The sequence below is a fragment of the Pantoea sp. At-9b genome, from assembly GCF_000175935.2.
Taxonomy (GTDB): domain Bacteria; phylum Pseudomonadota; class Gammaproteobacteria; order Enterobacterales; family Enterobacteriaceae; genus Pantoea.
The window spans coordinates 276,887-391,677 of sequence record NC_014838.1; the positions used below are offsets into that span (position 1 = coordinate 276,887).

At 55.1% G+C, this 114,791-nt stretch carries 111 protein-coding genes (2 of these 111 running past the window's edge); 70 read left to right on the top strand and 41 right to left on the bottom strand.

Annotated features, from left to right (window positions below):
- The 6 genes from ctlX to PAT9B_RS21665 all read right to left on the bottom strand — a co-directional run.
- Window positions 1-758, bottom strand: partial view of a citrulline utilization hydrolase CtlX gene (ctlX, locus tag PAT9B_RS21640; RefSeq protein WP_013511413.1) — the 5' portion only. It extends 199 nt beyond the left edge of the window; the window shows 758 of its 957 coding nt (coding positions 1-758); it begins with the start codon at window positions 756-758; its stop codon lies off the left edge, out of view.
- A 63-nt stretch (window positions 759-821) separates the two neighbouring features.
- Window positions 822-1,709, bottom strand: a complete 888-nt coding sequence (locus PAT9B_RS21645) for an arginase family protein (RefSeq protein ID WP_013511414.1) — start codon at window positions 1,707-1,709, stop codon at window positions 822-824.
- 17 nt (window positions 1,710-1,726) lie between these two features.
- Window positions 1,727-2,419, bottom strand: a complete 693-nt coding sequence (locus PAT9B_RS21650; protein WP_013511415.1) for an ABC transporter permease — start codon at window positions 2,417-2,419, stop codon at window positions 1,727-1,729.
- Window positions 2,416-3,105, bottom strand: coding sequence for an ABC transporter permease (locus PAT9B_RS21655; RefSeq protein ID WP_013511416.1), 690 nt, complete (start codon window positions 3,103-3,105; stop codon window positions 2,416-2,418). Before PAT9B_RS21655 ends, PAT9B_RS21650 begins: the two co-directional genes overlap by 4 nt.
- A gap of 5 nt (window positions 3,106-3,110) precedes the next feature.
- Window positions 3,111-3,878 (bottom strand): transporter substrate-binding domain-containing protein, encoded by a 768-nt coding sequence (locus tag PAT9B_RS21660; protein WP_150105836.1) that lies wholly within the window; start codon window positions 3,876-3,878, stop codon window positions 3,111-3,113.
- Window positions 3,879-3,937: 59 nt separating this feature from the next.
- A complete protein-coding gene (locus PAT9B_RS21665; protein WP_013511418.1) occupies window positions 3,938-4,537 on the bottom strand; it encodes a helix-turn-helix domain-containing protein in 600 nt (199 codons plus the stop codon).
- 300 nt (window positions 4,538-4,837) lie between these two features.
- Here PAT9B_RS21665 and PAT9B_RS21670 point away from each other — a divergent pair, with 300 nt between their 5' ends.
- The 7 genes from PAT9B_RS21670 (at window position 4,838) to PAT9B_RS21695 (ending at window position 9,949) form a co-directional block, all read left to right on the top strand.
- The gene (locus PAT9B_RS21670; RefSeq protein WP_013511419.1) at window positions 4,838-6,139 is read left to right on the top strand and encodes an SLC13 family permease; all 1,302 of its coding nucleotides are present in this window, start codon (window positions 4,838-4,840) and stop codon (window positions 6,137-6,139) included.
- 48 nt (window positions 6,140-6,187) lie between these two features.
- Window positions 6,188-7,057 (top strand): AraC family transcriptional regulator, encoded by an 870-nt coding sequence (locus PAT9B_RS21675; protein ID WP_013511420.1) that lies wholly within the window; start codon window positions 6,188-6,190, stop codon window positions 7,055-7,057.
- A gap of 39 nt (window positions 7,058-7,096) precedes the next feature.
- Complete coding sequence (locus PAT9B_RS21680) at window positions 7,097-7,504, top strand: DUF2000 domain-containing protein (protein WP_013511421.1); 408 nt, start codon at window positions 7,097-7,099, stop codon at window positions 7,502-7,504.
- 41 nt (window positions 7,505-7,545) lie between these two features.
- Complete coding sequence (locus PAT9B_RS30990) at window positions 7,546-7,701, top strand: hypothetical protein (RefSeq protein WP_190274680.1); 156 nt, start codon at window positions 7,546-7,548, stop codon at window positions 7,699-7,701.
- A gap of 328 nt (window positions 7,702-8,029) precedes the next feature.
- Complete coding sequence (locus tag PAT9B_RS21685; protein WP_013511422.1) at window positions 8,030-8,668, top strand: hypothetical protein; 639 nt, start codon at window positions 8,030-8,032, stop codon at window positions 8,666-8,668.
- 107 nt (window positions 8,669-8,775) lie between these two features.
- Complete coding sequence (locus PAT9B_RS21690) at window positions 8,776-9,444, top strand: hypothetical protein (protein ID WP_013511423.1); 669 nt, start codon at window positions 8,776-8,778, stop codon at window positions 9,442-9,444.
- Between the two features lie 52 nt (window positions 9,445-9,496).
- Window positions 9,497-9,949, top strand: a complete 453-nt coding sequence (locus PAT9B_RS21695; RefSeq protein WP_223300498.1) for a hypothetical protein — start codon at window positions 9,497-9,499, stop codon at window positions 9,947-9,949.
- Between the two features lie 49 nt (window positions 9,950-9,998).
- Here PAT9B_RS21695 and PAT9B_RS21700 read toward each other — a convergent pair whose 3' ends face one another.
- Together PAT9B_RS21700 and PAT9B_RS21705 are read right to left on the bottom strand one after the other, a co-directional pair.
- Window positions 9,999-11,354: an amidase gene (locus tag PAT9B_RS21700; RefSeq protein ID WP_013511425.1), complete on the bottom strand. Its 1,356-nt coding sequence runs from the start codon at window positions 11,352-11,354 to the stop codon at window positions 9,999-10,001.
- Window positions 11,341-12,192, bottom strand: coding sequence for an MBL fold metallo-hydrolase (locus PAT9B_RS21705; protein ID WP_013511426.1), 852 nt, complete (start codon window positions 12,190-12,192; stop codon window positions 11,341-11,343). The genes PAT9B_RS21700 and PAT9B_RS21705 overlap by 14 nt, the downstream gene beginning before the upstream one ends.
- 70 nt (window positions 12,193-12,262) lie before the next feature.
- On the opposite strand from PAT9B_RS21705, the gene PAT9B_RS21710 reads away from it, so the two are divergent.
- Entirely contained in the window at window positions 12,263-13,192 is a 930-nt protein-coding gene (locus PAT9B_RS21710; protein ID WP_013511427.1) for a LysR family transcriptional regulator, read from the top strand.
- 5 nt (window positions 13,193-13,197) lie between these two features.
- Here the strand turns inward: PAT9B_RS21710 and PAT9B_RS21715 are convergent, their stop codons facing one another.
- The gene (locus PAT9B_RS21715; protein ID WP_013511428.1) at window positions 13,198-13,899 is read right to left on the bottom strand and encodes an SDR family NAD(P)-dependent oxidoreductase; all 702 of its coding nucleotides are present in this window, start codon (window positions 13,897-13,899) and stop codon (window positions 13,198-13,200) included.
- Between the two features lie 133 nt (window positions 13,900-14,032).
- On the opposite strand from PAT9B_RS21715, the gene PAT9B_RS21720 reads away from it, so the two are divergent.
- Window positions 14,033-14,947 (top strand): LysR family transcriptional regulator, encoded by a 915-nt coding sequence (locus PAT9B_RS21720; RefSeq protein ID WP_013511429.1) that lies wholly within the window; start codon window positions 14,033-14,035, stop codon window positions 14,945-14,947.
- 30 nt (window positions 14,948-14,977) lie between these two features.
- On the opposite strand, the gene PAT9B_RS21725 is transcribed toward PAT9B_RS21720, so the two are convergent.
- The 4 genes from PAT9B_RS21725 to PAT9B_RS21740 all read right to left on the bottom strand — a co-directional run bounded on the left by PAT9B_RS21725 (window position 14,978) and on the right by PAT9B_RS21740 (window position 21,349).
- Window positions 14,978-16,012 carry an ABC transporter ATP-binding protein gene (locus PAT9B_RS21725; protein ID WP_013511430.1) on the bottom strand — a complete coding sequence of 345 codons (1,035 nt, stop codon included), beginning with the start codon at window positions 16,010-16,012 and terminating at the stop codon, window positions 14,978-14,980.
- A 10-nt stretch (window positions 16,013-16,022) separates the two neighbouring features.
- Window positions 16,023-17,786, bottom strand: a complete 1,764-nt coding sequence (locus tag PAT9B_RS21730) for an ABC transporter permease subunit (RefSeq protein ID WP_013511431.1) — start codon at window positions 17,784-17,786, stop codon at window positions 16,023-16,025.
- Window positions 17,787-17,830: 44 nt separating this feature from the next.
- Window positions 17,831-18,916: an extracellular solute-binding protein gene (locus PAT9B_RS21735; RefSeq protein ID WP_041526099.1), complete on the bottom strand. Its 1,086-nt coding sequence runs from the start codon at window positions 18,914-18,916 to the stop codon at window positions 17,831-17,833.
- A gap of 63 nt (window positions 18,917-18,979) precedes the next feature.
- Window positions 18,980-21,349 carry a glycoside hydrolase family 3 C-terminal domain-containing protein gene (locus tag PAT9B_RS21740; RefSeq protein ID WP_013511433.1) on the bottom strand — a complete coding sequence of 790 codons (2,370 nt, stop codon included), beginning with the start codon at window positions 21,347-21,349 and terminating at the stop codon, window positions 18,980-18,982.
- A 385-nt stretch (window positions 21,350-21,734) separates the two neighbouring features.
- On the opposite strand from PAT9B_RS21740, the gene PAT9B_RS21745 reads away from it, so the two are divergent.
- From PAT9B_RS21745 to argE, 5 genes are all read left to right on the top strand, one after another.
- Window positions 21,735-22,655 (top strand): LysR family transcriptional regulator, encoded by a 921-nt coding sequence (locus PAT9B_RS21745; RefSeq protein WP_041526043.1) that lies wholly within the window; start codon window positions 21,735-21,737, stop codon window positions 22,653-22,655.
- 176 nt (window positions 22,656-22,831) lie between these two features.
- A complete protein-coding gene (locus PAT9B_RS21750) occupies window positions 22,832-24,100 on the top strand; it encodes an NAD(P)/FAD-dependent oxidoreductase (protein WP_013511435.1) in 1,269 nt (422 codons plus the stop codon).
- A gap of 17 nt (window positions 24,101-24,117) precedes the next feature.
- Window positions 24,118-24,543 (top strand): RidA family protein, encoded by a 426-nt coding sequence (locus PAT9B_RS21755; protein WP_013511436.1) that lies wholly within the window; start codon window positions 24,118-24,120, stop codon window positions 24,541-24,543.
- Window positions 24,540-25,214, top strand: coding sequence for a DUF1028 domain-containing protein (locus tag PAT9B_RS21760; RefSeq protein WP_013511437.1), 675 nt, complete (start codon window positions 24,540-24,542; stop codon window positions 25,212-25,214). Before PAT9B_RS21755 ends, PAT9B_RS21760 begins: the two co-directional genes overlap by 4 nt.
- Complete coding sequence (gene argE, locus PAT9B_RS21765; RefSeq protein ID WP_041526044.1) at window positions 25,207-26,352, top strand: acetylornithine deacetylase; 1,146 nt, start codon at window positions 25,207-25,209, stop codon at window positions 26,350-26,352. The genes PAT9B_RS21760 and argE overlap by 8 nt, the downstream gene beginning before the upstream one ends.
- Window positions 26,353-26,371: 19 nt before the next feature.
- On the opposite strand, the gene PAT9B_RS21770 is transcribed toward argE, so the two are convergent.
- On the bottom strand, window positions 26,372-27,394 hold the full coding sequence (locus PAT9B_RS21770; RefSeq protein WP_013511439.1) for a LacI family DNA-binding transcriptional regulator: 1,023 nt from the start codon (window positions 27,392-27,394) through the stop codon (window positions 26,372-26,374).
- Between the two features lie 219 nt (window positions 27,395-27,613).
- Here PAT9B_RS21770 and PAT9B_RS21775 point away from each other — a divergent pair, with 219 nt between their 5' ends.
- The 5 genes from PAT9B_RS21775 to PAT9B_RS21795 all read left to right on the top strand — a co-directional run bounded on the left by PAT9B_RS21775 (window position 27,614) and on the right by PAT9B_RS21795 (window position 33,628).
- On the top strand, window positions 27,614-28,642 hold the full coding sequence (locus tag PAT9B_RS21775; RefSeq protein WP_013511440.1) for an ABC transporter substrate-binding protein: 1,029 nt from the start codon (window positions 27,614-27,616) through the stop codon (window positions 28,640-28,642).
- 70 nt (window positions 28,643-28,712) lie between these two features.
- Window positions 28,713-30,944 (top strand): iron ABC transporter permease, encoded by a 2,232-nt coding sequence (locus tag PAT9B_RS21780; protein WP_013511441.1) that lies wholly within the window; start codon window positions 28,713-28,715, stop codon window positions 30,942-30,944.
- The gene (locus tag PAT9B_RS21785; protein WP_013511442.1) at window positions 30,941-31,993 is read left to right on the top strand and encodes an ABC transporter ATP-binding protein; all 1,053 of its coding nucleotides are present in this window, start codon (window positions 30,941-30,943) and stop codon (window positions 31,991-31,993) included. Before PAT9B_RS21780 ends, PAT9B_RS21785 begins: the two co-directional genes overlap by 4 nt.
- 12 nt (window positions 31,994-32,005) lie before the next feature.
- Window positions 32,006-32,806 carry an inositol monophosphatase family protein gene (locus PAT9B_RS21790; RefSeq protein WP_013511443.1) on the top strand — a complete coding sequence of 267 codons (801 nt, stop codon included), beginning with the start codon at window positions 32,006-32,008 and terminating at the stop codon, window positions 32,804-32,806.
- Between the two features lie 54 nt (window positions 32,807-32,860).
- Window positions 32,861-33,628, top strand: a complete 768-nt coding sequence (locus PAT9B_RS21795; RefSeq protein WP_041526045.1) for an AraC family transcriptional regulator — start codon at window positions 32,861-32,863, stop codon at window positions 33,626-33,628.
- On the opposite strand, the gene PAT9B_RS21800 is transcribed toward PAT9B_RS21795, so the two are convergent.
- A complete protein-coding gene (locus PAT9B_RS21800) occupies window positions 33,604-34,242 on the bottom strand; it encodes a LysE family translocator (RefSeq protein ID WP_013511445.1) in 639 nt (212 codons plus the stop codon). The genes PAT9B_RS21795 and PAT9B_RS21800 overlap by 25 nt on opposite strands.
- Window positions 34,243-34,402: 160 nt before the next feature.
- Here PAT9B_RS21800 and PAT9B_RS21805 point away from each other — a divergent pair, with 160 nt between their 5' ends.
- From PAT9B_RS21805 to PAT9B_RS21835, 7 genes are all read left to right on the top strand, one after another.
- Window positions 34,403-35,797 (top strand): RHS repeat domain-containing protein, encoded by a 1,395-nt coding sequence (locus PAT9B_RS21805; protein ID WP_041526046.1) that lies wholly within the window; start codon window positions 34,403-34,405, stop codon window positions 35,795-35,797.
- 277 nt (window positions 35,798-36,074) lie between these two features.
- Window positions 36,075-37,316, top strand: a complete 1,242-nt coding sequence (locus PAT9B_RS21810; RefSeq protein WP_013511446.1) for an ABC transporter substrate-binding protein — start codon at window positions 36,075-36,077, stop codon at window positions 37,314-37,316.
- 11 nt (window positions 37,317-37,327) lie between these two features.
- A complete protein-coding gene (locus PAT9B_RS21815; RefSeq protein ID WP_013511447.1) occupies window positions 37,328-38,197 on the top strand; it encodes a branched-chain amino acid ABC transporter permease in 870 nt (289 codons plus the stop codon).
- Window positions 38,198-38,247: 50 nt separating this feature from the next.
- Window positions 38,248-39,228, top strand: coding sequence for an urea ABC transporter (locus PAT9B_RS21820; protein ID WP_049792221.1), 981 nt, complete (start codon window positions 38,248-38,250; stop codon window positions 39,226-39,228).
- On the top strand, window positions 39,225-39,956 hold the full coding sequence (locus PAT9B_RS21825; RefSeq protein WP_013511449.1) for an ATP-binding cassette domain-containing protein: 732 nt from the start codon (window positions 39,225-39,227) through the stop codon (window positions 39,954-39,956). The genes PAT9B_RS21820 and PAT9B_RS21825 overlap by 4 nt, the downstream gene beginning before the upstream one ends.
- Complete coding sequence (locus PAT9B_RS21830) at window positions 39,949-40,653, top strand: ABC transporter ATP-binding protein (protein ID WP_013511450.1); 705 nt, start codon at window positions 39,949-39,951, stop codon at window positions 40,651-40,653. Before PAT9B_RS21825 ends, PAT9B_RS21830 begins: the two co-directional genes overlap by 8 nt.
- Before the next feature lie 217 nt (window positions 40,654-40,870).
- A complete protein-coding gene (locus PAT9B_RS21835; protein ID WP_013511451.1) occupies window positions 40,871-41,434 on the top strand; it encodes an ANTAR domain-containing response regulator in 564 nt (187 codons plus the stop codon).
- Here the strand turns inward: PAT9B_RS21835 and PAT9B_RS21840 are convergent, their stop codons facing one another.
- From PAT9B_RS21840 to PAT9B_RS21850, 3 genes are all read right to left on the bottom strand, one after another.
- Entirely contained in the window at window positions 41,435-42,370 is a 936-nt protein-coding gene (locus PAT9B_RS21840; RefSeq protein ID WP_013511452.1) for a helix-turn-helix domain-containing protein, read from the bottom strand.
- Between the two features lie 106 nt (window positions 42,371-42,476).
- Entirely contained in the window at window positions 42,477-43,871 is a 1,395-nt protein-coding gene (locus PAT9B_RS21845) for an amidase (RefSeq protein WP_013511453.1), read from the bottom strand.
- A 106-nt stretch (window positions 43,872-43,977) separates the two neighbouring features.
- Complete coding sequence (locus PAT9B_RS21850) at window positions 43,978-44,379, bottom strand: 4-oxalocrotonate tautomerase (protein ID WP_013511454.1); 402 nt, start codon at window positions 44,377-44,379, stop codon at window positions 43,978-43,980.
- Window positions 44,380-44,499: 120 nt separating this feature from the next.
- Between PAT9B_RS21850 and PAT9B_RS21855 the strand changes: the two genes are divergently transcribed.
- Window positions 44,500-45,357: a LysR family transcriptional regulator gene (locus PAT9B_RS21855; RefSeq protein ID WP_223300499.1), complete on the top strand. Its 858-nt coding sequence runs from the start codon at window positions 44,500-44,502 to the stop codon at window positions 45,355-45,357.
- On the opposite strand, the gene PAT9B_RS21860 is transcribed toward PAT9B_RS21855, so the two are convergent.
- The gene (locus tag PAT9B_RS21860) at window positions 45,351-46,253 is read right to left on the bottom strand and encodes a LysR family transcriptional regulator (RefSeq protein WP_041526100.1); all 903 of its coding nucleotides are present in this window, start codon (window positions 46,251-46,253) and stop codon (window positions 45,351-45,353) included. The genes PAT9B_RS21855 and PAT9B_RS21860 overlap by 7 nt on opposite strands.
- Before the next feature lie 99 nt (window positions 46,254-46,352).
- Between PAT9B_RS21860 and PAT9B_RS21865 the strand changes: the two genes are divergently transcribed.
- From PAT9B_RS21865 to PAT9B_RS21895, 7 genes are all read left to right on the top strand, one after another.
- Window positions 46,353-46,745 carry a carboxymuconolactone decarboxylase family protein gene (locus PAT9B_RS21865; RefSeq protein ID WP_013511457.1) on the top strand — a complete coding sequence of 131 codons (393 nt, stop codon included), beginning with the start codon at window positions 46,353-46,355 and terminating at the stop codon, window positions 46,743-46,745.
- A 234-nt stretch (window positions 46,746-46,979) separates the two neighbouring features.
- Entirely contained in the window at window positions 46,980-48,188 is a 1,209-nt protein-coding gene (locus tag PAT9B_RS21870) for an SfnB family sulfur acquisition oxidoreductase (RefSeq protein WP_013511458.1), read from the top strand.
- Between the two features lie 9 nt (window positions 48,189-48,197).
- Window positions 48,198-49,388 carry an SfnB family sulfur acquisition oxidoreductase gene (locus PAT9B_RS21875; protein ID WP_013511459.1) on the top strand — a complete coding sequence of 397 codons (1,191 nt, stop codon included), beginning with the start codon at window positions 48,198-48,200 and terminating at the stop codon, window positions 49,386-49,388.
- On the top strand, window positions 49,385-50,746 hold the full coding sequence (locus tag PAT9B_RS21880; RefSeq protein ID WP_013511460.1) for an LLM class flavin-dependent oxidoreductase: 1,362 nt from the start codon (window positions 49,385-49,387) through the stop codon (window positions 50,744-50,746). The genes PAT9B_RS21875 and PAT9B_RS21880 overlap by 4 nt, the downstream gene beginning before the upstream one ends.
- A 23-nt stretch (window positions 50,747-50,769) precedes the next feature.
- Window positions 50,770-51,567 (top strand): MetQ/NlpA family ABC transporter substrate-binding protein, encoded by a 798-nt coding sequence (locus PAT9B_RS21885; protein WP_013511461.1) that lies wholly within the window; start codon window positions 50,770-50,772, stop codon window positions 51,565-51,567.
- A gap of 2 nt (window positions 51,568-51,569) precedes the next feature.
- Window positions 51,570-52,670: a methionine ABC transporter ATP-binding protein gene (locus tag PAT9B_RS21890; protein ID WP_013511462.1), complete on the top strand. Its 1,101-nt coding sequence runs from the start codon at window positions 51,570-51,572 to the stop codon at window positions 52,668-52,670.
- Window positions 52,654-53,304 carry a methionine ABC transporter permease gene (locus PAT9B_RS21895; protein WP_013511463.1) on the top strand — a complete coding sequence of 217 codons (651 nt, stop codon included), beginning with the start codon at window positions 52,654-52,656 and terminating at the stop codon, window positions 53,302-53,304. Before PAT9B_RS21890 ends, PAT9B_RS21895 begins: the two co-directional genes overlap by 17 nt.
- On the opposite strand, the gene PAT9B_RS21900 is transcribed toward PAT9B_RS21895, so the two are convergent.
- Window positions 53,301-54,203, bottom strand: coding sequence for a LysR family transcriptional regulator (locus tag PAT9B_RS21900; protein ID WP_013511464.1), 903 nt, complete (start codon window positions 54,201-54,203; stop codon window positions 53,301-53,303). The genes PAT9B_RS21895 and PAT9B_RS21900 overlap by 4 nt on opposite strands.
- A 100-nt stretch (window positions 54,204-54,303) precedes the next feature.
- Here PAT9B_RS21900 and PAT9B_RS21905 point away from each other — a divergent pair, with 100 nt between their 5' ends.
- Both PAT9B_RS21905 and PAT9B_RS21910 read left to right on the top strand, forming a co-directional pair.
- The gene (locus PAT9B_RS21905; protein WP_013511465.1) at window positions 54,304-55,368 is read left to right on the top strand and encodes an SDR family oxidoreductase; all 1,065 of its coding nucleotides are present in this window, start codon (window positions 54,304-54,306) and stop codon (window positions 55,366-55,368) included.
- 281 nt (window positions 55,369-55,649) lie between these two features.
- Entirely contained in the window at window positions 55,650-55,805 is a 156-nt protein-coding gene (locus PAT9B_RS21910; RefSeq protein WP_013511466.1) for a Hok/Gef family protein, read from the top strand.
- 76 nt (window positions 55,806-55,881) lie between these two features.
- Here PAT9B_RS21910 and PAT9B_RS21915 read toward each other — a convergent pair whose 3' ends face one another.
- The 4 genes from PAT9B_RS21915 to PAT9B_RS21930 are packed head-to-tail and all read right to left on the bottom strand — an operon-like array spanning window position 55,882 to window position 58,889.
- Window positions 55,882-56,511: an NrsF family protein gene (locus PAT9B_RS21915; protein WP_013511467.1), complete on the bottom strand. Its 630-nt coding sequence runs from the start codon at window positions 56,509-56,511 to the stop codon at window positions 55,882-55,884.
- A complete protein-coding gene (locus tag PAT9B_RS21920) occupies window positions 56,504-57,055 on the bottom strand; it encodes a sigma-70 family RNA polymerase sigma factor (protein ID WP_013511468.1) in 552 nt (183 codons plus the stop codon). The genes PAT9B_RS21915 and PAT9B_RS21920 overlap by 8 nt, the downstream gene beginning before the upstream one ends.
- Before the next feature lie 16 nt (window positions 57,056-57,071).
- Window positions 57,072-58,304 carry a protein-disulfide reductase DsbD gene (locus tag PAT9B_RS21925; RefSeq protein WP_013511469.1) on the bottom strand — a complete coding sequence of 411 codons (1,233 nt, stop codon included), beginning with the start codon at window positions 58,302-58,304 and terminating at the stop codon, window positions 57,072-57,074.
- Window positions 58,305-58,319: 15 nt separating this feature from the next.
- On the bottom strand, window positions 58,320-58,889 hold the full coding sequence (locus PAT9B_RS21930; RefSeq protein WP_013511470.1) for a peroxiredoxin: 570 nt from the start codon (window positions 58,887-58,889) through the stop codon (window positions 58,320-58,322).
- Window positions 58,890-59,068: 179 nt separating this feature from the next.
- On the opposite strand from PAT9B_RS21930, the gene PAT9B_RS21935 reads away from it, so the two are divergent.
- The gene (locus PAT9B_RS21935) at window positions 59,069-59,434 is read left to right on the top strand and encodes a hypothetical protein (protein WP_013511471.1); all 366 of its coding nucleotides are present in this window, start codon (window positions 59,069-59,071) and stop codon (window positions 59,432-59,434) included.
- Between the two features lie 42 nt (window positions 59,435-59,476).
- Here PAT9B_RS21935 and PAT9B_RS21940 read toward each other — a convergent pair whose 3' ends face one another.
- Window positions 59,477-59,899, bottom strand: a complete 423-nt coding sequence (locus PAT9B_RS21940) for a HipA domain-containing protein (RefSeq protein WP_013511472.1) — start codon at window positions 59,897-59,899, stop codon at window positions 59,477-59,479.
- Complete coding sequence (hipB, locus tag PAT9B_RS21945) at window positions 59,896-60,150, bottom strand: type II toxin-antitoxin system antitoxin HipB (RefSeq protein WP_013511473.1); 255 nt, start codon at window positions 60,148-60,150, stop codon at window positions 59,896-59,898. Before hipB ends, PAT9B_RS21940 begins: the two co-directional genes overlap by 4 nt.
- 260 nt (window positions 60,151-60,410) lie before the next feature.
- Here hipB and accB point away from each other — a divergent pair, with 260 nt between their 5' ends.
- The 3 genes from accB to PAT9B_RS21960 are packed head-to-tail and all read left to right on the top strand — an operon-like array spanning window position 60,411 to window position 63,514.
- Window positions 60,411-60,866: an acetyl-CoA carboxylase biotin carboxyl carrier protein gene (accB, locus tag PAT9B_RS21950; protein WP_013511474.1), complete on the top strand. Its 456-nt coding sequence runs from the start codon at window positions 60,411-60,413 to the stop codon at window positions 60,864-60,866.
- 11 nt (window positions 60,867-60,877) lie between these two features.
- Window positions 60,878-62,227: an acetyl-CoA carboxylase biotin carboxylase subunit gene (gene accC / locus PAT9B_RS21955; RefSeq protein WP_013511475.1), complete on the top strand. Its 1,350-nt coding sequence runs from the start codon at window positions 60,878-60,880 to the stop codon at window positions 62,225-62,227.
- Between the two features lie 15 nt (window positions 62,228-62,242).
- Entirely contained in the window at window positions 62,243-63,514 is a 1,272-nt protein-coding gene (locus PAT9B_RS21960; RefSeq protein WP_013511476.1) for a Glu/Leu/Phe/Val dehydrogenase, read from the top strand.
- Between the two features lie 109 nt (window positions 63,515-63,623).
- Here the strand turns inward: PAT9B_RS21960 and PAT9B_RS21965 are convergent, their stop codons facing one another.
- The gene (locus tag PAT9B_RS21965) at window positions 63,624-64,706 is read right to left on the bottom strand and encodes a porin (RefSeq protein ID WP_041526048.1); all 1,083 of its coding nucleotides are present in this window, start codon (window positions 64,704-64,706) and stop codon (window positions 63,624-63,626) included.
- Window positions 64,707-65,152: 446 nt separating this feature from the next.
- On the opposite strand from PAT9B_RS21965, the gene nac reads away from it, so the two are divergent.
- From nac to PAT9B_RS21990, 5 genes are all read left to right on the top strand, one after another.
- On the top strand, window positions 65,153-66,076 hold the full coding sequence (gene nac / locus PAT9B_RS21970) for a nitrogen assimilation transcriptional regulator NAC (RefSeq protein ID WP_013511478.1): 924 nt from the start codon (window positions 65,153-65,155) through the stop codon (window positions 66,074-66,076).
- A gap of 445 nt (window positions 66,077-66,521) precedes the next feature.
- A complete protein-coding gene (locus tag PAT9B_RS21975) occupies window positions 66,522-67,424 on the top strand; it encodes an ABC transporter permease (RefSeq protein WP_013511479.1) in 903 nt (300 codons plus the stop codon).
- Window positions 67,421-68,224, top strand: a complete 804-nt coding sequence (locus PAT9B_RS21980; protein ID WP_013511480.1) for an ABC transporter permease — start codon at window positions 67,421-67,423, stop codon at window positions 68,222-68,224. The genes PAT9B_RS21975 and PAT9B_RS21980 overlap by 4 nt, the downstream gene beginning before the upstream one ends.
- Window positions 68,225-68,246: 22 nt before the next feature.
- Window positions 68,247-69,311 carry an extracellular solute-binding protein gene (locus tag PAT9B_RS21985; RefSeq protein ID WP_013511481.1) on the top strand — a complete coding sequence of 355 codons (1,065 nt, stop codon included), beginning with the start codon at window positions 68,247-68,249 and terminating at the stop codon, window positions 69,309-69,311.
- Window positions 69,312-69,318: 7 nt separating this feature from the next.
- Window positions 69,319-70,413 carry an ABC transporter ATP-binding protein gene (locus tag PAT9B_RS21990; protein WP_013511482.1) on the top strand — a complete coding sequence of 365 codons (1,095 nt, stop codon included), beginning with the start codon at window positions 69,319-69,321 and terminating at the stop codon, window positions 70,411-70,413.
- 42 nt (window positions 70,414-70,455) lie between these two features.
- Here PAT9B_RS21990 and PAT9B_RS21995 read toward each other — a convergent pair whose 3' ends face one another.
- Complete coding sequence (locus PAT9B_RS21995) at window positions 70,456-71,118, bottom strand: TetR/AcrR family transcriptional regulator (RefSeq protein ID WP_013511483.1); 663 nt, start codon at window positions 71,116-71,118, stop codon at window positions 70,456-70,458.
- 80 nt (window positions 71,119-71,198) lie between these two features.
- On the opposite strand from PAT9B_RS21995, the gene PAT9B_RS22000 reads away from it, so the two are divergent.
- Window positions 71,199-72,713: an MDR family MFS transporter gene (locus tag PAT9B_RS22000; RefSeq protein WP_013511484.1), complete on the top strand. Its 1,515-nt coding sequence runs from the start codon at window positions 71,199-71,201 to the stop codon at window positions 72,711-72,713.
- 121 nt (window positions 72,714-72,834) lie between these two features.
- Window positions 72,835-74,193 carry an 8-oxoguanine deaminase gene (locus tag PAT9B_RS22005; RefSeq protein WP_013511485.1) on the top strand — a complete coding sequence of 453 codons (1,359 nt, stop codon included), beginning with the start codon at window positions 72,835-72,837 and terminating at the stop codon, window positions 74,191-74,193.
- Window positions 74,194-74,241: 48 nt separating this feature from the next.
- On the opposite strand, the gene PAT9B_RS22010 is transcribed toward PAT9B_RS22005, so the two are convergent.
- Both PAT9B_RS22010 and PAT9B_RS22015 read right to left on the bottom strand, forming a co-directional pair.
- Window positions 74,242-75,654, bottom strand: a complete 1,413-nt coding sequence (locus PAT9B_RS22010; protein ID WP_013511486.1) for an amidohydrolase family protein — start codon at window positions 75,652-75,654, stop codon at window positions 74,242-74,244.
- A 13-nt stretch (window positions 75,655-75,667) separates the two neighbouring features.
- The gene (locus PAT9B_RS22015; protein ID WP_150105850.1) at window positions 75,668-76,630 is read right to left on the bottom strand and encodes an ABC transporter substrate-binding protein; all 963 of its coding nucleotides are present in this window, start codon (window positions 76,628-76,630) and stop codon (window positions 75,668-75,670) included.
- A gap of 563 nt (window positions 76,631-77,193) precedes the next feature.
- On the opposite strand from PAT9B_RS22015, the gene PAT9B_RS22020 reads away from it, so the two are divergent.
- The 3 genes from PAT9B_RS22020 (at window position 77,194) to PAT9B_RS22030 (ending at window position 80,103) form a co-directional block, all read left to right on the top strand.
- Window positions 77,194-78,174: an isopenicillin N synthase family oxygenase gene (locus PAT9B_RS22020; RefSeq protein ID WP_013511488.1), complete on the top strand. Its 981-nt coding sequence runs from the start codon at window positions 77,194-77,196 to the stop codon at window positions 78,172-78,174.
- 238 nt (window positions 78,175-78,412) lie between these two features.
- Window positions 78,413-78,940, top strand: a complete 528-nt coding sequence (locus PAT9B_RS22025) for a C40 family peptidase (RefSeq protein ID WP_013511489.1) — start codon at window positions 78,413-78,415, stop codon at window positions 78,938-78,940.
- 53 nt (window positions 78,941-78,993) lie between these two features.
- Window positions 78,994-80,103 carry a GGDEF domain-containing protein gene (locus PAT9B_RS22030; protein ID WP_013511490.1) on the top strand — a complete coding sequence of 370 codons (1,110 nt, stop codon included), beginning with the start codon at window positions 78,994-78,996 and terminating at the stop codon, window positions 80,101-80,103.
- Here the strand turns inward: PAT9B_RS22030 and PAT9B_RS22035 are convergent.
- The 7 genes from PAT9B_RS22035 to PAT9B_RS22065 form a co-directional block, all read right to left on the bottom strand.
- The gene (locus tag PAT9B_RS22035) at window positions 80,096-81,709 is read right to left on the bottom strand and encodes a mechanosensitive ion channel family protein (protein ID WP_013511491.1); all 1,614 of its coding nucleotides are present in this window, start codon (window positions 81,707-81,709) and stop codon (window positions 80,096-80,098) included. The genes PAT9B_RS22030 and PAT9B_RS22035 overlap by 8 nt on opposite strands.
- Before the next feature lie 13 nt (window positions 81,710-81,722).
- Window positions 81,723-82,913, bottom strand: coding sequence for an OmpP1/FadL family transporter (locus PAT9B_RS22040; protein WP_013511492.1), 1,191 nt, complete (start codon window positions 82,911-82,913; stop codon window positions 81,723-81,725).
- A 14-nt stretch (window positions 82,914-82,927) separates the two neighbouring features.
- Window positions 82,928-83,236, bottom strand: coding sequence for a YicS family protein (locus PAT9B_RS22045; RefSeq protein ID WP_013511493.1), 309 nt, complete (start codon window positions 83,234-83,236; stop codon window positions 82,928-82,930).
- Between the two features lie 13 nt (window positions 83,237-83,249).
- Complete coding sequence (locus tag PAT9B_RS22050; RefSeq protein ID WP_013511494.1) at window positions 83,250-84,524, bottom strand: anaerobic sulfatase maturase; 1,275 nt, start codon at window positions 84,522-84,524, stop codon at window positions 83,250-83,252.
- An 8-nt stretch (window positions 84,525-84,532) separates the two neighbouring features.
- On the bottom strand, window positions 84,533-85,528 hold the full coding sequence (locus tag PAT9B_RS22055; protein ID WP_013511495.1) for an HAD family phosphatase: 996 nt from the start codon (window positions 85,526-85,528) through the stop codon (window positions 84,533-84,535).
- Between the two features lie 60 nt (window positions 85,529-85,588).
- Window positions 85,589-87,283, bottom strand: coding sequence for an arylsulfatase (locus PAT9B_RS22060; RefSeq protein WP_013511496.1), 1,695 nt, complete (start codon window positions 87,281-87,283; stop codon window positions 85,589-85,591).
- Window positions 87,284-87,393: 110 nt separating this feature from the next.
- Window positions 87,394-89,367, bottom strand: a complete 1,974-nt coding sequence (locus tag PAT9B_RS22065) for an alkyl/aryl-sulfatase (protein ID WP_013511497.1) — start codon at window positions 89,365-89,367, stop codon at window positions 87,394-87,396.
- Window positions 89,368-89,931: 564 nt separating this feature from the next.
- Between PAT9B_RS22065 and PAT9B_RS22070 the strand changes: the two genes are divergently transcribed.
- On the top strand, window positions 89,932-90,198 hold the full coding sequence (locus tag PAT9B_RS22070) for a YdgH/BhsA/McbA-like domain containing protein (RefSeq protein WP_013511498.1): 267 nt from the start codon (window positions 89,932-89,934) through the stop codon (window positions 90,196-90,198).
- A gap of 41 nt (window positions 90,199-90,239) precedes the next feature.
- On the opposite strand, the gene fhuE is transcribed toward PAT9B_RS22070, so the two are convergent.
- Window positions 90,240-92,441 carry a ferric-rhodotorulic acid/ferric-coprogen receptor FhuE gene (gene fhuE / locus PAT9B_RS22075; RefSeq protein WP_013511499.1) on the bottom strand — a complete coding sequence of 734 codons (2,202 nt, stop codon included), beginning with the start codon at window positions 92,439-92,441 and terminating at the stop codon, window positions 90,240-90,242.
- Between the two features lie 439 nt (window positions 92,442-92,880).
- Here fhuE and PAT9B_RS22080 point away from each other — a divergent pair, with 439 nt between their 5' ends.
- Together PAT9B_RS22080 and PAT9B_RS22085 are read left to right on the top strand one after the other, a co-directional pair.
- Window positions 92,881-93,975 (top strand): YncE family protein, encoded by a 1,095-nt coding sequence (locus tag PAT9B_RS22080; RefSeq protein WP_013511500.1) that lies wholly within the window; start codon window positions 92,881-92,883, stop codon window positions 93,973-93,975.
- Between the two features lie 90 nt (window positions 93,976-94,065).
- The gene (locus tag PAT9B_RS22085; RefSeq protein ID WP_013511501.1) at window positions 94,066-94,830 is read left to right on the top strand and encodes a 2-phosphosulfolactate phosphatase; all 765 of its coding nucleotides are present in this window, start codon (window positions 94,066-94,068) and stop codon (window positions 94,828-94,830) included.
- Here the strand turns inward: PAT9B_RS22085 and PAT9B_RS22090 are convergent.
- The 3 genes from PAT9B_RS22090 to PAT9B_RS22100 form a co-directional block, all read right to left on the bottom strand.
- Complete coding sequence (locus PAT9B_RS22090) at window positions 94,818-95,642, bottom strand: sugar phosphate isomerase/epimerase (RefSeq protein ID WP_013511502.1); 825 nt, start codon at window positions 95,640-95,642, stop codon at window positions 94,818-94,820. The genes PAT9B_RS22085 and PAT9B_RS22090 overlap by 13 nt on opposite strands.
- Complete coding sequence (locus PAT9B_RS22095; RefSeq protein WP_013511503.1) at window positions 95,639-97,096, bottom strand: sugar porter family MFS transporter; 1,458 nt, start codon at window positions 97,094-97,096, stop codon at window positions 95,639-95,641. Before PAT9B_RS22095 ends, PAT9B_RS22090 begins: the two co-directional genes overlap by 4 nt.
- Before the next feature lie 135 nt (window positions 97,097-97,231).
- Window positions 97,232-98,101: an AraC family transcriptional regulator gene (locus PAT9B_RS22100; RefSeq protein ID WP_013511504.1), complete on the bottom strand. Its 870-nt coding sequence runs from the start codon at window positions 98,099-98,101 to the stop codon at window positions 97,232-97,234.
- Between the two features lie 668 nt (window positions 98,102-98,769).
- Between PAT9B_RS22100 and PAT9B_RS22105 the strand changes: the two genes are divergently transcribed.
- From PAT9B_RS22105 to PAT9B_RS22180, 17 genes are all read left to right on the top strand, one after another.
- The gene (locus PAT9B_RS22105) at window positions 98,770-100,179 is read left to right on the top strand and encodes a sugar porter family MFS transporter (RefSeq protein WP_013511505.1); all 1,410 of its coding nucleotides are present in this window, start codon (window positions 98,770-98,772) and stop codon (window positions 100,177-100,179) included.
- 24 nt (window positions 100,180-100,203) lie between these two features.
- A complete protein-coding gene (locus tag PAT9B_RS22110) occupies window positions 100,204-101,214 on the top strand; it encodes a Gfo/Idh/MocA family protein (protein WP_013511506.1) in 1,011 nt (336 codons plus the stop codon).
- A gap of 24 nt (window positions 101,215-101,238) precedes the next feature.
- Window positions 101,239-101,667 (top strand): PTS sugar transporter subunit IIA, encoded by a 429-nt coding sequence (locus PAT9B_RS22115; RefSeq protein ID WP_013511507.1) that lies wholly within the window; start codon window positions 101,239-101,241, stop codon window positions 101,665-101,667.
- A gap of 16 nt (window positions 101,668-101,683) precedes the next feature.
- Window positions 101,684-102,625 carry a sugar phosphate isomerase/epimerase gene (locus PAT9B_RS22120; protein WP_013511508.1) on the top strand — a complete coding sequence of 314 codons (942 nt, stop codon included), beginning with the start codon at window positions 101,684-101,686 and terminating at the stop codon, window positions 102,623-102,625.
- A 275-nt stretch (window positions 102,626-102,900) separates the two neighbouring features.
- Entirely contained in the window at window positions 102,901-103,440 is a 540-nt protein-coding gene (locus PAT9B_RS22125) for a sugar dehydrogenase complex small subunit (RefSeq protein WP_041526049.1), read from the top strand.
- 19 nt (window positions 103,441-103,459) lie between these two features.
- Complete coding sequence (locus PAT9B_RS22130) at window positions 103,460-105,088, top strand: GMC family oxidoreductase (RefSeq protein ID WP_013511510.1); 1,629 nt, start codon at window positions 103,460-103,462, stop codon at window positions 105,086-105,088.
- Window positions 105,088-106,494: a cytochrome c gene (locus PAT9B_RS22135; RefSeq protein ID WP_013511511.1), complete on the top strand. Its 1,407-nt coding sequence runs from the start codon at window positions 105,088-105,090 to the stop codon at window positions 106,492-106,494. Before PAT9B_RS22130 ends, PAT9B_RS22135 begins: the two co-directional genes overlap by 1 nt.
- 1 nt (window position 106,495) lies before the next feature.
- Window positions 106,496-106,999, top strand: a complete 504-nt coding sequence (locus PAT9B_RS22140; RefSeq protein WP_013511512.1) for a sugar dehydrogenase complex small subunit — start codon at window positions 106,496-106,498, stop codon at window positions 106,997-106,999.
- A gap of 22 nt (window positions 107,000-107,021) precedes the next feature.
- Window positions 107,022-108,626 carry a GMC family oxidoreductase gene (locus tag PAT9B_RS22145; RefSeq protein ID WP_013511513.1) on the top strand — a complete coding sequence of 535 codons (1,605 nt, stop codon included), beginning with the start codon at window positions 107,022-107,024 and terminating at the stop codon, window positions 108,624-108,626.
- Complete coding sequence (locus PAT9B_RS22150) at window positions 108,619-109,950, top strand: cytochrome c (RefSeq protein ID WP_013511514.1); 1,332 nt, start codon at window positions 108,619-108,621, stop codon at window positions 109,948-109,950. The genes PAT9B_RS22145 and PAT9B_RS22150 overlap by 8 nt, the downstream gene beginning before the upstream one ends.
- Before the next feature lie 143 nt (window positions 109,951-110,093).
- Window positions 110,094-110,708 carry a TetR/AcrR family transcriptional regulator gene (locus tag PAT9B_RS22155; protein WP_013511515.1) on the top strand — a complete coding sequence of 205 codons (615 nt, stop codon included), beginning with the start codon at window positions 110,094-110,096 and terminating at the stop codon, window positions 110,706-110,708.
- A gap of 456 nt (window positions 110,709-111,164) precedes the next feature.
- Entirely contained in the window at window positions 111,165-111,374 is a 210-nt protein-coding gene (locus tag PAT9B_RS22160) for a YdgH/BhsA/McbA-like domain containing protein (protein WP_013511516.1), read from the top strand.
- A 68-nt stretch (window positions 111,375-111,442) separates the two neighbouring features.
- On the top strand, window positions 111,443-111,589 hold the full coding sequence (locus tag PAT9B_RS30995; protein WP_013511517.1) for a hypothetical protein: 147 nt from the start codon (window positions 111,443-111,445) through the stop codon (window positions 111,587-111,589).
- A 129-nt stretch (window positions 111,590-111,718) separates the two neighbouring features.
- Window positions 111,719-112,249: a lipid IV(A) palmitoyltransferase PagP gene (pagP, locus tag PAT9B_RS22165; protein WP_049792217.1), complete on the top strand. Its 531-nt coding sequence runs from the start codon at window positions 111,719-111,721 to the stop codon at window positions 112,247-112,249.
- 15 nt (window positions 112,250-112,264) lie between these two features.
- Window positions 112,265-113,791: a carboxylesterase gene (locus tag PAT9B_RS22170; RefSeq protein WP_013511519.1), complete on the top strand. Its 1,527-nt coding sequence runs from the start codon at window positions 112,265-112,267 to the stop codon at window positions 113,789-113,791.
- Between the two features lie 78 nt (window positions 113,792-113,869).
- Window positions 113,870-114,457 carry a cytochrome b gene (locus PAT9B_RS22175; protein ID WP_013511520.1) on the top strand — a complete coding sequence of 196 codons (588 nt, stop codon included), beginning with the start codon at window positions 113,870-113,872 and terminating at the stop codon, window positions 114,455-114,457.
- Window positions 114,457-114,791, top strand: the 5' portion of a protein-coding gene (locus tag PAT9B_RS22180; RefSeq protein WP_013511521.1) for a tetratricopeptide repeat protein. The gene runs 202 nt beyond the window's last position; only the first 335 of its 537 coding nucleotides appear in the window; the start codon lies at window positions 114,457-114,459; the stop codon falls past the right edge of the window. The genes PAT9B_RS22175 and PAT9B_RS22180 overlap by 1 nt, the downstream gene beginning before the upstream one ends.

Sequence of the window (114,791 nt, forward strand, 5' to 3'; positions counted from 1 at the left end):
ACCGGATGTCCATCGCCATCATGCAGTTCGAGGATATTGCCGCAGAAGGCCTGCATTTGTGCCTGGCTAATGGCGATAAGGGTTTTCCCGCTCGCTTGCAGGCTGGTGATCAATCGATCACGCGTTTCAGGGTCAACCACGGCCTCCAGACACACCACGGCGTAACGGATGCCGACACTCATCATGACATTGGTGTGGTAAATCGCCCGACCTTGCGCATCCTGTGCAGTAAATTCAATCACCCGGTAACCGCTCTGCTGCTGCCACGCCTGCAAGACGCGCGCCGAGCTGCGTGACGATCGGCAGACCCAGGCGATGCGGTGCTGATGATCGCATACCAGTGACCCGGTGCCCTCCAGATATTCTCCCTGCTGCTCCCAGCCGCTCAGATCGAGGGTGGGGAGCAGGTGGAAGCGCTGTGCCAGCGCGGCGATGATCGCCGGATGGCGTTCACGGCGACGGTTGGGGGCTTCCATGGGAAACAGTGTCAGGCTGCCGTCATGCTGCAAGGTGATCCAGTTATTGGGGAACAGCGCATCCGGCGTATTATTGTCGGGGTGATCGTGCAATACCAGTACCTCAATACCGGCGGCGCGCAGGGCACTGACATAGCGATCAAAAGCCAGCTCCGCCTGTTGCTGTAGCTGCGCAGGGAGCAGGCTGGCATCCGCATGCTGAAAAGCATTGCTGCTGGCGGTTTCTGGATTCAGGCAAAAACGCCCTGGCCGCACCATAAATACGCGATTGGTGGTTTGCATGTTATTTCTCGTTATTTAACGTGGTCGAACCGGCGTGATGGATCACGCCGATTCGGGTAGCGACTAAGGCTGCTGGCTACCGTACACCGCGAAGGTAAAGGCCAGATACGCGGCCAGCGTGGAGGTCATATCGCCGACATCTTTCGTCGGATTCACTTCTGTAATCGCCATCGCCGCGCAATGGGGGGCCAGCATGCTCACCATCTGTAATGCCTGATCCGAGGTGATACCGCCTGGCTCATGCGCACCGGCACCTGGCGCATAGGCGGGGTCGACGGAGTCAATATCAAAGGAGAGGAAGAGATGGTCGGCGTTTTTTACCCGTTCCAGCGCTCGGCGCACGGTTTCTTCTGGACCGATTTTCAGCACTTCACGGGCGCTGAGGTGGATGAGATCGTTATCGTGCTTAAATTTGCCGGAAGCAGGGAAGTTGAAATGCCGCTCGCACAGTTGAATACAATCCGTGGGGGCGATGCGTTCCAGCTCCAGTGAACGGCGCATCCCGCTCGACTGACTGTGGCGGCCCTGCATTTCACTCTCATCCATCAAATCGAGATGGGCATCAAAATGGATAATGCCGATACGGCCTGGCAACGCATCATGAACGCCATGGGCCACCGGGAACAGCAAGCTATCGTCACCGCCGATCATAATAGGCACACGGCCCGCCGCGATGGAGGCCATCACCGCTTCGCGGGTGGCAGCAAAGGTTTTCAGGGTATCGCTGGGCACGACATCCACGTCCCCCCGATCCACCAGCAATTGCTCGCCCACCGTCATTTCACTGTCCGTTTCCAGACAATATATTTTTCCCTGCTGAATACGCATATTGATCCAGCGTGCGCACTCGCGCACTTTAGCCGGTGCATAACGCGATCCCGGCCAGCCCAACGTGGCTTCGCCATCAAAAGGGATACCCCACAAATCAAATTGTCGTGTGTTTGTTGTCATATTTTCCTCGATCCTGATTAACGACGTTTACCGTTGAGATAACTCGCGTAGCGTTTTTCTAAATAACGAAATGCCAGCACCAGACTCAGTGTCAGTACTAAATAAATTGCGCCAGCAGTGACATAAGGTTCGAACTGAATGTAATAATTAAGACTAATATTACGCGCCACGCCAGTTACCTCCATCAATGTTACCGTACTGGCCAGCGAGGTGGCGTGCAGCATCATAATGGTTTCATTGCCATATAAGGACAGTGAACGGCTTAGCATCGCCGGAAATAATATCCTTCGTGCCAGCGTGGGGTAACTCATGCCAAAAGCTCTGGCGGCTTCAATTTCTCCCGCAGGCAGGTGGCGCAAACCGCCGGCGAAAATTTCCGTGGTATAGGCGGCGGTATTCAGAATAAAAGCCAGTAATACGCAAATCAGTGGGCTGGAAAGCCACGGCCAGAGAAAACTGGCACGTAATAAATCAAACTGCGCCAGACCGTAATAAATTAAAAACAGCTGGATTAATAACGGCGTTCCGCGAAAAGTGGTGGTGTAGAGAAAAATCAACCCGCGCAGGGGACGTGGCGCACTGTCACGCGCCAGCGCCAGCAGTACTGAAATGACAAAGGCGATGGCCAGCGAGACCACGGTGAGCAGCAGGGTTAACGCCGTGCCGTGCAGGTACATGGCGAAGTTGTCAGCGATAATATCCCAGCTCATGGATTCGCTCCCCGCACCGCCAGCGTGTAACGCAGGCTGAGACGGTGCAACGCGGCGACCGACAGCAGGGTAACCGCCAGATAAAATCCGGCTGCCAGCAGATAGAAGGTAAAGGGTTTGCCGGTGGACTCCGCCGCCCCTTTGGCGCTGAACATGATGTCCTGTAATCCTAATAATGAAGCCAATGCCGTCGCCTTAACCAGCACCAGCCAGTTATTGGTAAAACCGGGTAATGCCAGACGGATCAATTGCGGCAGAATAATACGCAGGAAAATTGCGCGCCCGGTAAAACCAAATGCCTGTGCGGCTTCAATCTCGCTGTGGGGAATATTGGTTAAGGCATAGCGAAACGTTTCCGTCATATAAGCGCCAAAAATAAACCCCAGCGTCACCAGGCTGGCAATAAAGGGGCTGAATTCGACGGAATAATTCAGCCCGATATTTTCCAGGCCACTATTTAACAGGGCAGGCACGCTGTAAAAAACCAACAGCATTAACACTAAATCTGGAATACCCCGAGCCAGCAGAGTATAAGGCGTGACAATGGCCTTAACCCAGCGGATGCCAGATTGTTTTCCCAGTGCGCCCAGCAGTCCAAGAATGACGGCTAATAATAGCGAGGCAAACGCCAGTTGTAGCGAAACCCATCCCGCATTCAGGACCATTAAATAGTAATTACCCGACATGACGTTTACTCAGCTGTAAAATACTTCTTATTAAGTGCATCCAGTTCGCCATCGGCGCGAACCTTTGCCAGTCCCTGATTGATCTTTTCGACCAGCGCGGTGTTTTTCTTATTCATCGCGATCCCCACCCCTTCACCAAATTCCGGCGCGTCTTTCCCGGTCAGGCGCGGGCCAACCAGTTGATAATCTTTACCGTCGTCTTTTTTCAGGAAACTATAAATAATCTGCGCTTCATAGCTCATGAAGATATCAGCACGCCCGGCGGTTAAATCGAGGTAGGGTGCGCTGCCGCCGTCATAACGTTTGATGGTACTGCCCGGATAATGTTTGGTGACGAAGGTGTCCATCGGTGTGCCGGTCTGGACGGCGATGACTTTTCCTTTCAACGCTTCCGGGCTGGTGTCGGTGAGGGTGCCTTTTTTCGCGACAAAGCGGAACACCGGATGATCGTAAATGTCGCTAAAAGCCATGACGCGGCGGCGGGCATCGGTGACGGTCAACTGCGAAATGAGCGCGTCGTATTTGTTGTTCATCAGGCCGGGGATCATGCCGTCCCACGGGGCGCTGATGACATTGCAATCCAGTGCCGCCGCTGTACAGATGGCGTGCATCAGATCGACGTCATAACCCACCAGCTTGCCGTTGGCATCAATCGATTCAAACGGCGGGAAGGTGGCATCAGTGGCGATGGTGATCGTGCCGGGAGCGGCATACAACGACCCGGCCAGGCCCGCAGCGGCGAGGGCCAGCATCAATTTTGCTATTTTCATCATTATTCCTCTGGTGTGGTGTTAAACGCTGAACAAAAAACAATGACAGCCATAGGCACGCCCTAATTGCCCGACGGTGGCGGCACGATGACCCAAATGGCGGTACACATCTGGTCCGGAGAGATGTTGTGCCAGGTATGGGGCAGTGAAGGTTTAAAGGTGAGGGTATCGCCTTTGGCGAGCAGGTAGCGCTGCTCCTCCACCACGATTTCCAGTTCACCGCTCAGGACATGCACCATATCGGCGGCAGCGTTCAGGGTGTAGGGTTCCGCGCCGGAACCGCCCAGCGGATCGATCTCGGAGTACAACACCATCATGTCGTCGTTAACCCCACCGCTGATGAGATATTCACGCATCTTTTCGCCGCCGAGGCTGATGGGGGTGCCTTGCCCGGCGGGCACAAAACTGGTCGACGGCGGATCGAACAGTTTGGCAGGCGTAATGCCAACGACTTCGCAAACCTTAAGCAGGGTGGCGATCGATGCCTGAGTGACGTTGCGCTCAAGGCGACTGATAAAGGACTTACTGACCCCGACTTTTTCCGCCACCTCTTCAATGCGCATTCCACGCGCTTTACGTACTGCACGCAGGCGTATCCCGACGTTAAAGTCTGGGGTATTATTTGCTTCCTGACCGTGATTATCCGCTTCGTCTTCTGCCATTTTCTGAGCCTGAGTTGCGTATTAGGTAACTTTTTACCTTAAGCAATGCTTGTGCCAGAGAAGTGCGTATCAATGCATTTTTTATTATCTATCTGATTTTATTGTTTAATGATCTATCCCTTCAATTTTCATGCTGCGGATCTTCGTCTCTAAAAAGTTACCTATCAGGTAATGCGATCATTTTATGTGCGCCTTTTGCACTAAAAAACGGCATCGCCCATAGCGCAACGCAGCAGGGATGTTGTAAAAGTTGCAGCAGAGGAAACTTTCTTTCCCACCCAGAAACGGAGTTCAGCGGCGATGATGCATATCTCAGATATCACCCTTACGGCACTGGTTGTCGGCATCACCATCTTGCTATGGGCCAGCGCCCGCTTACCTGAATATGTGACGGCTCTACTATTTTTCGCTGCCGCCATGCTGTTGCACATTGCCCCTGCCGCCAGCGTTTTCAGTGGCTTTTCCTCATCAGCGTTCTGGCTGGTGCTGAGTGGTTTTGTGCTGGGGGCGGCGATCCGCAAAGTGGGGTTGGCACAGCGCTGGGCAAATTGGCTAGTGGTGCCATTGAGCGTCAGTTGGTTGCGCATGGTGACTGGCGTGGTGCTGGTGAGCTATCTGCTGGCCTTTATCATGCCGTCCAATATGGGGCGTATTGCCTTGTTGATGCCGGTGGTGATGGCGTTGGGTGAGCAGGCGGGCATCCGTCCCGCCAGTCGTGGGGCGATTGGCCTGGCGCTGGCGGTGGGGTTTGCGACTTTCCAACTTTCCGCCAGTATTCTCCCGGCAAATGTACCGAACCTGGTGCTGAGCGGTGCCGCAGAGAGCGCCTGGCAACTCCACCTGCAATGGCTACCCTGGTGGTTGCTGCATATGCCGGTGTTGGGCATCGGCAAAGGAATATTGCTGATTGGCTGCATCACGTTGCTGTTCCCGGCCCGCCCCGAGGTGGTGCATTGTCGCAAAACGCTGCCTTCCTTTAGTGCCAGCGAATGGCGTCTGGTGATGCTGCTGGCGTTGACGTTGCTAATGTGGATGACTGACAGCCTGCACGGGATTTCCGCTGCGTGGATTGGCCTGGCAGCGGCTTGCCTCTGTTTATTGCCGCGCTTCGGTTTTCTTACCGGTGACGACTTTGCCAGCAGCGTGAATTTCCGTACCTGCCTGTATGTGGCGGGTATCCTCGGTGTGGCGGCAGTGGTCGTGGAGTCTGGCCTGGGAAACCGTATCGCCCATGCCTTGCTGGCGTGGTTACCGCTGCATAGCGACACGCCATTTAGCAATTTTGTCACGTTGAACGGCTTGGTATCACTGTTGAATTTTCTCCTCACTGCCAATGGTGTACCGGCGTTGGTGACACCAATGGCGCAGGATTTAGCTACGGCGTCGGGTTTCCCGCTTTTGACGGTGGTGATGTTACAGGTGTTCGCTTATGCGACACCGTTGCTGCCTTATCAGGCTTCACCGGTGGTGGTGGCGATGGGATTGGGCAACGTACCGGCAAAGGCCGGGTTGACCTTGTGCGTGGCGCTGTTTGTCCTGAGTACGCTGCTGTTGCTGCCGCTGGATTATTTATGGTTTCAGCTGTTGGGGTATTTTGCGTAGTCCCCTGATATAGTGGCCGCTTTCCCCTCCCACGTCTCAGGAGCCGCTATGTCAGCCAGAAATGCCAAAGCCAGCCGTAGCGACTGGGTGGATTTTCGCCGTGATGATGAGACCGGTATCGAAAGCGTCAACGCGCATTTTTGCGGTCATGCCTATGACCCACACGATCATGACGAGCTGCTGGTTGGTGTCACTCAACAGGGGCTGCAACGCTTCAATTGCCACCGGGCGTTGCATACCAGCACGCCGGGCAGGTCCATCCTGATTGAACCCGGGGCGGTTCATGATGGTCATGCACCGAATACCGAAGGTTTCACCTATGTGATGCTTTACCTGCCGCAGGCGTGGGTGGCGGAGATGATGCAGCAACGTGGATTCGGTAATATCGCCAACATTGAGGCCGCTTTCCGTTCAACGCTTAATGATGATGCGCTGCTTGCCAACGCCATTCAGCAGGCGTGGTATGCGGTACATCACGCAGAAGGGCGTCTGGCGCGTGATCAGGCGTTGGACCATTTACTCACCATGCTGTCACGTCATCTCGATCCTCAAGCGCGTCAGCAACGCCCGGTGGCACAGGCCTCAATGCAGCTGCTGCGCGACTATCTGCACGACTTTATGGCCGAGGATATCGGGCTGGAGGATCTCGCGCGTTTGTCAGGCATTGACCGTTTTCGTCTGACGCGGCAGTTTAAGCAAGCTTTCGGCCAGTCGCCCCATGCGTATCTGGTGCGCCTGCGTTTGCGCAGTGCCCGTAACTTGTTGGCGCGAGGGGTAGAACCGGTGCAGGTGGCGTCACAGGTCGGTTTTTCTGACCAGAGCCATCTTGGACGCTGGTTCCAGCGTGCCTATCGCATGACTCCGGCTTCTTATCAGCGACAGTGCACAAACGTTCTAGATCGTTTGCTACCAACTTGAAGATGATAGGGTTTTGACCCTTACGGAGAGTTGTTGCAGATGTTTGATACAAAAATCGCCCTGATCGTTCGTGATGATTTGGCAACCTGGCAGCGGTTAAATGTGGTGGCGTTTCTGGCAACGGGCATTGCTTCTGCTGCGCCAGAGATGATGGGCGAACCCTATGTTGATGCGCGCGGGCGGCATTACGGCAATATGGCCGGGCAGCCGATGCTGATCTTTGCTGGTGATCTGCCAGGTTTGCAACGCGCCCATCGTCAGGGGCTGGAACGTGAATTGACCCTTATCCCCTATGTTCACGCCATGTTTTCCACCGGCCATGATGCGGCTAACCGTGAAGTCTTCCTGGCGGAGGATGCCGATAATCTGGACCTGGTGGGGATCGCCTTGCGTGGGCCAAAGAAAGCCGTTGATAAAGCGATAAAGGGATTATCGTTGCATGGCTAATCAGTCATGCTAACGCACAACAGATAAATATCCTGTGGCGCGTGCTGATTATTTTTGGCTGGATTGCGGGTGTCATCCGGCAATCCGGCTGGTTATTATTTTTCCATGGTGGTTGTGAATGTGAAATCACCATGGAAAATGATAATTCAAAGCAGGTTAAAAGCAAGAAAGAAGAGGAAAAATATTTTTTATCTTAAAAATCATGTCATTGATTGATGCGTATGGATAAGAACGCGCTTGCTGTTTTAACATTATTTTTTGTTGAAAAATAAATCTCCTTAAGATAATTCCTTCATGCCTCCCTCTGAAAAGATAAAGATTATTCGTAAACTTCGACTTCTTTAAAGTGCCAAAAAACCCCAAAGCTCGATATTTATAAATTAACATCACATCGGATGGGTGGTGAAAATATATTTGCACAATTAAAAAATGCGACAATAATAATGTCGTTCCAACATGGAATGTCGTTGTAAATAGATCGTGGATGCAGATGTTATTATTCATTTACTCTGAAAGGAAAATCCTATGTCTTCCTATTCTATCTCTGTGTTAAATTCCAGCGGCGCTGCCGCCAATATTGCAATTTATCAAACCTATCCCAGCCTGTTGGCCGCAGGAGGTTTGCCTTTAGTCTGGCTTACGCAAAATGTTAATGACGGAAATACCAACACCTACAATTGGTCAATCAATTGGGCGATGAACTGGGGTACATCGGAAGATGTGTTGTCTCCGGGTATTTTATGGAGTTCCGGTGGGCCGATTCAAAATATGGATCCTGTCACGTCCAGTGGCAACAATGCAATGGGTGTGACTTACTCGAATGGCCAGTTCCAAACTTCACCGACCGCCTACCATAATGCTCAGGTAGCGAGCGGAAGTATGCTGGTGGCAACGGATACCACCTTCACCGTGGCACAATCGAAGAAAATGAGCGTTGCTGTTTACATGAACTCTCTGCCAACCTTTGCGATGCAAGGCAAGCCTAACGGGAACTATCTCTTTGATACACATCCGACTTACTGGATTTGTACCACGGATTCCAAACAAGGCGTGGCCGTGTCGGGCAATTATGTGAGTAGTCCTACGCAGTTCTCTTTTGCCGATGGTGTTACATCATTGAAATTTGAGCTTAACGAAACGCTGCAATTTGTTCAGATTTCTTAAGTCTGATTTCACACAGCGATTGTTTCCGAAAACCAATCTGCGTTGTTGCAGATTGGTTTTTCGAAAATGGCGGCCATCCTTGTTTGCCTTGAGAAGGAGCTCGTGTTGTGACTTATTCTGTGCAAGTGACCAATAACAGCGGTGCATCACAATATATCGCGATATTTCTGGCTAATGCATTAGGTGGCAATGCGTTTTCTCTGGTCTGGCGCGTCAGAGGAACAAATAATGGTGGAAGTGTGTCATTTGACTGGGATCAAACCGCTGTCAGTTTAGGTTGGGGGAATACATCGCAGCCGCTCGATGTGAATGTCCTGTATACCTCCGGCCAACCTGCAGTAGCCGTTTATCCGTCCAATATCGGCGGATTGAATGTTTTGCCTGTGCAATATAATAACTATGGGTTTTTCTCCGGTACGCCTTACGCAAAAAGTGGTATATATAATCAGGCAGAAATAATCACCGACAGTAGCTTTACTGTGTCTGATGCAACCAATATGAGTGTTGCTCTTTATATGAGTGAGTTTCCGGCGTTAGCATTACGCGGTGCGCCGAATACGCTTTATTATTTTGATATGACACAACTTAGTTATTATCTGACGGTGACAGATTTCGCGCAAGGGGTCGCATTGCCACAAATGAATGATCCCCTCGGGAGTCGGCGCTTAGCTACCTCAGGTACCAGTATGAGTACGCCGGTTAAAATTGCCTTTGATCAGGCCAATACCGAGCTTAAATATACGCTTAATAGCAATTTGAATTTTGTGAAAGTCTGACTCTTTTCATCATTATTATCTGCGCCGGGTAAGCAAAATTAAAGATGTTGTGATGTTGCAACAAGCCGCTGCACTTTTTGCAGATTATTATGGAAAAAATAAGGACGCTAATAGTATGAACACAAAACAACGCTCTGGTTATCTGGTGGCGGGCATCATTTTCAGTAGCTTTTCTGCCATGTCTCTCCCTGCTTTTGCCGTTGATCTGCCATTTAGTGCCAATTGCACGGCCTATCAGCAGATTCAGGTGACGGCACCGAATACCGGCATTACTTTCCGCAAAAATCCGAATAGCCCTGCAACTCGGGCTGCCACTGCGACTGTGTTTGCTATTCAGGGAATGCATAACATTAGTTTCCCGGCAAACGCCTCATCCTGTTTCTTCGCCGTTCAGGCACCAAACACGGATAGCTACTGCTTCCAGGCCTCCAACAACGCGGCAGCCTTTACCAATATCAATGCGGTTGCCAACACCAATGTGGCTGGCGCACCCAACTGTCAGTAATGCCTCGAAGGTTGAGCCTTGCCCGCTGCGGCGGCAAGGCTCAATTTGCTTATCGGCCAATAGCCGCCATGCGTGCTGCCGCCTGTAATAACAGGTCCTCCCGACCACGCAATGCCAGCAGTTCCATACCAATCGGCAAGCCTTGGGCAGTAAAACCCACGGGGATACTGATCGCCGGTGCACCTGTGACGGCGGCGAGCAGGGCGTTACTGCCTGGCTGTAACTCACCATGTTTGACCGGCGGATGTTTCACCACCGGATAAGCCAGCAGGTTAATTTTGCGTTGGGCAAATAACTGTACCAGGGTTTGATACAGGGTGCGTTGACGCAATTGCTGAACGGCATAGCTGTCACTGGCTTTGCCGGGATGATTGGCTCGCGCGGTGAACACTGCCTCTAGCTGCGGATGATGACGCCCGGATGTGACCACCTCCGCGAGTGTTTTACTTTCTGCCTGCGGTTTATCCGCCAGCCACGCGGCCAGTGCTTCAGCAAACTCCCACGGGATGATATTGGCATCGGTAGCCAGGGTCTCAAGCTGGGGGAAGGCGATCTCCTGCTGATTGCCGTCATCACTGGTCAGGGCCGCCACGGCGGTAGACACGGCCTGATTGATCGCTGTTTCTTCAGCGGCAAACCCCTCCAGCCACAGGCCGATACGCAGCGGTTCATCATGTTGCGCAAAACACTGTCCACTCAGGATCTCACTGACAATACGCAGATCGGCAGGATTGCGTACCAGCGCGCCAGGGATATCCTGGGTAGGCGAGAGCGGCACAATCCCCTCGATACTGATTGCGCCGTGTGTCATGCGCAGACCGTAAAGATGGTTGAACGCGGCAGGAATACGTACCGAACCCGCCGTATCGGTGCCAATCGCCAGCGGGACGTATCCTGCCGCCACGGCGACGGCGGAACCGCTGCTGGACCCCCCCGGCGAATGTCCCGCCAGCCAGGCGTTGTCGGTAAAACCGCTGAGCGACGACGCTCCCGTAATACCAGCCGCCAGTTCATGCATGGCGGTCTTACCCAGCAGCACCGCACCTTCCGCACGCAGTGCTGTGACCAGCGGGGCGTCCTGCTCTGCAATCACGTGACGCAGCAGCACCGATCCGGCGCTGGTGGGCCAGCCCTGCACATCAATGTTGTCTTTGATCAGCACCGGGATACCCTCCAGTTTGCCTGGCGCTGCTCCGTTGCGACGACGTGCGTCACTCTCAGTAGCCGCCACCAGCGCCTGATCGGCAAACAGCCAGGTGATGGCGTTGTAGCGTGGACCATGTTGATCGGCTTCGGCAATGCGCCGCAGCGCGAATTCCGTGAGCTGACGGGCCGTCGTGGCCCCTTGCTGTAATGCATTGTTCATGTCGCTCAGCGACGCACGAAGATACTCAGCGTATTGCATCCGGTTCAGCCTCCAGCGGCATCCAGTGGGGCAGCCCATGATCAGCAGCGATGACTCGGCCACATGAGCTGGCAGAAAAATGCGAACTGAACCAGATTGCCTGATGTTGCAGGCACCAGTCTATCGCCAGTTGCCTTGAACGTACCGCCTGCGCTTTATTTTCACAAAACACCGAGTTCCATTGGGGGTAGGTGAACTGAATCGGATGGTGCATCACATCTCCGGAAAAAATTGCCTGCTGGTTGCCACTGGTGAGCAGCAGCGAGGCGTGATCCACGCTGTGTCCGGGGGTCGGCAGGTAACGCAGCACGCCGGCAAACAACGGTGAATGCGCAACCTCTACCGTTTCAAGCTGACCGCTGTTGATCAGCGGCAAAATGCTGTCGACGTATAACGCCTGCATGGCTGGCGTATGCTGACAGCGCACCAGCTCTGGTGCGGAGCAAATATAACGGGCATTGGGGAACATCGGTTGCCAGCGGCCGTCCTGCCAGTGCGTGTTCCAGCCAACGTGGTCGGTGTGAATATGGGTCATCAGTACCAGTGTCACCTCATGCGGCTGAACCCCTGCCTGGGCCAGATGTTTGGCATAGTCAGTTTGCAGTTGATGAAACAGGGGTTTATGGTCGCGATCGCGCTGATTACCGGTTGCGGTATCGATAATAATGACGTCATCGCGGGTACGTATCACCCAACTGTGGATCGACAATTCTGCCGCTTGCTGTGCGAGGTCCACGGGCATCTCAGCAAGGTGATCCGGATACAACGCAGCAAAGGGTAGCGCGGCGGTTTGTTCAGTGACTTTTTCGATCAGGCAATTGCCGACGTGAATGTGCATTTTTGACTCCCGGCCAGTGTGTATCACCACTATACTGAGACCCGTTTCATTATTTAAATCGATTGGAATCATGGAAATCATCAATGAAAATGATTTAAGTCGGGTCGATCTTAACCTGCTGGTGGTGTTGCTGGTGATGTATGACACCCGCAGCGTGACGGGTGCTGCGCAGCGGCTCTACCTCGGCCAACCGGCAGTGAGTGCCGCCTTGAAACGGCTGCGCGAGCTGTTTGGCGATCCGCTGTTTGTCCGTTCCTCGCAAGGGATGATGCCGACCCCGCGCGCGGAACGGCTGGTGCAGCAGTGCGCTCCGCTGTTGCAGGACCTACATCGCGTTATCTTCAGCACACCAGCCTTTAATCCGCGCACCGACCGCTACAGTTTTCGGCTGGGCATGAGTGACTGGATCGAGCAGTGGCTGATGCCCGATTTACTGGCGGAGTTGATGATGGAAGCGCCGGGTGTGGATATCACCGTGCTGTCTGCCGATCCCTGGCAGGCCGTCCCTCTGATGGAGAAACAACTGGCCGATGTGGTGGTGACGGTCGGTAACCCGGTCAGTCGTGACCTGACACGCGCAGAAATTGCCCATGCCGGATTCAGTACCTTATGGGACAGTGAGCAAATCCCCCTCACTACAACACTGACGCTGGCGGAGTTTGTTCGCTACGAACATGTGCTGGTCTCTTACCGTGGTGCGAACGAAAGCGCCCTTGATGAACAGCTTCAGCAGCAGGGTGCTGCCCGACGGGTGCGTTATGTCACGCCGCATTTTTCCGCGCTGCCGATGATGCTGAAGCGTTTACCCCTTTTTGCTACGGTGCCACAGGGGCTGGTACGCAACTGGTGTGAGCGTTTTGCTTTGCGTGCGGCTCCCGTACCGGTGGTGATGCCGGACTACAGCTTGTCGTTACTGTGGCACAATGCGCGCCACGAAGATGACGCGCATCGCTGGATGCGGGAAAAGCTGCGCCAGTTGGTACTGCGCAAACTTGCATAGTGTGCTTACCACGGCACCTCGCGTCCGAGATAGTCGAGGTAATGCAACCCACTACGGCCTTGCCAGGCTTCCATGGTGTTGAGCAGGTTGGGGATGCTTTCATCGATGCTCAGCCGCGCTTCAGGCCCGCCCATATCGGTACGCACCCAGCCGGGTGCCATCAACAATAAGGTGCGACCATCACCCTGATGGCGTGCGGCAAAGCTACGCATCAGCATATTCAGGGCAGCTTTGCTGCCGCGATAGACTTCGTAATTGCCATTGGTGTTATTGGTCAGGCTACCCTGGCCGGATGACATCACCGCAATGGTGCCACTGGCAGTGACGTTGTCTTTGAAGGTTTCAATCACCCGTAACGGGCTGAGCGCATTGGTTACCATTACGCGAATAAATTCATCGGTGGTGACATCGGCGATGGTTTCGCCATCGTTATTTTTAACCCCGGCGTTAACGAACAACATGTCAAACTCGCGCCCCGCCAGCCGTTGATGCAGTGCCTCAACCTGTTCGGGTTCGTTGATATCGACACTTTCGACACTCAGTGCCGCCGGATAGCGCGTTGCCAGCGCCTCCAGGCGCGCCGTGGAATGCGCACGTCCGGTCGCGACCACCTGATAGCCACGTTGTAACAGGGTTTCCGCCAAGGCAAAGCCCAGCCCGCGTGACGCGCCAATCAGCAGCACACGCGGGGATGATGATGTGGTCATAGCAATCTCCTGTAATGAGGTTTACGACAACCAGTGTAGCGTGGGGGCATAGCTGGCGGAACGCGCAGGATATGCATTGATTACCTGCATCAAACGCCTTGTCTGATGACCGGCAATCAGCGAGGATAAGCGGATGAATGAACCTGATTTGAATCTCCTGCTGGCCCTTAATGCGCTGCTGGCGGAAGGCAGCGTCATCGGTGCTGCTCGTCGTCTTGGCTTGAGCGAATCCGCCATGAGCCGCACTTTGGGCCGTTTACGCACCACCACCGGGGATGCGCTGCTGGTGCGTGCCGGGCGTAATATGGTGCTGACCCCTTACGCCGAAGCTATCCGGCAACGGACGCAGCAGAGCTTGCGTGAGGCGCAGTCGTTGCTGCAACCGGCGACGCTGGCGTTGGATCTCACCACCCTGGAACGTCACTTTGTGTTGCGCACCAACGAAGGGTTTGTCGAGGCTTTTGGCGGCATGCTGATCGGGGCGGTGGCGCAGCTTGCACCACGCGTCAGGCTGGATTTTGTCGCCAAACCCGAGAAAAGCGCCCGCGATCTACGCGAAGGACGTGTTGATCTCGAGATCGGCGTGCTGGGGAATATGGGGCCGGAAATTCGCATGCAGGCGCTGTTTCGGGATCGCTTTATTGGCGTGGTACGGCAGGGACATCCGTTGGTGCAGCAGGCGACATTGCACCAGTTGGCGGCCTTCGGCCATATCGTTGCTTCACGACGTGGTGAACTGGGTGGTCCGGTGCATGACGCGCTGGCAGCAGCAGGCTACACGCGCCAGATCGCCGCCGTGGTGCCCGCGTTTTCCACCGCAGTGGCTATTGCTCACGACTCCGATTTGGTGGCGCTGGTGCCGCGTTCGCTGTTTCTGCATCACCCTTTGATTAAAAACAATCCGGCGCTGGCCAGTTTTGAATTGCCGTTCAGCGCCCCCGAAATGACCGTGTCACAGTTCTGGCATCCACGGCTGGAAAACGACGCGGCGCACCGTTGGCTAAGAGGGCAGGTACACGCGCTGATCGCCGCCGCTGGCAACAAGTAGCGGCGCAATAACGTGCGCCGCTACGGCGAGTTACACGCTGAGCACCCGGCTGTTGGCTACATCCCAATTGAGCGATACCGCGTCACCAATGGCACCCGCAGACACACCGCTGCTGCGCACGATAAAGCGTGCCCCGCTTGCAAGTGTCACCACCACCCGGGTTTCCGAACCGGCATAGATACGCTCGCTGATCTTACCGTGCAGCAATGCCTGGTCGGCAGCGCACAACTGAATATGCTCCGGGCGAATCACCAGTGCCGCATTGCCGCTGGCCGCGGTCGGCAGCGCAAATGCCCCCTGAGGCGTCACCAGGCTGCCATTACGCGCTTCTCCCTGCAAAATGTTCGACAGACCAATAAACTCAGCAACAAACGTTGAGTTCGGCTGTTGATAGATCATTTCCGGTGTATCCACCTGGGCGATTTTCCCCTCATTCATCAGACAGATACGGTCCGATAACGCCAGCGCTTCCTCCTGATCATGCGTGACGAAAATGATGGTCGCGCCGGATTCACGGTGAATACGTTTGATCTCCATCTGCATGGTTTCACGCAGTTTACGGTCCAATGCGCCGAGCGGTTCATCCATCAGGATCACGCTCGGTTGATACACCAGACAACGGGCCAGCGCGACACGCTGCTGCTGCCCACCCGATAGCGCACGCGGAAAGCGCCGGGCGGCATGGCCCAGTTCGACCATCTCCAGTGCCGCTTTCACCTTGCGGGCAATCTCTGCCGCAGGCATCCGCCGCATGCGCAAGGGAAAGCCCACGTTCTCTTCCAGTGTCAGATGCGGGAACAGCGCGTAGTTCTGGAACACCACGCCAATATCGCGTTGGTGAACGGGCGTCCAGGTCTCATCACGGCCATCGATCAGCAAGCGTCCGGCGGTCGGCTCAGTCAGGCCGCTGATAATTTGCAGCAGGGTGGTTTTACCCGAGCCGGATGGCCCGAGCAGGGTCAGCAACTCCCCGCTATGCACCGCAAGATCGAGATTTTGTAACACCGTGGTTTGGCCGTAGGTTTTGCCGATCTGTTCAGCCTGTACTTTGGTGGTTGAGGACATATTTTTCTCCTTACAAGGCTTCGGCTTTACGGCGCGAGCGTTCAGCAACAATAAACAGCAGGGTGACGACGGTGAGGATCAATACCGACGCGGCGGCCAGCGTTGGCGTTACCGACAGCAATACGTCATCCCACATTTGTTTCGGCAGGGTTTGCTTCACGCCACCACCGACAAACAGCGCTACCGTCAACTCCTCGAAGGAGTTCAGGAAGCCAAAGATAAAGGCCGCCACCATGCTGCTCTTGATCAGCGGCAGGGTGATACACCAGATCACCCGCAGGCGATTGGCACCGAGGGTGCCCGCTGCCTGATCGAGTCGCCAGTCGTAGTGTTTAAAGGTGGTAAGGATGATGATAAACACCACCGGAATCGCCATGACGGTATGACCGAGGATGATACCGAGATCCGATCCCACCAGCCCCAGCGTGGCAAATAAGTAAAACAGTGCCACGGCGGTCACGATATTGGGCACGATCATCGGCAGCAGGAAGGTCATCACCACCAGGCTACCACTCTTACCTTGATGCCGGGCCAGACCAAAGGCGGCGGTGGTGGCAATCAGCACCGCCAGCACCCCGGTCACCAACGCGATGCCAAAGGAACGCGCGGTGGCACCCATCCAGATGGGAGACGCCAGATAGGTTTGCATCCAGCGCAGAGAAAAGCCCGGCGGCGGAAATTGCAGGAAGCTGGAACTGCTGAACGCCATCGGTAAAAACGACACCACTGGCAACACCAGCACGGCAATCACCAGCCCGCTGAACAGCGTTAGCAACCAGCCAAAGCGCGGTTTACCCGGAAGCCGATACAGCACCCTCGCCACACCATCAAACAACCGGGCCACCACGGCAATCAGTGCATAGCCCAATGCGCGGACGCGTGGGCTGCTGGCATGGCCTTCACCTCCGGTGATCGACGACATCCCAAACAATTTGTCGTAACAAAAACACACCACCAGCGTTACCACCAGCAGCATCATGGCGATAGCGCCCGCCAGTCGCCAGTTGAGTAACTGCTGGACCTGGGTGATTAACAGCTGTCCGATCACCGAATCCTGCGGGCTACCCAGCAGCGCCGGGGTAATAAAGAAGCCTAGTGAACCAATAAAAATCAGCAGACAGGCTGCCACTAAGCCCGGCATTGAGAGGGGAAAGAAGATGCGCCAGAATGCGTTGACGCGTGATGCGCCCAGCGTATGAGCGGCAGGCAGCAGCCGACTGTCAACGTTGGTCATGGTCGGCAGCATGGTAATGATCGCCAACGGCAGCATGCTGTGTACCATCGCGAACACCACCACGCCGCGCGTATACAACACGTTGAGCGGCTGGTCGGCACCCAGTCCCATCAGGATCTCGGACAAAATACCCCGGCGGGACAGCAGCACCATCCATGCGAAGTTTTTCAGTAGCGCGCTGGTCCAGAATGGCAGCAGAATCAGCCACATCAGACGGCGACGGGCATTTTCACTGCGTTGCGCCAGCCAGTAAGCCACCGGATAACCGATGAGCAGGCAGGTCAGGGTGGTCTGCAAGGCGATGATAAAGGTATTCAGCGTCACTTTGACGTAGATACCCGCGCCAAACATTTGGCTCCAGACATCCAGTGAGAATTGCCCCTCGCTGTTCTGGAAACTCAGCAACATCAGTTTGAGCGTTGGCCAGGCAAGAAAAATCGCCAGAAACAGCAGGCCAGGCGCGGTGAGCCACAGCGGGTGCAAGCGTGGCCGCTGGCGACGGGCTTTGTTTTTCGCGGCAGGTGTAGCAAATTCAGTCAAGAAAAATTCCTCCAGGGTAAGAGGGCGCAAGGCCCTCTACCGGATCAACTCATTACCCATTTCTCGAAGCGTTCGGTCAGTGCCACCTGGTGTTCACCCCAATAGTCCGCACCGAGCAGCGCCAGCTGCTTGATATGGTCCGGGGCGGTGGGCAGCAGAGCGGCCTTCTTCTTATCAATAAACTCATAGGCTTTGATGTTGGTCGGGCCACAGGCCAGATCGTTGGTGTAAAGCGACTGACGTTTAGCATCCATGCAGAACTGGATGAACTGGCGTGCTGCTGCCAGTTTCGGGCTGCCGTGCGGAATGGTGAAGCCGTCGATGTTGTACAAACCCTGATCCCAGGCGATAGCGGCAGGGGCACCACCGTCGATGGCGGTCTGCGCGCGCGAACTCCAGATACTCAGCATATCCAGTTCGCCGCTTTGCAACAGCTGCGTGGCCTGCGCTCCGCCGGTCCACCAGATATCAATGCTTTTGCGGATCTTATCAAGGCTACGGAAGGCGCGATCCACATCGAGCGGATAGAGTTTTTTCGGATCGACGCCATCAGCCATCAGCGCCACTTCCAGCGTACAGATGGGGCTGCGCCACAGGCCACGACGGCCTTTGAATTTTTCTGCGTTCCAGAAATCGACCCAGTTCTGCGGGCCATTATTGTTGGCGAAGGTATCGGTACGGTAGCTGAGCGCCAGCGCAAAGATACTTACGCCGCCGAATTGTTTGGTGATGGAGCCCGGTACGTAGTCCTGCGGGTTGCTCACCGTCACATTGATATCTTCGAGGTAGGGTTTGGGTTCTTTGTTCAGGCGTACCAGATGTTCCGGGTTCAGCAACGCCACGTCGAAGAGATAATTTTTGGTATCCACCATCATCTGGAACTGCGGCACCGGGTCGGGGCCAAGCACGGTATTGATGATTTTGATTCCGGTGGCTTCTTCGAACGGTTGATAAAATGCCTTGCTAAAGCCGGTGCCATACGCGCCGCCGACATCAGCGACCGTCAGGGTTTTCACCTCGGCGGCCCGCGCCGGGCGGCTAATGATCATCGGTGCCAGTGAAGCAACGGCCGCCGCTCCCAGCCCGAGTTTCAGCGCATCGCGCCGGGTGTACTGACCTTTCTCTGTCATCTTTTTCATTATTACCCTCTGCATAGCTTGTTGTTATTAGTGTGTATCCCCGGTGTTGGCATGTTATGCCTGCTCCGCCGCCAGAATGGCCTCGTTCACTTCGGCAATCAGCGCATCCATTGCCTGCGGGTCAAAACGCTGGCGGAAGCGACGGTCAAAGGTGGTAACGATACCGACGAACGAATTGGTGCAATGCTCCAGCATGCGATCCGCATCCTGTTCAGAAATATGCAGGTGTTGTTGTAGAAAACGATTGAAGTAGCCGCGTGCCAGCGGGTTTTCCAGAATGAAAATCGGCTGTGTATCACGGGCAATCAGGCGGTAGCGTGCAACCTTGTTCTGTGCGGCGACGGTGATCTGCAACGGCAGGTCGCGTGAATGCGCGCCAACGCTCAACTGCAATGCCCCTTCTTCCAAAATCCATTGCTGGCGGGCGGTGTCGTAGTAACGCAGATCATCTACCGCGACGGTGAAGCTGATGCGGCGCGATTCACCGGGTTGCAGTTCCACTTTGCTGAAGGCGCGCAACTCCTGTACCGGGCGTTTCTGACGTGATTGCAGATAGTGGCTGTAAAGCTGGCACACCTCTTTGCCGCTGCGGTCACCGGTGTTGGTTAAGGTGAAACTTACCGTGACGTTGTCACCGACTTTAATGGCGTCGCGGTCAATCGCGATATCGCTATAAGCGAACTGGGTATAGCTCAGTCCAAAGCCGAACGGGAACAACGGGGCGATGCGGCGCATGTCATACCAGCGATAGCCGACAAAAACACCTTCGCTGTACAGATGACGACCATTTTCTCCCGGATAGCTATGCCAACCGGGGATGTCTTCAATTTGCTGCGGGAAGGTCACGGTCAGTTTGCCGCTGGGATTGACCACGCCAAACAGCACATCGGCCAGCCCGCCGCCCATGGCTTGTCCAGCGTAGAAAGTTTCCACCACCGCGGCCACCTCGTTCAGCCACGGCATGACCACCGCATCCGGGTTCGCCAGGACCACGATGACCTTGTCATTGACTGCCGCCAGGGCACTGATTAAGGCATCCTGTCCGGCCTGGAGGTTAAGGGTGCGACGGTCAGAGCCTTCACCGTCATAGCCGTCTTCACTGTTAGCAAACACGATGACGCGGTCGGCTTCACGTGCTGCGGCACAGGCGGCATCGCGCAATGCCACGGTCTGCTGTTGATCCAGCGAATCACCCTGACACCAGCTCAACGTTACGCCACCGGCGGCGAGTTTTTCCATCTCATCCCACGGAATATCGACCTGGGTTGGTAGCGTGGTGGCGCAGCCGGAACCCTGAATGACCGGGGTTTTAGCCCCGCTGCCGACCACCAGCAGATGTTCACCGCTGTGGTTATCCAGCGGCAATGCATGATTGTCGTTCTTCAGCAGTACGATGGATTCGGCCACCATGCGGCGCGCCAGCGCATGATGCTCAGCGTGATCTACGTCGGTGGCGCGCTGTTCGCTGTGCAGCGCGCGATGTACCATTTCCAGCACGCGCACGGCAGAGGTTTCCGCCTCGGCACGCGGCACGCGTTGATCTGCAATGGCGGCGACCAGCGCGGCTTTGCGCGTTTCACTTTCTGGCATGTCCAGATCGTTACCTGCCAGCAGAGATTGCGGACGATCTTTCACCCCGTGCCAGTCAGCCACCACCACGCCGGCAAAACCCCATTCATGACGTAGCACATCGGTCAGCAGCCAGCTGTGCTCGGCGGTTTGCGTGCCATTCAGGCGGTTATACGAACTCATCACCGTCCAGGGGCGCGCTTGTTTAATCGCCCGTTCAAAACCACGCAGATAGATTTCGCGCAGCGCCCGTTCATCAACAATCGAATCCATGCTGGTGCGTTCAATTTCGGAGTTGTTACAGGCGAAGTGTTTCAGCGAAGCACCGACACCGCGTTGTTGCAGGCCATTAATCACGCCGGTAGCGATTTCACCGGAAATCAGCGGGTCTTCGGAATAGTATTCATAGCTACGGCCTCCCAGTGGAGTCCGACGGATGTTAATGCCCGGGCCAAGTAGCAAATGGACGCCCATCTGTTGGCACTCTTTACCCAGCGCATCACCCAGCGTCTGCGCCAGGGCGCTATCCCAGCTACAGGCAAAACTGGAGCCATTGGGGAAACAGGTGGCGGGTTTCATCGTGCCCCAGGCCACTTCAACATCTTTGGCGCGTTGGTTGACGACGTTAAGAAAACCGGCGAAATCCTGGCCGCCTTTCTCGTCCTGATCAATCTGCTGGATCGAATAACGCACGCCATAGGTACCATCTGTCATCACCATGCGTGGAATACCCAACCGTTCATTGGCTTCTGTTTTCCACATCCCGTGTCCACTGAGAATATCGCCCAGCTCTGCCGGGGTCATGGCCTGGACCAGAGAGACAAATTCTCGATTTTCGAACCGTTCTGAACGCATCGTGTTATTCCAAAGTTAGAGGAGGGTGACTGCCTGTTATCAAATTGTCAGACACTATGGCGGCAGGCTACGGCACGAGGCAATTATTAAATTTGTGGCCTTTAAATTGAAAAAAACTATTCAGGTGAGTGATGAGTTTTAGAATCTGGCGCACAGACATTAAATATTTCCCCTCGCCCCTCAAAGGTGCAGGCTATGCTTCAGGATCGCGCAGGGAGAGCGTGGATGGTGCAAAGTGGGGGCCATTGCGGCCAGAATTTAAGAAAATCATTTCAGAATGTTGTGCAGTTCAATAATAAATGGCATGCCGCTTGCTTTATTGATTCTGAATAGCTTAAAGCTATTTAATTCTTTCACCTGGCAATATTCTCTAAATGGTTTCCTCATGACACATTTCACACTCAAGCAACTCAAATACTTTGTCACCGTAGTTGAAACCGAAAGCATCGCCGAAGCGTCTCGTCAGTTACATATCGCTCAGCCTTCCATTTCGGTCGCCATCAAAAACCTCGAAGACGCCTTCGAACAACAGCTGTTTATCCGCCATCATGCACAGGGCGTTTCCCTGACCTCCAGCGGGCGGCGTTTCTACGAAAAGGCCAGGGAGTTGCTGCGCTTATCCTACGAGTTTGAGCAAAGTTCACGCGCGGAGAACGAACTGGTTTGCGGCACTGTCGCGGTGGGTTGCTTTGAGTCTGCGGCTCCGCTCTACATGCCGAAACTGATTGCGGGCTTCAAAAAGCTCTACCCGGAAATCAACATTCAACTGTATGACGGTGAACAGCATGAGTTGATGCATGGTTTACATCGGGGACGTTTCGATATGGCGTTTCTCTACGACCTCGATCTGGATAATGCCATTCAGAAAGAGCCACTGAATGCCCCGCATAAACCCTATGCGCTGCTTCCTGCGGCCCACCCGCTGGCGCAGAAAAAGGCGGTGACGTTGCAGGAACTTGCGCGTGAACCGATGATTTTGCTGGATGTGGTGCCGAGCAAAAACTATTTCATCAATATCTTCAAAGAGAATGGTTATTACCCGGAGGTGGCTTACAGTTCACCGTCGATTGAAATGGTGCGTTGTATGGTGGGCCAGGGCTTAGGTTTTTCCGTGTTAGTCACCCGACCTTGTTCCGATATTACCTATGATGGCGAACGGTTGGTCCAACTGGATATTCTCGATGAAATGGCTGATTCAACGTTGATTATGGCGTGGTTGCAAAATAATGAGCCGACCCGACCGACGCGTTTATTTATGGATTATTGCCGCAGCATGGAATTAACCCCGAATCCGCAGGCGCATTGAATGTCCTGATAGCATGCCGCGCAGGTTGCGGCATTGTTATGCTGTTACCGACTGGTTAAATATTTTCTATTCAGACACTCACTTTATAATATTTTACCGTCATCATTCGCTCCCCTAGTCTTGGGTCCTTCTTAAGTCGTTAATCCCCGTCACCATGCGGGACGAAGGACATCTAAATGACATCATTAAAAACTGCAACAGACACGCTGGTGATTGGTGCGGGTCAGGCCGGGGTTGCCATGAGTGAGCACCTGACGCGCCTTGATATTCCGCATCTGGTACTGGAAAAAAATCGTATTGCGGAATCCTGGCGCAGCCGTCGCTGGGATTCGCTGGTAGCCAATGGCCCGGCCTGGCATGACCGCTTTCCTGGCATGGAATTTCCCGGTTGCTCCCCGGACAGCTTTGTGGCGAAAGAACAGGTTGCTGATTATTTTGTCAGCTATGCCGCCATGAACCAGTCACCGATCCGTACCGGTGTCGAAGTGCTAAGCGTAGAACGTCATCAGGGTCAGGCTGGCTTCATCGTGACAACTTCCGAGGGCGTGATTCATGCGCAGCGTGTTGTGGCGGCCACCGGTCCGTTCCAGCGTCCGGTCATTCCGGCGATTGCGCCGCAACTCAGCCGCGTACAACAGTTACATTCAGCCGATTATAAAAACCCGCAGCAACTGCCCGCAGGCGGCGTATTGGTAATTGGTGCCGGTTCTTCGGGTGTGCAGATTGCGGATGAACTGCAACGCGCCGGTAAGCCAGTATGGTTGTCCGTGGGGCCACACGATCGCCCACCACGAGCCTATCGAGGCCGGGATTTTTGCTGGTGGCTTGGGGTGTTGGGATTGTGGGATGCCGCCGCCAGCCAGCCAGGGAAAGAGCACGTCACCATTGCCGTCAGTGGGGCGCGTGGCGGGCATACCGTTGATTTCCGTCGCCTGGCAGCACAGGGGGTTAACCTTGTCGGTCTGACCGCCAGCTTTAGCGGTGAGACGGTTCGTTTCCAAAACGATCTTGCGGTGAATATTGAACGCGGAGACGCAAACTATTTGGCGCTGCTCGATGCTGCCGATGCCTACATCGCACGCAACGGCCTCGATTTACCGCCAGAACCGCAAGCGCGTGAGTTCCTGCCGGACCCGGCCTGTGTCACCGATCCTCAGTTGTCCCTGCATTTTGCCGAGGCGGGCATCACCAGCATTATCTGGGCCACCGGTTACGTGACCGATTACAGCTGGCTGAAGGTCAATGCCTTTAATGAACAGGGTAAACCGCAGCACCATCGCGGCGTGTCCAGTGAACCGGGTGTCTACTTCCTCGGCTTACCGTGGTTGTCACGCCGTGGTTCCACCTTTATCTGGGGCGTCTGGCATGATGCCAAATTTATCGCCGACCAGATTGCCATTCAGCGCCAGTACCAGCAGTACCGCGCACCTTCAGATTCGTTTTGATAGCGACAGGAACCGTTATGCCAACTCATCAACGTATTCGTATGTTTAACACCAAAGAAACCTATCCCAACCAGACGCTGGACAACGATTTGTGCCAGGCGGTGCGTGCAGGCAACACTGTCTATGTGCGCGGCCAGGTTGGCACCGACTTTGAAGGCAACCTGGTGGGACTGGGTGATCCGCGTGCGCAAACCGAGCAGGCGATGAAAAACCTCAAGCAGTTGCTGGAAGAGGCGGGCAGTGACCTCAGCCATATCGTCAAAACCACCACCTATATTATCGACCCACGTTACCGTGAGCCGGTTTACCAGGAAGTGGGGAAATGGCTGAAAGGGGTCTTCCCGATTTCCACCGGCCTGGTGGTCTCGGCCCTGGCACAACCGCAGTGGCTGATGGAAATCGACGTGATTGCGGTGATCCCGGACGACTGGGAGGCAAAATGACGCTCTCGATTGCGGCCCGTTGTACCGAGTCTGGTCAGTTGGGGATCGCCATCAGTTCGTCCAGCATTGCCGTGGGCGCGCGCTGCCCTTGGCTGGTGGCTGGCATTGGTGCGGTGTCCAGCCAAAACATCACGCTGCCCGCGCTGGGGCAGCAGATCCTGACCCATCTGGAAACGGGCCTCGCCCCGGACCAGGCGCTGAAAAGCGCGCTGGCGGAAGATCGCTTTAGCGAATATCGCCAGGTGACGGTGATTGATGCCAGCGGCAGGATCGCCGCGTTCAGCGGCGATAAAACCTTGGGTATCTATAACGTGGTGCAGGGTGACAATTGCGTGGCAGCGGGGAATATGCTGGCGGATAAGACGGTCATTAACGCGATGGTGGCGGCATTTGCCACCGCAACTGGCGAACTCACCAGCCGCCTGATTATGGCGTTGCAGGCCGGGATCAACGCGGGTGGTGAAGCCGGGCCAGTGCACTCGGCGGCGGTGAAGGTGGTGGATGATTACACCTGGCCGCTGGTGGATCTGCGTGTTGACTGGGCGGAGGAAGACCCGCTGGCGGAACTGCATGCATTGTGGCTGGCGTATGAGCCGCAGATGCAGGCCTATGTGACACGCGCACTCGATCCACGCGATGCCCCCAGCTATGGCGTACCCGGCGATGAGTAGCGCGGTGCGCGAGATTCTGGCGGCCCTGCTGGCGTTTGATACCACCAGCCGCGAATCCAACCTGGCGCTGATTGCCTGGATTGAGGACTTCCTCGCCCGGCGCGGGATCGCCTCTCAGCGCATCATGGATGACAGCGGGCGCAAAGCCAATCTGTATGCGCGGCTGGGACCGCCCGGTGAGGGCGGGGTGATGCTCTCAGGTCATACTGATGTGGTGCCGGTGGACGGCCAACACTGGTCCGTCCCGCCCTTTGAGCTGACCGAACAGGACGGTCGCTACTATGGGCGTGGCAGCGCCGATATGAAAGGGTTTATCGCCTGCGTGCTGGCGGCGCTGGATGACTTTCTGGCGCAGCCGTTACGCATGCCGTTGCACCTCGCCTTCTCCTACGATGAAGAAGTGGGTTGCCTGGGAGTGCGCAGCATGGTGGATTACCTGCGTGCGTCACAAGATAAACCGGCGATGTGTATCATCGGTGAACCGACCAGCATGCACCCGGTATATGGGCACAAGGGCAAGATAGGGATACGTTGCCAGGTGCATGGGCACGCCTGTCACTCGGCTTATGCACCGTCGGGGGTCAATGCCATCGAGTATGCCGCCAGGTTGATTAATCGCCTTGGCGAGGCGGCGCAACAGCTCCGACAACGCCAGGATACTCGCTTTGATCCCCCGTTCAGCACCGTGCAAACCGGGGTGATTTACGGGGGCAGTGCCCTCAACATTGTGCCGCAGGATTGCCAGTTTGATTTTGAAATCCGTTATTTGCCGCAAGATGATGTGCAAGGGGTGATTGCTGAGGTTGAACAGTTTGCGCAGCAACAGTTGTTACCGCAGATGCAGGCGGTAGCAACCGAAAGCGCGATCCGTTTTCACACGATCAGCCAGTATCCGGGGTTATTGACCGATCCTCAGTCGCAATTCGCGCAGTGGCTGGCGCAGTGGAGCGGTAGCGATGCGTTCTCTACGGTGGCCTTTGGCACCGAGGGCGGGTTGTTTGATGAAGCAGGCATCGCCACACTGATCTGTGGGCCTGGCAGCATGGATCAGGGCCACAAGCCGGATGAGTTTATCGCGGTTGCGCAGCTTGAGCGTTGTATGGCGATGCTCGCCAATTTGTGCCAGTGGATGCGCTAAAGTACAGCCTGCGTGGTGGTCAGCCCCCACGCACCGACCCGCGCCATACCACATCCGCCTGATACAGGCGGGTGTCGTGCTGCTGACCTTCCAGCGCTTCCTCGCATTCCGCCTGCATCAGCCAGTCCACCGCATCACGGGCAAACTGTTCCACCGGCTGAGCAAAGGTGGTGAGGTGGTACGAAGACCAACCCGCCTGCGCAATATTATCGAAACCGATCAGACACAGATCTTCAGGAATGCGTAGGCCAAAACGATGCCGTGCCTCGTCCATAAAGCCGCAGGCGACCAGGTCGGTGACACAAAATACTGCGTCCGGGCGCTGATGGCGCGTCAGCAGGCGATGCGCCAGAATCTGACCGCTTTCATACGAGGTGGTGCCGAAGCGCTCGACCATCACCGGCAGTCCGGCAGCCTGGGCCGCCGCCAGAAAATCGCTCTCGCGCTTCATCAGGCTTGGCGTACCCGCCAGCGAGTTGGCAAACGCGAGACGGCGACACCCGGCCCGGGCGAAGGCCATCACCGCGGTGGCCGCTGCCGCCGCCGAATCCAGGTTGATGCATAACGAGCCGGGTACGTTTTCATCACGGTTAATCAAAATGATGCGTTGCCCGTGTTTGTAGCATTGCCGGGTAATCGCGCTGTCAGGCATGCCGGACAAGATGATTGACGCATCGGCACGGAAATTAATCGCCTGTTGCAGCGCGCCAGAGACGCTATTGTCGGAACGGTCAGTATTAATCAACATCGCCACTTTGCCCGCTTCCTGCAAAAACTGCGTTAACCAACGCACCAGACTGGCACGGTAAGGCGTGGCAAGTTCAGAGACGATCAGGCAGACGATACCGCTGCGGTTACGCACCAGGCCGCGTGCCAGGTGATTAACGTGATAACCCAATTCCTCCGCTGCTTTCATCACCCGGGCACGGGTGGTGGCAGAGACGCTGGCACCCGGCGTAAAAGCGCGGGACACCGCCGAGCGGGAGACCCCGGCGCGCTCTGCCACATCCTGAGCACTGACCACCGTTTTCTCGTTTTGCATCGTTAATCTCCCAGCATCAACTGACTGGAAAGCAGTCTGCCCGATTTTGCAAAGCTGTGCAAAATGATTCGCGTCGTAATTGTTTCAATTTTGTGACACAGCCTGTCAATTGCTCTGCAAGCCAATTGACAGGCTATTTTATGTTCTCTACAAATTTGCACACATGTGCAAATAACAAGGTGCCAGTGAAGCACCACCCTGCAAACCAAGGAGAACATCATGCGCTACACCCCTCTGTACGTCGCACTATCCGTCTGTTGCACTGCACTGCCGTTCACCGCCGCTGCGGCGGGTAATCTCAATATGATTTGTTCTGCGGATGTGGTGGTGTGCGAACACATGACGCGCATCTTCAGCCAATCGCACCCGGATATTCAGGTCAATATGGTGCGGCTCTCGGCGGGCGAAGCCTATGCGCGCATCCGCAGTGAAGCACGCAATCCGCGCACGGATATCTGGTGGGCCGGTACCGGCGATCCCCATATGCAGGCCGCCGATGAGGGATTGACGCAGGTCTACAAATCGCCGCTGCTGGACCAGCAACAACCGTGGGCGCAGAAACAGGCGGAGAACTCCGGTTATCGTACCGTCGGTATTTATGCGGGTGCACTCGGTTGGGGTTACAACACCAAATTGCTGGCGGATAAAAAACTGCCTGCGCCAGCCTGCTGGAAAGATTTGCTCAATCCGGCCTTCAAAGGCGAGATCCAGATCGCTAACCCCAACTCTTCCGGTACGGCTTACAACACCCTGGCGACACTGGTGCAGATCATGGGTGAGGATCAGGCGTTCGACTACCTGAAAAAGCTCAACGCCAATATCTCGCAGTACACCAAATCGGGTTCTGCCCCGGTGAAAGCCGCCGCGCGCGGCGAGACCACGGTCGGCATCGTGTTTATGCACGATGCGGTGGCGATGCAGGTGGATGGCTTCCCGATCAAAACCGTCGCCCCCTGCGAAGGTACCGGCTATGAAATCGGTTCGATGTCGATCGTCAAAGGGACGCGCAATCTGGCGAACGCCAAAGTCTGGTACGACTGGGCGTTGAGCGCCGACGCGCAATCGCATATGAAAGAAGCCAAATCCTTCCAACTGCCGTCCAATCGCAACGCGGCGATCTCCGAATATGCGCCACGTTTCGAAAACATCAAACTGATCGATTACGACTTCAAAACTTACGGCGACTCCGCCAAACGCAAAGCGTTGCTCAGCCGCTGGGACAAAGAGATTGGTGCCAGCGCGCAGTAACTCCATGCTGAGATGCGGTGGCTCCGGCCTGATGTCCGCTTCAGCCTGAATTTTCAGGTCGAGGTGATTTATGAATGCGAACAATCGTCGTTTCGTCGGCGCGTTGCTTGCCGGTGCGCTAGCCCTGACGCTGCTCCCCTGGTACAGCCTCGAAAGCGGTTTCTTTTCCGGTAGCTGGCTCCTGTCCTTGTGGAGCGATGCGGCAAATGCGCCGGCACTGTGGCAGATGGTGGCCTTTCAGCACCCGTGGCTGGGGGGCGCGGTGGCGCTTTATCTGCTGTGTGCCGCCTGTGGCTTGTTGGCCCCGGGCGGCCTGCGTAGCCGTTTGCTGCTGTTGTTCAGCGCCCTTGGCGTGCTGTTTCTGATTATGGAAGGGCATGCGATTGGCTACAGCGGCTGGAGTTGGCTGTGGCTGGAAAACCAGTTTGGTGCCTTGCAGCAGGGGCAACCGGCGATGGGAGCCGGTGCGTTGCTGATGTTGACTACCTTTCTGCTGCTGTTCTCCTTTGCACTGGCTGAGCGTGGGGTGTTGAAAGGCGATGCCTTTGTCGTTTCCGCGTTGGTGCTACTGACGGCACTGGTCAGTCTCTTTGTGCTTTATCCGGTGCTGAGCATGTTTGTGGTTTCGGTGCAGGACGTTGACGGCAGCTTTAACCCCAATGGCTTAATCAGCAATCTCCAGGACCCTTCCATCTGGAGCTTCGGTTGTCTGAGCGGCGGCAACTGCGGCACGGCATGGCGCACGTTATGGCTGGCGCTGATGACCGCCAGCGGTTCGACGCTGCTGGGACTGGCTTTTGCACTGGCCGCGACGCGCACACCGCTGCCGATGAAAAAAGCGCTGCGCATGTTAACCATCCTGCCGATTATTACGCCCCCCTTTGTGATTGGCCTGGCATTGATTCTGCTGTTTGGCCGTTCTGGCGTGGTGACTGAGCATCTGGCAGCGTTGTTTGGCATCGAACCGGGACGCTGGCTCTACGGCCTCACCGGCATCTGGATCGCTCAGGTGTTGTCGTTCACCCCCATCGCTTTTTTGGTCTTGATCGGCGTGGTGGAGGGCGTTAGCCCGTCGCTGGAGGAGGCCTCGCAGACGCTGCGCGCTGATCGCTGGCGTACCTTCACCCGCATTTCGCTCCCCTTGATGGCCCCCGGTCTGGCAAACGCCTTTTTGATCAGTTTTATCGAGAGCATGGCTGACTTCGGCAATCCGATGGTGCTGGGCGGGAGCCACGGCGTGTTGTCGACGGAGATCTTCTTCTCGGTGGTCGGGGCGCAGAACGATCCCAGCCGCGCAGCGGTGCTGGCGATGATTTTGCTGTGCTTCACGCTGGCGGCTTTTATCCTGCAACGCCTGTGGCTGGGCGGGAAAAACTTCGCTACCGTTACCGGCAAAGGCGATGGTGGCAACCACGGCCAGCTCCCGCGTGCGCTGCGCTATGGCGTTTATGGCATGGTGCTGCCGTGGGGTCTGTTTACGCTGGTGATCTACGGCATGATCCTGGTGGGTGGCTTCGTGCAGTCGTGGGGGCTGAACGATACGTTGACGCTGGAACATTACATCCGCGCGTTCCGCATTACTTTTACCGACGGCCATCTGTTGTGGAGCGGGGTGGCGTGGAACTCCTTCTGGACCACGCTGGAGATCGCGCTGATTGCCGCGCCGTTGACGGCCATCGTCGGCCTGCTTACCGCCTGGTTGATCGTGCGTCAGAAGTTTGCCGGTCGTCAGACCTTCGAATTTCTGTTGATGCTGAGTTTCGCCATTCCCGGCACGGTGATCGGTGTCAGCTACGTGATGGCTTACAACCTGCCGCCGCTGGAGATCACCGGCACCGCAATGATCCTGATTGCCTGCTTTGTGTTTCGTAATATGCCGGTGGGCGTGCGCGGCGGTATCGCGGCGATGAGCCAACTGGATAAAAGCCTCGATGAAGCCTCGCTGACGCTGGGGGCCAACAGTTTCCGCACGCTGCGCAAAGTGGTGCTGCCACTGCTGAAACCGGCGATCAGCGCGGCACTGGTGTACGCCTTTGTGCGCGCCATCACCTCCATCAGCGCGGTGATCTTCCTCGTCTCCGCCCAGTACAACATGGCGACCTCGTACATCGTCGGATTGGTCGAAAACGGTGAATACGGCGTGGCGATCGCCTATTCAACGGTGTTGATCGTGGTGATGCTGCTGATCATCGGCGTGTTTCAGTGGCTGGTGGGTGAACGTCGTCTGCGCCGGGTGGCGCGTCCGGTGGAAGCGGCCACACCGCCCGCTACTCCCTCATTAACTCAGGAAGGTGCTGTATGAACACAGGTTCCGTGGTGTTTGAACACGTCTCGAAATGCTTTGCCGGATTTACCGCGTTGCCGGATCTGTCGCTGACCGTGGAACCCGGCAGCCTGGTGACGCTGCTGGGTCCCTCCGGCTGTGGCAAAACCACCACGCTCCGCCTGCTGGCGGGGCTGGAGCATCCCACCTCCGGGCGCATTCTGATCGGCGGTAAAGATGTGACCCATCTGCCTGCCAACGAACGCGATGTGGCGATGGTCTTTCAGTCGTATGCGCTGTTTCCGCATATGAGCGCGCTCGACAACATTATGTATGGCCTGTTGTCGTCAGGCATCAGCAAGCGGGAAGCGCAGGACCGCGCGCGCAATGGGTTGAAACTGGTAGGGCTGGAAAATCAGGGGGCGCGCTTGCCGTCGGAACTGTCGGGGGGGCAGCAGCAGCGCATAGCAGTGGCGCGCGCCCTGGTGCTGGAGCCGCAGGTATTGCTGCTCGACGAACCTCTGTCAAACCTCGATGAGCGTCTGCGCCGTCGGGTGCGTACCGATATCCGCGATCTGCAACAACGACTGGGTTTTACGGCGGTGTACGTCACCCATGACCAGGAAGAGGCGCTGGCGGTCTCCGATAAAATTATTGTCATGAAAGAAGGGGATATTGCTCAGCAGGGCGCGCCGGAAAGCCTGTACCTGACACCCAACTCGGTGTTTATCGCCGACTTTATGGGGGAAGCGAATATTTTGCCGTGCGAAGTGGAACGGGTCGAAGGCAGCGAAGCACTGGTACGTCTCGGCAGCCAGCGCTTTCGCGTGCGGCATAGCGCCGCGAAAACCGGCAGCGCGCAGCTTTCTGTCCGCCCGCAATTTATCACGCTGGGCCAGCAGAACGGTGGCGCGCTGCGTGGTGAGGTGACCCACTGCACCTGGCTGGGTGATCACATTGAATATGAAGTGGCGACCGAATTAGGTTCGTTGTTTATCGTCGATGCACAGATGGAACAACAGCACCCGCTGGCGACCTCGGTTGCGATTGATTTTAAACCCCAGGGGCTTGCCCTGATTGCCGGATAACAAGGAGCAACGATGAGTAACGTGGAAAGTAACGCCTTGCTGACGCGGTTGGCGCTGGCAGAAGAGGTGGCGCGCGCAGGCGGTGCAGCCGCGCTGCACTGGTTTGAACAGCGTGACAGCCTGGTGGTGGAAACCAAGCACGATTTACAAGATGTGGTGTCGCGCGCGGACCGCGAAGTGGAACAGATGATCGGGCAGCGTATTCGCGAACACTTCCCCGATGACGGTTTTCTGGGTGAGGAGTATGGGTTACAGACGGGTAGCTCCGGCTATACCTGGGTGGTGGACCCGATTGATGGCACCAGCCCGTTCCTCAATGGTATGCCGAACTGGTGTGTCTCGGTGGCGGTGTTGCATGAGGGGCTGCCGGTGATTGGGGTGATTTTTGCCCCGACTTATCAGGAGTGCTATGTGGCGGCGCTGGGGCACGGAGCAACACTCAACGGCAAGCGTTTGCAGGTGGACCCGGCACGCACGCTCCAGAATCACGTCACCGGTTTTGGTGCCAACAGCTACGTTAGCCCGGAAAAGGTCGGCGAAATCCTTGCGGCGTTGTTGGCGGCAGGCGGTAATTTTATCCGCATCGGGTCGGGCGCGTTGATGCTGGCCTGGGTGGCGGCAGGGCGTGTAGTGGGTTACTACGAACCCTATATGCATGCCTGGGATTGCCTGGCCGGGTATTGCCTGGTGAAAGAAGCGGGAGGCTGGTATCACCCGTTCAACACCGAAGGTGAACGGTTGTTGAAAGGTGCACAGGTACTGGCGGTGGCACCCGGCGCGGAAGCGGATTTGAAACGTATTGCCGGGTTGTAATCCGGCGCTGACGATGCTGTTATAACGCACTGTCTCTGCAACCGGATGATCCTTGTGCCGCTGTCTGCCTCTGAATGGTTTGCCCGTAATGGTATTGAATGTTCGCGCGTCACCGCCAGCGACAGCGCTTTCCCACGTCATCTGCATGATGAATACGTGGTGTGTGCCAATCTGAGTGGGCGTGAGACGATCTGGCTGGATGGCAAGTCGTGTGAGGCACTGGCCGGGCAAGTGACGGTGTACAATCCGGCTTCCGTTCAGGCGTCACAGTTCAGTGTAGAACCGGTGAGTTTTATTAGCGTGCATCTGCCGCAGGCGGTGCTGGCCGGTGCGCCCGCATTGCGTGAAGGCGCATTCCATCACGCCGCGCTGTTTGCCGCCATCTGCGATTATGCGGCGGCAACGCGGCAGCCTGATGAAGGGTTACAGGAGCAGCAACTGATGTGGCTGTGTGGCGAACTCATGGATGATTCGGCCAGTCGCCAGCAGGGGGATGCCCAACTGATGGTGCAGGTCAAAGAGTATCTGCGCGCTAACCTGAGCAGCAAACCGCAACTGGCGACCCTGGCGCAGCAGGTCGGGCTGAGCAAGTACCACCTGGTGCGCCGTTTTACTCAACTGACCGGGATGCCGCCACTGCAATATCATATGCAGCTGCGGTTGCATCATGCGCGCGATTTGCTGCGGCGAGGCGTGCATGCGCAGGATGCCGCGCTGCAACTCGGCTTTTATGACCAGAGCCATTTTATTAATGCTTTCCGCAAAGTGATGGGGACCACACCCCATCACTATGCGCATCAGCTCAGAATAAATTCGCGATAGCCGGAGCCAATCACGTAAATCGCGAAGTAACAAAAGATCAGCGCAGAGGCGAGATAGGAATATTTCAGCAGGCGCTGGCCCAGCAGTTTCCCGCCCATGCTGCCCACCAGACACAACACGCAGGTCCAGAACACGCCAGCGATAAAGAAGCCGCTGAGGAACCATGACGTTGATCCGGCGCTGCCCTGGCCCATGCGTGAGATCAGTGCGCCGCCCACGCTGGCAAACCACAGAATGGCGGTGGGTGATGACATCGCCAGCATCACACCACGGCTGAATTCACGCAGCAGCGAGCGTCGTGGTTGCTGTTCTGACATGTTGATGGCGGTGACGGAACGATACGCGGCCAACAACATTTTCACCGCAAACCACATCAGTAGCGCGCCACCCCCAATCCACAGCACCCAGCGCACCGCCGTGAATTGCAGTACCACCGCCATCCCCGCCAGTGCCAGCAGGGCATAGATTAAATCGCCAATGCAGGTACCAATCCCCAGCCAGAAACCGTGAAAATAGCCGCGCTGCATCGCCAGGGTGATCATGGCGATATTCGCCAGACCGATATCGAGGCATAACGACAAACTTAGCAGAAAACCATTTGAAAACTGCAACATAGCTAAACACGCATCCCGCGTTAGTAAGAGTGGCGTTATTAAACCATGTTGCTGCGGACAGGTATTGGAAAGAATTGCGCGAGCAAGTGTCGCGCAGCGCCTTTTTTGGGACGGGTAATTCACTAACGTGGAGGCATTACTCAGCGCGGAAAAGCTAACGATGAACAACAGCAACCACGAATTCTACCGCTACACGCATGAAGGCTCTCGGGTCGTTAAATGTGCCCGCCAGCAAAGCAGAGCCAGTGAAGGTCAGCGTCAGGTGCATTATCTGACGGGACTGGAAATCCGTACCACGAGGCATGCAGACAGGGAAATTGAAAATGTGCGGGTGATTAGCGTCACGGGTGTGCGTATTCATGATTGGCTGCGGGGGAAACCGGAAGATGTTGCTCGCCATCAGCTGCGTTTTTGCATTAAGGATCGCGCGGACAGCAGCACGCTGGAGCTGGACAGTCAGGGTAAGATCATCAGCCGGGAACAGTATTACCCGTTTGGCGGAACGGCCCTGTGGGCAACACGCCAGCAAAGCGAAACCCGCTTTAAAACCTTGCGTTATTCGGGCAAAGAACGCGATATGACTGGGCTGCTGTACTACGGATACCGCTACTACGCGCCCTGGTTGCTGCGCTGGTTGAATACCGATCCCGCCGGAAATATCGATGGGTTAAATCGCTTTCGGATGGTGCAAAACAATCCTGTGACCCTGAGTGATCCCTGCGGATTAGCGCCCGAACGAAAACGGCGGCTTTCATTGCCGGCGGGTTTTGCAGCGAGTTCTCCCGCTAAAATAAGCCGAACTGAATCGCCCCGCCAGGCGGAAAGGGTGGTTAACAAGCTCGATCAACTGAAGCAGGTAATGAATCCTTTTCTTTCTGGTCCACCTGAAAGCGGTATGGAGAGTGGCGTTTTTCAAAGTATCAGCGAGGCGCTGAATAACAGACTGGTGCAGATTCAGGCATTACAGCACAACCAGGAAAATCCCGTTCATAATCATTTGATCCAGGTGCTCTCAATTTATGAAAAACCGCTCGCTAAGTATCTCGATACTGCCGATTTGCAACGTCTTTCACAGGTTTCCCGAAGCCTGAAACTTACCATTGATCCTCTGCAGCCCAATTTAGCACCTTACGGCGAGGTACTTTTTGGTACAGCCGCAGGAGGAGGGAAAATCCCAATGAATATTGACCTTGTCAGGGATCTTCCCACCGAAGTCAGCATTCTCGATAAAGTCCACAACGACGGGAATACTGACCATTTCGATGCAAGTAAAAAAGAATTTTACGCCATGGTTCATATTTTACAGAAGGCAGTGATGGGGAAAACGGAATTTTTTCCACGGCAATTGACCAGTATTTATCATACTGCTCATCCCATCAACCCGCAGGCATTGCAACTGACGGGTTTTCCCCTGGATGATATTAGCAGTATGTTTGAGGCGCTTCAGGAAATGGTCGAACCAAGCCTCAAAGATCAGGTTGCCCGTGAATGGTACGGGAAGGTCATTGAATTGGACAAAGTGTATAAACAATATATCAAAACACATTATAAATAGCGCACCGTCCTGGTGCTGGTTGCTACGGAAAAGTGCAAACCAGTTAGAGGCATAATCATCACTGCTGGTGATGAACCTTGAATATTCTGCCCGGGCCAGAAAAGTTAAATCTGGCCCGCTTATTGCTTGCTAAATCTTATTGCCCCAGCGTTGTGGCAATCACATCTTTTTTATGCAGACAGCGTTGTCTGCCAGCTGCTGGTTACACCCTGGCCGGATCTCACCGGAAACCCATTCTGTTTTTCTTTCTTACTCATCACTTCTTTAAGAGGGTGCTATGGCTATTAGTCGTCGTTCATTTCTTCAGGGATCTGCATTATCGGCATTAGGTCTGGCTGCGGGCGTTGCGCCGAAACTCAGTTTTGCGGCAGAGAATAAAGACGCCATTAAAGTGGCGACCATTCTTGACCTGTCGGGTGGTCTGGATATTTACGGTAAACCGATGTCGAACGCCATCAACCTGGCGGCGGATGATATCAACGCCGCCGGTGGTTTGCTGGGCCGCCCGTTACAGATGATTAATTACGATGCCCAATCCAATATGCAGCTTTATGCGCAGTATGCGCAGCAGGCGGCATTGAAAGATAAAGTGGCGGTGGTGCAGGGCGGTATTACCTCAGCCTCGCGTGAGGTGATTCGTCCGGTGCTGGACCGTTTTCGTTCGCTCTATTTTTATCCGGCACAGTATGAAGGCGGCGTGTGCGATCGCAATTACTTCTCCTCTGGCTCCACCCCGGCGCAAACCGTGGAGAAACTGGTGCCTTACGCCATGAAAAAGTGGGGTAAAAAAATCTATGTGGTGGCCGCAGATTACAACTACGGCCAGATCGTCTCCGCGTGGGTGAAAAAGTCGGTCCATGACAACGGCGGAGAAGTGGTTACGGTGGAGTTCTTCCCGCTCGATGTGACCGATTTCGGGGCCGCGATCTCGAAAATCCAGAGTGCGAAACCCGATATCGTCTGGTCTGCGCTGGTGGGGGGCGCACATATCTCGTTCTATCGCCAATGGCACGCGGCAGGCATGAGCGGCAAGATCCCCATCGCGTCGACGGTGTTTGGCGGCGGTAACGAACATATCATCCTGTCGCCGGAAGAGAGCAACGGCATCCTGGTGGCCGCCAACTATATGCAGGAAATCCCGACGCCAGAAAATCAGGCTTTCGTGCAGAAATTCCACGCCAAATATGGTGCCAACACCCCGTATATCAGTGACCTGGCGATGGGGGCTTACCAGGGCATGCTGATATGGGCGGAAGGGGTACGCAAAGCCGGATCGGTTGACCGCATGAAGGTAATTGAGGCGCTGGAGTCCGGTATCACAGTGGCGTCGCCAAGTGGCAAAGTCACGGTCGATCCCGCCACGCATCACTGCACGCTGGATGTGCACATCGCCGAAGTGGAAAACCATCAGATGAAGATTCTGGAAACCTTCACCGATCAGCCACCAAGTGATACCGCGATGGTGTGCGATCTGAAGAAAAACCCGCGCGATACCAAACAGTATCAAATCGAGCTGTAACAGGAGCCACTATGGATCTGTTGATTATCTATGGCATTGAGGTGCTCAATGCTATCGCGGTGCTGATTATCATGAGCCTCGGGCTGGCGGTGGTGTTTGGCATGATGAAAATCGTCAATATGGCGCATGGCGAATTTATGATGCTCGGCGGCTACAGCGCGATTCTCGCCACCAATCATCTCGGTGTGCCGATCTGGATTGCCATGTTGGTGATTGCCCCGCTGGTGGTGGGGGTGTTCGGCATCGTCATTGAACGCGTGATTATCCGACACCTCTATGGCCGGATGATTGACACCATGCTGGCGACCTGGGGACTGAGTCTGGCGCTGATTGGGGCGGCCACCATGCTGTTCGGTAACACCACGCTGGGCATCAGTTCACCGCTGCCCAGCGTCAGTGTTGGTAGTTACAGCACCAGTGGGTATTCGCTGTTTACCATCCTGTTTGCGCTGTGCCTGGTGGGGGCGCTGTGGCTGCTGTTGCGCTACACCACCCTCGGGTTATGCGCGCGCGCCACGATGCAGAATGCGCGCATGGCGGCGGCGCTCGGCACCAATCCCGGCAAAATCTACAGCCTGACATTCGGTCTGGGTGCGGCGCTGTCAGGACTCGGCGGGGCGTTGCTGGCACCGATCACCGGGGTGATCCCGACTATCGGCATCAGTTTTATCGCCAAAGCGTTTATCACGGTGATTGGCGGCGGCAGTGCCATCATCGCCGGTACGCTCTCCTCATCCACCCTGTTTGGCACCATCTCGCAACTGGCGACCTACGCGTGGACGCCGGTATTCGGCGCAGTGGCGTTGTTATTAAGCGCGATTGTGCTGCTGCGGCTGTTGCCACAGGGCATCACCGGACGCTTTTTCAGGAGGTCGCTGTGAGGAAATTATTATCGGAACGGGTGCAGATCATCGGCGTTGCGCTGGTGGTGATGTTGGTGGCGTTCTGGCTCTCCGGCGCGCTGGAGCTGTATACGCTGCTGTCGGTCACGGTGTTTCTGGTGATGGGGCTGCTGTCGCTCAGTCTGGCATTTATCTGGGGCTACGGCGGTATTCTGTGCTTTGGTCAGGCGGCGTTTTTCGGCCTGGGTGCCTATACCTACGCCATCTGCGCCATTAACTGGGGGGATTCCACCTGGGCGGTGGTCATGGCGGTGCTGCTGCCCACCTTGTTCTCGCTGCTGCTGGGCTATGTGATCTTCTATGGCGGCGTAAGCGATGTCTATCTTGGCGCGATTACCCTGGCAGTGAGTCTGGTGCTGTTTAACTGGGTGAACTCAACGGCGGGCAGCGAATATCACATCGGCCAGGCATTGCTGGGTGGTTTCAACGGCATTCCGTCAGTGCCAACCCTGAATCTGCCCTTCCAGCCCGATGCGATCCTGGCACCAGAAGCGATCTTTCTGGTGACGGCGGGCTGTCTGGCGCTGTGCTACGTCCTGCTGAAATTCACCTTACTCAGCCGCTTTGGCAAAACGGTGGTGGCAATCCGCGAGAATGAACAGCGCGCGGGGTTGCTGGGCTACAACGTGCCGGCGCACAAGCTGGCCACCTTCGCCATCGGGGCGGCGATAGCCGGGCTGGCGGGGTGTTTATACGTCAACTGGGGCGCATTTGTCAGTCCTGGCGTGTTCAGCATCAGCCAGTCAGCGCAGATCATTATCTGGGTGATTGTGGGCGGGCGCGGCACGCTGATCGGGCCGGTGATCAGCTGCATTCTGTTGCAATGGATGGTCACCCGCCTCGGTGCGCAACAGACGGTGGACGTCAATCTGGTGCTGGGGGTGATTTTGGCGGTGTTTGTGTTGCTGATCCCCGGCGGCCTTTTGCCAACGCTGCAACGTGTGTGGCGGCGTAAACGCCAACCGACCGCGCAGCCAGCCACCGCGCAGGTGAGTGAGGTGAAACAATGAGCGCAACGGTGCTGTTACAAACCAGAAAAATGGGTGTCAGCTTTGGCGGCGTCCATGCGGTGAAAGAGGTGGATTTCACTCTGCACGAGGGCGAATTGCGTTGCCTGATTGGCCCGAATGGCGCAGGGAAAAGTACCTTCTTTAAAATGCTGAGTGGTCAGGTGACACCCAGCCGTGGCGAGTGTCGTTATCGCGACCGGGTGATTTCCGGGCTGCGACCCTGGGAGATCGCGCGCCTCGGCATTGGCATCAAGACCCAGGTGCCCAGCGTGTTCGACGGTTTGAGCGTGCGTGAGAATCTGTGGCAGGCGGCGGCCAATCGCATGGCGAAATCCGCGCTGCCTGCGGCGATTGATCAGGTGTTACAGGATATTGGCCTGCTCCAGTTTGCCGACGCCACCTTATCTGAGCTGGCGCACGGTCAGCGGCAGTGGGTGGAGCTGGGGATGATCCTGATTTCGCGTCCGCAACTGGTGTTGCTGGATGAGCCCGCCGCCGGGATGACGCACCACGAAGTACGCAAAACCGCTGCGTTAATCAAAGCCATCAACCAGCAAAGTACCGTGGTGGTGGTGGAGCATGATATGGAGTTCATCAGCATGATTGCGCAGAAGGTAACGGTGTTTAATCAGGGGGCGGTACTGGCGGAGGGCAGCTTTCGTGAGGTGACCAGCAACCCGCTGGTTAAAGAGGCCTATCTCGGTAATGTGGAGATTAAACATGCTTGAAATCAAAGAGATGGTCTCAGGGTATAACAAAATTCCGGTGCTGCATCTGTCTGAATTGTTTGTCGGTGCCAAATCCTTCACGGGCGTACTGGGACGTAACGGCATGGGCAAAACCACGTTGCTGCGCGCCATCATGGGTGAGCTGCCCGCCTGGCAGGGTAGCATTGCGCTGAACGGTATTGATATCACCGCTTATCAGGCACACCAGCGGGCGGCAGCAGGGATCGGTTTTGTGCCCCAGGGGCGGCAAATCTTTCCACTGCTGACGGTGGAAGAGAACTTGCGCATGGGCTGCGTCAAACACTTCTCCCGTGCCGGACAGATTATCGAGCAGATGCTGGAGATCTTCCCGCGTCTGAAACGTCTGCTGGCGCAACCGGGAGGATCGTTGTCCGGTGGGGAACAACAATTGCTGGCGCTGGCGCGCTGTTTATGTGGTCAGCCGCAACTGGTGCTACTGGATGAACCCACCGAGGGGATTCAGCCGAATATCTGTGAGGAGATCATCGAGACACTGCAACGGCTCAGGCATGAGATGGATATCTCCATCATCCTGGTAGAACAGGATATTGAGTTTCTCTATGCGCTGTCAGATCGTATCCATGTGATTGAGAAGGGGGAGATTATTCACCACATCGATCCGCAAACCACCTCCAGCGCCAGTATTGCCGAGCAGTTTTTGGGTTTTCATGCCTAGTTTTCTGCACGCAGTAGCCCTCACCCTAACCCTCTCCCGCAAGCGGGAGAGGGGATCGATCGAGCACTATCTCCCTCTCCCGCCTGCGGGAGAGGGCCGGGGTGAGGGTACAAACACACTTGTCCCAACCGACACACTTCCCGACCGCCCAAACAAAGCAGTCGTTGCTCTGTGGGCTTAGTGTAATGCTTCACACTCCATCAACTCAGGGTGACGCATGACTGAGCAATCCTTACTGGCGACGCTGGCAGGCGTCCGGCTGCATCTCTTCCACCCGGATGTACAGAGCGCGCGGGCCTTCTGTGCTTCACTGACGCAACTTGGCTGTCACGCGCAACACAGCTGGCCGCTGCCCACCCAGGCCCCCGGTGACGCCCATCTGGTGATGGTCGCGGTTGAACCGCATTATCAACAGGCCCTGCAACCGTTATTCCGGGGCTGGCGGCAGGCAAAGATACCGGTCATCGCACTGGCCGATGGCCAGAACGCGCGCCTGTTTCCGCTGTTGATCGAACTGCAACCGACCGCTATCGCCGAACGCACCCTGAATCCCTTTGCGTTGATTGTGCAGATCATTGGCACATTGCAAGCAACACGCCAGTACGCCCGCCAGCGAGTGCCAGCCAAAAGTGAACGTCTGGCGCAGGCCAAAGGCATGCTGATGCGGGAATATGGGCTGGATGAGTCCGGGGCCTACCGTTTTATGCGCAGCGAAGCAATGAACACCCGCAGCAGCATGGAATACACCGCTGAACGGGTGATCAACAGCCTGCAAAAATAGCTAATTTTGTGGCTGACGGATCAGGCTGCTGGGGGTGTAACCAAAGGCTTTGCGGAACGCGAGGCTGAAGTGCGACATGTCGCTGAAGCCGTGATCCATCGCCACCTGGGTGACATTACGCGCTTTGCCTTCGGCCAGCACTTTGTGGCTCGCCAGCAAACGTTCCTGCCAGACAAAATTCATCGGCGTGGTACCGTGGGCCGCAAACACCCGGCTGACGGTGCGCGGGGAGACATGATGGGCGTTGGCGATCTGCGCCACCGACAGATCGTGTTCGTGCAGATTCAGCCGCAGATAACTGACCACGCGTGAATACAGGTCGGGTTTCAGTGCGGCGTCGCTTTTCTGCAAATTCAGGCTGACGGCAATCATGTTCAGCAAGGTATTGGCGAACTGCTCGGTCAGAAAGGCATTCTCGCGTTCGGCATTAAAGGCAAAAGCTTCGGTCAGCATTTGTTTGAGCGAGGTCATGCCCGGACGGCTGAGATCCAGCGTTTTACCGGCCAGCCGGGCGATGGACGGCGCCTCTTTTTCAATCATCTGGCGCGGCAGATGGACGATATTGATGGCAACATTCTCCATGGCAAAATCGAACGGTGTCGCGGCATCATAAATCACCACATCGCCAGCGCTAACGCAGGAATGGTTGTCATTCTGGCTCAGGGTGCCGGAACCGGCGCAGATATACCCCAGATAGAAATCATGATTAGGATGACGACGAATGCACTCCTGGGTGCGCTGCCACACCAGCGCGGTGCGTGAGATATGGTTGGCGATGTCCACATGTCCCAGCATCGAATAGCCGAAACTGCCGGAGAATTCACCGGCGTGCGTTTGCCGTGCTTCAGCGTTGATCAGACGCGAACAGACGGCGTCGCGCCAGGCATCAAAGCGATGGCGGTTTTCCAGGTTATCGGTGGTGAAATGTTCTTTCATGACAACGTTCCCTAAACATGGCGAAAAGGGCGGAAGTGGAAAAAATAAAGCAATTATTGGGCCATGAAAGCGACAGAAAGGCCGCCGTGGCGGCCAGTGAGGAAAGTTACAGCGTCGGGTGTTTTTTATGCCAGTCAGTCGCCTGCTGGTAAGCCCAGGCCCCCTGTATCATGGTGGCCTCAGCGAAGTGCGCGGCAACCAGTTGGAAGCCAATCGGTGCACCCGCCGCCGTCATGCCACAGGGCAGCGTGATGGTGGGATGGCCGCTGGCGTCGAATGCACTGGTGTAGCGCAACACGCCGTTAAACAGTGCCTGATCAGTACCAAAACGGGTCATGGTATCCCAGGTTAAACCGGCAAAAGCCGTGGCCGGTGCCAGGACCAAATCCACGTTGCTAAACAGGGCGGAAATATCCCCACGCAGTGCTGCACGACTCAGCAGCAGGCGCTGATACTCCAGTGCCGTCACACTGTGGCCGAGATCCAGCAGTCCTGCCAGACCGGGGCCGTATTGCTCCTTCTGCGCCGGGTACGTCGCTTCATGTGCCAGCGCGGTTTCGACGGCGCACAACGCGCTCCACTCCGCAGCAGCTTTCTCCGTATCCGGCATGGTGATATCCACAAAGGTGGCACCGAGTGCACTCAGGGTGGCAATCGCTGATTGCAACGCAGCGCGCGTATCATCATCGACTTTGTCCAGTGCCCAGGCCTTATCGAGACCGATGCGCAACTTGCTGATACCACGCGTCATCAGCGCCAGATAGTCCGGTACGGGTTCGCTGCTGGAGGTGGGATCTTTCTCGTCACGCCCGGCAATCGCCTGCAACATTGCGGCAGCATCGGCCGCGGAACGCGCCATCGGCCCGATATGATCGAGCGATGCCGCCAGTTCACAGGCTCCGTGGCGGGTGACGCGGCTCCAGGTGGGTTTGATGCCCGTCAGGCCGTTGGCGTTGGAGGGGAAGCGGATCGAGCCACCGGTATCGGTGCCGATCGCGCCAAAACACAAGCCCGCCGCTGTGGCAACACCAGAACCACTGGAAGACACACCGGTCCACAGCGCACTGCCCCAGGGGTTAGACGGGCGGGTAATTTCCGGGTGGTGATCGGCAAAGGCGCTTTCGGTTTGCGCCAGCTTGCCGAGGATCACCGCACCGGCCGCACGGAAACGTTCCACCACCGTCGAGTCTTCAGCCGGGTAGTGATCTTTATGAATGATCATCCCGTGGGTGGTGGGGGCGTCTTTGGTCCAGATCAGGTCTTTCAGGGCAATCGGCACCCCGTGTAACGGGCCACGAATCGTGCCGCTGGCGATTTCACGGTCTGCATCGGCCGCCTGTTGCAGCGCGCTATCACGCATCAGGTAAAAATAGCTGTGCAGTTGCTGATCCAGCCTATCGATACGTGCCAGCAGGGTGCGGGTGACATCAACCGAGGTGATCTCACCAGACTGAATCAGGCGGCCAATTTCCAACAAACTTTTGTAATGCAGGTCGTTCATCCGTTGCTTACCTCGCAGAGAAAGTGTTGCTAAACAAGCTAAAGCAGACGTGATGGACGGGCTTTGTTAAGCAGGACAATCGTTGTGTCGGGAGTGACAACGCAAATCAAGCCACCCCTGCCTGCTGGTGTCGCCACTCCTGAGTGCGCCCACCATAGCCATAAGCGGCTGCGCGGGCATCGATCAGATGGATATAGCTGACGTCGTGCAGATCCGGACGCAGCGCAGCCAGTGCCTGATACAGCTCACGCACAAAACGCGACTTCTCCGCCTTGGTGTTGGTCTCATCGGTGATGCTGATATCCAGGTGAAAGGCGCTACGCGCCAGCGTTTTCAGCGTTTCACCGCCAATGAACCATTGGTCGTCGGCAATAAACTGCACGCTGATGGCCATGACCGGGCGATCTTTCCCCAATACGGTCGCGGTCAAATCCTGAATGACCTCGACAGCTTGATGCATCAGGGTGGCGTTGTGCTCGCCGGAAAACTGTAAAACGATATGCGGCATGTTTTCTTCCTCTTCATGTGAACAGGGAGGCAGTATTCCGCTTTTCTTTTCATCACAAAAGCAGGAAGATTGGTTGTTATCCATCAATAAAACCGTTAGATAAAAATGAATACCTTCGATATGGAACAGTTACGCAGCTTTGTCACGGCGGTTGACGCCGGGAGCCTGACGGCGGCTGCACCGCAGCGCTGCCTGTCACAATCCGCACTGAGCGAGCAGTTGCGTAAGCTGGAGCAGCGGGCCAACCAAACGCTGCTGGTGCGCAGTAAAAGCGGTGTGACGCCAACCGCAGCCGGGGAAAAGCTGTTGCATCATGCGCGCCATCTGCTGGCGCTGGCGGATGTGGCGTGGCGCGATTTGCAGGGGGTGACCCTCAGTGGCGAGATCCGTCTTGGCATCACAGACTATTGCCGACCGGATGCTATCGTCGCGCTTCTGGCACGCTATGCGCGTGACTATCCTCAGTTGCGCCTGCGTACCACGATGGGTAAAAGCGCCGAAATCGATGCGGCATGGCAGCGCGGTGATCTCGACCTCGCGGTGGTGATGCGGGTGCCCGGTCTTAGCCGGGTCGGGGAGGCCAAAGCGGAAACGCGGCTTTTCTGCGAACCGCTGCTGTGGGTAAGCGCCAGCGCATTGTCGTGGGTGCAGCCGCTGCCGCTGGTGTTGCTACCGGAAGGATGCATGCTGCACCGTGCAGCCTGTCAGGCGCTGAGTCGGGAGCATCATCCCTGGTTTGTGCGTCATATCTCGTCAGGTGTACGGGGACTCCAGGATGCGGTGGCCGCAGGCCTGGGTATCGCGTGTCTGAATCGTTCAGCAATGCCCCGAGAGGGTGTGGTTGTGGTGCAGCAACCGTCGTTGCCGCGCCTGCCTGAAGCTGAATTTGTGCTGTTGAGCCGACCCGCTGACCAAAGTGAGTTCGGGCAAACCTGTGCCGCTTTTGCGGAGATTTTGCAACAAACGCTGGCTTACTGATCGATCAGAGAATGGCTCAGGTGGAGGCGCAGATGGTCAACATAATGGCGAATCTTCGGCAGTTGTTGCCGGTCCGCAAAGGTAAGCAGATGCACCGGTCTGGCGGGCGTGGTCATCTGGTTGAACAGGCGTATTAAGTGGCCGGATCGCAGATCGTCCGCCAGCAGCACCTCGGGTTGCATGATGATACCGCAACCCTGCAATGCCGCCCGACGCAGCGCCTCACCGTTGTTGATCGACATCACCAGTTTTACCGGTACCGAGAAGGGTTTGTCGGCATCGATAAATTGCCAACGGCCGCTGGCTAGCGGGTGGGCGAAGCCCAGACAGCGATGATCAATCAACTGCTCTGGATGCGCGGGTGTGCCAAACGCCTCAAGATAGGCGGGGGAGGCACAGACGACCGAACGGTAATCGGCTAATCGTCGTGCTACCAATGAATTAACCTGCTCCAGTTCACCGATTTTCAGCATCACATCAATGCCATCCTCGGCCATATCCAGTGGGCGGTCGCTCAGACGGATATCCAGCGTGACGTCCGGCCAGCTTGCCTGAAAGCGGGCATTTAACGCCGCCAGCACATGAACCCCCAGTGAAACCGGGCAGGCAACGCGTAATAATCCTTGCGGCTGTTGATGTTGGCGTGAGGCGAGTGATTCCGCATCACGAATATCGGCCAAGATTTGCTGACAGCGTTGATAATAATCGTGACCAAAGTCGGTCAGGCTTTGCCGTCGCGTGGTGCGGTTTAGCAGACGCACGCCTAAATGCTGCTCCAGACCCTTAATGTGCAGCCCGATCATGGTACTGCTGATGCGCATTTCCTCGGCGACGGCGGTAAAACTGCCTTTCTCCACCACGCGAACGAACACCGCCATACTGTCCAGTTTGTTCATGATTACCAAATATAGCTTGATAGTGATGCAAGTTTTAGCATGTTTTTCTAAGTCATACATTGTTATTCAATCAACGCTTCCCTCAAATGGAGAAGCAACATGATCACGCAACCTGAATTACGCCAGCGCGGGCTGGTGCTGTTTAATCAGCTGTACGGCAATGGGGCGGGCGAAGCCCTGCGCCAGGATATGGCTGATATTTGCCCCGACTTCACCGATATCACCATTGAATGGGCCATGGGCGGCATTATGAGCCGCACGGGTCTGGACCCGATAACGCGTGAGCTGGTGGTGATTGCGTCCTGCGTCACGCTCGGCCATCCGGTGCCACAGCTGAAAGCCCATACTCAGGCGGCGCTCAACGCTGGAGCCAGCCGTGAGCAGATCATTGAAACCATTTTGCAGTTGCTGTTTTATGCAGGCGGTGCGGCGGTTAGGAATGCGCTGGTGCATATTCGCGAGATTGTGAATGCCCCCGGGGTGCAAAAATGAACCCTACGCGACCGTTATGTTCTTTATTTATAAAATGACATTAGATTGCCATATTTCTTCTTAGGAAAAGGGTCACGCTGAAATAGCTGTTTTCAGCGTGCTTCCATTGTTCGCATATATTTATCTGCATAATAAAAAACCTTGTGCAGATATAGCATAACCCCGCTATTTACTTGCCTCAGACCGTCTGATTATTATCCCTGCCAATCTGTTATTTCTATTGTGAAATAAACCATGACGCAAATCTCTGGCAAAAATAACCCCGCTGCGGCGGTGTTAACTTATGATGCTGACGCAATCGCCGCGGCACGCCATCTGGCGGAACAGGCAAAAGCCGGTGCGGTGGAGCGCGATCAGCAACGTATTTATCCGCGCGAGTTGCTTAATCAATTTACGCAACTGGGCTTGGGCAGTATTAGCGTGCCGCGCCAGTTCGGCGGTGGTGGATTGTCATTTCAGACAGTGGCGGAGGTATTTCGTGTTATTTCCGCCAGCGATCCGTCGCTGGGACAAATTCCGCAAAATCATTTTGGCCTGGTTCAGTTTATTCTCGGCGAGGGGACGGCGGACCAGCAGCAGCAATTATTCAGTGCCGTAGTGAGTGGGCAGCGTCTGGGCAACGGCGGGCCGGAGAAAAATACCCGCCATACCCGTGATGTACAGGCGCAATTAGTGACAACGTCACACGGGTTGCAACTCACTGGCGAAAAGTTCTACTCAACCGGGGCGCTGTTTGCCGACATCCTGGTGACCACCGCGATTCAGGATCAACAACAGCCAGTGATGGCTTTTATCCCGCTGCCTGCGGCCGGGGTGGAGATTGTTGATGACTGGTCCGGTATCGGCCAACGCACCACGGCCAGTGGTACGGTGCGGCTGCATCAGGTCGCGGTTGATGCGCAATGGATTATGCCGCTACCTGCGCCGGAAAAGCCGACGTTGCGTGGCGCGGTGTCACAGTTGATTCAGGCCGCGATTGACGCCGGTATCGCGCAGGGCGCACTGGATGATGCGCTGGAATTTGTGCGCAGTAGCTCGCGTGCGTGGGTCGATGCGGGTGTCAGCCGCAACGCGGATGATCCTTATATCCTGGCCGATGTTGGTCGTCTCAGCACCGAACTGACAGCGGCCAATGCGCTGCTGGTCCGCGCGGCGCAGGTACTGGACAGCATCGACCAACAGTCACTCAACGCGGAAAACTGCGCCCGGGCGTCGATTGCGGTAGCAGAGGCCAAAGTGCTCACCACGGAGGTGGCGCTGCGGGCCAGCGAGAAACTGCTCGAATGGGGCGGGAGTCGCGCCACTTTGCTGCGACACGGTCTCGATCGTCACTGGCGCAACGCGCGCACCCATACCTTGCACGATCCGGTGCGCTGGAAAACCCACGCTATCGGCAATTACTACCTCAATGATGCGCTGCCTGCGCGCCATGCCTGGATTTAAGGAGCAACCATGACGCAGGTTCAGCCCAAACAGACCGCCGCCCGCATCACCGACGCGCAGCAGGCGCTGGCGGTGACACAACAGCTGGCGGAACAATTCCGCCGTGACGCCGCGTTGCGTGACCGCGAACGCCAGTTGCCCCACGCGGAACTGGCACAGTTTTTCGCTGCGGGTCTTGGTGCGGTCACCGTGCCGCGTGCCTTCGGTGGTATTGAGATCCCCTCGGCACAACTGGCGGCAATGGTTGCCATCCTGAGTGAAGCCGACGCGGCTATTGGCCAGGTCCCGCAAAACCATTTCTATGCACTGGAAGTGCTACGCGTTAACGGCAGCCCGGCGCAGCAACAGCGGCTGTACGGCGAAGTCCTGGCCGGGGTACATCTGGGCAATGCACTGGCGGAGTTTAATTCGCCGACCGCGCACCAGCGCAGCACCCGTGTTGCAGCGGGGCGGCTTAACGGTTCGAAGTTTTATGCCACCGGCGCGCTGTTTGCCGACCGCATACCGACCGCGGCGCGCGGGGATGATGACAAAGAACAGTTGGTGTTTGTGCCGCGTCACCAGTCGGGGGTCAGTGTGATTGATGACTGGAGCGGTTTTGGTCAGCGCACCACTGGCAGCGGCAGCGTGCAGTTTGTTGATGTCGCCGTCAGTGACGACGATGTGGTGCCGTTTCAAACCGCGTTTGAGCGGCCCACTGCGGTTGGCCCTTTTGCCCAAATTCTGCATGCGGCGATCGATCAGGGTATCGCCCGTGCAGCCTTCAATGACATGCTCGATTTCCTGCGCCGTCGTGCGCGTCCGTGGCCGGACAGCGGGGTCGAACGCGCGAGCGACGATCCGCTGACGCTGGATCGTACCGGCCGCCTCGCTGCCCGCTTATCTGCGGGTGATGCCTTGCTGGCGTTGGCCGGTGATGCCGTGGATCGTGCCCAACAGCAGCCCAGCGCCGCCCAGGTGGCGCTGGCCTCGGTAGAAGTGGCGAAAGCGCGTGCCTGGACCACGGAAGTGTCGCTGGAAGCAGGCAACCTGCTATTTGAACTGGGCGGATCGCGTGCCAGCCTGCGCGAGCATAATCTCGACCGGCACTGGCGCAATGCACGCACCCATACCTTGCATGATCCGGTGCGCTGGAAATATCCGGCGATTGGTAACTATCTGCTGAACGGCGTGTTACCGCCGCGCCGGGGGACGATATGAGCCACAAGCAGATCCTGCTCAACGCCTTCAATATGAACTGCGTCGGCCATATCCATCATGGCATGTGGGCCCATCCGCAGGACAAATCGATTGATTTCAACTCGCTGGCGTACTGGACCGATTTGGCCCGGCTACTGGAGCGCGGCCTGTTCGATGGCATTTTTATCGCCGATATCCTCGGGGTGTATGACGTCTATCAGCAGGGCATCAACCTGACGGCCAGCGAGTCGATTCAGTTGCCGGTGAATGATCCGCTGATGTTGGTCTCGGCGATGGCGAGTGTCACCCAGCATCTGGGTTTTGGTGTCACCGCTAACCTGAGCTATGAAGCGCCGTACCCTTTTGCCCGCCGTCTCTCCACCCTCGATCATCTGACCGAAGGGCGTATCGGCTGGAATATCGTCACCGGTTATCTCGACAGCGCAGCCCGAGCGATGGGGCAACGCGAATTGCTGGCGCACGACCGTCGTTACGATCAAGCGGATGAGTTCCTTGATGTGACTTACCAATTGTGGGAAGGCAGTTGGCAGGATGATGCGCTGGTGGTGGATCGTCAGCGGCGGCGGTATGCCGATGCGCAGAAAATTCATCAGATCAATCATCTGGGCGAATTTTATCAGGTGCAGGGCTACCACCTCAGCAGCCCGTCACCACAACGCACGCCACTGCTATTCCAGGCGGGCAGCTCGGCGCGCGGGGTGCAGTTCGCGGCACGTCACGCCGAATGCAGCTTTGTTAACGCCAGCTCTCCGGCCTTGATGCGTCAGCAAAGCCAGCGTCTGCGTCAGGCCGCCGTGGATGCCGGGCGGCGCGCCGACGATCTGCGCATCTTTATGGGTGTCAGCGTGATTGTCGCCCCCAGCGAACGTGAGGCGCAGGAGAAGCATCGTAGCTACCTCGAATATGCCAGCCCGGAGGCGGGTATCGCCCATTTCTCCAGCTCGATTGGCCTGGATTTGGCGGCTTTTGGTCTGGATGAACCGATCACCAGCGGCGACACGCGGGCGATTGAATCCGTCAGTAAAGCCTACAGTGGCTGGACGCGTCGCCGTTTGCTGGAACAGCACGCGATGGGCAGTCGCTACCCCTTGATTGTCGGCAATCCGTCGCAGGTGGCGGATCAGCTAATCAACTGGATCGACGAGGGGGATATTGATGGTTTTAACCTGACGCGCATCCTCAACCCGCAAAGCTACCGTGACTTTATTGATCTGGTGGTGCCGGAATTGCAACAACGTGGGCGATTCAAGACCGCTTACCAACCTGGCTCACTGCGTAAAAAGATTTTTCAGCAACAGGACCGTCTGCCTGATCGCCATCCGGCGGCCCGCTGGCGGCCTGCGGCCAATCGGCATTAATCCATTTACCTCAGGGAATTATCATGAAAATTTCATTAAAACTGGCGGCAGCGTTGCTGGCCGTAAGCTCGCTGGCGAGTGCCGCCAACTACAGCGGGCCACTGAAAGTCGGTACTACCGCGGCCTTTGCGCCACCGCTGGAAACCGCCGTGGCAGAAGCGAAAAAACAGGGGCTGGAGGTGCAACTGGTGGAATTCACCGACTGGACCGCGCCGAATGTCAGCGTAGAAAACGGTGACATTGACGTCAACCTGTTCCAGCACAAGCCGTTCCTGGAGAACGCGAACAAAGAGGGTGGTTTCCATCTGGTGCCTTATGCGCCAGCCATCATCAATAACATCGGCCTGTACTCGAAAAAACACACTTCGATCGATCAGATCCCGCAGGGCGGCACGGTGGCGATTGCCAACGACCCGATTAACGGCGCGCGTGGTTTGCTGCTGTTGCAAAAGGCGGGTTTGATTACCCTGAAACCCGGCGTCGGGCTGAAGGCCACTGTCGATGATATCGCCAGCAACCCAAAAGATTTGAAGATTATCGAAGTGGAAGCGGTGCAGTTATCACGCTCACTGGACGAAGTGGATCTGGCACAAGGCTATCCACACTATCTGCGTCTGGCGAAAACCATCGATCCGGAAAAAGCACTGCTGTTTGATGGGCTGGAACACCCGGAATATGTCATCCAGTTTGTCATCCGCGACGGTCATCAGGACGATCCGCGTCTGGCGAAGTTTGTCGATATTTACCAGCATTCGCCGGTGGTACGCGCCAAACTGGATAGCTTCTACGGCAAGCTGTATCAGCCGGGCTGGAGCCAGTAATCATGGTGAGCCTGACGTTGCCCGGTGAACAGGATGCCTTGCTGGAGCCTGCGCATGAAGGATCGGGTAAGGCGCATGTACAGATCGTCGGCCTGACTAAACGCTATGCCGGACAGACCCAGGACGCGCTGAAAAACATCAATTTGCAGGTCAAGCGTGGCGAGATCTTCGGCATCATTGGCCGCAGCGGAGCCGGTAAATCGACCCTGATCCGCTGCCTGAACCGGCTGGAGGCACCGAGTGCCGGTCAGGTGGTGATTGACGGCATGGATATTGGCACGCTTAGCGACCGGGAGCTGGTGCAGTGGCGACGCCGTACCGGGATGATTTTCCAGCACTTTAATTTGCTGTCGGCGAAAACGCTGCGAGAAAATATTGAACTGCCGATGAAAGTCGCCGGGGTGCCTGCTGCACAACGCCAACGCAAAGTGGACGAGTTGTTGGCACTGGTGGGACTGGAGCAGCGTCAGCACGCCTGGCCCGCCCAGTTGTCCGGGGGGCAAAAACAGCGCGTCGGTATTGCGCGCGCGCTGGTACATGACCCGGAATTGTTGCTGTGTGATGAGGCGACGTCAGCGCTCGATCCGGAAACCACGCGCGCCATTCTGGCATTGCTGAAGAAAATCAATCAGCAGCGTCATATCACCATCGTGCTGATCACCCATGAGATGGATGTGGTACACGATCTTTGTCATCAGGTGGCGGTGATTGATCAGGGCGAAATCATCGAACGCGGTCCGGTATGGCAGGTGTACAGCGATCCACAGCAGGAAACCACCCGGCAGCTGCTTAATCCACAACATCAGACGTTGCCGGAAAATCTTGTACCGCTGCTGACGCCGCAACGGCAGAACGCCGCATCCCGTCTGCTGGTGCGACTGCGCTATACCGGTCAGGGGGCTTCCCCCGATCTGGGTGCTCTGAGTCGCCAGGCCAGCGGTGAGGTGACGCTGCTGTTCAGCGCCATTGAATGGGTGGACAACAAAGCCACCGGACAATTGTTGCTGCTGCTGGACGCGCGCCATGACCGCACGGCGGCACAGCAGGCATTACAGGGTATTGCCGACCAACTGGAGATTGCAGGTTATGTCACTGGGCTTTGATCGGTTATGGACCGGACTGCTGGACACCTTGTTGATGGTGGGGGTGTCGTCGCTGTTTGCGCTGGCGCTGGGATTACCGATGGCGGTGATTCTGGTGGTCACCGGACGCGGCGATCTGTTCCCTAATCCGCTACTGAACCGGCTGCTGGGCTGGGTGGTGAACCTGTTTCGCTCTATTCCGTTTCTGATTCTGATGGTCGCACTGATCCCCTTTACCCGCTGGGTCGTGGGCACCACCTATGGCGTGTGGGCGGCAACAGTACCGCTTACGCTGGCGGCTACCCCATTTTTTGCGCGTATTGCCGAGGTGAGTTTACGCGAGGTGGACAAAGGGTTGACCGAAGCGGCGCAGGCGATGGGGTTTCATCGCTGGCATATTGTCTGGCATGTATTACTGCCAGAAGCGCGGCCCGGCATCGTCAGTGGTTTCACCATTACCTTAGTGACGATGATTAACGCCTCAGCGATGGCCGGAGCGATTGGCGCAGGGGGCTTGGGGGATCTGGCGTACCGCTACGGTTATCAACGCTTTGATATGCAGGTGATGCTCACGGTGATTGTGGTGTTGGTGGCGCTGGTCACGCTGTTGCAGTTCTTCGGCGATCGTCTATCGCGCCGCCTTAATCATCGTTAACGAATGGGTAACTGGCTGAGCGCGTCGAGCAGCGCATCGACTTTTGGCAGCAACTGCTTGCGGCGCGGCCACACCAGCGTCAGCATCAGGCCATCCGGTTGGTGGCTGGGCAAGAGAATTTCCAGTTCACCGCGCGCCAGTGGTTCGCGTATCAGCCAGGAGGGCATTTGCGCGATGCCAAGCCCGGCGCACACCGCCTGTACCTGTGCGTCGACATCCCCCAGTGCCATCCGGTGCGGCACGCTGCGCCATTGCAGATGACCATCCTCAGTTTGCAGCAGCCACGGCTTGGTGCTGCCATCCACGCGCTCGTACAAAATTGCCGGATGTTGTAGCAGGTCGCTGATATGGTGCGGGCGACCGGCGCGCGCCAGATAATCCGGGGCCGCGCAAAACACCATGCATTCTCGCCCCATCTGGCGGCAGCCAAGCGAGGCGGAAATATTCGGCGTGTCACCAATCCGTACCGCCACATCAATCCCTTCATCGAACAGGTCGACCATCCGGTCAGAAAAACGCAGGCTTAATTCCAGCTCGGGATGCTGCTGGCAAAATGGCATCAGCAGTGGCATCACCGCCAGACGACCATAGGTGTTGGGCACCGCCAGGCGTAACTTGCCGGACGGAATACTGCGCTGTGCCGCCAGTACCGCTTCGGCCTCTGCCAGTTCTTCCAGAATACGAATACAGGTCTGGTAGTAAGCGTTGCCAGCATCGGTCAGCTTCAGGCTGCGCGTGGTGCGTTCCAGCAAACGGGAGCCAAGGCGTGTTTCCAGCCGGGTGACGCTTTTGCTCACCGCCGAGCCGGTAATATGCAGGCGTTCGGCCGCCGCAGCAAAACTGCCGCACTCGATACTGGCGACAAAGGGGGCGATATCTTTCAGACGTTGATCGTGCATCGATTCATGAACTCAGGTTAGGAATGATGTGAATTAATGCCAGAGATGCGAATTTAATTCTCTATTAGGCTAATGATTACGCAAACTGAGGAGAATTGAAATGCAAAAGCAGGCGCTAATTGTCGGCATCAGCGGCGTGATTGGCCGTGCACTGGCAGAAAAGTTGTTAAGCGAAGGCTGGGAAGTGACCGGTCTGTCACGCGGGCGAGGTGCGGTACCCCCCGGCTGTCGTAGCCTGACCGCCGATCTCACCGATGCGGCAGCGGTACGTCAGGTATTGACCGGGGTGAAGCCGGATGCGTTGTTTTTCAGCGTTTGGGCACGGCAGGCCAATGAGAAAGAGAACATTCGCGTTAACGGTGGCATGGTGCGTAACGTGATTGAGGCGTTGGGCGAGCGGTTGCAGGGCGCGCATGTGGCACTGGTCACCGGGCTGAAACATTATCTCGGGCCATTCGAAGCTTATGGCAAAGGCGCGGTGCCGGTGACGCCGTTCCGTGAGGAGCAGGGACGTCAGCCAGTCGATAATTTCTATTACGCTCAGGAAGATGAGATCTTTGCTGGTGCAGAACAATATGGTTATCGCTGGAGTGTGCATCGTCCGCATACCATCATTGGTTATGCCCTCGGCAACGCGATGAATATGGGCCAGACGCTGGCGGTGTACGCCACGTTATGCCGGGAACAGGGCTGGCCGTTTATTTTCCCCGGCTCGCCGGAACAGTGGAACGGACTGGCTGATGTCACCGATGCCGGATTGCTGGCCGAGCAGCTGCTGTGGGCGACGACAGCACCGGCGGCAGCCAATCAGGACTTCAATGCCGTGAATGGCGATGTGTTTCGCTGGAACTGGCTGTGGCCGCGCCTGGCAGCGTATTTTGGCATTGAAGCCGCTGATTATCCGGCACAGATGATGCCGTTGGAAGGACGCATGCAGGCAGCAGCTGACGCATGGCGCGAGCTGGCGCAACGTAACGGATTACGCGAGGCGGATATTACTAAGCTGGCCTCCTGGTGGCATACCGATGCCGATTTAGGCCGTCCGATGGAAGCCTTTACCGATATGAGCAAGAGCCGTAAAGCCGGATTCACTGGCTATCGCAGTACGCTGGATGCGTTTGTCCAGTTGTTCGAAAAGCTCAAAGCGGAGCGGGTGATTCCATAACGTTACATAAGAACTTGTCACGGATAGCATAATGGAGAAAAAAGAGTGAGTCAGCGCAACGGAATGGCTAAAAATTTAGGATAAGTCAGGCGGTTGGAATAGAATCGCAGCGGGTGCTTGAGGCTTTCTGCCTTAAGCATTTGCCAACGGCAGAAAGAGAAAAGCCCCAGTTAACATAGAACGTCTAGCAGGACGTTTTACATTAAACTGAGGCCACTTCCAAATGCCAGACGCATTTAGAGTAGCCTCTTACGGACCTTCGGGTCAAGGAGAAGTAGGCTATGAAGCAGCATATGGCGCGAATTGTCGCCCTGATCGTTATCTGTACCGCCGTTGTAATGGCGGTGCTGGTTTTGAGGAAAGACCTTTGTGAGGTCCGCATCCGAACTGGCGATACAGAGGTTGCTGTTTTCACAGCTTGTGAATCTGTCAAGTAAGAGAGCAGGCGGGGAGTGATCCCCGCCAACTCTTTAGGTTGTTACGGCTGGCCTCAATGCACCCGCTCCTCAACATTTACCTGATCGCCACCCAGCGTTTCCCCACCAGTACCGTCAGGGCCACAATGCTGACAATCGCTGCCAGATGCATAAAAAAATCCGCCTGATGCAGATGCACCGGGTGACAAAACGCCAGCAGCGTCACCGCCATGCAGGCAACACCGAAGCCGGCCATGGCCAGGCTGCGCACCGGGTGCAGCGTGCGGGTACGGCGCAGGCTGGCAATCATCATCACCATCATCGGCGTGCTGACCACCAGCAAAAAGGTGTAGCAGTTGGTGCCATCACCCACATGCAGTGGCGCTTCGACGCGCGGAATACTAAGGATGCTGAGTGCCAGCCACAGCAAACCCAGCGGCAGCAATGCCTTCCAGCTGAGGCTGCGACGTCCGGCAATGCTCATGGTAAAGGCGTTACGAATCGCCAGGGTACCCAGCACAAACGCCAGCGCCAGTTGTACCATCGCCCAGTGTGCACCCGGTTGTGACCAATCCGTCAGGCTACGTTGTACCAGCAGGCTGGCAAGTACACCACAGGGCAAAGCGGCTGCCAGCCATGCCGCCACTCGCCATCCGGTCGGCAGCGGACGTTTCACCGGCTGCGCAGCCTGGCTGAGTTTTTCAATCAACACGTTGTGATCAGTCATGATGTGCTCCAAAGCGGCGTAAATTGGTCAGCGCACGATGCAGCAGCGATTTCACCGCAGCGACGCTCAGGTTGTTATGGGCAGCCGCTTCCGTCAGGCTCATTTCACGTAAATGGACGTGTTCGACAATTTCCCGTTGGCGTGAAGGCAGCTGGCGCAAATAGCCTGCCAGCTCCTCCTGCGAATCCTGACGCGCTGGAACCAAAGGGGCAGGGGCTTCAGCCAACTGATCCTCGGCCACTTCCCAGCGCTGATGGCGTCCACGACGGCGCAAGGCATCCACGGCGCGTGCCGAAATGATCGCCATCAACCAAGGTAAGAACGGATAAGCAGGATCGTAGGTATGACGTACCCGATGCACTGTCAGCAGTACATCCTGAATCACGTCTTCGATCAGCGCGTCGTCAGCGAGCTGTTTTCGTACCTGCGAACGAATCACCGGCACCAGCGCTTTCAGCAGTCGCGTATATGCCGACTGGTCGCCCGCCTGCGCCCGTTCCATCAGTGCAGGCCAGCTATCGCGCCCGGTATCGCTTGTATCCATATTCCGCCTTGTTGGGTCAGGCTTTTTTGTTCGCCGCCTGAGTTAGCGCATCAACCACAATGCCGGGGGTAAGTACCTGCGGCAGCACTTTTGGCGGTCCGCCATCGGCCGGATACACCAGATACATTGGCAGACCGCCCTGACCAAATTGACCGAGTGCGTCATCGACATCGGGGTTAAATTTGGTGGAATCAGCCACCATGTACACGGTGCCGGTTTTTGCCAGCGCCTCTTTCACCGCCTCGGTTGAAAGCGAGGTTTTCTCGTTAACCTGACAGGTTATACACCAGGAAGCGGTGAAATCGACAAAAATAGCTTTGCCGTGCCCGCGCTGTTCGGCGAGGGTTTGCGGTGTCCATTTTTCTTTGGTGAGGGTGCTGGCAACCTGATCACCGGGCAATCCAGCCCCTGGCTTGATCATCCCCGGTAGCGGGGCCAACACCGCAATCACCAGTACGGCGGTGACGGCAAACAGAACCTTGTGGCCTTTACCGGCAAAACGGCGTTTCTGCGCCATGCCGTATAACCATCCGGCGAAGCTTAACACCACCGAACCGGCGAGTAGGGTTGCCAGCGCGCCGCTGCCTGCCTGCTGCGCCAGAATCCACACCAGCCAGGCGTAAGCGCCAAACATCGGGAAGGCGAGGCCACGTTTCAGAATATCCATCCAGGCACCAGGACGCGGCAGGAATTTTGCCAGTGCCGGAAACAGCGATATCAGGGTAAAGGGCGCGGCAAAACCGAGCGCCAGCGCAAAGAAAATCACCAGCGCTACGGCCGGGGGTTGCACCAACGCATAGCCGATGGCACTCGCCATAAACGGCGCGGCACAAGGGGTGGCAACGATAATCGCCAGTGCGCCAGTCAGGGCGGAGCGCACAAAAGCCCCGCGTCCGATATCGATCGCACCGACCTGCTGCACCGACAGGCCCACTTCAAACACGCCCAACAGATTAAGCGCTGCCGCGAGGATCACCAATGCCAGCAAGGCGATCACCAACGGTGATTGCAGCTGGAATCCCCAACCGACCGCAGCCCCTCCGGCGCGCGCCGCCAGCAGGATACCGGCCAACGCCATCATGGTTACAACCACACCGAGCAAAAACGCCAACCCTTCACGGCGTGCGCTGGCGCTGTTATCAGCGTGGCGTAACAGACCCAGCGCCTTCAGTGAAACCACCGGAAAAACGCAGGGCATAAAGTTAAGAATGATGCCGCCAATAAAGGCGGCCAGCATCGCGGTTAACATCGCTGGCCTCGTCGGTTAGTTGGTCGCGGTTTGCGGATGGGCGTCGCTGTACTGCTTCACGGCTGCAAGGGCTTTTTCGATATGGGTATCGGGGTTTCTGTCAGTATAACTCAGTAAAATGTCGCCATTTGGCGCGATCACGTAGGAAGTACGATCGGACAGGGTTTTGCCTTTCATCTGCATGGTGGTCTGATACTCCGCCGCGACTTTGGCACCCGGGTCGGCCGCGACCGTGAATTTATCGCGACATTCCAGTTTGGAAAAGTCACTTACCTGATCGGTGTTACCGGCGGTGACACCAATCACCGTTGCGCCCATTTTTTTGAAGTTATCGGTTGCTTCAGCAAAATCATGCGCTTCAAGGGTACAACCCTTGCTGAATGCCGCCGGGAAGAAGTAGAGCACGACCGGGCCTTTCTGTAATGCCTGTTGCAGCGAGAAGGTCAGCGGTTTACCCGCCAGCGCACCTTGCAGTTCAAAGTTGGGGGCTTTGGCACCGACCGGCAGCGCGGCGAACGCCGTGGTGGAGAGGCCCAACGCGGCAGCCATAGTCAGGGTACAAACGAGGTTTTTCATGCGTTTCATTATCTGCTCCTGCGGAGTTGAGGGTGTTCCGGTTGTGTGACGCTACTGATCAGTTCGCTGGTATTGACGGGAAAGTTTCGGTCTGGGGAAAAATTTTTTCCAGGGCGTCAATTTGTTGAAAAAATTGCCGATAACAGGGCTGTGACGTTTTATGCAGACGGAAAAAAGGAGGAAGTTTAATGCGTGCTACTAACAAAATAACCTTGGCAGCGTTGGCGTTGTTGTCTTCATCAGCCTTTGCTGCCCCGATCGCGGGAGTGCCGGGGGAGCCATTTAAGGTCGGTAATGAGGTGATCTGTCTGAAGGAAATACAGCAACAGATGACGCCGTATCTTAAATCCTTTGAGGAAGAGAAAGGGGTTAAATATAAATTTATCGTCAAGTCTGGATTGAGCGCTAACGACATGGCGGGTTTGCGTCTGGAAGTTAAACGCGTTGATGGCGGCTTGAACGATCATATCGCGGATATGGATTATTACTGGATTCAGGAACGTGGCAGCATGTGCCAGCCTGCTTACATTATTCTCGACAGAATTGCGCAATAAACCCCTCACGGTTATCACTGGCGCGAGGTCACGGGCATATATCTATTGCTGTAAACGCGCCAGCATTCGCAGGCTTTGGGAAAACAGTACATCGGCGATACGGGGCGGGAAATCAGCGGGTAACATACGTTCTACTTGGCGGATGGCGTCTGGGAATTGCGTAATAAAGAAATCCATAATTTCCACCATGCGGTTCTGGTCAAAATTTACTGCCTTAGCCGTTGCCATAAAATGCCGTGGGAATATTTTCTCAATCTCCATCTTTTTACCTTTCGTGGCTTTTAACCCCATCGCCAGTTTCAGATCACGGATGTTCAATCCGGTTCCACCCAACACGGGGTAAGCCGAAATGACATCATAGAAAGGTGTCAGGCGATAGCTGCCCCCTCGCTCAATAAATACCGAGAAGTTTTTCGCATGTCCGTCGGTGGCACCATTCATCCACGCCACCAACTCCTGCTTCACCAGTCATTCTCCTGATCGTAACTCGCCGGAGTCTCGTTTGCGTCCAGCTTCTCGTGAATATCCAGCTTTAGTTCAAGGGACTGCAGGATCTTAAACAGCGTCGCCAGGGTGGTCAGGTCGGGATTGTTTTCGAAATGTGAGATCGTGGCCTGTTTCAGCCCCACTTTTTTGGCGAGTTGCGTCTGGGTCCACTGATTTTTCTGTCGAATTAACCGGATGTGATGAGCAAGCTGTCTTGGGCTATAAATCATCGCAAATCCTCACGGGATGTAGGGCAAGATAGCGCAAATGACGAATTATCCCTTAATCGGGATAATGATTAATTTATCCCTTATAGAGGGTAAAGTCAAAATTATCCTCGATAAAGGATAACCACGCAATTATCCCCAGTGAGGGATAATTGCAACTGGCACTTTTTGCTTATAACCCCAACTAAACTCCCTATGTCCTGTGCGGCGGGCCGCTCTGCTATAACAACTCCCGTTATGTTAATGAGCACGGAACCCCGTCTATGGATATTCGTAAAATCAAAAAACTGATCGAGCTGGTGGAAGAGTCCGGCATCGCTGAGCTGGAAATCTCTGAGGGCGAAGAGTCGGTTCGTATCAGCCGTTCTCCGGCCAATATTGGTTATCCGGTTATGCCGCAGGTGTATGCGGCTCCCGCAGCGCAACCCGCAATCGCCCCCTCCGTGGCAACCCCGGTAGCCGAGCCTGCTAAGCCGGAAATCAGTGGCCACATCGTGCGTTCACCGATGGTCGGCACTTTCTACCGCACCCCAAGCCCGGACGCGAAAGCCTTTATCGAAGTCGGCCAGAAAGTTAACGTTGGCGACACCCTGTGCATCGTTGAAGCGATGAAAATGATGAACCAGATCGAAGCCGATAAATCCGGCGTGGTGAAAGCGATTCTGGTGGAAAGTGGCCAGCCGGTTGAATTTGACGAGCCGCTGGTTGTCATCGAATAACGAGGCGAACCATGCTGGATAAAATTGTCATTGCTAACCGCGGTGAGATCGCGCTGCGCATTCTGCGTGCCTGTAAAGAGCTGGGCATCAAGACTGTGGCGGTGCACTCCACGGCGGACCGTGACCTGAAGCACGTGCTGCTGGCAGATGAAACTGTCTGCATCGGCCCGGCGCAGTCGGTCAAAAGTTACCTCAATATTCCGGCCCTGATCTCCGCCGCCGAAATCACCGGCGCGGTAGCGATCCATCCGGGATATGGCTTCCTGTCTGAGAACGCCGATTTTGCCGAGCAGGTTGAGCGCTCCGGCTTTATCTTTATCGGCCCGAAAGCGGACACCATCCGCCTGATGGGTGACAAAGTGTCGGCGATCACCGCGATGAAAAAAGCGGGTGTCCCGACCGTACCCGGTTCTGACGGCCCGCTGACGGAAGACATGGATAAAAACCGTGCCTTCGCCAAACGCATCGGTTACCCGGTGATCATCAAAGCCTCCGGCGGCGGTGGTGGTCGTGGTATGCGCGTGGTGCGCAGCGACAAGGATCTTGAGCAATCCATCAACATGACGAAAGCGGAAGCCAAAGCGGCTTTCAACAACGACATGGTCTACATGGAAAAATACCTTGAGAATCCGCGCCACATCGAGATTCAGGTCATGGCTGACGGCCAGGGCAACGCCATCTATCTGGCGGAGCGCGACTGCTCAATGCAGCGCCGTCACCAGAAAGTGGTGGAAGAAGCGCCGGCACCGGGCATTACCCCGGAACTGCGTAGCTTTATCGGCGACCGCTGTGCCAAAGCCTGTGTGGATATCGGCTACCGCGGTGCGGGGACTTTCGAGTTCCTGTTCGAAAACGGCGAGTTCTACTTCATTGAGATGAACACCCGTATTCAGGTAGAACACCCGGTCACTGAGATGATCACCGGTGTTGACCTGATCAAGGAACAGCTGCGTATTGCTGCCGGTCAGCCGCTGTCGATCCGTCAGGAAGACGTGGTGATCCGTGGTCATGCGGTGGAATGCCGTATCAACGCCGAAGATCCGAACACCTTCCTGCCGAGTCCGGGCAAGATCACGCGCTTTCACGCACCGGGTGGTTTCGGTGTGCGCTGGGAATCGCATATCTATGCCGGTTACAGCGTGCCGCCGTACTACGACTCCATGATCGGCAAGCTGATCACCTACGGTGAAAACCGTGACGTGGCAATTGCACGCATGAAGAATGCGCTGGCGGAACTGATCATTGACGGCATCAAGACCAACGTCGAGCTGCAGATGAAAATCATGTCCGACGAAAACTTCCAGCAGGGTGGCACCAATATCCACTACCTGGAGAAAAAACTCGGGCTTAGCAACCTGTAAAACCGGAGGTCAGTTTTGTCAGCACTTTCCTATGTGACGGGTGACCGTCACTCTGCCTGGTCAACCTATCTGACCCAGGTCGAACGCGTATTGCCGTTATTAGGTGATCTCAGCCGCTGGGCCGATACCCTGACACACCCTAAACGCGCACTGATTGTTGATATCCCGCTGGAAATGGATGACGGCACGGTACGCCATTTTGAAGGCTATCGCGTGCAGCATAACCTGTCACGGGGGCCGGGCAAGGGGGGCGTGCGTTTCCATCCGGACGTGACCCTTGAAGAAGTGATGGCGTTGTCGGCCTGGATGACCATCAAATGTGCCGCACTTAACCTGCCGTTTGGTGGTGCGAAAGGGGGAATTCGCGTCGATCCGTCGCAGCTTTCCCGTAAAGAGCTGGAACGCCTGACACGGCGCTACACCAGCGAGATTGGCAACATGATCGGCCCGCAGCAGGATATCCCGGCACCGGACGTTGGCACCAACGCGCAGGTGATGGCATGGATGATGGATACCTGGTCGATGAATGTCGGCGCGACCACGACCGGTGTGGTCACTGGCAAACCGGTACATCTGGGCGGCTCACTCGGACGTGTTAAAGCGACCGGTCGCGGTGTATTTGTTACCGGTTGCCGTGCGGCGGCGATGCTGGGTCTGGAGGTGGCGCACAGTCGCGTGGCGGTGCAGGGCTTTGGCAATGTGGGTAGCGTCAGTGCCGAGCTGTTTCATGCGGCAGGGGCGAAAGTGGTCGCGGTTCAGGATCACAGTGCCACGCTGTATCTGGCCAGCGGGCTGGACATCCCGGCATTACAGGCATGGCAGCAGGCACACGGCAGCATTAAAGGCTTCCCGCAGGCGGATCATCTTGCTGACGACCGCTTTTGGACGCTGAATTACGACATCCTGGTACCTGCCGCTTTGGAAGGGCAAATCACCGCCGAACGTGCGCGTGATCTGGCTTGTCGCCTGGTGATTGAGGGGGCGAATGGTCCGACGTTACCCGAAGCGGATGATGTCTTGCAGCAACGCGGTATCGCTGTCGTACCCGACGTAATTGCCAATGCCGGTGGTGTCACGGTGAGCTACTTCGAATGGGTACAGGACTTCTCCAGCTTCTTCTGGAGCGAAGAGGAGATCAATCAGCGGCTCGACGGCATTATGCAAGGGGCGATTGATACCGTCTGGCAAAAAGCCGAGGCGTTGCAGGTCACGCTGCGCACGGCTGCGTATGCGCTGGCGTGTGAACGCATTTTGCTGGCGAGGAAAGATCGCGGGTTATATCCGTAAAATACCGGGTTCGTATTACGCGATAAATCGCGCCGCTACAACTCTCCTCATGGGTAGCGGTGCGATTTTTAAGCAGAGTGCAGGACATCTCCTGCACTCTCTCTTTACATCAGAACTGATACACCACACCCAGCGCTAATTGGTCGTCATTCGGCAGGCCGAGTTTGTTATTGTCTTCGAGCAGGTTGATTTTCCATGCTACAAACGTCTTCATATTTTTGTTGAAGTACCAGGTCAGCCCCGGTTCGAGGAACTTCAGCAGATACGCATCGCCAACGCCTTCAATATCTTTTGCTTTGGTCTGTACCCAGGCAATCGACGGGCGAAAACCGTTGATGAATTGATACTGCAAGGTGGCTTCAAAGCTTTCCGTCTTGTTGGCGAAACCGCTTTCGCCTGTCAGGCTGTTGCTGATGGCGTAAGCGTTACGTGTCTGACCGTAGAAGGTGCCGAAGTACCACTGATTGTTGTCATATTTTGCACCAACCGCCCAGCTCTCACCATGCGCGCCATGACCATAAACGCCATCGGCATTCTGGGCGTTGGTGCGATCCAGGTTGGCATAACCACCCACCACGCTGATACCTGAATCCAGCGCGTACCCGAGCGAAGTGGCCCAGCCGTCGCCGTTGGAGGTGCTGATGGCATCACGTTCGTTTTTGCCCTGATATTGCAGGCCAAAACTCAGACCATCCACCAGGCCAAAAAAGTCGCGGTTGCGGTAGGTTGCCACACCGGTAGAACGGCCTCGCAGAAAACCATCCGCACTGCCGGTTGCACCACCAAATTCCGGCAGAACGTCGGTGTAGGCAATGGCGTCATATACCAGCCCGTAGTTGCGGCCATAATCGAAGCTGCCGTACTGACCCACTTTTAACCCAGCAAAACCTAAACGACTCTTATTGCCTTTCTGCGCATCGCTACCGCCTTCACTGTTGTTCAACTGAATCTGTTGTTCCCACTGACCGTAACCGGTAATCAGGTCGTTAATCTGCGTCTGGCCTTTAAAACCAAAGCGCATATAGGATTGATCACCATCCAGACTATCGTTGTTGGAAATATAATTTTCTCCCTGCACCTTGCCGTACAGATCGAGTTTGTTGCCATCCTTGTTATAAATTTCTGCTGCATGGCCCACTCCAGAGATTAACAGGGCACTGGCGATGCAGGATTTAATTGAAAGCTTCATCATTTATTCCTCGTTTTTTGCATTTGTCATCTTGTTGGGATATCACCCCGGTTAATTCATCGCAGTAACTTAATAATTAGCGATGAAAGTAAATTCGAAAAAAAGCGCCGCTGGCAGCGAGCCAGCGGTGAAGCGCACACACAGGTTTTACCAATGACGACAGATGACGAGGGGCGAGGTTTATTATTTTTCGTGATTTAATCATCCGCAAAGCGCGTTAACGAAACGTGCTAAATTCATCACTACCATAGGGTGAGAAATAAAGTTGCCGATAAGATAATTTTGTTTTGGCCGGATAGTATTTACTTATTGACCGCTGAGGTCTTTAACCATGGGCGCTCATATAAAACGCCTATCAGGCGAAAGGCATTCCTTCTTACCGGCAGGAATATAAAGCCGATATAGTCGTGAAAATAACCGCGCAGGCGTGTACCAGCGATGAGAACAAGATGAATATACGGCGTTTGAAGTCCTTCATTACGATTGTGGATATGGGGAGCATCACCCGTGCGGCGGATGCGTTGCATATTGCACAACCCGCCCTTAGCCAGCAACTGGTGGCGCTGGAAGAGCACTTTAAACGGCAATTGTTGATTCGTAGCCAGCAGGGCGTGGTGCCTACCGAAGCCGGCAAAGTGTTGTATGGCCATGCCAACGCGATGCTGCGCCAGTTTGCGCAGGCAGAGGTCGACGTGCTGAGCGCCGGACAATCACTGTCGGGGCGCGTATCGGTTGGGCTGGCACCATTCAGTGCGGCTTCCACGCTGGCAATGTCGTTGCTGAGCGAGATGCGCCAGCGTCATCCGGGTATTTTGCTGCATCTGGTGGAGAGCGTCGGCCAGGCATATAGCGAACTGGTCGCCAATGGGCGGCTGGAGATGGCGCTGCTGCATGGTTGTGGTGGCATCAAAGGGCTGCATTACGAACCGCTACTGGAAGAATCCTTTTATTTTGTGGCCCACGCTGATTTTGACTTCGATGATGACGGCGGACCCTTACAGGTCAGCCAGCTTGGTGCGTTGCCGATGTTGCTGCCACCAGCCTACAATTTTGTCCGCCGGGCGATTGATGAAGCCTTCAGCCTGCACCACCAAAGCATTCATGTGGTCGGGGAGCTGGAGGCGGTGAAAAGCATCGCGCGCGCGGTGGATGCCGGTCTTGGCTGTACGATTATGCCGAAGGCGATTGCCGAACGGATTCAGTCAGAATCACGCGATGTGATCATTCGTTCCATCAGCGGCCCGGCCATCAGCCAGACATTGTCGTTGTGCGTTTCCGATCGCACCCCACTTTCCGAACCGGCAGCGGCGGTGCGGGAGCTGTTGATTGAGCTGACCTCAGGTTTAACGCAGGCGGGAAAAATCCTCGCCTGATGTCTTATCACATCGTTTCTTTACAACTGATCTCCGTTTCATCCTGCGCGCCGTCAGCCCTGCATTCCTGCCGCCACAACGCCCGGTCCAACTTAGACGCTGCGGGCTTTTGACGATTTTCGTTCCTTTGACCGGCTGATAATAGAAAAAGCCTGGGGCGGAGGACGATACGGCGGAAAATAGTGACTTTCTGTAGTGGCATAACCTGAAACGATTACGGAAATATAAGAAAAATATTGCCCATAACCGGAAGCAATATGTGCATCGTAAAATTGTATTGGGTGAGCTTGAAATAATCATATTAACGTTTTGTGATGTCGGAAAAATTAAAATAAAACGCAGTCATCTCAATTTCTTATATTAAAGGTTTTTGCTCTCTGATTATTTCCCTGTGGTCGTTATTACTGACGAATAACGTTGTGCGAGATTTTCCCGGAGGAGTTTCATGACCGCTATTCCCACACCGCTGCCGCGTATCAAATCGGCGAGTCGCTGGCAATCGCCCGCGTTGCTGATTATTCCGCTGCTGGCATTTCAACTTTTTTTCTTTTTTGCTCCGGCAATTAAGCTGATGTTATTCAGTTTGATGACCCAATCTGCCGATGGGAATATCAGTACGCCCTGGACCTTCAGTCATTACTGGCACTTCTTCACCGTCGCTTTGTATAGCGATGTGTTATGGAACACGTTACACATCAGTGTGATTACCGCGCTGATAGCTGCGGTGCTGGCTTATCCGGTGGCGACGGTTCTGGTTCGCGGTCAGGCGTGGGTGGCACGTATTCTGACGTTGGTGATCATTGCGCCACTGGCGGTCAGCGTGGTGGTACGTGCCTATGGCTGGCAGTTAATCCTCAATAATGGCCCAACGGGTCTGCTGAATTATGTGTTACTGCATCTCGGCCTGATCGACCGACCCAATACGCTGATGTTTACCGAATGGGCGGTGATTATTGGTTCCCTGCATATCTTCTTTCCGATGATGGTGCTGCCACTGGCCTCGGCGCTGGGCAAAATTGACCCCAATCTGCCGTTTGCCGCCCGTACTCTTGGCGCGCCACCGTGGCAGGTATTTTGGCGTATCACACTGCCACTCAGCCTGCCTGGCCTGGTGGCGGGGATGACGCTGGTGTTCTCATTGGCCGCAGGTTCGTATGTCATCCCGGCATTGATCGGCGGCCCGCGCGCGCAAATGTTGGGCAACCTCGCCGAACAACAAATTGTCGCGGTATATGACTGGCCGTTTGGTGCCACCATCGCCACCATTCTGGTGTTAATCGTGATTGCCGTGAACACGTTGTCAATGAAGTTGCTGGGTGGACGTCGTCTGCCGGGAGCGTCCAAATGAATGCGCGTTTAACCGGCTGGAGTGGGGCGGCGTTGTATGCCTTTGCGGCGGCGATGATGGTATTTATCCTCGCCCCGATTCTGTTGATCATGGCTATTTCGTTTTCTGATGGTTACTTCGTTAGCTTCCCACCTGGCGGCTTTACCCTCGACTGGTACAGCAAAGTGCTTGGCAACCGTGAATTTACGGATGCGCTGCTGTTCAGCACCCTGTTGTCGCTTGGCACCACCTTGCTTGCCTTGGTGCTTGGCATCCCGGCGGCCTTTGCGTTGGTGCGTGGCAAACTGCCGTTTGGCTCGTTGTGCAAAGGCTTACTGTTGTCTCCCCTGATCTTCCCGGTGCTGATCACCGGCCTGGCGCTGTTGCAGCTGTTTACCGGTTATGGCTGGAGCAACGCCAAACTCAATCTGCTGCTGGCCCACACCGTCGTTACTGCGCCCTATGTGGTGCGCACGGTGATCACCAGCCTGGAGCTGGTGAACCCCAGTCTGGAAGAGGCGGCTCGGACCCTCGGTGCTACGCGCTGGGCCACATTCCGTCAGGTGATTTTTCCGCAAATTGTACCCGGCGTGATGTCCGGGGCGATCTTCTGCTTCATGGTCTCATTTGATAACTATCCGGTTTCGATGTGGCTGGCCGACTCGGAAAACACCCCGGTGCCGGTAGTGCTGTATCGCCAGATTGGCACGGTATTCGATCCGTCGGTCGCCACCATGTCGACCCTGATTATTTTGCTCGCCACCGTGGTGGTGGTGGCACTGGAAAAATTAGTCGGCCTGCGTCGCGCAATGGCCGCTTAACCTTCACACCAGAGGATGCTCTATGACTGCTATGAAACGTCGTACTTTTATTAAAGCGGTGGCCGGTGCAGCGCTGTTGCCTTACATCCAGGTGAAAGCCAATGCCGCAGATCGCGTATTGCAGGTGGGGGTCTATAACTCGGCGCAAGGGGCATTGATCAAGCAAAAGGTTCTGCCGGAATTTGAGAAAGCCTACAACTGCAAGGTGTTGACCACGGAAGGGGCCACGCTGGCGAATATCGCCGCGTTGCGCGCGACTAAAGCGAAACCGATATTTAGCGTGATGTCGATGGATGATATCGGTGTGCCGCAGGCTAAAGCAGAAAACCTGATTGAACAGCTGCCAGTTGACGGCATTCCCAACCTGAAAAATGTCTTTGATCGTTATCTGTTGGGCGATCGCTATGGCGTCGGCTTTTCGGTCTCAATGGCCGGGTTGTTTATCAACCCGCAAATGTCGCAACCGATCGCCAGTTATAACGATATCTTTACCTCGAAATATGCGCACCAGATGATCCTGAACACGCCGAAAAATACCCAGAGCATCCTGATGCTGATCGTGGCGGCGGCACTGGCGACCGGCAAGCCATTGCAGGAGGCTCAGTACGAAATTGACAAAGGCTGGGACAAACTGGCTGAGCTGAAGAATAACGTAATGACGGTGTATGACGGCGAAGCTCAGGTGATGATGGTTGCGCAGGGCCAGGCGATGGTGGGCGGTATTGAATATTCCAAAGCCATTTATCCGCACACGAAAAAAGGCGTGCCGCTGGATATGACCTATCCGAAGGAAGGCGCGTTCACCGGGATTAATGGTTTGGCGTTGGTTAAGGGGGCACCGCAGCGTGAATTGGGGATGGCGTGGATTAACCGCCTGCTGGATAGCGATGTGCAGAAGATGCTGGCGGAAGTGACACTCAGTGCGCCAACGGTACGCGGCATTAGTTTTGACGAGGCTACCCTGAAATATCTCGCCTATCCGGAAGAGAAGATGAACCAGTTGAAGTTGTTTACCCCGGACTGGACCTACATTATCCCGCGCCGCGCTGAACTGTTGGAGCGCTACAACCAGACATTCAACGCCTGAGGTTAACATGCAGCGATCTTTTGAAGTCCGCCTCGACCGGCTCAGCAAGCATTACGGCAAAACGGTGGCCGTAGACAATGTCTCCTTGCAGGTTAATGCCGGGGAAATACTCGCACTGCTCGGGCCGAGTGGCTGTGGCAAAACCACCTGCCTGCGCATGGTGGCGGGTTTGGTGACACCGACTTCGGGCGATATTCTGGTAGGAGGTCGGTCGATTCTTGATACCGCCGTGCATCGTCGCAATATCGGTTTGCTGTTTCAGAACTACGCGCTGTTCCCGCACATGACGGTGGCAGAGAACGTGGCTTTTGGCCTGAAAATGCGCGGCCAGTCACGCAGCGCATACGCTGATCGGGTCGCCAAAGCGCTGGACATGGTGCAGTTGAAAAATTATCGCGACCGTTTACCGGCGCAGCTTTCCGGCGGCCAACAACAGCGCGTATCGCTGGCACGTGCGCTGGTGATCGAACCCGATATGTTGCTGCTGGATGAGCCGCTCGGTGCGTTGGATAAAAGCCTGCGAGAAAGTATGCAATTGGAGATCCGGCAACTTCAGCAACGGCTGGGACTGACCACCATTATGGTGACGCATGACCAGGATGAAGCGCTGACGATGGCCGATCAAATTGCTGTGATGCGGGATGGAAAACTGGAGCAGGTTGCCAGTGCTACGCAGATCTATCAGAAACCGGCCACCGCCTTTGTCGCCGGGTTTATTGGGGCATCAAACTTTCTCACCGCCAGTGTGGTACAGCATGATGCGCAGCGCAGTGAATTACATACCGCCAGTGGCCTGCGGCTGGTGGTGCCAGGGGCGCTGAACACACGTTCGGCGCAAACCGTTACGCTGCGTCCGGAAGCGATTCACCTGTCGCCGTTGGAGGCACAGTCAGCGAGCACGGCGTGCAATGCCACGCCTGCAGAAGTCACCCAGGTGGTATATCGGGGCTTTATGTTGCACTACAACCTGAAATTACCGAGCGGCGAAACCCTGATTGCTTGGCAACAAACCCAGGGCGACGCTAATGTGCAGCCTTTTAGCGCCGGGGACCAGGTGTATGCCCAGTGGGCGAGCGAGAGCAATCATGTGATTGCCGGTTAAGCAAAAAAGACCAACCGGCCAGCGGCGCAATACTTCGCGCCGCTATTCCGGCCTGATCCCACGGCAAAACAAACTCAATGTATGCGCGACAATCTTTTCACGGTTGAACGCCGGATCGTTGGCAAAGCGCGTGAAGGGCACCAGCACCATACTGAGAATTGACGTCATCAGTAGCTGCGGTTCCAGATCCGGGTTCAGCAGTCCCTGTTGCTGCCAGCCCTCAATCAGGCTTTTCACCTTATCGCGCTCGGCATGACCGAAGCGGTGTTTGATATGCTGGCCTAATCCCCCCTGGCCCTCCGTCACTTCCTGCATCCATAACGGTCCAAACCAGTGATGGGTGGCGATGATGTCGGCAATCTCACGAATAAAGGCGCTGAAGGTGGTGACAGGGTCACGCGGTTCATTGACAAAATGCGCCACCAGACGCTGACGCAGCGGCAAAAAACGCTCCTCAACCACCACATCCAGCAGGGCTTCCCGCGACTTGAAGTAATAATTCAACATGGCCGGACTGACGCCCGCCTTACGTGCAATGGCGTTGAGGGAAGTTTCCGCAATGCCGTGTTCGGCATACAGCGACAGGGTGATATCCAGTAAATGTTCCCGCTGTTGCGCATTGATCGCGCCACCCCGGGGACGGCCGGGACGACGGGGTTCGGATTTTGCTGATTTTCCCTCAGAAGGGACTTTCTGTGCGGTCATTTTTGCGCGCTCACTTGTTTCCTGTCAGACTTCGATCAATATTAATTGTGTATTTAATTAATTTCAATGTGGTGTTCCCTATGAAATCCGATTCTTTGGCACAGCAGGTTGCCAGCACCGCGGCACCGCGTCAGTCTTTCGGCTGGCTGCTGGGCGCGTTGCTGCTGGTGATGCTGCTGTCTGCCCTCGACCAAACCATTGTTTCCACAGCGTTACCGACCATTGTTGGTGAGTTGGGTGGGCTGGATCGTCTGTCCTGGATCGTAACGGCATATATGCTGGCCTCGACCCTTGTTGTACCGCTATACGGTAAATTTGGCGACCTGTTTGGCCGTAAGCGGGTGCTGCAAATCTCGGTGATCCTGTTCCTGATCGGCTCTGCGCTTTGTGGGCTGGCGCAAAACATGGAACAACTGATTTTCACCCGCGCCTTACAGGGATTGGGCGGGGGCGGCCTGATGGTGGTGAGCATGGCGGCTGTAGCCGATGTGATCCCGCCCGCCGATCGCGGTAAATACCAGGGGTTGTTTGGCGGCGTGTTTGGTCTGGCAACGGTGGTGGGGCCGCTACTGGGTGGTTTTATCGTGCAGCATGCTTCGTGGCGTTGGATCTTCTATATCAATCTGCCGCTCGGCCTGTTTGCGCTGCTGGTGATCAATGCCGTCTTCAGAACTGACAGTAAACGCAAAGCCCATGAGATCGACTATCCGGGCGCGTTTTTCCTCTGCCTGGCATTGGTGGGCATTACGCTGTTCACCAGCGAGGGCGGCTCGGTGCATGCCTGGTCTGATCCGCAGTTATGGTGCATCCTCGCCTTTGGCGTGGTGGGGCTGATTGGTTTTGTCTACGAAGAACGTCGCGCCTGGGAGCCGATTATCCCGCTGACGTTGTTCCGCAATCGCAGCTTCCTGCTTTCCAGCCTGATTGGCTTTATTGTGGGCATGTCGCTGTTTGGTAGCGTCACTTTTCTGCCGCTGTATTTGCAGGTGGTGAAGGGTGCGTCGCCGACCGGTGCCGGGTTGCAGTTGCTGCCGTTAATGGGGGGCTTGCTGGTGACGTCGATCATCAGTGGCCGCATTATCAGCCACACCGGGAAATACCGCCTGTTCCCGATTGCCGGAACCCTGTTGGCAACCATTGGCATGGCGTTGATGACCACGCTGACGTTGGACGACCCGACCTGGCACATCTGGCTGTTCTCCAGCATCCTCGGGATGGGCATGGGGATGGTGATGCAGGTACTGGTACTGGCGGTGCAGAATACCGTATCCCCGGATAGCATCGGGGTGGCGACGTCTTCGGTGACCTTGTTCCGCTCGGTGGGCGGCTCAATTGGCGTGGCGTTGTTTGGTGCGATATTCAGCCAGGTGCTGAAATCCGGGCTGACAAAGCTGGTGGATAAGGGGGCTGAGCTGCCGCGTAGCCTCGACCCGGAAGCCATCCATCATTTGCCGATCGATGTCCAGACGCCATACTTGCAGGCATTTGGTGATGCGGTGCATGCGGCGTTTCTGATGGCGGCGGGGGTCATGCTGGTGGCCTTCTTGTTGTCGCTGTTTATGCCGGAATCGCCGTTACGCAACAAAAACGCCTGATAACTTTGCAGGCCATCGCTTTTGCGGCATAGTAGTGCCGCATCGCGATGCGCCTGGATCAGCAGACAGGCAATAACTGAGCTGGCTAACCCTTATGTTTATCAACTGAGAGGAGCCAGCCATGTGCGCTGCCCGTATCTGGATCAAAAACCCCTTAGCCGTATTCCTCCCTGAACATCTCGATGGCCGTGGCGGCCTGGTGATTGAAGATGCTCGCATCAGCGAAATTCTTCCCCTTGGCGCGTTGCCGTCGCAACCCTGTGACAGCGTGGTTGATGCCACTGATCATGTGGTATTGCCTGGCCTTATCAACGCCCATCATCATTTCTATCAAACTCTGACGCGCGCCTGGTTGCCGGTGGTGAATCAGCCGCTGTTTCCGTGGTTAAAAACCCTCTATCCGGTGTGGGCGCGTTTAACGCCGGAGGCGCTGCATCTGGCCAGTCAGGTAGCAATGGCGGAGCTGTTGCAGTCCGGCTGTACCACCGTCAGCGACCATCACTATCTGTTTCCGCAGGGCATGGAGCAATCGCTGGATGTGCAGGTGGACGTGGTGCAACAACTGGGCATGCGCGCTTTGCTGACGCGTGGGTCGATGAATCTGGGGGAAGAACAGGGCGGCCTGCCGCCGCAGCACACTATCCAGGATGCCGATACCATTTTGCAGGATAGCCTGCGCCTGATTCAGCGCTATCACCAGCGCCACGACGGCGCGCAGATTCAGATTGGCCTCGCGCCCTGTTCCCCGTTCTCTGTCACCACCGATTTGATGCGCGAAATCGCCCGTCAGGCGGAGCAACAGGATGTGCGCCTGCATACCCATCTTGGCGAAACCCTGGATGAAGAGGCGTTTTGCCAGCAAACCTTTGGCATGCGTACCGTCGATTATCTGGAGCATGTGGGCTGGCTGAGCGATCGCACCTGGCTGGCGCACGGCATTCATTTCAATGACGACGAGATCAAACGACTTGGCGCTGCCGGAACCGGCATCTGCCACTGTCCGGTATCCAATATGCGGCTGGCGTCGGGAATTTGTCCGACGGTGGAACTGGAAGCGGCAGGCGCGCCCGTGGGGTTGGGGGTGGATGGTTCAGCCTCGAACGATGCGTCAAACCTGATGTACGAAGCCCGTCAGGCGTTGTATCTGCAACGCCTGCGCTACGGCGCGCAACAGATCACGCCACAGCGGGTATTGCGCTGGGCGACGGCGGGGTCGGCACGCCTGTTAGGACGCCGGGATATTGGTGAGCTGGCGGTCGGAAAGCAGGCCGATCTCGCGCTGTTCAAACTGGATGAGCTGCGTTTTAGCGGCAGCCACGATCCGCTCTCGGCGTTGATTTTATGTGGCGCGGAGCGCGCAGACAAGGTGATGGTAGGGGGCGAGTGGCGCGTGTCGGACGGTGAAATTATCGGCCTTGATAGCGCAGCGTTAATGGTGAAACATCGCGCGGCTGCTAAAGCGTTGATCGCCGAAATGTAATCCATACCACCCGTAGCGGCGCGATAAATCGCGTCGCTACGTGGGGCGTTACCCTGTCACGCCAACGCGGCGTTGCAGCGTTTTCACCGCATCGGCGGCGTCCTGTCCCAGCGCGCGTAAATCCAGGCCCGGAATCTCATCGTCCTGCATGATGATGTTGCCCTGGCAGATCAGCGCCTTGATGCGCGCCCGGCCACCGCAGGCAATTGGCCCAATCGCCCTATCGTGCAGGCCAAAATAGCGCGGGTCATCCAGTTGATAGATCGCGATATCTGCGGCCATCCCAGGGGCGATTTCTCCGCTATGCAGGCCGAGCACCTCAGCGCCGCCGCGCGTGCCCCAACGCACCACATCTTCGATACTGGCGGCATCGCCACCCCCTTCAAAACGGCCTCCGGCATAGCGCGGCTGCGCCAGCATCCCCTTGCGGGCGCGTTGCAGTTGCCAGGCCGCATGGGTTTCGCTTTGCATATCGGCAGCTTCGTTCGAGGCGGCACCATCAACACCAATCGATACCCGGACGCCAGCCTGTTCCAGCGCCACCAGGTCGGCAATACCGCTACCGAGACGGGCATTGCTTTGTGGACAATGGGCGATGCCACTGCCTGCGGCACCGAGTAAGGCGATCTCCTCGGGTAACAGTTTGACCAGGTGGGCAAACCACACATCGCTGCCAATCCACTCATGTTCGGCGCAGAACTGTAAAGGCGTCATGCCAAATTTGGCCTGAGCGGCATCAAGATAATCCACGGTTTCCGACAAGTGGCTGTGCAGACGGATACCCAGCTGACGCGCCAGACGGGCGCTGTCGCGTAACTCCTGTGGTGTGGTGGAGTGTAAGGTGGTGGTGGGAGCCATCACCACCTGGCGCATGGCGAACACATCCCGCTGATGATATTGCGCCACCAGACGTTCGACATCGGCCATCATCGCGTCAAATCTCTCCGGGCGGAGCGCGGTCGGCAAATCACTCTCCAGGCCGCGGCTTTGAGTCGCACCACCCCGGCATAAGACAAAACGCACGCCGAGTCGCTGCGCCTCTTCAAACAGGATCTGTGCGCCATCGAACGGCATGTCTGGCCAGTAAAGATAGTGGTGATCGGCAATGGTGGTACAACCGGATCGCACCAGTTCTACCAGCCCGATACGTGCCGCAATGCGGAAGGTCTGTTCATCAAAGGCCCCGCGAAAACGGTAGGGTGTGGCGGCCAGCCAGGCACCGAGGCTGTGATTTAATCCCTGGGGTTCAGCTTTCAGCAGCGACTGAAACAAATGATGGTGGGTATTTACCCAACCGGGGTAGACCACACAGTCGCGCGCGTCGAACACCTGTTCATCGGCGTGTGGTGTCAGGTGTCCCACCTCCTGAATCAAGCCCTGGTTGATACGGATATCCCGCGCGTTGCTGCGGGGGTGTTGGCGGTTACCGGTGAGAATGGCATGACAGTTCTTGATCAGCATCTTGCTCCCTACCTTACATCGATGCCTGACGATAGAACTGGGTGGTAAAAGCGTGTTGCCACGGTGTGGCGGCATCGAGCAAGCCAGCTTTCACCATAAAGTCGCGCGTGGTTTGCCAGCGTTGTGCCGTCATCACCCCCAGCCCCTGTTTTGCCGCATCACCACCATCAATCAGATGCAGCGCCTTCATCTGGGCAACGCCAAACGCCAGGATGGCATCGGTCATTTGCGGGTTCTCTTTTTTGATGAGCGCGTTTCCGGCGGCGGGATCGGCCAGATAGGATTTCCAACCTTCCATTGAGGCTGCAACAAAGCGTTTCAGCATGTCCGGTTTCTGCTGTAACAGATCATCGCGGGTGACCAGAATACCGCCGTAGGCCGGGTAGCCGTAATCGGCAAACAGATAAAACTTGCTGTCGGGCTGGGCGGCTTTGATCTGCTGAACTTCCGAGGTGGCATAAGCCTGTTGCGCGGTGTTCTTATCGGCGAGGAACGGCTGCATATTGAAGGTATAGGGGCGAACCTGACCATCGCTGAGTTTATATTTACCCTTCAGCCACGGCCACCAACTGGCCTGGCCGCTGGCGGACACCAGTACGGTTTTACCTTGCAGCCCGGCGAGATCCTTGACGTCACCATGGGTCATGATGCCCTGTGGATCGAACTGGAACGGCGCAGCAATGGCTTTTAACGGGAAATTGCGCTGGATGCCCTGCAACACCTGAAGATCGTAACTGACAATGACATCGGCGCGGTTAGCCAGCAGCAACGTCATATTATTTAACTGCGGCCCGCCAGATTTCACCTCGACATCTAAGCCATATTTTTTATAGATGCCGGTCGCCACAGCCTGGTAATAACCCCCTTGCTCGGCCTGTGCCACCCAGGTGGTTTGCAGGACCAGTTTATCCGCCGCATGGGCGAGGGCAGTGGCGCTGATCAGCGCAGTAAACAGGGACAAACGGAAGGACGACATTGACATAACAAACCCCCAAAGCAAACGTTGTGTCTGTTATCAGGGGAGGTGCGGTGGCTGAACCTGCTCACGATGCATAGCACCGTCCCCTGACGAGGTACAGCCGAAGCTGTAGAGCAATGTTCTGCATGGCAACGCTGCCACACTCACCGCTTATACTCTGTGTCGGTTTTTGCAAAGCCCATGCCATTATCCTGTTTATTGTTTATCTGAATGAATTTACTGAATAAACGTTATTATGGGGCGGGAATGTTGACGTGAGTTTGCTTTTTTGTGATGCACTAGTTGCTTGATTGCACTGTTATGGTGCAGTTTCGCTCGTAGCGGCGCGATTTATCGCGCGTTTTGTGGTCGCGACAATCAACAACCGCGCGATAAATCGCGCCGCTACGGGGTGTGCGGGTTTTGGCATAGATATTGCCTGCTTTGAAAATGAGTAGAAGCTGTCAGCCGCGGTCATTACCCGGTAGGTCATTGCTCGATCGCCCGATCAACGGGCGCGGGGATGGCCTGTGCGTTGCGGTGTCAGGTCATCCGTTATCGGTTTTTAACGAGGTGCACCAATGGAAAAGACCACAGCTTACGCTATGCATGAACTCACCAAAGAATCGCGCATGGGCGCACGCGGCAGTGAAGCGGCGCGCGAAGTGCGTATCATCGATCTCACCGATTTTGAGCAACGCAAGCACGACATTGCTGACCAACTGTGGCAGGCCGCCACCGATATTGGGTTCTTTCAGGTTTCCGGTCATGGCATTCCGCTCGACGATATCAACGCCGCCTTTGCCAATGCGGAACGTTTCTTCGCGTTGCCGGAAAGTGAGAAGGCGCATTATCCGCTCAGCCGCAATGCGGGCTGGGAATACCGGGCGCAGATCCGTCCTTCCACCGGTAAACCCGATCATAAAGAGTCTTACCAGATCACGCTGCCACGTATGGCGGGGTTGTGGCCGAATGACAGCACCTTGCCCGATTTTCGCGCAGAGGTGATGCAATTCGAACGTCAATGCTGGACGGTGGGGATGCAGTTGCTCTCTTGTTTTGCGTTGAAGCTCGGTTTCCCGGAGGATTTCTTTACCCACGCGCATGAACCCTCGCATCAGACTTACCAAAGCACGCTGCGCATGTTGCATTATTTCGCTATTACTGGCGAGGTGGATGGCCCGTGGCGTGCGGGTGCGCATACCGATTTCGATTGCCTGACGCTGTTATTCCAGCGCGATGGGCAGGGCGGTTTGCAGGTGTGTCCCGGCAAAGAGATGGAAGACCAGGTCTGGACGCCCATCACCCCGTTGGAAGGGGTGATCACCTGCAATATTGGCGACATGCTGATGCGCTGGAGCGATGATAAATTGCCGTCGAATTTCCATCGCGTCGCGAATCCATTGCCGGGGATTTCGGTTCCGGCACGATATAGCCTGGCGTTTTTCTGTCAGGCAAATGAAGATGTGATCATTGAAGGTCCGGAGAAAAAATATCCACCGATATCGGCGCAGGATTATCTGGCCCAGCGCATCAGTGCGAACTTTTCCGGTAAATATTGACAATAATTTGAGCTAAGTTTTATTTCTCCCCGGCAGGATGGTGATAATCATCCTGCTGCTGCTGACTATTTCACCAAAATAAGATTTAACTATTTACCGCAGGAAATATCCTGGTATTGTGGTGTAAGCTGTAGTAAGTCGAAGGTAAGGTCGTGTAAGTCCGGTGGGTTCTGATTTTCCGGTAATCGAGCCTGCGGTATAAACCTGAATCTTTATTGAGTGAGTGACATATTCAGCCATGAACCCCTCAGCCATCACCCAAGCGCTGGCCGCTATAATTCTTCTCTCTGTCGCGGGGTGTTCATCCCATCGTACTGAGCAGGTTAATAATGATTCAACTGAGCAACAGCCCGATCTTATTCCGGTAATTGCTGCGTTGCACGATCAAATGCATTCCTGGCAGGGAACCCCTTACCAGTGGGGCGGTACGCAATTGTCTGGCGTAGATTGTTCCGGCTTCGTTTGGCGCACATTAAAAGATCGTTTCAATATTCCCATGGAACGCGTTACCACCCGAGAATTAATTCAAATGGGTGAACGGGTACAGCCGGGCCATATGCAGCCGGGCGATCTGGTATTTTTCCGCATAAAAAATGAGTTGCACGTGGGTTTTTACGACACCGATCAACAATTCCTGCATGCTTCTGCCAGTCAGGGTGTGATGCGCTCCTCACTCAACAATCCGTACTGGAAATCGGTATTTATTCAGGCACGCAGATTGCACAAAGAATACAACGCCGAGATTACCCTGAATAAAACTACCTAGTTCCGGCTGAAGCGATAAACTGTTTATCAATGCGTCAACATTAAGGATGCTTGGTGAACCGTTCTCAACCGCAACGTCGGCGTGTTTCGCCGGAGCGTACTCTGTTCTGGTCCGATCGCGATGCCATGATCCGGCAGGCATTATCACAAAGCCTGCCGTGGTTCGCCTTCGTTAATATCAGCTTTGCGCTGCTGATTATTCTGCGTGACCAATTGTTTGATCAATTTGATGCGAGTTTGTCGTCGCATCAAACGTTGCTCCCGGTTATCGAGAGCGGTATTTATCTGATCATTGCCGCGTCATTGCTGTTGCTGGTGCTCCCGGCACTGCGCCTGACGCTGTTAATCGTGATCAGCCTGATTTGGTCACTGTGCTGCTACTGTTGCGCAGTCTACTGGCAACTGCCGTTTACTTATCCGCTTGGGGTTATTTTGTTGCTGACAGCTATGGCGGCGCTCTATTTCTACCCGAAAGGCTTGTTGGGTTACCTGTTGCCACTGTGGCTGACGTTACCGATTGTCAGCGTTCAGCTCAATCAGGGTATCAACCCGCGCTTCGCCATTATCTGGCTGATTTTTACGCTCATCCTGCTGTATGGCCGCTACATGTTGCTGCGCTGGTTCAATGAAGCCTGGCAACGTTACGAGCAGAACCAATTGCTGATCTCACGGCTGGATATACTTGCGCACCAGGATGGCTTGACCGGCACCGCCAATCGTCGTGCACTGGAACAGCACCTTGCCCAAGCGATCACGCAGCAGCGCCCTTTTAGCCTGATTATGCTCGATGTTGACTACTTCAAACGCTACAACGACCACTATGGGCATCAGGCGGGTGATGAGTGCCTGGTTGCGGTGGCGGCAGTGCTGAAGGAGGCGGTGCGTACCCCGGAAGATGTGGTGGGACGTTACGGTGGCGAAGAGTTTGTGGTGATGTTACTGGATGCCACCGCAGCACAGGCAGAAGCGGTGGCTGAACGAATTCAGCAACAATTGCAGCAGCGCGGCTTGGCACACGCGAAGTCTGAGGTGGCAGCACAGGTCACCGTCAGTCAGGGCATCGCCAGTGCCGCCCCCGGACGCACGGCGGATCAACTGATTGCGCAAGCCGATCAGGCGTTATATCGCGCCAAGCAGCAGGGCAGAAACCGCTGGGTCAGCTGACATCCTGATCGGGCTTGCGCGCTGGCGGGGGGAACCAGTTCTCGGGTTTAACCCCGACCGTACCTTCCGGCTGTGCGATGAAGTTCGGTGACATAATCTGGACACCAAACTCGTTGAACACATCCTGGATATGACTGTGTAACTCCGTTCTGGCGGCAGCCAGCGAAGCACCCGGTGGCAGTCGGACCTGAAGTTCATAAGCAATGTACCAATCCATCAGCGCCAATTGCCGCACCAGCGGTGGTTCCTGATGATCGATGATGCGCGTTCTGCTGGCCGCCAGTTCCAGCATGCTATGAACCTGACGCCATGGCGTGTCATAGCCGATGGTGACGCTGGTGGTCAGGTTAACGCCAGCCCCTTTGATCACGGCGCTGAGATTGGTGATTTTGCCGCTCACCACTACGGCATTGGGAACGGTGACTTCGTAGTTTTCCCGCGTCACCAGTTTGGTCGACAGCATACCGACTTCGGTGACCACCCCTTCGTTGTCATTGATGCGGATGACATCCCCTTTGCGTAACGCGCGTGAATAGGTTAGCACCAGACCACTCATGGCGTGGTTCATGATACCTGCCGACCCCAGCGTCAGCATCAAACCAAAGAAGACGCTAATGCCTTTGAAAGCCAGTGAATTGGCCCCCGGCAGAAAGGGATAAGCCGCCGACAGGGCAAACAACCAGATGGCCACGCTGATTAATCGCCGGGTGACGCCAACCGTTGCCGGATGCAAGCCGGGAATATGCAGATTGCCGTGTTCAACGCGTCGCAGCACCAGGCGAATGATGCGGGTGACAAAAGCGGTAATCAGGAAAATCACCGTGACAATAAACAAGCCTGGCAATGCCGCCAGCATGGCAAGGCCGACGCCCTGCAACAGGCCCAGCGCGTAGTTGCCCAGATCCATGCCCCAGACACGCGTATAGGGAAACATGCGCAGTACCCAACTCAGCCACACATAACCGGCACCGAGGCAGATGATCACCAGCAAGGTTTGATACGTGCGGATGCGCAGCGGTCCGATAAAGCTGTGTACCGACGCAGGCAGTAACGGTTTGCGATTGGCCGGGCGGGCGATGTCACTGCGCATCAGCCATCGAGCAAGACGCCAACACAGGACGATAAGCAGGGTCAACGCCGCCGCACCCGCCAGACTTTTTGCCACCGAAGTCAGGATGTAGCGGGGGGAGTATTGTTCCTTTAGCGACAGGCGTAAGTTTTCCAGACGCTGGCGAACTTCCTCTGCGGCCTGCGTCAACGTAAGGTCATCGCCTTCGTCGAGATCGGCCTGCACCAGCACCATAAAGGGCTTCTGATTGATCGAAAAGACCACCGCCTGCTGGTGATAACGGGTCAGTAATTGGGTGGTGACTGGCTGTTGCAAATCGGTGATGGTCAGGGCACGCAACTGTTTGACGATGCGCTGTACCCGTTCTTCCGGGGTGGTCAGGCCAAAACGTGCCTGTAACATGACGACGGGTTGGTTCAGTAAGGTCAGGGTGCGCGCCTGCTCCTGGGGCGTGGGTGACTGTCGGGGTTCCGCACTAAACAAACTGAGTGGAATCAGTAAAAGCAGCCCGCTAAGAAGATAAATGCCGCTTTTCATCGCCTGCTCTCCATCAGAACTGATAGCTGTAATTCATGCTGAAAAAGTAAATGTTGGGGTCGTGATAATCCCCTTTCACCAGCGGCGTAGCGACGGACGATGACGCCATATTGAGGTATTCAAAGGCAGCACCGATATTGCTGGAGGCGGTGAGTTGATACTGCGCGCCAATCCCGTAGCGCCACGCCGCCCCGGAAGGCATGGTCAGCGAGGTATCATCCTGATTTTTGTAAAAGCTGCTGTCGTAAGCAATACCGGCATTGAAACGCCACTGCTCATCAGGGCGAAATTGCACACCAAAAGCGGTATGCCAGGTATCCTGCAATTTATTGTCGCGGCTCAACGCCTGGCCGGTGACTGCGATCTGATTTGCACCATAAGCGCTCCAGTCCTGCCAGCCAAGATCGCCCAATAACGACCATTGTTGATTCAGGTCGTGTACCACGCTGAACATCAACTGCGCCGGGGTATTCACCTGCGCATCAATGGGCAACGTATAGGAAACATTGTCCAACTGCGGGAATTGGGCCTCGCCGTTGATAGTAAAGTGGTATTCGGTCTTGCTGGTATAGGCCAGGCCAATACGCGTGGCATCCGTCACTTGCATCAACAGCCCGGTGCGAAAATTCAGTGCCCAGTCATGATCGGTCGCTTTCTCATCCTGCCCATCCAAGTTGCGCGTCAGTGACAGAAAACCGTAATTGATCCCCAGCCCCAATCCCCAGGAGAGCCGATCATTGATTTTCCAGGCAATTGCCGGGCTGAGCGTCATTCCCACCAGGGTGCTTTTTTTGATCAGTCGGTCACCGGCCCAATCACCAAAATCCAGCCCGAGGCCATAGTTACCGTACAATCCGATGCCTGCCGACCAGCGGTCATTCAGCCGCTGGTGGTAAAAAAGACTGGCACCGGGAAACCAGCCAATGGTATTGCCGGGGCTGTTACCGCGCAGGGTAGCATCATTGTCGAGTGAGTAGGGGGTGTCGCCATACAGCGCCTGTAAGCCACCGGTAATCATCCGATCCGGTAGCCGCGTCATACCGGCCGGGTTGGTCATCAATGTTGCGGCATCCTGCGCGCGGGCAGCTTGTCCGGCTCCGGCCAGTCCGATATCTTCTGTGGCGATTTCGTAAAGATAGAGGCCACTGGCCTGGCTGGCCCCGGAAAGTAACAGACAGCACAAGGATAAATTAATACGCCACATGATGGCCTCCCCGGTTAATGACTCATAAACGCGGATTTATCGGGGCAGCGAACGCGCGCAATCTGCTGCTGGTAGCTGTCATGGTGCTGTGCTTTTAACGCACTGGCGGCATCAATAACGGCATCATGATTGTCTTTGCTGTTAAGAAAGACTTGGCGGATATGTTCATCCGTGACGCCCGCTGGAATGTGGCAATGCAGTTTTAGATCGCCAATGATCTGTTGTTCTCTCAGGGCATAAGCAAGATTGTCATAAGCTGATTTCGCCATACCCGGAAACGGGCAAAGGTTGATGATTAAAACCAACAAGGTTAAGTAACGCATGATATTTCCTCCTTCACGCTTTTAACTCGCGGAGTATTTTGGCGATGTGCTGTAGTGCTGGCGTGGCCGAATGAAAAAAGGCTTTGATACCAGGGCATAAATAATTCAGCCCCAGCTCACCATCTGGGGCACGAACGATACGGTTTTTCGGGCATTCGCCCCAACATAACGTCAGATAAGGACAGGTTTTGCAGTAGACGGGCAGGGTGTCACGCTTCCCCATGCCGAATTGCTTCTGCCGTTCGGAGAAGACCATGTGTGCCAGTTGATGTGTCGTGACATTGCCCAGACGGTATTCGGGATAGACGTAATGATCACAGGAAAATACATCCCCGTTCTTTTCAATTGCCAGCCCCTTGCCACAGAACTCAGCGGTAATGCAGAGCTGGGAAGGCAATCCCATGGTTTGCACCACGGCGGTTTCAAACAGATTGACCTGTACCCGACCGAGATCTTTGCTCACCCACTCCTGAAAGGTGGCAATTAAAAACCTGCCCCAATCATCAGGATCAACTGACCAGTCGGTGACGATGGAGTCGAGGTCTCCCGGGCGCGCGCGGCGCGAACCTGTTATCGGAATGGTGTCATCCTGCCAGAATTGGGGAGCAGTCTGTTTAAAATCAACGGGTTCCACACAGGGATTGAACTGGATATAGGTTGCACCTAACTCCAGGGTCAGAAAGCGATAGACTTCCAGCGGAAATTTAGCGTTAGTGCGGTTTACCACCACCAGGGCATTAAACGGCACCTTGTGGCGTTTTAAGGCATCAATACCTTTCATCACCCGATCGAAAGTGGGTTTTCCGCTACGCGTCAGCCGATAGCGATCGTGTAACTCACGCGGTCCATCAATCGAGACGCCGACAAGAAAGTGGTGTTTTTTCAGAAAACTCGCCCACTGGTCATTAATCAGTACCGCGTTGGTTTGCAGATCGTTTTCAATTCGCTGACCGCGTGGTTGATATTTTTTCTGTAAAGCCACCACCTTCTCAAAAAACGCCAACCCCATCAGGGTGGGTTCGCCCCCTTGCCAGGAGAAAATAATCTCCTCTCCGTCCTGACTGGCAATGTACTGACGGATGAAGTTTTCCAGCATGTCATCGCTCATGCCGGTATCACGATGTTGGTGCAATAACGCTTCTTTATGCAGATAAAAGCAGTAGCTGCAATCAAGGTTGCAGGTAGAGCCGGTGGGCTTCGCCATGACGTGATAGCGACGTTTGTAGTTCACCCCCAACTTTTCAAATGTCAGCAGTGGGGTGAGCGGTATAGTGGTACTGTGCTTCATGGCAGGCCTCACTGAGATTGCGGGAACACGGTATTCCAGTCAGATTTCATACTGACCACCGGCCATCCTTGTTTTTTCGCTTCATCCAACCCTTTGTCTAAGCGACCAAAGCTGGATTTACGGTCATAGGCATATTCACGTTGCGCATCATCGTGATGCAGATAAAGAACCAGGGCGTTTTTTGCGCCTGCGGAGACATATTGCAGCATCGGTAAATCCCCATCGGAATTGCCAAAGGCGAAGATTGGCATGCGGCCGATATAGCGATTGATCGCCACCGGCTTGTTGTCGCCATCGTCGATAAAGTTGATCGCCCCTTGTTTGATCAGTCGAGGTTTGCCGTCTTTGCCGATGTCAAATTTGACCTTGTCAGTCGAACCAATGACCTGTTCGGGCGGGATACCGTAGATCTTCTCCGTCCATGGACGCATAAAGTCCGTTCCGCCGCCGGAAACGATATAGGTTTTGAACCCATTGGCACGCAGGTAACTCAGCAACTCCAACATGGGCTGATAAACCAGTTCGGTGTAAGGCCGGTTGAAACGCGGGTGACGCGCGGTTTGCAGCCACTGCGTCACACTGGCTTTGAAGTCTTCGGTGGTCATACCGGCGTCGGCGGCGTGCTCAATCGCCATCAACCCTTGATTGCCGGTTGCGGCAACGGCGTGCATATCGTTTTCCAGTATCCCTTTAAAAGGTTGCTGGTTTTTCCACTCCGGGTGGTGTGGGGCTAAGGCTTTCACGCGGTCGAGCAGGTACACCAACTGGACGTAGGCAGGTTGCTCGCTCCACAGGGTGCCGTCGTTATCGAACACCGCGATACGCTGCTCAACTGGCACATAATCTGCGCTCCCTTGTTGCGTGACTTTCTGCACGAAACTGACGATGCGCTCTTTCGCCGCAGAATCGCGCCACGAGGGCAGATCTGCTGCGGCGAGCGCGCTGTTGACGACACAGAGCGTCAGCAAAATAAGTGTGGCGATTGAACGGGTTAACTTAGTCATTACGACACCTCAATGGCGGACAAAACTGGCCCGGTTCATACCGGGCCATGCTTTTGGTGATCAGTTACCGGTGGGTAAGCCTAATTCGAAGCCATTTTTGTTGAGTTGATCGCGTACATTCTGGAAACGTTCGTACTGACTGATGGTGATCGGTCCGGTATAGCTTTCGCTCTGTGCTTTACGCGGCGGATATTTGGCGTAGGTTTTCATCAAATCGCCAATGGCCTGATTGAAGGTCACTAACGTCCAGGTGTGCTCGGTATAGTTATTCATAAAGATGTCGTACCGTTCCTGCGGGTCCTGCCACAGGTCAAAAATCTGTGGCACGGTGGCGACATAGGACGACGGGCCTTTCCAGCCAAGGTTGCTGTCCACGGCCAGACCACCGGTGGAGGCACCATTATCACCACGCAGATTGAACTCGGCTTTGTAGTGCCCAACCCGCACCGCCCCCGGCGTCAGTTCATTTTCGGTGAAGTAGAACCAGGCGGTGCGCGGATCGGGGCCAGTACCAAACAGCACCGGGGAGATGTCGTAGCTGTCGAAGATGATGGGCTTGCCCGCGCGGTCATTCTTCGGCAACTCTTTAATGCCCGCAACAGAGGCAAAGGTGGCCATTAAATCAAGCCCACCGACAATGTCGTGGTTTTTGGTATCGGCTTTGATTTTTCCTGGCATCCACGCGATGGCCGGAACACGGCTGCCACCTTCACGATCGGTGCCTTTGGTGCCACGGAAGGGGGTATAACCGGCATCGGGATAGACATCCTGCCAGGCGCCGTTATCGGTGGTAAACACCACTAAGGTGTTTTTATCCAGCCCCAGTGCACGGACTTTGTCCATGATATGACCGACGCGGGCATCCATTTCTACCATTGAATCGGCGTATTTGGTTTTCGCCATGGATTTGCCGACAAAATCAGGGTCGGGCATGTTGGGCTGGTGGTTCTTCATAAAATTGATGCTCATAAAGAACGGCTTAGTGTCCTTCGCATGCGCATCAAGGTAGTCGAGCGAGGCTTTCTCCACATAGCGGTCAAAGAACGGAATCCCGACCACGCCCTCTTTGCCATCAATCTCTGGCGTATTGACGTATTGACCGTTGATTTTGAAATCCTCATGCGGCGCTTCACCGGCTTTGCCCGATAGCGCCCCGCGTGTCACCCGGGCGAACATTTCACGCAATTTAGGGTCCATGTCCGGGAACCAGGTGGGATCGGCGTAGGTATAGGCATTGAGGTGATAAAGCCCGACATAGCGCATTTCGTCGTAGCCCTGGGCGTTAGGCAGCGCATAGTCTGATTCGCCCAAATGCCATTTGCCGGTAAAAAAGGTGTCGTAACCGGCGGTTTTGAGCACGGAAGCCAGCGTCCATTCCTCTTTTGGCAGGCCGCCCCCCTGACCCTGGAACGCCACGGTGGTCATGCCGCTACGATTGGGGATGCGTCCGGTCTGCATCGCCGCCCGCCCTGGGGTACTGCTCGGTTGACCATAAAAGCTGAAGAAGGTCATCCCTTCCTGGGCTAACCGGTCGAGATTAGGAGTGGGCATCCCACGACCTTCGCCACCGCCGTAGGCGCCAAGATCACCGTAACCGGTATCATCCGCCACAATCAGAATGATATTGGGCTTGCTATTACTCCCTTGATTTTCAGGTGCATTTTGCACCGGGTCTTCAGCCCGGAGGTAACCGGGCAGCAACACTGAACCAGCAGCAAGCGCTAAAACACCAACGCCTCGATAGGATCTGTTCATAGTTTACATCCTTAGAAATAGCAGTTGTTTAACGGTGCTTACTTCAACAGGCAGGTATTGAATAAAACAGAAAAAACGGGCCACCGGGCCAGGGGTAGTCCGCAGAACCTTTAGGGCGTCACGATGTTGAACCAGAACTCAAACTTATCCATATAACTCAACAATTCATCCACTTTCGCGGGATTACCGCTGATGTTGACTTCGCTGTTATCCTGCGCCTGTTTCAGCGTCTCCTCCTTCAGGATAATTTTGTTCAACGTGTCACGATTCAGGGTGAGGGTGGCGTCCGCATTTTGCCCCTGGGCATTGGCGGTGTGGTTCAGCACGCCGTTTTCCAATTCCAGTTTGTATTTACCGCCATCTTTGCCGAGGTCGACATTGATCAATGCCTTCGCATTGGCGGCTTTCTCGCCGTTGATATGTACTGCCAGGAAATCAAAGAACATCTCTGGCGTCATGGCTTTCACGGTATCGCCACTGGCCGTATTCGGCGTCGGGCCTTTGATTACCCCATTGCGTAATTCCTGTGCGCCGGTGAGATAGAAGTTACGCCACGGACCGGACTCAGCCTGATAACCTAGTTGTTCCAGTGCATCGGCTTCCAGATCGCGCGCCGCTTTATTTTCCGGATCGGCAAACACCACTTTGCTGACCACCTGCGCGACCCAACGATAGTTGCCCTGATCGAAGTCGGTTTTGGCTTTTTGCAGGATGTTGTCCGCACCGCCCATATATTCGACGAATTTTTTCGCCGCTTCTTCAGGCGGCAACTCGTCCAGCGTAGCCGGGTTGCCGTCGAACCAGCCCAGATACAGCACATAGGTGGCTTTCACATCGTGGCTGACTGAGCCGTAATAGCCGCGGTTAGCCCAGGTTTTTGCCAGGCCATCCGGCAGTTTGAACTTAGCGGCGATTTCGTCACGCGTCAGACCTTCGTTCGCCATGCGTAATGTCTGGTCGTTGATGTAGCGATAGAGATCGCGCTGGGTTTTCAGCAGTTTATTGACGTTGTCATTGCCCCAGGTCGGCCAGTGATGCTGGGCAATAATGATTTGCGCGTTATCACCCCAGCGGGTGATGGCGTCGTTGATATATTTCGACCAGGGCAGCGGTTCACGAATTTTCGCCCCGCGTAGCGAGTAGGTGTTGTGCAGGGTATGGGTGACATCCTCGGCGGTCTCAATCATTTTTTTCTCTTCGACGTACCACAACATTTCCGAGGGCGCTTCTGATCCCGGGGCCATCATAAATTCATAGGTCAGGCCGTCGATATTGTGTTTTTCCCCGGTTTTGCTGATGGTGACGGTGGGGGCAATCAGGGTGACGGTTCCGGCTGAGGTGGTGGTGCCCAGTCCGGCACCCACCTGTCCCTGAGGATCGGCTTTCAGCAAGTTGCCGTACATATAACTGGCGCGGCGGCTCATCACGTTGCCCGCCATGATGTTCTCGGAAACTGCTGCCTCCATAAAGCCAGCCGGGGCGTAGATTTTGACTTTGCCGGATTTCACATCTGCCTCGTTGACTACGCCGCGCACCCCGCCGTAATGGTCAACGTGGCTGTGGGTATAAATCACCGCCACCACCGGTTTTTTACCACGGTTTTTAAAGTAGAGGTCCATCCCCACTTTGGCGGTTTCGGCAGACACCAGTGGGTCGATCACCGTGATGCCTTTTTTGCCTTCGATGATGGTCATATTTGACAGATCCAGATTACGGATCTGATAAACCCCTTCGGTTACTTTAAATAGCCCACTGATATTAATCAGTTGCGATTGTCGCCACAGACTGGGATTAACGGTGTCCGGTGATTTTTCACCCTCTTTGATAAAGGCATATTGTCCCGGGTCCCAGATAACATTTCCCGCTTCGCCTTTAATGACGCCTTGTGGTAGCGCAGCGACAAATCCTTTGTGCGCATCGCTAAAATCAGTTTGGTCAGAAAAGGGCAGCTGATTATAAAGGGCGTCATTAGTTTGTTTTGTCGCTGCGGTGGCGTCTTTGCGCGCCTCATCTGCGGCAAAAACGTTAAAGGCATTGGTCAGTAATGCAGCAAGTACCATGCAGTGAAGATGCTTCAGTTTCATTCTGTAACCTCGGTATTGTGGGCTAAGCAATTAGAACAGCGTGATGCATCTGCTATGTATTTAAGGCCAGCTAAAAATAGAGAAATCAAGCTTGTGATGTATGTTAGGGTGGTGTGAATATATTAATATTTCGTAATAACCGTAGTTAAACCTTTGCGTTAGGCAAGCGAAGCGTTAATATTTTCTCTTGGCTTTTTTATGCTTTTTGAAGCGGATCATAAATTGTGAGTTGCCGTAATTTTATTTTTTACTGGCACCGTAAAATAGAGTAATTTATTGATTAATAACAAAATAATCTGTTTTTACGATGCATTTCGCTTCGCTAATTACACGATTTTTATCGGAAATCAGCACAAGGCAATGTAAATAAACCTGGAGGGTTGTTGTTCGTTTTTCTGTCGCTAACCATCTAATTATTCAGTAACTCTTTAATTTGTTTTTTAATTTTTTGCAATTAATCTTAAGTGTGCATTAAATCGTCTGGTTGCAATATTTTAAACGTCGTCTAAAAATTTAATGGCTATAGTGAACCGTCAATTCCCCAATCATCTCCGAGGTTTGATAATGAAAAAAACGATGGCAAGTATGATAGCGTTGGTCACCGCTTCGTTAATTTGTGGCTCGGCTTTCGCGGCAAAGGAAATCAGTAAAGCCGACGCGAAGAAATACCATAAGGTCGGGACGGTCAGTTCCACCAAAGAACATACCTCACCACGTGCAGCAATGGAGGAGATCTCTAAAAAAGCGGATGAGATGGGAGGGAAATATTTTGTCATCACCTCTGGTAATGAGGGAGACAAAGTCCGTGCGACGGCAACGGTTTATAAATAAATACGCCGCGCCCGGTTTATGCCGGGCGCGGCTATTTATTATCAGAACTGGTATGAAACGCTGACCGAGAAATTACGCGGCTCGCCGTAAACATAGTTGTTCATATAGGTATAGTAGGTACGATCAAACAGGTTATCCACGTTCGCCTGTACCGCCACCTGCTTGGTGACCTGATAACGGGCAAACAGGTTTGCCAACGGATAGCTGCCCTGGTAAACGCGCTGGGTGCTGCCATCTGGCGCGGTGTCATCCTGGAACACACGGTTCTGCCAGGTGATGCCGCCACCAAAGGTGAGGTCCGGCAGCATCGGCAGCTGATAGCGCGTGAACAGCTTGAACACGGTTTGCGGTTGGTTGGAGTTATAACGTCCATCCGAATCGCGTGCGACGTAACGTGTGGCACCGAAGGTCATTTGCAGGTTATCGGTGAGTGCGCCATTCAATTCAAATTCAGCACCTTTGCTACGGGCACCTTTTGTTGCTTTATATGCCTGTTCGCTGCTGTTGTTGACGTAGACGTCATCAATGGCTTCACCCACGTTATTCTGCTCAATGCGGAAGATGGCCATGGTCGCGGTCAGGCGGCCATCAAACCAGGCGGATTTCAGGCCAGTTTCATAGCTTTTGCCGGTAACCGGTGACAGGTAGTGACCGCTGCTATCACGATAGGTTTGTGGCTGGAAGATCGAGGTATAGCTGGCATAGGCTGACCAGGTATCATTAATGTCATACACCATACCGGCATACGGCGTGATGTTGTTTTTATCCATATTGCCGCTGCTGCCATTGGTGCTGTATTGGGTGTAACGGGCACCAATAATCAACGACAGCGGATCGGCCAGTGAGAAACGTGCAGCGGTGTAGGCTGACTTCTGGCGCACCACATCATCGGCGTTCAGATACCAGTCGCCCCAGTTGGGTTCAGCGATACTGCCATTCCAGCTGTTATTGAAGATGCCGATATCGCTGGTCGCAATGTCACCGGCGTCTTCATCGGTTATACCGTTGCTACTGTAGGTCACGTTATGCTGACGGCTGTAACTCACGCCCGCCATCAGTTGGTGCTGGCGTCCGAACAGTTCAAACGGACCGCTTGCATAGCCATCAACCGAGGTCAGCTCACGTTTGCCACGGTCCATACTGCCGAAGCCATCGGCACCCTCGCCGGTGTCCTGATCGGGTAATGACAGATAACCGGTGTACAACAACTTGTCGCTGAAGGTATTTTCAGCGTGAGTACCGTTTAAATGAAAGGACCAGCCGTTATCAAAGTTATGAACCAGGTCGGCATACAGTTTACGCACGGTGGTGTGGTACCAGGTCCAGTCTGCCGAGGAGTTCAGGCTGCGATTGTAATGGGTCAATGCGCCATTGCTGTAAAACACCGGATTACCACCCCAGGTGGGGTTTTTGGTGTCAGCGTCCTGATAGTCATAAGCTAACGACAACGTGGTGTTATCGGTGATATCGGCATCAATCGCGCCATACAGGAATTTGGTATTTTTACGATAACGATCCAGCCAGCTGTCCTGATTCTGATAACCCGCGATAACGCGACCACGTACCGTTCCCGATTCATTTAATGGGGTGGAGATATCTGCAACATAGCGCTGTTTGTTCCAGCTACCATAGCTGGCCGTTAAATTCCCGGTGAACTCTTTGCTGTCGGCGTGTTTACGCACCATGTTAACGGATGCCGCCGGGCTGCCTGCGCCGGTCATCAGGCCAGTCGCGCCGCGCACCACTTCAATACGATCATAAATCGCGGTATCTGAAGCGGTATCCCCGTAGTTCCATGAATCCCCCATTGAAGTAGGGATGCCATCATAGGTGAAGTTGGTCAGCAAGAAGCCGCGCGAATAGTAATAAGAACGTTCGCTATCGTCCTGCTCGCTGGTAATCCCGGTGGTGTTTTTCAGCACATCACTGATGGTCTGTAGCTGCTGATCCTGAATACGCTGTTGAGTGATGACGCTGACGGATTGCGGCACATCGCGCGGCGTCAGCAGCAGCTTCGTGCCGGCACGCGTGGTTTTTACCTGGTAATCGGTCTTGTCCTGTGCACTGGTGTCGCTATCGGTATTGGCATTAACCACCAGATCTTGCTGGGTCGTGGTGGTCTCTGCTGCCAGTGCCGGATTAAGAAGGGCGTGTACCGCCATTGCCAGCAATGACACGGTGAAAGTCTTGCGGATACCCGACGCGCTTGATCCCGCCTGAGTTTCCCTGCGATTCGAAGACATAATATTTCCCGCCAAAATAAACGTGGTCTGCTGTTGTGTCGCTTCTGATTTTTATTACGCCGCGCGCTGCTGCGGCATTTAACGCTAAGAAGCGCATAAATTGAGAAAGCCAATGATAATCATTTGCTTTAAAAATTCGCCAAAGGTTTCATTCGATTGTGTAAACATTTGTATAGATGATTTAAATCAATCAGATAGGATCAAATTTAACCCTTTAATTGCTGTCGTTTACTTATATCAGCTGGCTATTTAGCGGCAAAATCGGGCTTTTTATCGCTTAAAATCGCGTTTCTGCTGACGGTGATGTCGGTCTGCTAAGCCATTGTTTAGGGGGGATTTGCTTAGTTGTCGTTAATGCGTATGATTCTCATTCTTTCTACGTTCCTTCCGTGCTGGCTATCGCCTGCGGGAATCCGTTTATCCATTGATGGAGTTCAGAATGAAATCGTTGTTCAGCCCGCGTCAGGCCGCCATTGCCGCCGCAGTTATCGCTGCCTGTAGCCTGACAGCCTGCCAGGCTCCGGCCAAAAAAGCGGAAGCGCCTGTTGCTGCCGCCGCAGTGAAGCCAGTCGATACCCAGTTGACCCAGCGTGTATTGGGCGATGGCCTGTATGAACTGGCGTACTCACCCGCAGCGAACGCCTTGTTTGTGGCCAGCGCTCAGGGCTTCAAAGATGTCAATGGCGGGATGATCTACCGTCTCGATCCGACCACGCTGGCGACCAAAGGCGAAACCCATACCGATCTGAAAAACTTCGGCATGGCGATTGAGGGTGAAGGCAGCGTGTTCTACACCACCAACTCCCTGGATGGCGGCGTGTCAAAAGTGGATGCGCAGAGTGGCAAAGTGTTGGAGCGCCTGATGTTGGGCGGCAAGAAAGATAAAGAAGGCGATGTACCGGGCGCACGTGAAATGCTGCTGCTGGGTAACGAACTGTACGTTGGCCGCGTAGCCGATCCGGGCTTTATCTCGGTGGTTGATACCAAAACCTTCAAACTGAAAACCACCATTAAAAACGCCGGTAAGTGGGTAACAGGGATTATCTACTCCCCGCTGACTGAACGCGTTTATGCCGCCAATGGTGCCGGTGAGATTGTGGTGATCAACCCACGCACCCACAAAATTGAGCAGCGCTGGACAGCGGGTGATGGCAAGGAATATCTGTTCCTGAATATGGCGGAAGATCCGGCCACCGGTCGTCTGTTTGTCACCGATGATTCCAAGGGCAAAACCACCCTGGTCTTCGACGAACATACCGGCAAAGTGATCAAACGTCTCCCGGGCGACGCACTGGGCATCAAGTTCAACGCCAAACGTAACGAGATCTACATTTCTCAACGTGAGTCGAAGAAAGTGTTGCAGTTGGATGCCACCAGCTATGCGGTGAAAAACAGCTGGTCATTCGACACCAACCCGAACAGCCTGCTGGTCTCCGCCGATGGTCAAACCCTGTATGTTTCTCTGAAGCAGGCGTTTAATAAAGATAACTCAACCCAGGGTAAAGACAGCGTGGCCCGCATTGCGCTGAAGTAAGTTTACCTGCACGTAACGGCGCGATTTATCGCGCCGTTTGCGTATAATGCGCGCAATCCTTCACCTCACGACTCAGGGTGTCATCTGGCAATGCCGCATCAATACTTCTCTCAACATGCGTTTGATATTCGCCTCGAATGGGGTAGCGCAGCCGCAGAACATCTGGCGCAAGATGTAGACTGTGTGATTGTGGTGGATGTGATGTCGTTTTCCACCTGTGTCAGTCTGGCGAATGAGCAGGGGGCAATGATTGCCCCGTGGCCGTGGAAGGACGATTCGGCCCAACGCTATGCCGCTGAAATGGGGGCTCAGGCCGCCAGTATTGACCGTCGTTTCTCTGATCACGCGTTTACCTTATCCCCTGCATCGTTGTTAAAAATACCCGCCGCAACCCGGTTGGTGCTGCCATCACCTAATGGTTCAACGGTTGCGTTTAAGGCGCGGGAGAAGGGGGCGCAGGTATTCACTGCGGGCCTGCGCAACCGGCAAGCCACGGCGGTTGCCTGTCGGCATTTCCAACGCATACTGGTGATTCCCTGCGGTGAACGTTGGCCAGATGGTAGCCTGCGCCCGGCGATCGAGGATTACGTGGCGGCGGGGGGGATTATTGCCGCATTGGGCGAACGTCAGCGCTCACCGGAAGCGGAAATGGCGCTGGCGGCGTATCAATCTGCGCGGGAGCAGGATTTTGCCTCGTTATTTCAGTGCGCATCGGCGCTGGAGTTGGTTGAACGAGGCTTTGCTGCCGATGTTGATCTTTGTCTGAGCGTGGATATGGCCCAGCATGCCAGTCGTCTGGTGGACAACTTTTTTGTCCCCCACCAGACGCCATCCTGCCATCATCAACCGGTATAGCTACGCATATTATCCATCACCTGCTGCGCCAGCACCGCATGGTCCCTCTCCCAGCATGCCGGGCTGAACAACTCCGCAGACCAGACGCCATCAAACCCGGTGGCTTTCACCGCGTCGGTCCAGGCCTGGACGTCGATATCACCTTCACCAGGCATATAAGCCCGCAACACCGTCTCTTCCCAGGCTTCACCGGGTTGTGGCTTGCGGCCATCACAGAAGTGCACGCCAAAAATCAGGTCCGGGTCTAACGCACGGATATCATCGGGCGTGGTGGCCCCGGTGGCAAAAAGGTGCCAAAAATCGATCACCAGACCGACATTGGGTTTGCCAATGCGCCGGATGACCTCCAGAGCCTGATTCAGGGTGTTAAATTGCGTATGCGCAATCACCTCGATCTGGTAACGCACACCGTATTGCTCGCCAATGCTGGCGATGGCCGAAATGTTCTCGGTCATGATGTCCATGATCTGTGACGGTGGCAGATGGTCGATGCCGTGCTGCGCCAGGATCTGGATGGTCGGGCACGCCAGGTCTGCGGCGATTTGTGTCAGCTGCGTCGCTTCTGCCAGCAATTGCTGCTTCTCTCCCTCACGGTGGCGTTCAATATCAATCAACGCATTCAGACAGGCGGTTTGCAGACCATATCCCTGTACCTGTTTTTTCAGCGCGGCGGTGCTGCCACCGTTAGCGAGATAGCGCAGCAACTTATAGTGCAAAAACTCCAACCCGTCATAGCCGGTTTCAGCGGCAATACGTGTTTCGGTGACGACGTTACAGTAGTGGGTAGAGATACCGTGTAGAGCCTTGATCATGATTTACCTCGCAGACTGGCAGAAGGAGAAGCGGCCGCAGACGGAGTGGCGTTTTTTGTCATACGGCGGGCAAGCAGTTGTTCAATATCATCGAGGGCAACGCCACGCGTTTCCGGCACGAAACGCACCAGAAACACCAGGCAAAACAGATTGAGGATGGCGAACACCCAGAATGAGAAGGCACCATGAAACGCCTGTTGCAAAGCGTGGATTTGGTTCAGTACCGGGAAAAACTGTGTCACCAGGAAGTTGAAAATCCACATCAGGCTGACGGCTAATCCCATCCCATAGCTTTTGATGCGTGGCGGGAAAATTTCGGCAATCAATACCCAACAGCCTGCGCCCCAACTGATGGCAAAAGTCACCATGAACAATAAGGCTGAGGTGATGGCGAGATAACCGCTTTGCTGGTGCAGCATGCTCCAGGAGAGCAGCAGCAGGGCGCAGATTGAACCCAGGGTGCCCAGTTTCATCACCGGCAACCGGCCAAAGCGGTCATACAGATTCATGGCGACAAAAGCACCGACGGCGTTGAGCAGACCGATAAAAATGGTCTGGAATAACAATGTATCTTTACTGACATCACCGGTATTGAGAATCATGGGCGCGAAGTACATCACAATACTGGCACCGGTTAATTGCTGTAACACGGCGATGGCACAACCGACCATCAGGGCATAGCGCAGAACCGGTGTCTGCCAGATAGCGCTGAGCGAATGGTTGCCTTTGCTGGCATCCTGCGGCTTCTGACGCACGCGAAGAATGTCCAGCGTTTCACGCTCATTAAGGTCGGGGTAAATTTTCTTGAGTACGCGTAGCGCGCGCTCGCCCTGCTGGTGGTTAATACACCATTGCGGTGATTCAGGCAGGATAAAGGTACAGATCAACATCATAATGACCGGAACAAATTGCGCGCCCATCATCCAGCGCCAGCCCTCATCAATCAGCCAGACTTCGGACATGCCGCGTCCGATAAGATAGTTGATCAGAAAAACCAGCGTCTGAGAGCCAACCAGTGACAGATTAAAAATGCCGGATGCTTTGCCGCGAATACGGGCAGGCGAAATCTCGCTCATATACATCGGGGCGACGGTTCCGGCGAGGCCAATGCCCAGACCCGCTACAATACGAGCGGCGGAAAACAACAGAAACGAGTCGGCAAAGGTAGAGCCGACGGCGGAAAGCGCGAAGGCCAGTGTCGCCAGTAGCAGAACCGGTTTGCGTCCCAGTTTCTCAGCCAGCCTGCCAGCGGCTAACGAACCGAGGATGCAACCCACAAAGATGCTGGAGACCACCCAACCGGTTTGTGAGGGATCAAGGTGAAAATAAGCCTGAATAGAGTCGACAGTCCCCGAAATAACGCCGGTAGAATAACCAAACATCACGCCACCGAGGGTAGCAATACAACACAGGGAATAGACATAACGTGCATTACAACGTGAGGATGAATGCATGATTGCCTCCATATAACCGCAAACGGGAACACAAGGTCACCAAAGACATATTGAGTCCTTATTGAGAGCAAAGGGATATCTGCAGGCTTATGGTATTAAGCCTGAACAGGACGAACGGTCGGAGGGGCTAACCCATTAGCTTTTAATTTGCCCGGTCAGCCAGAATTTTTTATAACGCGCAGGTGGAATGCCGATCAGATTTAGAAATATGCGATGGAAATTATTAACGTTATCGTAGCCGACGGCGTTAGCCACTTCCGTGACGCCCAGATTGGTGCTGAGCAGTAACGATTGTGCTTCGCCAATACGTCGCCGGGTTTGGTATTGTTTCGGTGAGTAGCCGGAATAGGCCTTGAAAACGTGCGCCAGATAAAACTGGTTCATATTCAGGGCTGCGGTAATGGATTTTAATGCAATCTCATCTTTGTAGTGGTCGTCGATATAATCCTTGATGCGCTGGCCAAGCAATGTATGGTTATTCTGCTGATCCTGCTTGTTTTCAATCCAGATATTGCGACACAACAACAACAGAATACTGATGAGATTATCGCCTACTTCGGAACTGAATAACCGTTTGCTACTGACGTGCGACCACATCTGGTCAAAAAGCTGGCAAATTTCGTCATAAAATTCACCACTCGGCATCACCGCCACTTGATGGCGCGTCGTCAGGACATTTTGCGGCAAGCCTTCGACTTTCAGCTGTTCGACTCCGCAACTAAAAATAAGCAGATCGTCCGACGGGGCTGGATTTTCATCGTGCAGCACGTTGGCGTTGAACAGCAGTAAATCACCACGCTGCACTTGATAGCCGCGGCCATCAATGTTGTAGATGCCGCTACCCGCGCGGATAAACATCAGTTCGAAGCGATCATCGTGCTTATGCATCACGCGTGGGATCGCTGCCTCAATGCCTTCCGCTTTGCAGATAAAGGTGAGGCGCGGACGGTGACCATTCTCGAATCCGCGAGCCGAAGGATGTTCATTAAGGCAGTAGGTCAGCATGATGTCTCCTTTTATTGTGTCGCTATTCTTACATGCCATTGACGCCGGGTAATCATCAATTTTGCTTTTTAGTCATATTTAACTGACTGATTTTTAACAACATCGCTAAAACTGGCTGTTTCCGGGTGCAGATTATTGTTATTGCCAGACGGCGGGAAAATTTAAATTTGATCCCCATCACATTTTAACCGCAGGGCAGTCATTCCGGTTATCAAGATAATCGGGAAAATCATCCAGTCACGGCATTTGCCATCAAAGTGGTAATACTTCATTGCATGAAGGCGATACAAATAACATTCATATTTCCCTGCCAATTAAAGGAAATATCGACTTCCACTCATCGCCGTTTGCCAATAATAGTTTTTTTTGAAAGTCTCTATTCTTGCTATGTCAATAATATAGAAATTATTCGTGATTAATATCACATCTTTTTGTGCTTTTTAATCAGAATTTATGATCGTCCGCACGCAGTGAAACGGTGCTGGCATAGGCATATAGTTTTTCGATTTTACTTTGATTAACGTTGTCGCAACGATAAGGGAACTGAAGCATTAAACCAATGCGGCAGTAAATATAAAAATGCCAATTATTCTGGCTAAAAATTAGTCATAACCGATCTGAAAATAACAGCTTACGTCGTTGTTACCTTACAACCAGATGGAAAAGTTATGTACAACAAAACTCACCTGCAAAATCCTCAGCGTATGAGGTTAATCACTATCGTCTCAACGATAGGAGGATTATGTTTTGGCTACGATACCGGGGTTATTTCCGGCGCATTGATCTTTATGAAATACGATCTCAATCTGACGCCAACTCAGGAAGGATTTATTACCTCGTTTTTATTATTTGGCGCAGCACTTGGCTCGCTGTTTGGTGGTTATTTATCGGACAAGCAAGGGCGGCGGAAAAATTTGTTGTGGGTCGCCGCGATATTTATGTTTGGTGCATTAGGTACGGCCCTGGCATGGAGTGTGCCTTCTATGATTGTGGCACGTTTCATTCTTGGGCTGGCAGTGGGATGTGCCTCGGTGACGGTGCCGATTTATATTTCTGAACTGGCGCGTGCCGATCAACGCGAAAGGTTGGTGACGGTAAATGAACTGATGATCGTCACCGGACAATTTCTGGCTTATAGCGTCAATGCGGCGATTGTAAACCTGTATCCGGAAATGGCGCACAACTGGCGAATTATGCTGGCGATTCCGGCATTGCCCGGGGCGTTATTATGGTTTGGTATGTTGCTGATGCCGGAATCCCCGCGTTTCTTTATGCGCCGTGGTGAAACGGATAAAGCCATCAAAGTGCTCAAAGCGTTACGTTTGCCAGAAGAGGTTGACCGGGAAGTCAAAGAGATCCAGCAAATCATTAAAGCAGATGCAGTGAAGTTCCACCTGCTGGCTGAACTGAAGAAAAGTTGGGTCGTGCAACTGGTATTAATTGGCCTGATGATTGTGCTTGCCACCCGCGTGACCGGCGTCAATACCATCATGTATTACGCCCCGACCGTATTGAAAGCCACAGGATTGGGCGATGCGGCGGCCGTTACGGGCGCGGTTGCCAACGGCGTCATCTCCATTCTCGCAACACTGCTGGGTATGGCGTTAATCGGTAAACACTCGCGTCGCAAAATGTTTTTCACCGGCCAGGCTGGCGTGACGCTGAGCCTGGTAGCGATTGGCCTGGCATTTAAATTATTTTTCCATAATGAAATCGTTAATGGGAACGACATTTTACAAGCTAATTTCGCCGGGGCCAGTTATGTAATTCTCGGATTGATGCTGGTATTCCTGGTCTTTATGCAAGGTTGGATCGCCCCGGTATTCTGGCTCATGCTGGCTGAAATTTATCCATTGAAAATGCGCGGTATCGGGATGGGTTTTGCCGTATTCGGACTATGGATTTTTGATTTTATTATTCAATCCATTTTCCCGTTCCTGCTGAACCATTATGGCGGCGGTATGACCTTTGGTTTCTTCGCTGCGACCAACGTCATGATGTTAATCCTGCTGGTTAAATATCTGCCGGAGACGCGCGGCATGACGTTAGAACAAATCGAAAATAAATTCCGTTTTTAATATACCGCTACTGAGGATGTAACAATGACAGTTAAAATCGGCTTGATTGGCCTGGGTATGATTGGCCGTGACCACCTGAAGCGTTTTAAAGACGTTATTACTGGCGCGCAGGTGACAGCGGTGTGTGATATTAATAAATCAGTCGCAGATAATATTGCCGCTGAATACGGTGCGACGCCATTTTACGATGCGGAAGCGATGATCCATTCTCCGCTGGTCGATGCCGTGTTTATTTGCTCGATTGGTCCGGTACATAAAACACAAATATTGACGGCATTTCAGGCCGGGAAACCAGTATTTTGTGAAAAACCGCTGACACCGACCGCCGACGAAGCCAAAGAAATCATTGATGCTGAAGTGAAAGCGGGTAAACGCCTGCTGCAACTTGGCTTTATGCGCCGTTTCGACCCCGGTTATCAGGCGCTTAAGCAATCGATTGATCGCGGTGAACTGGGCGAGATCCTGCTCATGCACTGCGCCCACCGTAATCCTGCGGTACCCGAAAGTTACACGCTGGAAATGGCGATCAATGATTCGGCGACTCACGAAATCGACATCATCCGTTATCTGCTGAACGAGAATATCGTGGCTGTGCGGGTCGATAAACCGCGCAAGAAAACCCGTCGTGCGCTGCCGCATTTGCAGGACCCGCTGATCGTGATTTTTGAAACCGCCTCCGGGGTGCGCATCGATGATGAACTCTTCGTGAACTGTGATTACGGCTACGACATCCGCTGTGAAGTGATTGGTGAGAATGCGATTGCGGCACTGAACGAACAGGCGCTGATCAGCACGCGTTCGGCGGCAGGCAGCGCGCATCATATCAGCCAGTCCTGCATGGAGCGTTTTGCCACCGCATATGACCGTGAGGTGCAGCATTTTGTCGATCGCGTGCGTGAGGGACTGGCGATGAGTGGCCCCTCATCCTGGGACGGCTATATCGTCGCGCTGGTCTGCGATGCCGGGCTGGCGTCGTTGCAGGACGGCGAAAAACATGCGGTGGCTATTCCACAACAACCGGCGCTGTATCACTAAGCCACTTTCCGTGAGGAACACCCGATGTTGAAACTGAATGAAAACGATCTTTTCCTGCACTGCCAGGCGGCGAATAAAAACGAAGCGATGCAACTGGCGGCTGCGGCGTTAGAACAGGGTGGGTATGTCAAAACAGGTTTCTTCCACGCCATGCAGGCTCGGGAGGAGAGCGTTTCAACCTATATCGGCGCAGGGATTGCCTTTCCGCATTGCGCCAAAGCCGATACCCACCTCGTGATTAACACCGGGTTTCAGGTATTCCAGTTTCCCCAGGGGGTGAGCTGGGGAGCGGGCAAAGTGGTTTTTATCGTCGTCGCGGTGGCGGCGCAGCAGGATGAACATATTCAGGTACTGGCTGCGATAGCGGATTTATTGGGTGATGAGGTGAAAACCACCTTGTTAGCCAATGCCAACACTAAAGCCGGATTTATTGAACAGTTTGAAAAAGCCTAATGATTAAGGAATCGCGATGAAACTGGCGTTATGTACCGATGTACTGGGTGATTTACCCTTTCCGGCCATGCTGGATAAAGTCAAAAGTTATGGCATCAGCGGTGTCGAAATGACGGCGGGCGGCTGGTCGCCCTGTCCGCATGTTGATACTGAGGCGCTGTTGTCGTCACCCGAGAAACTGCAACAGTTTCAGGCGGAGCTGAGCCGCCGTGAGATGCGTATTGTGGCGCTCAACTGTTCGGGTAATCCCTTGGCTCCGGGGGAACTCGGCGAAAAGCACAGCCTGAGCAGTTACCGCGCGGTAGAGCTGGCGGGTAAATTGGGTGTGAAGAAAATCGTGATGATGAGTGGTCTGCCTGGTGGCGGCCCGGAAGATCGCGTACCGAACTGGATTACGTCAACCATTTCCTGGCCCGACTACATGCCCGGCGTCATTGATTATCAGTGGAATGAAGTGGCGATTCCGTGGTGGAAGAAATTTGTACAGCATGCAAAACAGCATGGGATTGAAAAGATCGCCATTGAAGAGTTTCCTTGCCAGTTGGTTTACAACCCGTCGACCTTGCTGCGTTTGCGTCACGCAGTAGATGAAATGATTGGTATTAATCTTGATCCGTCACATCTGATTGCGATGGGTGCCGATCCGATCGCCGCAGCACGTAAGCTGGAAGGGGCGGTTTTCCACGTACACGGCAAAGATGCGCGTATTGAACGTGGTCTGGCCGATGTGGACGGATTAATGGAATACCAGCCGGTGACCAACACCAAAACCCGTACCTGGAACTATGTCGCAGTAGGCTGTGGTATGGATCTGAAGTGGTGGAAGGAGTTTTTCTCGGTACTGCGGATGACCGGATATAACGGTGATGTTTCGCTGGAGATGGAAGATCTGACGATGAGTGTTGAGGCTGGATTGCAAACCTCGATCGATGCACTGAACGCAACGTTAAGCCGTTAATACCCTGCATTAAAACGTCGCGGCGTGCCAGCTCGCGCCGCGATGCACAATTTCTGAGCAACTCCACTCATCACTGACTTAAAAAATTCATCTCGTATGGCTTTTGTTTAACTTTCATTTAATATATTAATAACCAGCGCAATTATGAGTTATTTAATTAATGTTGCGTTGTGTGATTGTTAATATTCGAAGCAAATCAATAACAGCTAACAATGATGTCTTTCGCCACCGCAAATGCAGTGGTGTTGAGTAATGTGAAAAGTCAGGGAAACAATATGTTGCAGTCAGACGATCTTTCCGTCGGAAAGATCCAACTCTCACGCCGGAAAGTGCTGCTTTCTGGCGCGGTGATCATTGCCAGTGGGCTGGTCACCTCGGCGTTACCGTCGTTTGCCTTAGCGCAACCGTCACCCGGTTTTGCCCCTTTTATGCAGATCTCCCGCCTGCTGGTGAACCATCAACTGGATGATGCCGTCGGTCAGCGCATGCTGGCGCTGTTGGACAGTGAAGAACAGGGCTTGCTGGATAACATCAACCAACTGCTGGCCATTGCCCGTGCACACAATGCCTTCAAGGTGGAAGATTTCTTCCCGGCGATCCCGCAAGGCAAGTTGCAAGACCTGGCGCACAAAATCATCTTTGGCTGGTACACCGGCAGCCTCGCCCCGACGCGATCCGCCAAGACCTTCGCCTATGAACAGGCACTCACCTGGCACACCACGCTGGATGTGATCACTATTCCGTCTTACGGCATCAGTGGTCCCAACAACTGGCAACGCGCTAATACTCCGGTCCTTCCCGTACCGCAATTCTGAATCTGATAAGAAGACAATTATGGCAGCCCCAAATCAGTCACCTGTGGTGATCGTCGGCACCGGCGTGGTCGGTGTGGTGATCGCAGAACAACTGCTGGACGCTGGTATTCCGGTGCTTATGCTGGAAGCTGGCCCGCGCGTCTCACGTGCGGAAATCGTGGAAAACTTCCGTAACTTGCCGTTGGCGGCGAAAGGCAATCCGATTGAGTGCTATCCCTCGCGCGAGTGGGCACCGCACCCGGAACCGGCTGGCGCAGGCAAAGGTTATCTGCAACTGAGCGGCAATGATTCTTACGCGCAAAGCTACGTGCGTTATGCCGGTGGTTCAACCTGGCACTGGGCGGGCACCTGCTGGCGTCTGACCCCTGCGGATATGCAGCTGCATACCCGTTATGGCGTGGGCCGCGATTGGGCCTTTGACTATGACACGCTGGAACCGTACTACGTCCGCGCCGAGTATAAGCTCGGCATCTGTGGTCCGGATGATCCGGCGCTGCAATGGCCGTCGCAGCGTTCAAAACCCTATCCGATGCCTGCGCTGCCATTTGGTCCTGGTGAGGCGCGTTTTACCGAGGTGGTACGCGAGAAGCTGGGGCTGCATAACATCCCAACGGCGCAGGCGCGTAACAGCGGCACGTCATACGATGATCGTCCCGCCTGCTGTGCCAATAACAACTGCGTCCCGGTGTGTCCGGTCGGGGCCAAATATGATGGTGCGACGGCGTTATCACGCCTGGAAGCTAAAGGCGCAACCATCCTCGATAACGCCGTGGTGTGGCGCATTGAAACCAATGCCAGCAACCATATCGAAGCGGTGCATTACTATGACCAGCACAAGCAAAGTCATCGCGTCAGCGGCAAGCTGTTTATCATCGCCTGTAACGGTCTGGAGACGCCCAAACTGTTGCTGATGTCGGCGGATGCGCGCAACCCGAACGGCATCGCCAACAGTTCTGATCAGGTGGGGCGCAATATGATGGACCACCCGCAGATCACCATGACGGTCACGCTGGAAGAACCTTACTGGGCAGGTGTTGGGCCGGTGGTGAACAGCGGCATTATGGAAACGTCACAAGGGGATTTCCGTTCCGAGCATGCCGGGGCCTATTTCCGCTTTAATAACTTTGCCCGCAACCGGTTTGTCACCTTTGGTGCATTGCAGAAAGGGCTGGTCGGCAAAGCGTTGGATGAAGAGATCCGCCGCATGACCGCCTGCACCGCCGATATCGTGCTGGCGCATGAGATCCTGCCGGATGCCAACAACCGTCTGACGCTCTCCGACAAAAAGGACTGGCTTGGCCTGCCGAAACCGGCCATCCATTATGACGTCGGCGACTACGTCCGTCGTTCGTATAACGACTACTCAAAACCGATTGCCGACCGCATTGCCGAGGCGATGGGCGCGATCGACAAGAAGTATTCCAAACAGTTTAACCAGAGCAAGCACATCATGGGCGGCACCATCATGGGGAATGACCCTGCCAATTCGGTGGTGGATAACGTCTGCCGGGCGCACGATCACCGCAACCTGTTCCTGCCAGGTGGGGGTGCGATGGCGAGTACCGCATGCGGTAACAGCACCCTGACCATGGTGGCACTGGCGTTCAAAGCCGCTGATGCCATCGTCAAACAGGCACAGGAGGCGTGATGATGCGGAAGTTAAAACCTGCCGCACTGGCACTGATGCTGGCTTGCGTCGCGGGTGCGGTACATGCCGCCAGTGATGATGCGCTGGTGAAGAAGGGGGAATATCTGGCGGTGGCCTCCGACTGTACCGCCTGCCATAGCGCATCAGCGGCGCAGCCATTTGCCGGAGGTAAAGCCATTGCTTCGCCGGTCGGTGAGATCATTGCCACCAATATCACACCGTCGAAAACGGACGGGATCGGCAACTACAGTGAGCAACAGTTTGCTGATGCGCTGCGTAAGGGGATTCGTGCCGACGGTGCGCATCTTTATCCGGCAATGCCCTATACCGCTTACGCCACGCTGACCGACGAGGATATTCATGCCTTGTATGCTTATTTTATGTCAGGCGTACAGGCGGTCGATCGTCCTACGGCGCAGACGCATCTGCCGTTCCCGCTGAACCTGCGTTTCTCCATGATGTTCTGGAACGCGTTGTTCCTGAATGCACCAGGCTATCAGCCAGACGCCTCGCAAACCGCCAGTTGGAACCGGGGCCGTTATCTGGTGGAAGGGGCGGCACACTGTAGCACCTGCCATACCCCGCGTGGTTTCCTGATGCAGGAGAAAACCGCGGCGGCCTTTACCGGTGCGCAGGTGGGGTCATGGTACGCGCCGAACATTACCGCCAATCCGGTCAGCGGTATTGGCCAGTGGTCACAGCAAGAGTTAGTGACTTACCTGCGCACTGGCCGTCTGGCTGGCAAGGCACAGGCGGCGGGCAGCATGGCGGAAGCCATCACCCACAGTTTCCAGCATCTGTCAGATGCCGATCTGACGGCGATCGCCGAGTATATGCAGAGTGTGCCGGATCATACCGCCTTTGCGTCTGGCGCTACACGCTTCACGCAGGGAACGCCTGGCAACAACCTCGCGGCCTTCCGTGGTGACGCGTTTGCCACGCCAGTCAGTGATGAAGGTGCCCGGCTGTTCTCGGGTAACTGCGCCTCCTGCCACGGCAGCAGCGGGCAGGGCACCAAAGATGGCTTCTATCCCAGCCTGTTCCATAACAGCGCCACGGCAGAACATAATTCATCTAATCTTATTGCGACTATTCTGTTTGGTGTCGAGCGCGATAGCGCGCAGGGCAATGTGTTTATGCCACCCTTCGGTGCGCAGCCTAACGCGCTCAACCATCTTAATGATCAGCAGGTTGCCACCCTGTCGAACTGGATTTTGCATCGTTACGGCAACAAAGATGTGACAGTGTCACCTGAGCAGGTAGCGGAGATCCGGCGTGGCGGCCCTGCGTCACCTCTGGTACTGCTGGCGCAACTGGGTGTGGCTGTAGGTGTGCTGGCAGCGATCGCCATAGTCCTTTGGCTGCTCTGGCGGCGTAAACGTTCAACCCTTACCACTGGAAAATAATATGAAGCACTACTCACGCCGTCGCGTGCTGAAGATGGCCGGATTGGTGGTCATCACCAGCGCTGCGGGGCATCTGTTGCCGCTGCCGCGCCTCAATGCGGCGCAAACCCTGGCTAATGCGGCGACGCAGGCGGATTTTATCCAGGTTTCCCAATGGCTGACCCAGCAGGAGAACCTGAATAGCGCCGTGGCCCATGCGCTGCTGATCGCCCTGAATCAGACCCAAAAGGATTTCACTGCCGGGCTGACGCAACTTAAAACGTTGCTGCAAAGTCAGCCAGGTTTGCTGCAACAGGACCACTTGACCTTTGCTGCCAGTGACGCCGCCAGCGAGAAGCTGGCAAAAGCGATTCTTGGCGGCTGGTACAACGGTGTGGTCGGCAAAGGCATACATGCGCTGTACGTCACTTATGTCAACACGCTCGCCAATCAACTGGTGAATGACAAACTGGTGCCACCGAGTTTTTCGTATGGCGAATGTGGCAGCTGGGCGCAACAGCCCTGATTTTTAAAGAGCAATGTCGTTAATGAATAATAAAAATTCTGCCGATGTGGTGGTGATTGGCGCGGGCGTCAATGGATCACTGCTGGCAACCCGACTGGCAAAAGCCGGCAAATCTGTGCTGTTACTGGAATCAGGCCCGAAAGTAGGGCGTGACGAGTTGGTTGAGCGTTTTCGTGCCTCGGCGTTCAAATCTGACTTTATGTCGCCATATCCGTTTTCCGAGCTGGCACCGCAGCCGCGTTACACGCCGGAACCCAATGATTACCTGCACCAACTGGGGCCGCACCCGTTTGCGGCGCAGTATATTCGCATGTTCGGTGGCACCAGTTGGCACTGGGCGGCCCAGCTGTGGCGCTTTGTTCCCAACGATTTCCGTCAGCAGACCCAGTATGGCGTGGGTAAAGACTGGCCGTTTGGTTACGATGAGCTGGAACCTTACTACTACGAGGCGGAAGTGATCGCCGGAGTAGGCGGTTCGCCTGATAACGGCTCTCCACGCAGTAAACCTTATCCGATGGAGCGGGTACCGGCGTCCTGGTTGCAACAGCGCGTCACCGCCCGCCTGGCACCGGATTTTACCGTGCTGGATGATAGCACCGGACGTAACAGCCACAGCTACGATGGCCGTCCGGCCTGTTGCGGCAATAACAACTGCATGCCGCTGTGTCCGATTGATGCGCAGTACCACGGTGGTCTGGCGGCGCAACAGGCGCAGGACAGCGGCGTACAGGTGATCACCGAAGCGGTGGTGTACCAGCTTGAACACGATGCGCAGGGCAAGATTGTTGCCGCCAACTACTACGACTGGAACAAAGTCAGTCATCGCGTGACGGCAGAGACCTTCGTGCTGGCGGCCAACGCCATTGAAACGCCGAAGCTGCTGCTGATGTCCGTCAGCGACAAATTCCCCCAAGGGATCGCCAACGCGCGCGATAACGTTGGGCGTAACCTGTGCGACCACCCGGCGATTGGTGTTACCTTTGATGTGGATGAAGAGATCTGGCCTGGCCGTGGGCCGGTCAGCCCATGCTCGATTGGTCAATTTCGTGACGGCGATTTCCGCCGCGAACATGCACCGTTCCGTATCGATATCTCCAACGCCTCACAGGTCGCCGCAGTGACCAAAGAGGTACTGGCAGAAGGCTTCTTCGGTAAGAAATTGCAGGAGGAAATTCGCTTCCGTGCGGCGCGTCGTTTGAGTATCAAAAACGCGATGGAACAGTTGCCCGATCCCAATAACCGCGTCACGCTCAGCAGCAATAAAGACGCACTGGGCCTGCCGACGCCAGCGCTGTACTGGAACGTCAGCGACTATGAGCTGAAGGGCACCGAAAAAACCCGCGCATGCTACGACGCTATCGCGGCAAAACTGGGCGGCACCCATATCCAGCACAGCAAAAGCGGCAAATTTTCAAACCGTCAACATATCACGGGCACGCTGTCGATGGGCCTCGATCCGGCGACCAGCGTCACCGATGCGTGGGGACGCGCCCACGACCACCAAAATCTCTTTATGGTTGGCACCGGCGTGATGCCGACGGTCGGCACCTGTAACGTGACCCTGACCGCAATGGCGCTGGCACTGCGCACCGCTGATAAAATTTTGCAGGAGACGCAACATGGCTAAGCAATGGCAAACATGGCTGGCCGCGGGCGTGCTGGCGGTGGTCGCGGGTCAGGCCCAGGCGGCCGATCAAAACGCGCAGATCAAACGCGGTGAGTATCTGGCGATTGCCGGTGACTGTGGTGCTTGCCATAGCGAGGAAGGCAAAGCGCCGTTTAGCGGTGGGCATGCCATCGCCAGCCCGCTGGGTACCATTTTCAGTACCAACATTACCCCGTCGAAAACCGCCGGAATTGGTCACTACAGCGAAGCGCAGTTTGCCGCCGCGCTGCGTGAAGGGGTGCGTGGTGACGGCAGTCAGCTCTATCCGGCGATGCCGTATACCGCTTATGCTAAGCTGAGCGATGACGATGTGGCGGCGCTGTACGCTTACTTTATGCACGGCGTGCAACCGGTGGATGAGCAGCCGCAGAAAACCGCGCTGCCGTTTCCGTTCAACCTGCGCTTCAGCATGGCCGCGTGGAACTGGCTGTTCCTCGATAAACAACGCTTCCAGCCAGACGCCGCACAATCAGACGAGTGGAACCGTGGTGCATATCTGGTGCAGGGGTTAACCCATTGCAGTACCTGCCATACACCACGTAACTTCCTGATGGCGGAGCAGTCGGCGCACAACCTTCAGGGCGCATCGCTCGGCACCTGGTTTGCGCCAGATATCACTGCGGCGACCCTACAGGGTAAGTCGCACTGGACACGCGCCATGTTAGCTGACTACCTCGCGACCGGACATGCCAGCAATGGTGCGACGGCAGGTGGACCGATGCTGGAAGCGATCGATAAAAGTTTCTCGCGGATGACGCCGGAAGATCGCCAGGCGATCGCGACCTATCTGCTACCGGCAGAGACAGGCACCGCGGCGGCGGTCGTGCAGCCGGGTCTGACGCCGGTACAAGGTGATGATACGCCCCAGGCCAGCCTCAGCAGTGGCGCAGTGTTGTATCGTAACAACTGCGCCGCCTGCCATAACCTGCAAGGACAGGGGTTACATGGCTTACCGGCACTGCAAAACCATCCGGTACTGAATAAGCCAACGGCAGATAACGTGGCGATGGCGGTGTTGCAGGGGGTTTGGCCGGAAAAAGGTCAGGGCATGATTGGCTTCGCCGCTTCGCTCAGCGATGCCCAGATTGCCGACATCACCAATTACGTGATGCAGGACATGGGGCACAGCCAGGTGCAGATCACCGCCGATCGGGTGAAAACCCTGCGTGCCGGTGGCGCGGCATCGCCGCTGATGCTGCTGGCACGCGTGGGGATGGGCGTGGCCGTGGTAGCGATCCTGCTGGTGCTGTGGTGGTGGCGGAGAAAACGTGCCATCAGTCAGTGAATCTGTTAGTTGCAAACCGGGCAGGGAAGCCAGGTTTGCAAACCGCAGGGTAAAGGGGGCTGCCTGTATTGAACAGGGAAGATGTGGCATACTGCACTTTCTTAAACTGAACGGTTTGGTAAACAGATCCATCTGAGGAAAAAATGAGAACGCTGACTGAAGAACGCCGTCAGGCCATCATCGACGCCGCTTCCCGTTTATTTCAGGAAATGGGCTATGAACGTACTTCCATGAACGAAGTCGCGAAGCGGGTGGGAGGGTCGAAAGCCACGCTTTATAATTACTTTGTCTCGAAAGAAGCGTTATTCGAAACCGTCGTCCGTACTTACAGTACACGTTTTCTTAACGAAGCGGCGGCACAGTTAAGCGACACCGCCAGTGCGGCGTTAAGCCTTGAGCAGACGTTGATTCAGTTTGGTGAAGGCATGCTCAAAGTTCTGGGCGGTGACAACCAGGCGATGCAGATTTACCGTGTCGTGGTCGGTGAAGCAGGGCATTCAGATATTGGCCGGTTGTTTCTCGATGCCGGTATTGACGAAAGTATGCTGAAACTCGCGCAGGTCATGGCCGACGCAATGCAGCGCGGGGAACTGACCGAAGCGGAGCCGATGCTACGAGCGCAACAGTTTACCTCCCTGGTCAAAGCTGAAATTGATGGAATTTTTCTGCAACGAGAATTGCCACGTTACACTGAGGCGCAGATAAAAAGCATGGTTATCAACAGCGTCGATTTGTTCCTGCGCGGTGCGAAACCCTGACTGAAGGGTAATCTGCTGTGTGCCATCGCCCCTCTGCTGCTGCCGGGCAGTCCTCGCGCCGCTGACGCGGTGCCTTCGGCTTCAACGCCGTGCCGACGGACCGTTCGGGGAAGTCCATCCCTGTCCACCCCGAACTGACTCACGCATCCCTGCGTGAGTCTCCTGGCCCAACGTCAAAGCCTCAGCGCTGCGGATAGCCCTTTGCAGCAGCAGAGGGGCGATGGCCTTCACGATTGTGCCCTTTATGACACCACGCACCAGACTGCGTCATCACCGATTGCTTAACTGACCAGCATTAGACTGAAGGGCGGTTTTCTCTGACACGCCCGCACGTTCAATTTTTTTGATTTATTTCAGCAAAACACCCGGCTGTTACTCATCGGGTGACAGGTCTATTCTTTCTCACATCGGGGCACAACGCTCCACAACTTAAAAAATCTCGCTGAGGAAATGACCATGAAATCTATCAAAACTTTCGTAGTAGTTGCGGCTCTGTCACTGGTTTCTTTTGGCAGCTTCGCGCAAAGTATCACCGCCTCTGCCTCTACGCTGGATGGCGCGGAAGCCAAAATCGCCGCTCAGGCAAAACAAGCAGGTGCATCTTATAAAATTACCGGCGCTCGCGTGGATAACGGTGCTTACCTGTCCGCTGAATTGACAAAATGATCGTGGTCGCCAACGGCCGCCGTGGTGCGGCCGCTTGCGACAGACATCATCCGTGAGAGGACCAGAATATGCATCACAATCATGAAATCGCGGTCCAGGCGGCGGCATTTGTTCAGTCGCTCAAATCGCATCGCCATGCCAATATGCCCGCCATTCGTTTCCGTCACTGGCCGCAATTTATCTCAACGGTGCGCGAATTAATGGAAAAAAATTAACACAACCTGACCAGAAACAATAATCTCTGCGTCTTGATTTGCAAATCCGTCAGAAACTTCCCAGACTTTAAGCTCTATTTGAATGTTTCTTAAGGATAAACCATGCGAAGTTTTTTGGCAGCTTTGTCTATGGTACTGCTTTTCTGTGTGTCACCGGCTAAGGCTGAAGGAACAATCAGTGACGGCTGGAACTGGTTAACCAATGATATTTCCCAGACCTGGGAACAACCACAAAATTACGATCTCTACTTGCCATTCATTGCCTGGCATGCCCGTTTTGCTTACGACAAAGAAAAAACCGATAAGTACAATGAAACCCCCTGGGGCGGTGGATTTGGCGTCTCCCGTTATAATGAAGAGGGCAACTGGAGCGCGCTCTACGCCATGATGTTCAAAGACTCACATAATAAATGGCAGCCGATAGTCGGTTACGGCTGGGAAAAGGGGTGGTATCTCGATAATGCGCGTGACTTCCGCCTCGGACTGGGCCTGACGGCCGGGATTACCGCGCGCGATGACTTTGCGAATTATGTGCCGCTGCCGATTGTGTTGCCGCTTTTCTCTGTGGGTTATAAACGCGCTACCGTGCAATTTACGTATATCCCAGGTACCTACAATAACGGCAACGTGCTGTTTGCGTGGCTCCGCATTGGTTTTTAACTAACGGAAAATGCTATGGCGATGGCACGCGTAAGACAGTGGTTGAATCGGCCTGGGCCGACCCTGATCGCGCTGTTGAAATTTTTGCTGGCGGGCCTCGTGCTCATCGCCATTATTTTCTTCGTTGCCCGGATCTATCAGTCAGAACGCGGCGCGCCATTGCATCGCTGGCATACCTGGTCAGCCGATGAGATGAGCGAACAAGAGATCGATCACGCCACCTTTGCCGATTATCAGGCACGCGAAACCCTGATTTTTGCGCAGATGAAGCGCGACATCTCCGACACCCTGAGCGACGATGAAAAAACCCCGCTCAATCGTTATTACGCGCAGAGCTTGGTGTATCCGGCACGTTTTCAGCCTGACTGGAATCGATCGTTTATTTTGCTGCCGCAGGGTACACCGCGCGGTGCGGTGGTGCTGTTGCATGGTCTGACGGATGCGCCCTACAGCATGCGCTATCTGGCAGAAGATTATCGCCAGCAAGGATTTGTGGCGGTGGTGCCGCGCCTGCCGGGACATGGTACCGCCCCTGGCGCGTTAACCACCGTGAACTGGGAGCAGTGGCTGGCGGTGACCCGACTGGCGGTGCGCGAGGCAACCCGGCTGGCTGGCACGGACGTACCGCTGCATCTGGTGGGGTATTCCAACGGGGGCGCATTGGTGATGAAGTATGCGCTGGATGCGCTCACTCAGCCTGAGTTACGGCAGCCACAACAGATCGTGCTGTTGTCGCCGATGATTGGCGTGACAACGTTTGCCCGCTTTGCCGGCCTCGCAGGACTACCCGCAATCCTACCGGCATTTGCCAAAGCGGCCTGGCTCAATGTCATGCCGGAGTTTAACCCGTATAAATACAATTCGTTTCCGGTCAAAGCGGCACGCCAGTCATGGCTGTTGACCCAGGCGTTACAGCAACAGATTTTGCAGCAATCACGTCAACAGGGACTGGCTCACCTGGCACCGATACTGACGTTCCAGTCGGTGATGGATTCCACCGTCAGTACTCGCGCGGTAGTGGCGTCGCTGTATCGCTATCTGCAAAGTCGCGGTAATCAACTGGTGATCTTCGATATTAATCAGGCATCAGAATTGCGTGCATTGTTACGACCGGATCTCAACAACGCCGTCAGTAATCTGTTACCCGCCGCACCACGTCCCTGGGCAACAACCGTCATCACCAACGTGACGCCCGGCACCGCTGAAACCGAGGCGCGCACCACCCCTGCCGACCAACTGACCGCAACGGTACAACCCTTGCATATCGCCTGGCCGCCAGGGATGTATTCCCTTTCTCATGTGGCGGTGCCATTCCCCCTGACGGATTCTTTGTATGGGCTGCAACCCACGGAAAAAAATCAGTCAGGCATCAGTCTTGGTGCGATCGCATTACGCGGTGAAACCAACACCCTGACTGTTGGGCTGGATACGCTGATGCGTGCCAACTCCAATCCGTTTTTTGACTACATGATGACGCGGATTAATCACCACATTGCCTGTAGCCAACAACCTGATTTTGCTGGCTGTTTGGCCGGACAATAAAAAAAGCACATTTTTTCCGAATAGAAATCGATGCTGAGGTGTTTACTCGGTATCAAGGTCATTAATCGGGAAAATCACATGTCGTCTCCAGCGATCACCGTTCAGCGTCAGCGCTATGATGTTATTAGCTTGTTGCTGCACTGGATCACCGCATTTAGCGTTATTTTTCTCTTTGCCTCGGCACATATCTGGGAACAGCTCGAACGTGGCACCCCGCTGCGTAAAGGCTTACAGGCCTGGCATATTTCATTGGGTATTTTACTGGCTCTGGTGATGGTCATTCGCCCCGTGTGGCGTATCTACAGCCAGCGCAAGGCTGATCTTGCCATGCCGCCGTCAGGAGAGAGCCTGGGATTGCGCCTGATGGCGCATGCCGTACATGGCGCGTTGTATGTGTTGCTGTTTACGCAGGTGGCGCTGGGTTTTCTGTTTCGTTGGTCACAACAGGAACCGTTTCAGTTTTTTGGTCTGTTTACGATTCCGCCCTTTATCACGGTTGATACCGCATTGCGTCACACGCTGGCGGGTTGGCATAACAATGTTGCCTGGGCCTTGATTCTCCTGGCGGGTGCACACGCGCTGGCTGCCTTGTTCCATCACTATGTTCTGCGTGACAACGTGCTGCGCCGTATGCTGCCGTTGCGCGCCACCACTGAGGATGAATGATGAAAACGATCAACGCTGTTCGCTGGCTGGTCCTGCCTGCTTTGCTGGCGGTATTGCATCTGCCCGCAGCCTTTGCTGCCGGGGATGATAGCAGTGAAAGCAAAACGCCGGATTGTCCAAAAGGCCAGGTTTGGGACAGTAAATCCAAAACCTGTGTGCCGGATAAAACCAGTTCGTTGAGCGATCAAGACCGCACCAACTACGCTTACCATCTGGCGAAGAAAGGTGAGTATCAGGCGGCGCTTAACTTGTTGGATACCCTGAAAAATCCAGACACCAAAGAGGCGTGGAATTATCGTGGTTATGCCACGCGCAAACTGGGCCGCACCGATGA

Coding starts and splice junctions, on each gene's coding strand:
- PAT9B_RS22155 (WP_013511515.1), top strand. CDS start 110,094: ATGAGAACGCTGACTGAAGAACGCCGTCAGGCCATCATCGACGCCGCT.
- PAT9B_RS21890 (WP_013511462.1), top strand. CDS start 51,570: ATGGTGAGCCTGACGTTGCCCGGTGAACAGGATGCCTTGCTGGAGCCT.
- PAT9B_RS22175 (WP_013511520.1), top strand. CDS start 113,870: ATGTCGTCTCCAGCGATCACCGTTCAGCGTCAGCGCTATGATGTTATT.
- PAT9B_RS22120 (WP_013511508.1), top strand. CDS start 101,684: ATGAAACTGGCGTTATGTACCGATGTACTGGGTGATTTACCCTTTCCG.
- PAT9B_RS22170 (WP_013511519.1), top strand. CDS start 112,265: ATGGCGATGGCACGCGTAAGACAGTGGTTGAATCGGCCTGGGCCGACC.
- PAT9B_RS21770 (WP_013511439.1), bottom strand. CDS start 27,394: ATGCAAAACGAGAAAACGGTGGTCAGTGCTCAGGATGTGGCAGAGCGC.
- PAT9B_RS21720 (WP_013511429.1), top strand. CDS start 14,033: ATGAATGAACCTGATTTGAATCTCCTGCTGGCCCTTAATGCGCTGCTG.
- PAT9B_RS21905 (WP_013511465.1), top strand. CDS start 54,304: ATGCAAAAGCAGGCGCTAATTGTCGGCATCAGCGGCGTGATTGGCCGT.
- PAT9B_RS21870 (WP_013511458.1), top strand. CDS start 46,980: ATGACGCAAATCTCTGGCAAAAATAACCCCGCTGCGGCGGTGTTAACT.
- PAT9B_RS21875 (WP_013511459.1), top strand. CDS start 48,198: ATGACGCAGGTTCAGCCCAAACAGACCGCCGCCCGCATCACCGACGCG.
- PAT9B_RS21700 (WP_013511425.1), bottom strand. CDS start 11,354: ATGCAATACGCTGAGTATCTTCGTGCGTCGCTGAGCGACATGAACAAT.
- PAT9B_RS22020 (WP_013511488.1), top strand. CDS start 77,194: ATGGAAAAGACCACAGCTTACGCTATGCATGAACTCACCAAAGAATCG.
- fhuE (WP_013511499.1), bottom strand. CDS start 92,441: ATGTCTTCGAATCGCAGGGAAACTCAGGCGGGATCAAGCGCGTCGGGT.
- PAT9B_RS22110 (WP_013511506.1), top strand. CDS start 100,204: ATGACAGTTAAAATCGGCTTGATTGGCCTGGGTATGATTGGCCGTGAC.
- PAT9B_RS21855 (WP_223300499.1), top strand. CDS start 44,500: ATGGAACAGTTACGCAGCTTTGTCACGGCGGTTGACGCCGGGAGCCTG.
- PAT9B_RS21930 (WP_013511470.1), bottom strand. CDS start 58,889: ATGAAACGCATGAAAAACCTCGTTTGTACCCTGACTATGGCTGCCGCG.
- argE (WP_041526044.1), top strand. CDS start 25,207: ATGAGTAGCGCGGTGCGCGAGATTCTGGCGGCCCTGCTGGCGTTTGAT.
- PAT9B_RS21750 (WP_013511435.1), top strand. CDS start 22,832: ATGACATCATTAAAAACTGCAACAGACACGCTGGTGATTGGTGCGGGT.
- PAT9B_RS21735 (WP_041526099.1), bottom strand. CDS start 18,916: ATGACAGAGAAAGGTCAGTACACCCGGCGCGATGCGCTGAAACTCGGG.
- PAT9B_RS21935 (WP_013511471.1), top strand. CDS start 59,069: ATGCGTGCTACTAACAAAATAACCTTGGCAGCGTTGGCGTTGTTGTCT.
- PAT9B_RS21965 (WP_041526048.1), bottom strand. CDS start 64,706: ATGATGAAGCTTTCAATTAAATCCTGCATCGCCAGTGCCCTGTTAATC.
- PAT9B_RS21820 (WP_049792221.1), top strand. CDS start 38,248: ATGTTGGTGGCGTTCTGGCTCTCCGGCGCGCTGGAGCTGTATACGCTG.
- PAT9B_RS21810 (WP_013511446.1), top strand. CDS start 36,075: ATGGCTATTAGTCGTCGTTCATTTCTTCAGGGATCTGCATTATCGGCA.
- PAT9B_RS22025 (WP_013511489.1), top strand. CDS start 78,413: ATGAACCCCTCAGCCATCACCCAAGCGCTGGCCGCTATAATTCTTCTC.
- PAT9B_RS22125 (WP_041526049.1), top strand. CDS start 102,901: ATGTTGCAGTCAGACGATCTTTCCGTCGGAAAGATCCAACTCTCACGC.
- PAT9B_RS22135 (WP_013511511.1), top strand. CDS start 105,088: ATGATGCGGAAGTTAAAACCTGCCGCACTGGCACTGATGCTGGCTTGC.
- PAT9B_RS22040 (WP_013511492.1), bottom strand. CDS start 82,913: ATGTGGCGTATTAATTTATCCTTGTGCTGTCTGTTACTTTCCGGGGCC.
- PAT9B_RS21825 (WP_013511449.1), top strand. CDS start 39,225: ATGAGCGCAACGGTGCTGTTACAAACCAGAAAAATGGGTGTCAGCTTT.
- PAT9B_RS21885 (WP_013511461.1), top strand. CDS start 50,770: ATGAAAATTTCATTAAAACTGGCGGCAGCGTTGCTGGCCGTAAGCTCG.
- PAT9B_RS21800 (WP_013511445.1), bottom strand. CDS start 34,242: ATGTTGCAGTTTTCAAATGGTTTTCTGCTAAGTTTGTCGTTATGCCTC.
- PAT9B_RS21725 (WP_013511430.1), bottom strand. CDS start 16,012: ATGTCCTCAACCACCAAAGTACAGGCTGAACAGATCGGCAAAACCTAC.
- accC (WP_013511475.1), top strand. CDS start 60,878: ATGCTGGATAAAATTGTCATTGCTAACCGCGGTGAGATCGCGCTGCGC.
- PAT9B_RS22130 (WP_013511510.1), top strand. CDS start 103,460: ATGGCAGCCCCAAATCAGTCACCTGTGGTGATCGTCGGCACCGGCGTG.
- PAT9B_RS21845 (WP_013511453.1), bottom strand. CDS start 43,871: ATGAACGACCTGCATTACAAAAGTTTGTTGGAAATTGGCCGCCTGATT.
- hipB (WP_013511473.1), bottom strand. CDS start 60,150: ATGATTTATAGCCCAAGACAGCTTGCTCATCACATCCGGTTAATTCGA.
- PAT9B_RS21865 (WP_013511457.1), top strand. CDS start 46,353: ATGATCACGCAACCTGAATTACGCCAGCGCGGGCTGGTGCTGTTTAAT.
- PAT9B_RS21715 (WP_013511428.1), bottom strand. CDS start 13,899: ATGACCACATCATCATCCCCGCGTGTGCTGCTGATTGGCGCGTCACGC.
- PAT9B_RS21650 (WP_013511415.1), bottom strand. CDS start 2,419: ATGAGCTGGGATATTATCGCTGACAACTTCGCCATGTACCTGCACGGC.
- PAT9B_RS21655 (WP_013511416.1), bottom strand. CDS start 3,105: ATGTCGGGTAATTACTATTTAATGGTCCTGAATGCGGGATGGGTTTCG.
- PAT9B_RS22005 (WP_013511485.1), top strand. CDS start 72,835: ATGTGCGCTGCCCGTATCTGGATCAAAAACCCCTTAGCCGTATTCCTC.
- PAT9B_RS22085 (WP_013511501.1), top strand. CDS start 94,066: ATGCCGCATCAATACTTCTCTCAACATGCGTTTGATATTCGCCTCGAA.
- PAT9B_RS21695 (WP_223300498.1), top strand. CDS start 9,497: ATGTTGCAACAAGCCGCTGCACTTTTTGCAGATTATTATGGAAAAAAT.
- PAT9B_RS21675 (WP_013511420.1), top strand. CDS start 6,188: ATGTCAGCCAGAAATGCCAAAGCCAGCCGTAGCGACTGGGTGGATTTT.
- PAT9B_RS21975 (WP_013511479.1), top strand. CDS start 66,522: ATGACCGCTATTCCCACACCGCTGCCGCGTATCAAATCGGCGAGTCGC.
- PAT9B_RS21910 (WP_013511466.1), top strand. CDS start 55,650: ATGAAGCAGCATATGGCGCGAATTGTCGCCCTGATCGTTATCTGTACC.
- PAT9B_RS22035 (WP_013511491.1), bottom strand. CDS start 81,709: ATGAAAAGCGGCATTTATCTTCTTAGCGGGCTGCTTTTACTGATTCCA.
- PAT9B_RS21990 (WP_013511482.1), top strand. CDS start 69,319: ATGCAGCGATCTTTTGAAGTCCGCCTCGACCGGCTCAGCAAGCATTAC.
- PAT9B_RS21850 (WP_013511454.1), bottom strand. CDS start 44,379: ATGCCGCATATCGTTTTACAGTTTTCCGGCGAGCACAACGCCACCCTG.
- PAT9B_RS22100 (WP_013511504.1), bottom strand. CDS start 98,101: ATGCTGACCTACTGCCTTAATGAACATCCTTCGGCTCGCGGATTCGAG.
- PAT9B_RS22105 (WP_013511505.1), top strand. CDS start 98,770: ATGTACAACAAAACTCACCTGCAAAATCCTCAGCGTATGAGGTTAATC.
- PAT9B_RS21775 (WP_013511440.1), top strand. CDS start 27,614: ATGCGCTACACCCCTCTGTACGTCGCACTATCCGTCTGTTGCACTGCA.
- PAT9B_RS21665 (WP_013511418.1), bottom strand. CDS start 4,537: ATGGCAGAAGACGAAGCGGATAATCACGGTCAGGAAGCAAATAATACC.
- PAT9B_RS30995 (WP_013511517.1), top strand. CDS start 111,443: ATGCATCACAATCATGAAATCGCGGTCCAGGCGGCGGCATTTGTTCAG.
- PAT9B_RS21760 (WP_013511437.1), top strand. CDS start 24,540: ATGACGCTCTCGATTGCGGCCCGTTGTACCGAGTCTGGTCAGTTGGGG.
- PAT9B_RS21980 (WP_013511480.1), top strand. CDS start 67,421: ATGAATGCGCGTTTAACCGGCTGGAGTGGGGCGGCGTTGTATGCCTTT.
- PAT9B_RS21895 (WP_013511463.1), top strand. CDS start 52,654: ATGTCACTGGGCTTTGATCGGTTATGGACCGGACTGCTGGACACCTTG.
- PAT9B_RS22095 (WP_013511503.1), bottom strand. CDS start 97,096: ATGCATTCATCCTCACGTTGTAATGCACGTTATGTCTATTCCCTGTGT.
- PAT9B_RS21785 (WP_013511442.1), top strand. CDS start 30,941: ATGAACACAGGTTCCGTGGTGTTTGAACACGTCTCGAAATGCTTTGCC.
- PAT9B_RS21815 (WP_013511447.1), top strand. CDS start 37,328: ATGGATCTGTTGATTATCTATGGCATTGAGGTGCTCAATGCTATCGCG.
- PAT9B_RS22010 (WP_013511486.1), bottom strand. CDS start 75,654: ATGCTGATCAAGAACTGTCATGCCATTCTCACCGGTAACCGCCAACAC.
- PAT9B_RS21835 (WP_013511451.1), top strand. CDS start 40,871: ATGACTGAGCAATCCTTACTGGCGACGCTGGCAGGCGTCCGGCTGCAT.
- PAT9B_RS22050 (WP_013511494.1), bottom strand. CDS start 84,524: ATGAAGCACAGTACCACTATACCGCTCACCCCACTGCTGACATTTGAA.
- PAT9B_RS22080 (WP_013511500.1), top strand. CDS start 92,881: ATGAAATCGTTGTTCAGCCCGCGTCAGGCCGCCATTGCCGCCGCAGTT.
- PAT9B_RS21755 (WP_013511436.1), top strand. CDS start 24,118: ATGCCAACTCATCAACGTATTCGTATGTTTAACACCAAAGAAACCTAT.
- PAT9B_RS21830 (WP_013511450.1), top strand. CDS start 39,949: ATGCTTGAAATCAAAGAGATGGTCTCAGGGTATAACAAAATTCCGGTG.
- PAT9B_RS21880 (WP_013511460.1), top strand. CDS start 49,385: ATGAGCCACAAGCAGATCCTGCTCAACGCCTTCAATATGAACTGCGTC.
- PAT9B_RS22150 (WP_013511514.1), top strand. CDS start 108,619: ATGGCTAAGCAATGGCAAACATGGCTGGCCGCGGGCGTGCTGGCGGTG.
- PAT9B_RS21920 (WP_013511468.1), bottom strand. CDS start 57,055: ATGGATACAAGCGATACCGGGCGCGATAGCTGGCCTGCACTGATGGAA.
- PAT9B_RS21685 (WP_013511422.1), top strand. CDS start 8,030: ATGTCTTCCTATTCTATCTCTGTGTTAAATTCCAGCGGCGCTGCCGCC.
- PAT9B_RS21860 (WP_041526100.1), bottom strand. CDS start 46,253: ATGAACAAACTGGACAGTATGGCGGTGTTCGTTCGCGTGGTGGAGAAA.
- PAT9B_RS21745 (WP_041526043.1), top strand. CDS start 21,735: ATGACACATTTCACACTCAAGCAACTCAAATACTTTGTCACCGTAGTT.
- accB (WP_013511474.1), top strand. CDS start 60,411: ATGGATATTCGTAAAATCAAAAAACTGATCGAGCTGGTGGAAGAGTCC.
- PAT9B_RS21680 (WP_013511421.1), top strand. CDS start 7,097: ATGTTTGATACAAAAATCGCCCTGATCGTTCGTGATGATTTGGCAACC.
- PAT9B_RS21900 (WP_013511464.1), bottom strand. CDS start 54,203: ATGCACGATCAACGTCTGAAAGATATCGCCCCCTTTGTCGCCAGTATC.
- PAT9B_RS22115 (WP_013511507.1), top strand. CDS start 101,239: ATGTTGAAACTGAATGAAAACGATCTTTTCCTGCACTGCCAGGCGGCG.
- PAT9B_RS21780 (WP_013511441.1), top strand. CDS start 28,713: ATGAATGCGAACAATCGTCGTTTCGTCGGCGCGTTGCTTGCCGGTGCG.
- PAT9B_RS21985 (WP_013511481.1), top strand. CDS start 68,247: ATGACTGCTATGAAACGTCGTACTTTTATTAAAGCGGTGGCCGGTGCA.
- PAT9B_RS21705 (WP_013511426.1), bottom strand. CDS start 12,192: ATGCACATTCACGTCGGCAATTGCCTGATCGAAAAAGTCACTGAACAA.
- PAT9B_RS21805 (WP_041526046.1), top strand. CDS start 34,403: ATGAACAACAGCAACCACGAATTCTACCGCTACACGCATGAAGGCTCT.
- PAT9B_RS22090 (WP_013511502.1), bottom strand. CDS start 95,642: ATGATCAAGGCTCTACACGGTATCTCTACCCACTACTGTAACGTCGTC.
- nac (WP_013511478.1), top strand. CDS start 65,153: ATGAATATACGGCGTTTGAAGTCCTTCATTACGATTGTGGATATGGGG.
- PAT9B_RS22140 (WP_013511512.1), top strand. CDS start 106,496: ATGAAGCACTACTCACGCCGTCGCGTGCTGAAGATGGCCGGATTGGTG.
- PAT9B_RS22145 (WP_013511513.1), top strand. CDS start 107,022: ATGAATAATAAAAATTCTGCCGATGTGGTGGTGATTGGCGCGGGCGTC.
- PAT9B_RS21670 (WP_013511419.1), top strand. CDS start 4,838: ATGATGCATATCTCAGATATCACCCTTACGGCACTGGTTGTCGGCATC.
- PAT9B_RS22055 (WP_013511495.1), bottom strand. CDS start 85,528: ATGACTAAGTTAACCCGTTCAATCGCCACACTTATTTTGCTGACGCTC.
- PAT9B_RS21915 (WP_013511467.1), bottom strand. CDS start 56,511: ATGACTGATCACAACGTGTTGATTGAAAAACTCAGCCAGGCTGCGCAG.
- PAT9B_RS21995 (WP_013511483.1), bottom strand. CDS start 71,118: ATGACCGCACAGAAAGTCCCTTCTGAGGGAAAATCAGCAAAATCCGAA.
- PAT9B_RS21660 (WP_150105836.1), bottom strand. CDS start 3,878: ATGATGAAAATAGCAAAATTGATGCTGGCCCTCGCCGCTGCGGGCCTG.
- PAT9B_RS22015 (WP_150105850.1), bottom strand. CDS start 76,630: ATGTCGTCCTTCCGTTTGTCCCTGTTTACTGCGCTGATCAGCGCCACT.
- PAT9B_RS21740 (WP_013511433.1), bottom strand. CDS start 21,349: ATGCGTTCAGAACGGTTCGAAAATCGAGAATTTGTCTCTCTGGTCCAG.
- pagP (WP_049792217.1), top strand. CDS start 111,719: ATGGTACTGCTTTTCTGTGTGTCACCGGCTAAGGCTGAAGGAACAATC.
- PAT9B_RS22070 (WP_013511498.1), top strand. CDS start 89,932: ATGAAAAAAACGATGGCAAGTATGATAGCGTTGGTCACCGCTTCGTTA.
- PAT9B_RS22060 (WP_013511496.1), bottom strand. CDS start 87,283: ATGAACAGATCCTATCGAGGCGTTGGTGTTTTAGCGCTTGCTGCTGGT.
- PAT9B_RS21710 (WP_013511427.1), top strand. CDS start 12,263: ATGGAAATCATCAATGAAAATGATTTAAGTCGGGTCGATCTTAACCTG.
- PAT9B_RS22045 (WP_013511493.1), bottom strand. CDS start 83,236: ATGCGTTACTTAACCTTGTTGGTTTTAATCATCAACCTTTGCCCGTTT.
- PAT9B_RS21840 (WP_013511452.1), bottom strand. CDS start 42,370: ATGAAAGAACATTTCACCACCGATAACCTGGAAAACCGCCATCGCTTT.
- PAT9B_RS22000 (WP_013511484.1), top strand. CDS start 71,199: ATGAAATCCGATTCTTTGGCACAGCAGGTTGCCAGCACCGCGGCACCG.
- PAT9B_RS21790 (WP_013511443.1), top strand. CDS start 32,006: ATGAGTAACGTGGAAAGTAACGCCTTGCTGACGCGGTTGGCGCTGGCA.
- PAT9B_RS22160 (WP_013511516.1), top strand. CDS start 111,165: ATGAAATCTATCAAAACTTTCGTAGTAGTTGCGGCTCTGTCACTGGTT.
- PAT9B_RS21645 (WP_013511414.1), bottom strand. CDS start 1,709: ATGACAACAAACACACGACAATTTGATTTGTGGGGTATCCCTTTTGAT.
- PAT9B_RS22065 (WP_013511497.1), bottom strand. CDS start 89,367: ATGAAACTGAAGCATCTTCACTGCATGGTACTTGCTGCATTACTGACC.
- PAT9B_RS21925 (WP_013511469.1), bottom strand. CDS start 58,304: ATGTTAACCGCGATGCTGGCCGCCTTTATTGGCGGCATCATTCTTAAC.